Genomic DNA, 115,343 nt, shown 5'->3' with positions numbered 1-115,343 from the left:
TTAATAGATATTATTATGAAAAAGTTTATCATTTATTCTTTGATTTTAGCAGCATCGTTTTCATTGCCTGCTTGTAAAAAGTTTTTGGATATACAACCTTTAGATAAGTTATCAGGAAATAACTTCTTCCAATCTAAAGAAGATGTAGAAGCAAATATTTACGATTTGTCGCGTATTGTTTTCGGTAAGTTTAACGAAACACATTTTATAGGCGCAACGGGCGAGTACCGCTCTGGCGAAGTATTATACGAAAGCCAGTCTGATTTAGCCCCTGCCCGCGAGTTTGTCGAAATTTTAGGAAAAAATAACCTGTTAGGTTTATTGTCAGGCGGTCGTCCATGGGGTTTTTACAATTTCAACAGAATTACCGACTGGACCGATTATTACCGTGCCATACAAGGTGCCAACATTTTAATCGCAAAATTGGACGAGGGTGTACCCGGACTTACCGATGTGCAGAAAAACCAGTATAAAGCCGAAGCTGCATTTATCCGTTCGTTAAGTTATTTCATCATGGTAAGGTTATATGGCGATGTCGTGTATTACACCGATGCATTCCATTCAACAGCTTTGCCACGCGAAAACTTTGTTTCCGTATTAAACAAATGTATTACTGATCTTAAAACCCATAAAAATCAGATTCCATGGACTTATACCGATCCGTCTTTAAAAGGAGTTAGGGCAAGCCGCGGAAGCATTATTGCCTTAATGATGGAAATGAACATGTGGAATGCAGGTTTTGATGCGAACAATTCAAAGAAATACTACCAGGAAACTGCCGATTTAGGGCGCGAAATGATTGCCAGCGGTGCATACAGGTTATTGCCGATTACAGAATGGGCTACCGTAATTAAAGGAAGGTCAGATGAGAGCTTATTCGAATTTTACCGCAGTATAAACTATAGCGATCAAAATACCAATACTGCGCCAGTAGCCGATATGTTTTTGCATTACCCATACAAAAGACCCGAATATACCCACCGTGTAAGTTTTGCTTATTTCAGGGGTGAGTATATGCAGAAACTCTTTCAGGATGGTAGCGATAAGAGAATTACCAGCTGGTTTAACGAAGATATTTTTGCCGACAACGGAAAGTTTATGATGTTAAAATTTGCGCAGAACTCTTTCTCTACAGGTGAAGAAGATGCCAACCCAGATAACACATTTATGATTTTTAGGTATGGTGGCGAAATTTTACTGGCTGCAGAAGCACTTGCCGATTTAGGAGAAGATACAGAAGCCATTAAGCTGGTAAATATGGTAAGAGATAGGGCACAAGCATCAAGATATGCTGGTGGCGGAGGCTCTACCCTAAAGGATTTTATTTTTTACGAAAGATCTAGAGAATTAATAGGCGAAGGACACCATTATTTCGATTTGGTGCGCACCAAGAGAATTTTGAGCAGCCAATGGTCGTACAATGTACTTACTTCAGATAAATTTAGCCGTGGCGCATGGACCTGGCCAATAAGCGGGAATGCCTTAAATAACAATCCATTTATGCGGTTAAACGATTATTGGGTTAATGGTGGTAATTAATTTTAAATAGAAATTATACAAGATATGAAAAAGCTAATTATTGCATGTGCAGCACTATTACTTGTTTTAAATGCCTGTAAGCGTGATGAGTATTATATAGATGGAGGCAAGGCAAAGGCAGAATTTGATGGGAATATGATGCAGTACCTACAGGCCAAAAAAGTTCCTTTTGATACCGTTGCCCAAATTGTAAAACTGGCTGGCATGGAACAACAGTTCAGTTCAGAGAATTTCACCTTTTTTGCTTTTGATGACGATGTAGTGCGGAAAACCATCGGCAATATTCACACCAATGAAAGAGATAGAAATCCAAAGTTCGAATCCTTAAACCAATTACTTTATGAATCGGGAAGAGATACGGTAAAAACCCTCGATCAGATCAGTCTGGCCATTTGGCGGAAATACCTGCAACGTTATATGTTTAAGGGTGTAAACATGTTAAAAGATTATCCGCAGATCGATCTTAACCTGAGAAGTATTTATCCGGGCGCCCTTCACTACGATTATAACAACGACGTAGCCAATATTGGAGTAGTTTTTAACGATGCCAACGGAATTAAATATATCGGTTACAGGCAGCTTGTGCTCTCTTACATCCCCGATGTATCAAAACCGAACGATAACTGGTACCCAAGTTATGTCGCATCGTCTGATATTAAACCAACCAACGGAATGGTGCACTCGTTAAGATACCAGGGTGCATACCTGGGGTTCAATTTATACGAGTTTTTTAATGATGTATATAACACTGGTTTAACACCAAGTAATAAATAATTAGCCTGTTATAATTTTAAAAGAATAGAATCATGAAAAAAATAAAATACATGCTAATCGTGTTTTTTCTATGCTCCTTAGTTATACAGGGATGTAAGAAAGAAGAAGAATTAGGTGAAGATCCGTATGCAGATGGCAAAGCTCCACTTGGTATAACCATTAGCCAAACTTTATTGCCTGTTCCATCAGAAGGGATTGTAGGTACTACCGTAACCGTGCAGGCCAAAGGCTTAATGCCCTTTAAAGATAAGTTAACCTTTATGTTTAACGGCGAAAAAGCAGAAGTGCTTAGCGTTACCGAATCTACTATTGTGGTTAAGGTACCCGAAGCCGGAAGTACAGGAATCACCTCGATTGCTATTGGCGATCAGCTGATTTTAGGCCCGCAGTTTATTGTGTCGGGCCTGATCAAAAACGACATCACTTTTAAGGCAACAGCTGGAACAAACGGCTATGTAAGTCAGTTTTACGAAATGATTGATGGAAGGGCACTTGTATTGGGTGGTTTTAGCAACTACGATAATAAAGGATTAATCACACCGATTAATAGAATTGCCAGAACCTCTTTAGATGGCGACTACGACCGCACTTTTAGAACAGGAAGAGGAGCTAATGGCTCGCTATCGAGAGTAATTGAAATTGGCGGACGTTTTATCATCGCCGGTGGATTTAGCGGCTATAACCAACGTACAGAAAATATCAGTAACATAACCAGTTTATATCCAAACGGGGCTATTGATACCATTAAAATCCAAACCAAGCGTAAGCCAACTTTAACAGATACAGTTACCCAAAAATGGTTTCCTAAATTTAATGGCGGCACCAACGAATACATTAACCGTATTTATCCACATCAGGGCAAAATATTAGCAACGGGCAATTTTAGGTATTACGTAAAAAGAACTTACGATAAAGACAATTATGATTTTACCAGAGATACTGTAATTCTGGATAGTACCGAAATACGCCAGATTTTAAGGTTCAATTTAGATGGTTCGTTAGATAAAACCTATCGTTTTAATACCGCAACCAACAAAGGTAACGTGAGTGCGAATGGCCCTATTGATACCTATATGCATACCGATGCCGCCAACCTCGAAAAATTAATGGTATTTGGAAACTTCAACACCTTCGATGATCAGCCTGCTGTACGTATTTTAAGGTTAAATGCTAATGGTACTAAAGATGCAAGCTTTAATCCGGGCAGTGGTGTAGATAATGGAATAACATCACTTACCTATAATGCCGCTACCAGAAAATACCTAATTACAGGCGCATTTACAAAATACAACGGTAAACCTGTATACGGGATGGCACTAATTAATGAAGATGGCAGTCTGGATGAATCTTTCACCGCTAAATTCTTTGAAGGTGGTTACCCTTATTTTGCACGCCAGATTTCGAACGGGTTGATTGTAGTAAGCGGCGGTTTTAAAAAATACAACAACGTAACCAGAAACGGTTTTATGGTGCTTACACCCGCAGGGTTGCTTGCCCCTGGTTATAATGCTACCGGACCATTTTCGGGCGGCCTTTCTGATGTGATTGAAACAAAATCTGCAGATGGCAAAAAAGCACTGTTATTAATCGGTGGTTTCAGCCGCTTTGATAACCAGCCTTTCTATAACATCGTTAGGGTAACGATCGAATAATATCCAGAAGCCAATTAAATATAAATTAAGATGAGCATGACGAAAAAATATAAATTACTGTTGGGTTTAATGGCCACAGTAATTGCAACAGCCATATTTTCCTGCAATAAAGATTTCGATAGAAAACTTATAGATAAAGATGGTACCGATACCACACAAGTAAGATACGGAAGCCGTAAGATTTTATACTTAGTGGTTGATGGCGCAAGAGGGCAATCGGTAGCTGCGGCCAATATTCCAAATATTACGGCGCTTTTACCACATTCAGTTTACAGTTGGGTAAGCTTAAATGAACCCGAAGCTACACAGAATGCCAGTAACTGGACAAGCATGTTAACCGGTGTAAAAAAGGCAAAACACCTGGTAAATGATGATAATCTGACCAATAACAACCTGCAGAATTATCCTGTAATATTTAAAAGGATTAAAGAGAGCAGGCCACAGACCAAAATTGTGGCACATACCTCATCTGCAGTTTTTAAATCGCTAACAACAGGTGCAGATATCAGCACATTGGTAAGCAGCGATGATCTGGTTAAAGCTGCGGTAATTAACGATTTAAATACCGATACCGCCTCGGTAATTTTAGGTCACTTTACCGATGTAGATAAAGCAGGGGCACAATATGGTTATGATAATTCATTCCCGAACTATAAAACGGCAATAGAAAAATTCGATACTGGAGTGGGTGAGATTATGGCTGCATTAAAAAAACGGCCTAATTATGTTAACGAAGATTGGCTGGTGATTATCGCTTCGAGCGATGGTGGTGCATTTACCCTTCCGCCCAATACCGACGATCTAACCATTTTCAGTAAACCGGCAAACAATGCTTTTATCATTTATTATAGCGCTGCTTACAATAAGCGAATTCTGGTAAAGCCTTTCACGGGTAATAGGTATTTAGGCAAAACCGTAAAAATGACCGGTACCCAAATTAGGGCAGAAGTGGCTAGCGAAGATGCAACCGTTTACAATATAGACGATACCACCAAGATGACCATAGAGCTTAAAGTTAAAAAGAACAAAGAGCAGATCTCATACCCTAGTATTTTAGGTAAAAGGAATGAATGGTCTAGTGGTCACCCAAGTGTGGGTTGGGTTATTTATTTAGAAGACCGTTATTGGTATTTCGAATGGAGAGGCACAAAAGATGGCGATTACCGTCAATGCAGGGGTGGTGATATTGTTCAGGGCAGATGGGAAAACCTTTCGGTTAAATTAGAACAGCGCGGTAACCAAAGGTTTATCAGAACTTACACCAATGGAAATTTTAACAATGAGTTAGAAATCACCGGGTCTGGTTCTTTGGCCAATTCGAACGCATTGAAACTTGGTTATTTAAATGGCCAGGGGCATGGAGAGCCTGATTATTACGTAACCGATATCCGTTTCTTTAAACTAGCCGTTCCAGATGGTGTAATTCAGCAATATTCTTGCGAAACATCCATCGATCAGAGCCACCCTTCTTACAACTTCTTAGTAGGTTACTGGCCAGCTACCGATGGTAATGGCGATAAGATGATCGATCTTTCTTCACAGGCCCGTGATTTTAAATTACAGGGGCCATATGTTTGGGAAAATTTCAACGATTTAATCTGCCCGCCTTCAACCAGTTCCCTAGCGCTCCTGGTTCCGCAAACAACCGATATACCAGCGCAAATGGTTAACTGGTTAAAAATTGCTAATAACCAGCAATGGGCGCTTGATGGCAGGGTTTGGTTAGACCAATAAACAAGAGTATTGATAATTTAAGTATTGAAGATGAAAAAAATTATATACATCGTATTAATGGGCTTAACAATCATGATTGTTGCCTATTCTTGTAAAGAATCTCAAATAGACGATTTGGATCTGCCACCTGCGGCAAGTAGAAGTATTACTGGCGAAGGCATTGTTGTGGGCAATGTATCAATAGATAATCAGTTTGTTAAAGTCCCATTCAAAATTTCGCTTTCAGGAGCAGCTGAAGAAGCTTTTCAGGTAGGATTAACCCTAAATAACGACACGGTAACACAATTAATTAATAATGGCGGTTTAACCAATGCTGTACTTATGCCATCAGCTGCCGTAGAATATCCAAACGTAATTAATGTATCGTACGGAACAGACAATGCCGAAGGAATAGCAATTGTTCGGCGCTCGGTATTAGAGCGTTATTTTGGAAAGAAGGTGGTTTTTGCCTTAAAACTTTCAGCGCCGGGTAAAGGCAATAAAATTGCCAATGGCAAATCGAATATCCTGGTCATTATCAATACCGAAGAATTATTAAAATCTACCGACATCCACTTTTTAAATTTTCAGGGCGGAGGTACCTACAATGTTGCTTATCAGGGTAATTATATCGTTGGCCCTGCAGGCGTTACCATTCCGTTGATTATCAGTTTGGATAATTCGCCTTCAACAGCCTTTAACATAAAAATTAAAGATAATGTGGATACTGTTGCAACCTTGGTATCAAACGGTACGTTACCAGCAAATACCATTCACCTGGCCGCTAAAGATTTTACCATCGATACTTTGGTGAGGTTTAATACAGGCGCAACCAGTGCTACCGTAAGGTTATCGATCCCATGGCCGGTATTTGATGCTAATATTGTGGACAATAAGAAATTCGCCTTTGCCTTAAGCCTCAGCGATAATACCAATCATGTTATCCATCCTACAAAAGGAAAAGTAATTGTGGTGATAGATCCCAATGTAAACTTAGATAACAATTCGCCAATTATTGGAAATGGAACAGGTTTGATTGCCAAATATTACACCAATACACAATTGGCACCGGATGATGGGCGTGAGCCTTTTGCAACCCGCGTTGATGGTACGATCGAATTCTCGGGTGATGGTTGGCCAAATAATGTAAAAAATACTGCTGGCACTTCTTTGAGCAGAGATAATTTCGCTACCAAGTGGGTTGGGGAATTCCTGGCACCAGTAAGGGGCGACTATATTTTCTATCAAACCCGTTGGGATGATGGATCAAGACTATTTATTAATGGAAAAGCCATTATAGACGATTATACCACGCAGTGGGATAAACCAGAACGAAAAGCAACCATTCGTTTAGAACGTGGTATTAGATATAAAATTGAAGCACATCACCGCGAAAATGTTGGCGGACAACAGGCATATCTCGAATATGAAGTTCCATCGGCAGGTATAACAGGCAAACGTGCAGTACCAAGAACACAATTATTTCCAACTCCTTAAACTTGAATAGACATGAAAAGTAACATGAAAAGATTATTGGGTATAGGTTCACTTTTACTACTAATTGTGGTGTTAACAGTGAAATGTAAAAAAGGCGAAACCGTAGAGATTGTTCCTGAAGTGGAAGAACCAAAGCCTACAGCTGGGTTTACCTTTGTAAAACCCGATACATTGAAATTTTTAGAGTACCAGTTTACCGGAAACTCCACAAATTATAAAAGTTTATTGTGGCAGTTTGGCGATGACAGTACTTCGGTTGAGGTAAATCCAAAACATACTTACCGTTTTCCGGGGAAATACAAGGTAACCTTAACCACAAGAAATGGTCAGGGTTATACTGCAGCGAAAGAAGTAATGCTTAGCGTGGTCGATCCGACAATAAATTACTCCATTTGTGGCGAAAATTACATGAAAACCATTGGTGGTATATTTTCGGTTAACCTTGAAGCAGGTGCGGGGGCCGATTCTGCTGAAGGTTCCAAAAAACTGGTCGATCAGGATGTAAATACGAAATTTTTGCAGGCAGGTTTTGATGGTACCCAAAAGTGTACCTTCGAATTAAAGACCCCACAGGTGGTAGGTGCTTATACCTTAACATCGGGTAATGACGCGGCAGACCGCGATCCGAGATTCTGGATTTTGCAAGGCTCATTAGATGGTATCCAGTATACCGATCTGCATACGGTAACCGTTTGTCCATGGGCGAACGAGAACAGTGGTATAAGTAGAAAACAGACTAAACTTTTCCACTTCGATAACTACATTGCTTATAAATTTTACCGTCTTTACATTAAATCGAATAGAGGAAGCCGTGTGTTTCAATTGGCCGAGTGGACAATCAACAAAAAACAGCCCTAGTTTATATAGTTTATGCATAATTTGAAAAATACATGGAGCTTAAAAACTTCATGTATTTTTAGTTTAAAGAAATCAAGATTGAATGACTGATAGGTTATAAAATTTGATTGCTTTGAGACTTATTTTTCTTTTTTAATAAAAGAAGTCAAGTTTTCCTGGCATTATGGTTGTTAAAACTTGACTTCTTTAGATCCTGTTTTAAATGTCACTTAGACAATTAAAAATTAAGGCTCTCTTGCAAAAATTAAATTATATTTTATACATTAGTAAAACGTTTAACTAAGCGTTAAATCTAACCATAATATAAATCAGATTTCAATACACACACAAATTATGAACAAAACCAACACTTTAAAATTTTTAGGCATACTGTGCTGCATGTTTGTAGGCGGCTTGCTAAAAGCACAAGAGCGAAAGGCACCAGCTTATCCCTTAATTACCCACAATACCTATTTTAGTATTTGGTCTAACACGGATAAGCTAAACGAATCTGCTACCCAACATTGGACAGGAGCCGATCACTCTCTTTTAGGAATGATTAATGTTGATGGTGGCATTTATCGCTTTTTAGGTAAAGAAACCACTACCTACAAAACGGTTATACCTGCTTCAGATGAAAAAGGTTACGAAGTAAAATATACAGAAACCGAACCTCAGGGCGATTGGAAGGCTGCAAACTATACCGCCAGCAGCTGGCAAACAGGTAATGCACCAATAGGAGATGATGCCAAAAATGTGAAAACATTGTGGAAATCGCACGATATCTGGATAAGAAGAACCTTTAATGTAACTAACCCGGCATCAATAAACGAACTGTTTTTAAAGATAAACCACGATGATAATATTGAGGTTTACCTAAACGGGAAGAAAATCTATACCAAAGAAGGCTGGACTAATAATTTCCAATATATTGCTTTAAGCAATAGCGATAAAAGTGCCTTAAAAGCCGGATCGAATGTAATTGCCATTCACCTGATTAATACTGCTGGCGGCCGTTTCCTCGATTTTGGTTTAGTAGAAAAGCTAAAAGACAATGCCGAAAAAGTGCAGCTGGCTAAACAAAAAAGTGTTGATATTAATGCCACACAAACCATTTATAACTTTACCTGCGGTAAGATCGATTTAAAATTAACTTTTACCTCTCCTTTGTTAATGAACGATTTAGGGTTATTTGCCCGCCCGGTTTCTTATGTTTCCTATCAGGTAAAAGCAAATGATGGTAAAACGCACCAGGTAAAAGTATATCTCAGTGCATCATCAAACATTGCGGTTTACCGCCCTACGCAAGAAGTTACAGCAAGCAAATACAGCACCGCTAAATTATCATTATTAAAAACAGGTACGGTTGAGCAGCCAGTTCTTCAAAAAGCAAGTGACGATATGCGTATTGATTGGGGGTACTTTTATGTGGCTGCGCCAAAAACAAGCAATGCCATCCAGTTTGTAACAGCCGAAAAAGATGCTGCCGATGCTTTTAGAAAAAGCAATTCGGCTTCAACCGCTAAACAGGGCAAAATGCTCGCACTGAATACCGTTATCCCTTTTGGAACAGTAGGTAAAGCTGCGGTAGAAAAATATGTTGAACTGGGCTACGATGAAATTTATTCTGTTCAATACTTCAATAAAAATTTAAGGCCATGGTGGAACACCTCAGGTAAAGAAACCATCGAAGCACAACTAACCGCTGCGTCTGATGAGTACAAAACTGTGATTCAGAAGTGTGAAGCTTTTAACAAAACTTTGTATGCCGATGCCTTAAAATCAGGCGGTAAAGAATATGCCGATTTATGTGTTTTAGGTTACCGCCAGAGCATTGCGGCGCATACTTTGGTAAAGAGCCCGCAAGGTGAAATTTTATGGTTATCTAAAGAAAACAACAGTGGTGGTTTTATTAATACTGTTGATGTAACTTACCCGTCAGCACCATTGTACCTGATTTATAATCCTGAGCTGTTACAGGGCATGTTGAATGGTATTTTCTATTTCAGCGAAAGTGGAAAGTATCCTCACCCTTGGGCAGCCCACGATCTGGGAACTTATCCGTTAGCAAACGGGCAAACTTATGGCGAGCCAATGCCGGTAGAAGAATCGGGTAACATGATTATTTTAACTGCAGCAATTGCCAAAGCACAGGGAAATGCCAATTACGCCAAAACACATTGGAAAACCTTAACTACTTGGGTTGATTATTTAACCAAAGAGGGCTTAGATCCAAAAACGCAGTTATGTACTGATGATTTTGCTGGTCACCTGGCCCGTAATGCCAACTTATCGGTAAAAGCAATTGTAGGTATTGCTTGTTATGCCCAGATGGCACAAACTTTAGGTTATGATGATGTGGCCAAGAAATATAGGGCTATTGCCGAAAGTATGGTGCCAAAATGGATAGAAATGGCCGATGCTGGCGATCACTACGCCTTAACTTTTGATAATAAAAATACATGGAGCCAGAAGTATAATCTGGTTTGGGATAAAGTTTTAAAGTTAAACCTGTTTCCACAAAAGATATACGAAACCGAAACCAAATATTACCTGACTAAACAAAACAGATACGGTATTCCGTTGGATAGCAGAAAGGCCTACACTAAAAATGACTGGATCTTGTGGACCGCTACTTTTGCACCAACACAAAGAGAATTCGAGGCTTTGGTTCATCCAGTTTACAGGCATGCTATCGAAACCGAATCGAGAGTGCCTTTGAACGATTTTTACGATTCAAATACCGGTATCCGCGATAACTTTAAAGCCCGGAGTGTAGTGGGCGGTTTTTACATGAAAATGCTTGCCGATAAATTAGCTGGCAAATAAAACCTTACCCTTTAAAATTAACAATCGAAGGCTCTGCAGTGTTGCGGGGCCTTTTTTATTCCCCTTCTCCTTGGTCTGTGTCCACAGACCAAATAGACACAGTTCATGTACTCAAGCGGGTCAATCATTTATCCTATCTGTTGGTGTCTCACCGACAGAAATAGGATGCCAAATTGTGAAAGAGATCTATTAAAATTGGGAAATGATTGGCCCGTGGTTCTTGGAGGTTCTCCGTCCCGCCATTTGCTATAGCTCCGATAGAAGAATCGGATGCTGCCGCTGCTGTCGGGTTTAGGCACAAAGGTTTCTGCACCCTGCAACCCCGAAAATGAAATACTGCCTTAGCCACCTAGCCCCGGTTGAAGTGTTACCCTGCAGCAACGAGGTACGAGGAAGCGAAGCGTATAAGCGTAAAACGGGAAGAAACTGTCTGTTTAGTACAGGTATTGCGCTTCAAATGGAAATTAGTGTTTTATCCTTGCCATGCGCTTATGTTTTCATCAAAACTCAAACTCCAATTGATTACTTTCTGGCTTTTGTATCTCCACATCATCATAAAACCGCGATAAGGTAATGCCTAAAAGTCTCACCTGTGTTGCTCCGATGGCTGCCTCTTCTAGAAGTTTAATGGCTTCAGCATAAATCACTTCAGCTTTGTTAATCGGTGTAGCAAAGGATCGGCTGCGGGTGATCAGTTTAAAATCGGCGAACTTGATTTTTAAGGTTACCGTTTTTCCGCTTAGCTGATATTTTTCCAAACGTTTGGCCACCGTTTCACTGATCTGTTTTAGCAGATCGTGCATCACCGAATCTTCATTGGTATCTTCCGAAAAGGTATCTTCTGCACCAACTGATTTGGTTTCACGATTCGACTGAACGGGGCGATCATCAATACCACGAACAATTTTATAATAAAATCTTCCCGATTTTCCGAATTGGGCAATAAGCTGTGCTTCTGTCAATTTTTTTAAATCTGCACCTGTATTAATCTGCATGGCCTTCATTTTGGCTCCGGTAACTTTACCAACTCCAAAGAATTTTTCTACCGGGAGTTTTTCCATAAAAGCTTCAATCTTTGATGGTCCGATAAAAGTTAAACCATCCGGTTTGTTCATATCTGAAGCTACTTTAGCCACAAATTTATTGATTGATACGCCTGCCGAAGCCGTTAAGTTTAACTCATTTTTAATGGCATCTTTAATCGATTGTGCAATGTCAATAGCCGATCCAATTCCGAGCTTGTCTTCCGTTACATCAAGGTAAGCCTCATCTAACGAAAGGGGTTCTATAATATCAGTATACCGACTAAAAATTTCCCTAAGCGCTTTCGAAACCGCGGTATAGGCATCAAAACGGGGGTATACGAAAATGGCTGTCGGGCAAAGCTGGTAAGCTTTACTCGACGACATTGCAGAGCGGATTCCATATTGCCGTGCTTCGTAACTGGCTGTAGAAACCACACCACGACTGTCGGGCTTGCCACCAACCACTAAGGGCTTTCCCCGGTATTCAGGAAAATCGCGTTGCTCTACAGATGCATAAAAAGCATCCATATCGATATGAATTATTTTTCTTAAAACCGGTAGAGTTGAATCAGACATGCAATGATCTAAATTTCGTGATTTTTATCAGGATTATTGATCTAGATTTTTTTTCTTTACAAAATATGGAGAGAGCAATTCGTTTTTATAAAAATGCAAAGCACGAATGGTATGCCGATATACCCGAATGGGGCGGAGATATAGCTGATTTGCAAATGGTAGAAGGTGCCGATGAATTATTGAACTGGATAGCGATTGCCGGGGACGAATGCAAATTACTGATGGCTGATGCACCTATTAAAAATGCCGAAATTTTAGATCTTGTTTATGCTCGCGAAGAGAATTTGGGCGGTGGTGGCGACTACCTGTTAGAAAAATTTAGGGGAGAATTTAAGAACCATAAACTTTGGCTTTGCCATGTAACGGAGTTTGTTTTTAAGCAATTGCCTGAACGGATTTATTTTAGGGAGATTGGTTAAGTGTGATCATTACGAATATTATTCCTAAAGTTCGTCATTTCGAGCGGAGTGTAACGCAGTCGAGAACCCGAAGGCTCTGCGAAGCAAAATCTGTTATGGATCTCTTCATTTCGCTACGCGTCAGTCGGGATGAGGATCGCTTCGGAAAGCCATACATCCTAAACCTTATGCCTTACCTTTATCTAATCCAACAATACCTCTACTTTATTAAGTAATGAATCCATCTCGAATGGTTTTTCCATAAAATCATTGGCACCGGCATCCAGCGCAGATTGTCTGATGTCTCTACTGGCCGAGATCATTAAAATAGGGATTTCCTTAAATTGAGGGTCATTTTTAAGCTGTTTGCATATATCCCTGCCATCATGTCCGCTCATCCAGATATCGAGCAAAATCAGATCTGGTTTGTTTTTTACCGCATCTATCACTGCTCCGCCATCATACGTAAATTCAACATCATAACCCATCACTTCTAAAATCATCGTTACAGCATCAACAATTCCTTCGTCATCATCGGCGATGAGTATTTTCTTATTTCCCATTTTTTAATTTTATTTCATCTGGTTTTGTTTTGCAACCGGTAAATGAGATGATTAAAAGCGTATAGTTATTAATGCGGTAAAGATGCTTTTTGTTTTAAAAAAAACGAATATTTATTTAAAGAATTTTATAGTAAATATTGACTAATGTCAATTGATAAAGTGTGGCTGTTATTCCCATAATAGTGAATTAACTGATAAATTATTTTACATGGCAGATATTCGTGCATTAATATTTTATATTTACAGCGTTTATTCAAAATTAATTGGGTTTAATAGCCAAAAATGGATAGTATTAATATTAAGAAGTTAGCAGAAGCTTTAAATTTATCTACTTCTACAATTTCGAGGGCTTTTAGGGATAATAGTGACATTAATGGTGCCACCAAAGCACGTATACTAGCCAAAGCAAAAGAATTAAACTACCAGCCCAACCATTACGCCAGTAATTTAAGAGAACAGAAAAGTAAAACTATTGCCGTTATTGTTCCCGAACTGGCCAATAATTATTTCTCACAGGCCATTCACGGTATTGAACGCGTAGCGAGAGAAAATGGCTACCATATTCTGATTTACGTAACGGATGATGATTATAAAAAAGAAGTAACTTTTATCCGCCACTTGCACAATGGTAGGGCCGATGGCATTGTAATGTCGGTTTCGGGAGAAGCCAACGATCATAATTACCTCAATAAATTTGGCAGTAAAAGACTGCCTTTGGTGTTTTTCGATCGGATTTACGAAGACATTGATACCCCAAGGGTAATTACAAATGATTACAACAGCAGTTTTCTGGCAACAGAACATTTAATAGAGCAGGGATGCAGTAGAATTGCCTATCTGGTGGTTAATAAAAGTTTATCTATAGGTAAAACCCGTATGCAGGGCTATCTTGATGCATTGGCCAAACATCAGATTCCTTTCGAAGAAAATCTGATTGTGGATTGCAGCAACAGTTACGAAGAAAATAGCATTATCATTAAAGAGGCGTTAACGCAATTGAAACCTGATGGTGTTTTTACCTCTGTAGAACGTTTGGCCTTTGCTACTTACTATGCTTGTTACGATCTCAATATCAACATCCCCAAAGATTTAAAGGTGATCAGTTTCTCCAGTTTGGAAATTGCTCCTTTGTTAAATCCCTCACTCACTACCATTACACAACCCGCTACCGAAATAGGGGAGGAAGCGGCTAAATTATTGTTTACTATTTTAGATGGTCATGCCGATAAGAACCTGCCAAATGAGGTGGTTTTAGAGTCTAAAATTATCATGCGGAATTCGACCCTAAACGGGTAAAAAAAGCCCATAAAAATGGGGTGTTTTTTAGCTTAAAATTTTCAAAAAATTTCGTCACTTAGTGTAAAATACGCGGAATTTCGACCGATTTTCGGGAACGTTCCCGAAATATAGGTGAATTTTGAGTTGATTTTTTCGGGAACGTTCCCGAAAAAAGCTTAAAAAATGACTTAGTGTAATAATTACACTTTAAATTAAAATTTATAACTTTTAATTTATTGATTATCAACATATTAAAAATTTGAAAATTATTTATTGTAGATTTTTAATAGCAGCGAAAAGCTGATTTTTATGTTGATTTTCCCGCTACAATTTCTACCCGAAATATATTTTTTAAATAAATTTTGAAATATCATTAACAGCTGTAAATTAGGCCTATGTGTAAATCACTATAATATTTAACCAAATTTTTATACTTAAACGAGCTTCAAATATGAGAGTATTTTACCTGTTAAAACAGGGGCTTTTGGTGCTGTTGGTTTTTTCAGCATTAATGGTAAAAGCACAAACCGGATCAGTGTCTGGTAAAGTGCTTGATGAAACCGGCCTACCATTACCCGGTGCTTCTGTAGTTGTAAAAGGAACTACAAGAAGTACATCGACTGATGAGAATGGTAATTATAAACTAGCAGGTTTATCGAATGGTTCGATAACACTTTCTGCAAGTTTTGTCGGTTATCAAACCCTTGATAAAGCCGTAAGCATTTCAGCAAATGCTACTGTTAATTTTCAATTGGTACCCGATGCACAAAAACTGAACGAAGTTGTGGTAATCGGTTATGGTACTGCAGAAAAGAAAAACCTAACCGGATCTATTACCACAGTAAATTCGAAAGATTTTCAAAAAGGCGCGATCACAACACCTGAGCAATTAATTCAGGGTAAGGTAGCAGGGGTGAATATCATCTCTAACAGCGGTCAACCTGGAGTAGGTAGCCAGATCCGTATCCGTGGCGGAGCATCACTTAATGCCAGTAACGATCCATTAATCGTAATTGATGGTGTGCCATTTAGCGGTAATACCATTGATAATGCACCAAGTCCGTTAAGTTTAATCAATCCGAACGATATAGAAACCTTTACCGTACTGAAAGATGCAAATGCAACAGCTATTTATGGTTCAAGGGCATCAAACGGTGTAATTTTAATCACCACTAAAAAAGGTGGTTCTGGTGCACCTGTAATAAACTTCAGTACCAATAACTCCATTGCAATGGTTGCCAGAAAAGTAGATGTACTTTCTGCTGATCAGGTTCGTGCCTATGTTAATGCAAACGGAAACGCTACGCAAAAAGCTTTGTTGGGAACGGCAAATACCGATTGGCAGGATGCCATTTATCAGAATGCATTTACCTCTGACAATAACCTGAGTATAGCAGGTTCATTTAAAGGAGTGCCTTACCGTGTTTCTGCAGGTTACTTAGATCAGGATGGTTTATTGATTACCGATAAATTAAAACGTGGAACAGGTTCAATTACCTTGTCGCCAAGGTTGTTTAAAGATCATTTAAAGATCGATTTAAACTTAAAAGGATCGCTAACCGATTCGCATTTTGCAAATGCGGGTGCAATTAACTCAGCCATTCAGTTCGATCCAACGCAGCCAATTTATGCAGACAATAAATACGGTAACTATTTCGAATGGACACAAGGTACAGGAAGTGCAATGGTTCCAAACCCAAATGCACCACGTAACCCTGTTGCATTAATTAGATTACAGGATAATAACGGTAATGCTGCGCGAAGCGTGGGTAACGCTAAATTCGATTACTCATTTCACTTTTTACCAGAATTACATGCCAACTTAAATCTTGGTTACGATGTATCTAAAGGTTATGGTAGCATTGCAGTTCCAACTTATGCAGCACAATCTGCGGCAACAAATGGCTCATTTTCAAGGGCATTAAAAACATCAGCGGATAAATTTTCTGAGTTCTATCTAAACTATGCACATACGGTAGAAAGCATTAAAAGTAGATTTGATGTAACTGCTGGTTACGGTTATTACGATATTGCCACCACCGGTTATAACTTTACCAACTACACTGGTTTAGGTGCACCAATAGTTACTCCGGTTTTCCCATTTTCAGTAGAACGTAATAAAATGCTTTCTTACTACGGAAGATTTAACTATACGCTTGCTGAAAAATATATCCTATCGGCCACCATGCGTGCCGATGCTTCTTCAAAATTTGCAGAAAACAACCGTTGGGGATATTTCCCTTCAGTAGGTTTTACCTGGAGAATTATAGGGGAAAATTTCCTTAAAGACAGCAAAGTGCTTTCTGATCTGAAATTGAGATTAAGTTATGGCGAAACAGGTAATAAAGACGGTGCTGATATTGGTAACTACAATTACATCGCTAAATATTATGCCAGCAGCAATACCGGTCAATATCAGATTGGCAATACTTTTTACAATTATTATGCCCCAGCGGGATATGATCCCGATTTGAGATGGGAAACCACTACTACTTATAATGCAGGTTTAGATTATGGATTTTTAGGTGGAAGATTATATGGTAGTATTGATGTTTATTACAAAAAAACTGCCGATTTATTAAGCAAGATTACCATTCCGGTAGGAACTAACTTTAGCAATGAACTGGTTACGAACGTGGGTAATATGGATGTTAAAGGCGCTGAAGTAAGCTTAAATTTTACGGCCATTAAAACTGAAAATACCACTTGGGATTTTGGTGTAAATGCATCTTATAACAAAAGAAATGTGACCAATTTAACCTTGAACCCAAATTCTGGATTTAAAATCGATGCTGGTGATATCTCTGGAGGAACCGGAATCCACTTAAAATACAATGCAGTTAACCAGATTCCCCAATCGTATTTTGTGTACAAACAGGTATATGATGCAAGCGGGAAGCCATTGGAAGGTGTTTATCAGGATTTAAATGGTGATGGTACCATCACAACTGATGATCAGTATTTCTATAAATCGCCAGATCCTCAATTCACTTTTGGTTTCAATACCGCGTTTACTTACAAAAAATGGAGCATTAATACGGTTTTAAGAGCCAGTTTAGGGAATTACGTTTATGATAACGTGAGTTCGAACTTTGGTGTCAATTCTAACCTTTTGAGTACTGTGGGTATTCTTAATAATGCCAGCAGCGATATATTGAATACCGGTTTTACCAATACACAATACCTAAGCGATTACTATATCAAGAATGCATCCTTTCTGAAAATGGATAATTTAGGGTTAGCCTATAACATTGGCAAACTATCTAAAGATGGAACAACAACCATGAGAATTTCGGCAAACTGTCAGAATGTTTTCGTTGTAACCAAATACAAAGGTCTTGATCCAGAATTAGCTACAGGTATCGATTATAACCTGTATCCACGACCAAGAACATACACACTAGGTTTAAACGTTGGTTTTTAATAGAAGAAATAAAATGAAAAGCTCATTTAAAATATTATTGGCATCGGCGGTTTTAGTGCTATCATTAAACGCATGCAAAAAACACGCATTAAATCTAACACCAACCAACGATGTAACAGCAGATATTGCTTACGCTACACCTGCAGGTTACAAACAACAGTTGGTGAGGTTATATGCAAATTATGGATTAACAAGTCCATCGGGCTCAGATAACAGTGATGTTGGGGGCTTAAACGCTGGTTTCGCAGATTTTTTAAGGTTATTTTGGACCTCACAAGAATTGGTAACAGATGAGGCCGTATGTAATTGGGGCGATACAGGTATTCCCGAATTGGATAATGCTACCTGGTCTACCGATAACCAGTTTTTAAGAGGATTATACTCGCGTAGTATCTCGCAGATTACCTTGGTTAACGATTATTTACGCCAAAGCACTGCCGATAAACTGGCTTCACGTAATATTACCGGGGCTGATGCAACTAATGTTGCACGTTACCGTGCAGAAGCCCGTTTCTTACGTGCTTACCAATATTGGGTATTGTTAGATGCATTTGGAAATCCGCCATTTGTAACTGAAGCTGACGAAATTGGAAAGGTTAACCCTAAACAGATTCAGCGTGCAGCATTGTTTACCTATATTGAATCAGAATTAAAAGCTATAGAAAGCGACCTGGCCGAGCCTCGTGCTAATGAGTATGGCCGTGCGGATAAAGGTGCAGATTGGGCATTATTGGCCAGGTTATATTTAAATGCTCAGGTTTATGCCGGTACTGCAAAATATACAGAAGCGATTACCTATTCGAGCAAAGTTATTGCGTCCAGTTATACTTTAAATCCGAGTTACGCCAATCTATTTAAAGCCGATAATAATATTGGAAACACTGAAAATATATTGACTATCAATTATGATGGTGTGAGCGGAACGAATTATGGAGGTACCACTTTCCTGATCAATGCAGCAATTTACGCATCAGCTGATGCTGCAGGTATGATAGCGGGTGAGTATGGTGTACCGAATGGTGGTTGGGCCGGTAACCGTACCCGTCAGAATTTGCCTGCCTTATTTCCAAATACCACTGGATCTATTGATAAACGTGGGGTTTTTGTTGGCCCGAAAGCAACAATAGATGCCATTTCAGATCCTAATGATGGTTTAAAGGTTACGAAGTTTAAAAATGTAACATCAGGTGGTACTACTCCTGCATCTTTAAATGGAACATTCAGTTCTTTGGATTTTGCCCTTTTCCGTTTGGCAGAACAGTATCTTATATATGGAGAAGCGGTGGCCAGAGGCGGTTCGGGCGGTAATGTAACAGATGCTTTAACTTACGTAAATAGGTTACGTCAAAGAGCTTATGGCAATACTAGCGGTAACGTTACTACTGCAGCTTTAACAACTGATTTTTATTTAGATGAAAGAGGTCGTGAGCTATATTGGGAAGGTCACCGTCGTACCGATTTAATCCGTTATGGCAAATTTGCCGGAGCTACTTATTTATGGCCGTTTAAAGGTGGAGTAAAAGCTGGCACTAGTTTACCAGCTTACCGTAATCTATATCCGATTCCAAATGCTGATTTAATCGCAAATCCGAATCTGGTTCAAAACACTGGTTATTAATCTTCATCGCATATGAAATCATTATTATTTAAATCCTTAGCGGTGTGCTGTTTAGCCGTATCGCTTTGGTCTTGCAAAAAGGACGAAACGCAGACTGTTTCGAATATTAGTCCTGCAGGTACACTTACCGCATCGGCTACTAGCTTAAGCTTGGTACAGGCAAACGGAACTAAGCCAGCGTTAACCTTAACATTTCCTGCATCAACGGTTACTGGCTACGCTGTACCGGTAACATCAACCATTCAGTTTGATGTGAAGGGAAAAAACTTTTCTTCACCTAAAGAGTATGTAATCAGTACAACTTCATATTCGCCAACTGTTAACGATTTTAATACCATGATGCTAGCCCTTGGTGCAACCATCGGTACATCAGCCCAGGTAGAAGTAAGGTTGAAATCAGGTGCTGCGGCAAACGCGATGACTTATTCAAATGTAATTACTTTAACAGCTACGCCATATTTAGCATCAGCCTGGATTTATGTACCTGGTAACTATCAGGGCTGGAACCCGGCAACAGCTGATAGTTTGGTATCCTTAACCAGTAATGGCGTTTATACCGGAATCATCAAGTTTGATGGTAGCCCATTCAAAATTACTCCAGAAAAAAAATGGGATGTAGCTTATGGTGATGGAGGTGGAGGTACAATTAGCACCTCTGGTGGCGATATCAGTTCAGTATCTGCAGAGTTCAAACTATTAACAGTTGATTTAAATAAGAAAACTTACACCATTGCAAAAGCCGACTATTGGTCTGTTATTGGTAATGCAATTCCTGGCAGTAACTGGGCGGTAGATACCGATTTAAAATTTATTAACGATGGAAAAGGTACCTGGCAAGCTAAAATCGCTTTAACCGCCGGAGCTTTTAAATTCAGATTAAACCACGATTGGACAACCAGTATTGGCAACAATGGAGCTGATATCATGGTAACCGAAGCCGGAACCTACACCTTAACCTTAACGGTTAATGCTGATGGTAAAACCGGATCATATACTATGGTTAAAAATTAATCATTAACTAAACTATTCCTGTCGAGATCTTTTGATCTCTGCAGGAATTTTATAATCATTAAAAAGTTTTAGCATGATAAAATCGCCTACCTCTTCTCCCTTTCCTTCCGTTATTTATTCTTCCTTTAATGCTCAAACTAAAAGCCAAGCAAATTTGCAGGGATTTAAAAAAATATTGATTACCCTTATTGTACTGTTTAGCAGTATCAATCTCTTTGCCCAAAAGCTGGAGCGCGTAGAGCCCATGTTCTGGTACGCGGGAATGCAAAATCCTAAATTACAATTGCTGGTGCACGGCGATAATATTGCCAATACCACAGTGGCCTTAACTTATCCAGGGATTAAGCTCGTTAAGGTTAACAAAGTTGAAAACCCGAATTATTTATTCCTCGATTTAACAATTGTTCCGACAGCTAAACCCGGAAAATTCCCGATTAACTTTACCGTTAACGGAAAAAAAATATTTACTTACACCTACGAATTAAAAAACCGCGATCAAAGTGCGGGCAGAATTCAGGGCGTAACCGACAAAGATTTTATTTATCTGCTTATGCCCGATCGTTTTTCGAACGGCGATAAAAGCAACGATGTGGTTCAGGGTTTAACCGAAACAGCAATAAACCGCGATAGTATGTATTACCGTCATGGTGGTGATATTCAGGGCGTAATTAACCACCTCGATTACCTGAAGGATTTAGGTGTAACTACAGTTTGGATGACTCCAGAAGTAGAAAATGATATGCCACAGGCTTCTTACCATGGCTACGCAGTAACCGATCATTATAAAATAGACCCCCGTTATGGTACGAATGCACTTTACAAAAAGTATGTAGAGATTGCTCATGCCAAAGGATTAAAAGTGATTAAAGATATTGTACACAACCATATTGGTACGCAACATTGGTTTTATAAAGATTTACCAATGAAAAGCTGGCTAAACCAATGGCCTAAATACACACAAACGAGTTACCGCGATCAGACCGTGATGGATGTGCATGCATCTGCGGCAGATCGTAAACAGATGTTGGATGGTTGGTTTGTGCCTTCAATGCCCGATTTAAACCAAACCAATCCCTATGTGCAGAACTATCTGACCCAAAACCACATCTGGTGGATCGAATATGCTGGTATTGATGGTTTACGTTTAGATACTTACGGATATAACGACCCGGTTTATATGGCCGATTGGGCATTAAAAGTTCAGGCAGAATTCCCGCACTTATCTGTTTTTGGCGAAACACTGGTAACTGCTGTGGCGAACCAAGCCTTTTTTACAGGTGGCAATACCGTTAACCGCGGTTTTGATACACACTTACAGGGCATTACCGATGCCACTTTAAAAGATGCAATTTACGAAGGAATAAACGGCAAAAATGGTTGGGTAGACGGAATTAACCGTTTGTACGCAACATTGGCCCACGATTTCCTGTATAAAAACCCAAATACCAATTGCATCTTTTTAGACAACCACGATATGAGCCGATTCTATTCGATGGTTGGCGAAGATTTCGATAAATACAAAATGGGAATGAGCATTCTCTTAACCATGCGGGGCATTCCTGAAATGTATTACGGAACAGAAATTTTAATGAAAAACTTTTCCAACCCAGATGGTTTAATCCGTTCCGATTTTCCTGGCGGCTGGGAAGGTGATAAAAAAAACAAATTTATTGCCGATGGCCGTACAGGCAAAGAAAACGAAGCCTTCAACTTTGTTAAAACCTTGGCCAATTTCCGCAAAAACAGCGCAGCATTACAAACCGGTAAATTGATGCAGTTTGTTCCACAGGATGATATTTATGTTTATTTCCGCTACAATGCCGAACCAAAAGGCACAGTAATGGTTATTGTAAACAATACTGAAAAAGAAAAAACATTAAATACTGATCGCTTTGCCGAAAGAACAAAAGGTATTACAACTGCTAAAAATGTAATTACCAGCGAAAACATCGATTTTAAAAACATCAAAGTGCCAGCCAAGATCACTTTGGTGCTCGAATTAAGGTAGAAGGTTGAGGCTTTAAGGCGGAAGGTAATTGCCAATTTCCAAAAAAAGTTACGCCTTGAAACCTGATACGTACTTAAAATTATAATAAAGATGCAAAATAATAGTCATATAGAACCTTCTACCTTCAACCTTACGCCTTCAGCCTCAATAAAGGCCTGTCTTTTCGATTTAGATGGCGTACTTGTAGATACTGCAGTTTACCATTATAAAGCCTGGAAACGTTTGGCCAATACCATGGGTTTCGATTTTACAGAAGAGCAGAACGAGCAGTTGAAAGGCGTTAGCAGAGTAGAAAGTTTAAATAAGATTCTCGTTTGGGGTGCTGTAGAAAAAACCGATGCTGAAAAAGAAGAACTCGCCAGTTTAAAAAATAGCTGGTATGTAGATATGATTACTAAAATGACACCGGCCGAAGTTTTGCCTGGAACGGTTGATTTCTTAACAGCCATTCACAAAGCAGGTTACAAATTGGCATTGGGCTCGGCAAGTAAAAACTCAGGAATTATTTTAGAGAAAACAGATCTTGCTCATTTCTTCGATGAAATAGTTGACGGAAACATGGTAACCAAATCAAAACCCGACCCTGAAGTATTTTTAAAAGGGGCCGAACTTTTAGGTTTTAAACCTGATGAATGTGTAGTTTTTGAAGATGCTGTTGCTGGCGTAGAAGCTGCAAAAAGAGGCGGAATGAAAGCCATCGGTATCGGTGAAAAAAGTGTGCTTACCCAGGCAGATGTGGTAGTAAGCGGATTAGACAAATTAACAGTTAAAGATTTAGAGACGTTGTAAAGGAGTATCAAGTATAGAGTAGAATGTATCAAGTAGTGAATTTATCTTGATACACGATACTAATTACTTAATACTAGTTACTCGCTACTCAATACTCAATTATGAAAAATTACATTAAAGCAGATGAGTGGAATATTATCGAAGAAGGCTTTGATCCACATTTAAATAAAATTTCAGAAAGTATTTTCAGCTTGGGTAATGGCCGTATGGGCCAGCGCGCCAATTTCGAAGAAACTTACACGGGAGAAACCTTACTTGGGAATTATGTTGCAGGTGTTTATTATCCAGATAAAACCCGTGTGGGATGGTGGAAAAACGGGTATCCAGAATATTTTGCAAAAGTATTGAACGCGGCTAACTGGGTAGGTATCGAAGTAAAAATAGATGAGGAAATCCTTGATCTGGCAACAGCTGAAGTAGGCGATTTCAAGCGTGTGCTAAATATGCATGCCGGATACCTCGAGCGTACCTTCACGGCAAAGTTAAAAAGTGGTAAAATCCTAAAAGTTAAATCAACCCGTTTTTGCAGCATCGCTGATGATGAAATTAGCGCCATCCGTTATAGCATTACGTCGTTAAATTTTGACGGCAGATTAACACTAACGCCTTTTATTGATGGTGATGTTAAAAATCAGGACAGTAACTACGACGAAAAATTCTGGGATAAAATTGCAGATGAAATTTCGGGGACGGAAGCCTACATTAAATTAAGAACTAAGAAAACTGAATTTGAGGTTTGTACCGGAAGTAATATTGAACTGTATAAAAATGCGGAGAAATTAGACATCAACCCTGAGGCTGTCCGCAAAGAGAAATTTGTGGGACAAACTTTTTTCCTTGAGGTAAAAGCGAACGAAGAGATCACTTTGGTTAAAATCGCAGCGAATTTATCTTCAGAAAATTACCCGAAAGAATCACTTTTAAAAGAAACAAAATCGGTAATTGCCAAAGCTTCTGCTAAAGGATTCGATACCTTGTTAAAAGAACAAACTGAAGCCTGGGCGAGCAAGTGGGAAGAAAGCGACATCATTATCGAAGGTGATGTTTCGGCTCAACAGGCCATCCGCTTCAATATTTTTCAGCTTTTTCAAACTTATACAGGTAAAGATGACCGATTGAACATTGGTCCGAAGGGTTTTACGGGCGAAAAATACGGTGGCTCAACCTATTGGGATACAGAGGCTTATTGTGTGCCGTTTTATCTGGCAACTGCTCCGCAGGAAGTGAGCAAAAACCTGTTGGTATATCGCCATAAGCAATTGGATAAAGCGATTGAAAATGCAGCAAAATTAGGTTTTAAAGACGGTGCTGCATTGTATCCTATGGTAACGATGAATGGTGAGGAATGCCACAATGAATGGGAAATTACCTTCGAAGAGATACACCGTAATGGCGCCATTGCTTTTGCCATTTTCAATTACATCCGCTATACTGGTGATGAAAGCTACCTGTCTGATTTTGGTTTAGAAGTATTGATCGGTATTGCCCGTTTCTGGAAACAACGCGTTAACTGGAGCAACGATAAGCAGCAGTATGTAATGCTTGGGGTAACCGGACCAAATGAATATGAAAACAATGTAAACAACAACTGGTACACCAATATTTTGGCTGCCTGGTGTATGAAATATGCAACTGAAGCTGCCGGAATTGTGAAAATACAGCAGCCTGAAAAATACAACAGCCTGTTAAAAAGCTTAAATTTCGATCAAAAGGAATTTACCGATTGGGCCGATATCATCGCGAAAATGTATTATCCGCATGATGAAAAATTGGGTATTTTCTTACAACAGGATGGATATTTAGATAAGGAACAAACTTTGGTGAAAGATCTCCCCGCCAGCGAACGTCCAATTAATCAAAAATGGAGCTGGGACAGGATTTTGCGCTCATGTTTCATTAAACAGGCCGATGTATTACAGGGATTATATTTCTTTGAAGAAGATTACGATTTGGATACATTGAAACGCAACTTCGATTTTTATGAGCCACGTACTGTGCACGAAAGTTCATTATCGCCTTGCGTACACAGTATTTTAGCAGCAAAATTAAATGACGAAGCACGTGCATACGAATTCTATTTACGTACCGCGCGTTTAGATCTCGATGATTACAACAACGATACAGAAGATGGCTTGCATATCACTTCGATGGCAGGAACCTGGATGAGTGTGGTTGAAGGCTTTGCGGGCATGCGTGTGCGTGATGGTAAATTGCAGTTTAATCCTTTCTTGCCCGGCAAATGGAAATCTTTTTCGTTTACAATTGGCTTTAGGGGAACTACCTTAAAAATCAATATCACCGAGAACGGCATCAGCATTAAAAACAATGCAGCCATTGATTTGGAAATCGGTATCAGAAACCAGTTTTATAAATTGGCCGGAAATACCGAAATTGAAGTAAATAACGCAGCGTTGGTATGAGAAAGGTAGAGGGTTTAAAGGCTGAGGGTAGAGGGTTAAAATCTCAATCTTCCACAATTGAAAAAAGCTTTTCAGCTCTGTTTTTGTCCCCCTTGGGAGTGTCTACTCCGATTTTACATCGGAAGGGCAGGGGGAGGACCTGCATATTTTATGTTTTCTTTTTACTTATTTCATTATCATCCTTTGCACAAAAACAGCGTACAAAAATGAGCGATAAACAGATCGTTATTTATCAGGTATTGCCCAGATTATTTGGGAATAAAAACAGCACAAATATTCCTTATGGTACCATAGAACAGAACGGTTCCGGTAAGTTTAACGATATTACCGATAAAGCCTTAGATGGTATAAAAGAACTCAGCGTAAATTATGTTTGGTATACCGGTGTACTTGCCCATGCGAGTTTAACCGATTATTCTGCCTATGGGATTAAACCTGATGATGCCGATGTGGTAAAGGGTAGAGCGGGCTCGCCTTATGCCATCCGCGATTATTACGATGTAGATCCCGATCTGGCTGTTGATGTTAAAAACAGGATTAAGGAGTTTGAAGCGCTGGTGAAAAGAACACATGCCAAAAACTTAAAAGTGCTGATCGATTTTGTGCCCAATCACGTAGCCAGAAGTTACCACTCTTATGCAAAACCAAAAAATGTAATCGATTTTGGTGCTGAGGATGATGTAACCAAAGCTTTTAGTGCCAGCAACGATTTTTATTATAACCCAGGTCAGCCATTTGCCGTGCCAACAAGTGGAGCAAAGCAAACTCCAATTTCTATTTTACAGGATGGTAAGTTCAATGAAAACCCTGCAAAAGCCACTGGTAACAATGTGTTTTCTGCACAGCCTAAATACGACGACTGGTACGAAACCATTAAGCTGAATTACGGCGTAGATTATCAGAACGGTGAAAAGCAGTATTTCGATCCCATACCGCCGGTGTGGTTGAAAATGCGTGATATTTTAACCTATTGGACCAATAAAGGAGTGGATGGTTTTAGATGTGATATGGCCGAAATGGTACCTATTGCTTTCTGGAGCTGGGTAATTCCACAGGTTAAAAATGTCAATCCTGATTTGATTTTTATCGGAGAAGCCTACAATCCAAAAGTTTACAAACAATATTTAGACGAAGGTAAATTCGATTACCTGTATGATAAAGTGGGTTTGTACGATGGACTTAAAAAACTGATCAGGAATGAACCAACTGCAGATGTGGCTGCGATTAAACACGTATGGCAGGTAGAGAGTGCTGGTTTTGGCAAACACATGTTGCACTTTTTAGAAAACCATGATGAAGAGCGCATTGCATCAGCAGGATTTGCAGGGAAAGCCGAACTCGCTTTACCTGCAATGGTTGTTTCGGCAACATTGGGCTCGGGTCCGGTAATGCTTTATTTCGGTCAGGAAGTTGGTGAACCTGGAAAAGGTCAGGAAGGATTTGGCGGTGACGACAACAGAACCACTATTTTCGATTATTGGGGTGTTCCAAGCCACCAGAAATGGATGAATAATGGCGCTTTTGATGGTAAACAATTAAGTGAAAACGAGCAAAAATTACGCGCTTATTATCAACAGTTATTAAAAGTTACATCAACGAGCGATGCTATAATGAATGGTGAAATTTATGAGGTACCTGTTACAGGGAATATGAATAACCGCATGTATGCTTTTATCCGTTACTCTGGCAAACAGCGTTTATTGATAGTGGCCAATTTTGATCGGACACAAACCTTAACCGCCAATATCGAAATCCCCGATCAGATTTTAAAAGTTAAACATTCATCTCCGGTTACAGATCTGTTAACAGACAGAAAATTAAATATCCCCGCCGGAACAAGCATACCCATAACCCTTGCACCCGTTAGTGCACAGGTGATTGAATTTTAAGATAATTAACCACAGAGAACACAAAGTAAAAGCACAGAGAAACACCAAGTATATTAGAGCTCGGTATACTGTGTGTACAACTCGGTGCCCTCGGTGGTAAAACACTAAACCAAATACAATGAGCTTAAAAACAATATTCGAGAACCCGAAATTAACACTCGTACAGATCATAAACATGAGTGTTGGTTTTTTTGGGATTCAGTTCGGTTGGGATTTACAGCGTGCAAACATGGGCCGTATTTACGAAAACCTGGGTGCCAATCCCGATCAGGTTCCATTATTGTTTTTGGCCGCGCCCTTAACCGGCTTATTGGTACAGCCGATTATTGGTTACCTGAGCGACCGTACCTGGCATCCAAAATGGGGTAGAAGAAGACCTTATTTTTTGATCGGTGCTATTGTAAGCAGTATTGCGTTAATTTTTATGCCGCACAGCAGTGTATTATGGATGGCCGCTGGTTTACTTTGGATTCTGGATGTTTTTGGAAACATTGCAATGGAACCTTTTCGTGCTTTTGTTACCGATAAATTGCCCGATAGCCAGGTTAACCGCGGTTTTATTATGCAGAGTATGATGATCGGTTTAGGTGGAAGTGTAGCCTCAGCATTGCCATGGCTTATGAATAATATTTTCCATTTAACCAATACGGCAGAGCAGGGCAGTATTCCCGAAAACGTAAAGTTCTCTTTTTATATTGGCGCTTTTTTCTTCTTCGCTGCCGTATTATGGACGGTTTTTACCACTAAAGAATACCCTCCGCAGGATGTGGATTTTAAAGAAAAAGTAAAAGAAAGCAATAAAGGTTTTGGTGGCGGTGCCAGGGAAATTTTTCATGCCTTAAGCAATATGCCTAAAAGAATGCAGATTGTTTCGTTGGTTCAGTTTTTTACCTGGCCAGGTTTGTTTTTAATGTGGTTTTATTATACCACAGCGGTTGCCGTAAATGTTTTTGGTGGTAAAGATGCTGCAGATCCGGTTTATGCACATGGTGCAGATTTTGGAAGTTTAACCCTTGCTTACTATAGCGTTATTACTTTTCTTTTTGCATTGGTTCTGCCTAAAATTGCCGATGCATTGGGAAGAAAAACCACACATGCCTTGTGTTTAATGTGCGGGGCTATTGGCTTAATCAGCGTAGCATGGGTACATGATAAGAATATGCTTTATCTCTGTATGACAGGAGTTGGTATAGCTTGGGCCAGTATTCTTTCTATGCCTTATGCCATGTTAAGCGGTTCTTTACCCAAAGATAAAATCGGGATCTACATGGGCATTTTCAACTTTTTTATTGTATTGCCAGAGATTATCGCGTCGTTAGGTTTCGGCTGGTTAATGCGCAATGTATTAAATAACGATAGGCTTCTAGCTGTTCAGTTGGGTGGAGGTTTAATGATTCTGGCTGCTGTAATCTGTTATGTATTTATCCGCGAACCAAAGAAAACGGATGAAGTCTTGGCTTCTAAACTTGGGTTAGAAGAAAATAGATCGATATAATAAACCCATGGTTATTCCGTGGTCTGTGGGACACAGACCACTAACAACATTTCGGTCTGTGTCCCACAGACCGAGGAGGTAGAAAATAACCACCGAGTACATAGAGTAAATGCGCAGAGGGCACAGCGTTGGTATAAGATATCATCTTCTCGGTGGAAAACTCGGTGTTCTCTGTGGTAAAACCAATAATAATCTAACCAAATGAAAAAAATAATTTATCTATTACTATTGGTAGTATCGTTTAATATCGCCTGTAAAAAAGCATCAACAGATGGTGGCATAGAACCAACGCCAACAAATCAAACAGCAGCTTTACCTGCCGGGGCCAAAGATGGTGTGGTATTTATCAACAACGGAACTTCGGCTATTGTAACATTATATGCTCCGGGCAAAAAATCAATTTCGCTAATTGGCGAGTTTAACGATTGGTCTACCACAACGTTAGCCATGAAAAATACACCAGATGGAAATTATTGGTGGTTTCAAGTAGATAATTTAAACCCCAATACAGAATATGCCTATCAGTTTTATGTAGATGGAAACTTAAAAGTTGCCGATCCTTACTGCGAGAAAATACTCGATCCTGACAACGATAAATATATTACTGCTGCAACGTATCCAAATTTAAAAGCCTATCCAACCGGTAAAACAACAGGCATTGTGAGTGTAATGCAGGCCAATCAGCCAACTTATAGCTGGAAAAACACCAGTTTTTCCCGTCCGGCTAAAGATAACCTGGTCATTTACGAATTGCTCGTTCGCGATTTTACCACCGATCATAACTACGCCTCAACACTGGCCAAACTCGATTATCTGATCGGTTTAGGTATTAATGCAATTGAGCTGATGCCGGTAAACGAATTCGAAGGTAATTTAAGCTGGGGCTACAATCCGTCGTTTTATTTTGCACCCGATAAATATTATGGAACTAAAACCGCGCTACAAAATTTTATTGATGAATGCCATGGCCGTGGCATTGCCGTGATTATGGATATGGTGTTGAACCATTCTTTCGGTCAATCGCCAATGGTGCAATTGTATTTCGATGGATCAAAACCAATCAGTGCTAGTCCATGGTTTAATGTTGATGCAAAACATCCATTTAATGTGGGGTATGATTTTAACCATGAAAGTTTGGCTACTAAAAAGTTCTCGAGAGATGTAATGAAGTTTTGGATGCAGCAGTATAAAATTGATGGTTTCCGTTTCGATCTGTCGAAAGGATTTACACAGAAATCGTCAACTAATGACGACCAGTTTAGATTGTACGATGCCGGGCGGATTGCAATTTGGAAAGACTATAATGGTTTTATCAAAAGTTTAGATCCTAATTTTTATGTGATTTTGGAGCACTTTGCCGAAGAATCAGAAGAAAAGGTTTTGGCTGATGAAGGAATAATGCTCTGGAACAACATGAATTACAACATGAACGAAGCGACCATGGGTTGGTTAGATAATTCTAATTTTCAGTGGGGTTTTTATGCCAATCATGGGTTTGCCAAGTCAGAGAACTTGGTTGGATATGGCGAAAGTCATGACGAAGAGCGATTAAACTTTAAGAATATTACCTATGGAAATGCTTCAGGTAGTTATGTAATTAAAGGAAATTTAGCCACTTCATTAAAAAGAGAAGAGTTATCAGCTGCATTTTTGTTTAGTATCCCCGGACCAAAAATGATCTGGCAGTTTGGAGAACTGGGTTATGATATAAGTATCGATTTTAATGGAAGAACTGGTGAAAAACCGATTAAATGGGATTATTACACCGATCCGAGCCGTAAAGTTTTGTATGATGCTTACGCTAAATTTATCAGATTGAAAAAGAACAACAGCATTTTTAATTCAGCCAACTCAACTTATAACCTTGCTGGTGGAATTAAGTACATTAAGTTAACCGAAGGCACTAATACGGTTGTAGTGGTTGGTAATTTCGATGTGGTGAGCCAGACCGCCAATATTGATTTTGGTGCATCAGGTAACTGGGTCGATGCCCTTGGAGGCAGCATTAACCTTTCATCAAATAGCTATAACAGCACTTTAGCGCCTGGAGAATATCACATTTTCAGTAAAACAGCTTTAAAGTAAAAATCAGCGCGTAATAATCTTGTTGTTTTTAGTTAATATTGCGATAACAACTAACAGGTTAATGAACAGTAAACTAGCGCATCACTTATTATGGGAACGGTTACGGCTTGGCGATAAAGATGCGTTTTTTGACCTCTATTCAGCACTTTATTACCCGCTCGTAAATTTCGGGATCAGGGTTTGTGCCGATGCAGATACTTCTAGTGAAGCTACCGACCTTGTTTTTACCACCATTTGGGAGAAACACGAAAGCCTAACCCGGGTTGATAATGTTGAAGCCTATCTGCGTACCTTCCTTAAGCGGAAATTGCTCCGGATATTAGAAAGAAAGCGTAAAATTAACGATGCACTTTTTAATGCGGGGGCCAATGGCGATTGGATGGAAATGAGTTACGAAGAATTTATTGTTAAAGTACAAAGTGACGAACTGGTGCAACATCAGCTCAAAAATGCGTTAGAAAAATTAACCTTTCGCCAAAAACAGCTCATCCATTTAAAGTTTTTTGATGGGTTAAGTTATGAGCAGATTGCCGAACAAAGTAATCAGACCATTAAAACGGCCTATAATACCATTTACGACGCACTAAAAATCCTGAGAAAAGAATTAATGCGTAAATCTTGATAAATAACCTGTCTTAAAACTTTCGAAGTTTCCCTAACGCTCAATCCTTTTATAAATTTCTGATTTGGGCAGAAAATCTGCGTTAACGATAGGAGCGGCATCCTTTTGGTGTCATCCTGAGCCTGTCGAAGGAAAGCCAAAAGATACAGCGGATAGCGTGTTAAAACGCCCAAAAAATTAATACTTAAAACTTCTGAAGTCTTCTATCCTCACAGTCTGCCAGTTTGAGCTAATGGATTTTATATTTTGAAAACGAACATTATTGTCTCTGTGGGTGCTGTAGTCCCGTTATGCACTCCAATCTTTTTATTGCAGATAAACGTTATAGTTAAATATTGTTTTAAGCAATAAAAAGGATTTTCGTTACTACCGGGTTTAGGAAATTAGGTGTGTGGTTCTTGGCGGTTTAACTGTCCTGCGCCCTGCAACCACAAACAGTAATACCGCCAGCGCCACCTAAACCTGATAGCAGCGATATGAAATAAAGCGGATAGCAGGACTATCAAACCCAAATGCTTCTGCAATTGCTTTCCAAAAAAAACCATAAAAACTACTTGAATCTTGAGAGGATCAACCCCTTTGTATTTCTTAATCTGCATTCCTGCAAATTAAATTTCTTCATTATATCCTCATTCAGGGCACATATTCTGTCATGTTAAAAAAAAGTTAAAATTTCCTTAGGAAAAAGTAAAGCTTTTGGGCACTGATATGTAAAAGGCAAATTAGAATGGTTGATAGAAGTAAATTCAATGCAGAAGATTTTCTTGTCGATAGTACTTTTCAGCAGTATTGTGCTGGAACCGATAAGCTTTGCATTGGATATTGGGAGAAGTACATTAATGCCCACCCCGAGCAGGCTGCAGTAATTGCAGAAGCAAAAAAACTTTATGTGATATTGAGCGGGAATAAACGCCCATTAAATAAACAGACAGAAAGTTTGAAGGAAAGTATGTTTCCGGAAGAAAAAGTAGTTAAACTGAACCCTTATTTGTGGCTTAAAATAGCAGCAGCATTAGTTTTAGTGCTTGGCTCAGTATTGGTTTATAACATATACTTTAAGGACAACAATACACAAAATGCTGCACGGGAGATTTATACTTTTACCACAAAAAGTGGTGAACGTAAAAAAATTAAACTTCAGGATGGAACATCAGTACTATTAAACGCAAAAAGTTCTTTATCTGTAACCAAAGGTTTTAACGATCAATTTAGGGAGGTTACCTTAAAGGGTGAGGCTTTTTTTGATGTGGCTCACGATAAAAATAAACCTTTTAAAGTGCACACAGCCGATTTTAACATCAATGTACTGGGTACTGCTTTTAATGTCAAAGCATATCCCGATGAAACAACTTCAGAAGCAACTTTAATCCGTGGCTTAATTACCATGGAAGCCGTAAATGGAAACGGTGGGACCATTACTTTAAAACCAAGTCAGAAAGTTACTTTTTATAAGAGCATTGCGCCGCAACAAAAAAGCAAATTGCTTAAACCTACTGCTTTACAGCCCGAAATTACCATTAACCATTACACAAAGATTAAAGACAGCACCATTGTAGAAACTGCCTGGACACAGAACAGGATCGAAATATACGATCAGGATTTTGATGAGATTAGGAATGTTTTAGAAAAATGGTACAACGTAGAAATCAGATTTACAGATCCTTCAATAGAAAAATACCGCTTTACAGCAACCATAACAAACGAAAGTATCGAACAGGTTTTACAAGCTTTAAAAGACACTGAAAATAATTTTAAATATGAGATAAAAGGAAAACAGGTAACCATCTCGAAATAGAAAGAAAAAAGGACGGTGTTGGAGCACCGCCCTTAACAATTTCTCTTTTGATTAATTAATGGCAGTTTATGCGCAAACAGATTGCTGCCAAGAACTTTATGCAACCAAAAAAACAAAAATATGATTTATTATTACTTACTGCAAGGGCGCCCAAAATATAAAGCGCTTCTAAAATTCATTATGCTAATGAAACTAGCCTGTATTATGGTTTTCATTACCTGTCTTAATGTTTCGGCATCGGTTTTTTCTCAGGAAAAAATTTCTTTAGATGTTAAGAAAACAAAGCTGGCCAGGGTATTACAGATTATTGAGCAGCAAAGCAGTTACCATTTTGTTTACAGCTCTTCTTACGTTCCGGTAAATAGGGATGTAAGCATTACTGTCACCAATACCTTGGTTACTGATGTATTGGCAGCCATTTTAAACAGAACCAACCTGAAATATTCTGTTTCGGATGGTGGCTTAATTGTAATTAGCAAAAATAAAGAAGTCCCCATTTCGGGAACCGTTAAGGATGCCCTTGGAGGGGTTTTGCCTGGCGCAAGTGTGAGGGTTAAAGGAACAGGCATTGGTACTTCTACCGATGTGAATGGTAAATTCGTTTTAAATGCGCCTGAAAATGCAATTCTGGTAATTTCTTATGCTGGTTTTCAAACCAAGGAGATTGCTATCGGTTCGCAGACCAATATCGATATCGTATTATCAGAAGACACCAAACAGCTTACCGATGTGGTGGTTACTGCTTTGGGTATCAAAAAAGAAAGGAGAGCTTTAGGTTATTCGGTTACGCAAATTGGCGGCGAAACGCTAACACAGGCTCGTGAAAATAATATTACCAACTCTTTAGTGGGTAAAGTAGCAGGTTTAGATATTGCCGGTACTTCTGGAGGTGCCGGAGCAGCCACCAACGTTACTATTCGCGGTGTTTCCAGTTTAGGTCCATCAAGTCAGCCGCTGTATGTTGTAAATGGCATTCCAATGGAAAGTGCACCGGTTGGTTTTGGAAGTACAATTGGCATTGGCAATAATGGAGGTCAATACGATAATGCACCAGATTTGGGAGATGCGATCAGCAACTTAAACCCTGATGATATTGAAAGTATTTCGGTACTTAAAGGTGCTGCAGCTTCAGCACTGTATGGTAATAGAGCTAAAGCAGGCGTAATTTTGATCACCACTAAAAGCGGAAAAGGGAACAATATTGAGTTTAGCAGTAATTATGTTGCCGAGCAGGTGATGGATAGAACCAACTGGCAATATATATATGGACAAGGTGTGAACGGCCAGAAACCAGCTACACAACTAGCTGCTGCTTCTACCGGAAGTTCGAGCTGGGGCGCCAGATTGGATGGTTCTAATGTGGTTCAGTTTGACGGGGTAAGCAGACCTTATTCTGCCCAAGAGGATAACATTGAAGATTTTTATAGAACGGGAGGAACGTTTACCAATACCCTGGCATTAAACAAATCGTTTACTGGTGGCGTAATGCGTTTATCGGCAAGCGATTTAACCAACAGATCGGTTGTGCCTAACTCTGGTTTAAACAGACAGAATTTTACGCTGTCGGGCACTTTCGATCCAATTAAGAACCTGGTTATCGATGCTCGTTTCAATTATATTTTAGAGCAGGCCAAAAATAGACCAATGGTTTCGGATGGTGCAGGTAATGCGAATTATAATGCGGCATTTTTACCAACCAGTGTAAATATTGAAACATTAAAACCTGGGAAAAAACCCGATGAAACTGAGCTATCGTACAATACAGGTAATACCTATGCTACCAACCCTTGGTTTGCTGCTTATGATTTTATTCACAATACCAAAAGAGAACGTTTATTAAGCTCTATTAGTGCAAAATATACTTTTGATAACGGATTGTTTTTACAGGCGCGTGCAGGTAGAGATTCCTATAACGACAATTACGTTGCGGTTACCCCATCCGGTACCGCTTATGATGCCGACGGAGGTTACACCGAACAGATCAGTAAGTTCTCCGATATCAATGTAGATGCATTAATTGGTAAATCTTTTAAAATTGATGATTTTTCAATTACCCCTAATTTTGGTGCAAGTTACCGCCGCACCAAAGGTGCTGGAACCACCAATACCGGTGGGTCTTTCCAGATTTTTGGTGTTTATAATTTAGCTAATACCGGAGGGAAAGCGGTTGCCGTTTACCAGACTGATCAGGAAACCCAATCTGTTTATGGAACGTTAGAAGTAACCTATAAAGATATTTTATATTTAACAGGAAGTGCACGTAACGATTGGTTTTCTACCTTGGCTACACCCGGCAGAGATAATAAATTAAATACAATTTATCCATCCATCAGCGGTTCATTTGTTTTTACAGAGTTATGGAAACCATCTTTTTTGAGTTTTGGTAAATTAAGGGCAGGTTTTGCGAACGTTGGTCAGGCAACTAGTCCTTTTCAAACACAGCTTTACTACAATTTGCGCAGTGAAACCATTAATGGTAGCTCACTTGGAAATATTGTGAATGCTGCAATCCCGAACGCCACACTAAAAGCTTCAAGTGCGAGTGAGCTGGAAATTGGTACAGAGATGAGGTTTTTTGGCGATCGACTTAGTGTTGATTTTACCTGGTACAACAAAAAATCGAAAGATGAAATCCTTGCTGTTCCTACATCAACCACAACAGGTTATAACGGGGCATTTTTAAATATTGGCAAGCTGCAAAACCGTGGTGTTGAAGCCTTAGTATCGGGTGTTGTTTTAAAGAATAAAGATTTCAGCTGGACATCAACCTTAAATGGCTCCTATAACGATAACAAGGTAATTACATTGGCCCCTGGTACGGCTTCACAGCCTTTGGCAACTTCAAGAAGTAATGTGGGCTTTTTACAAAATCTGGAGGGATTGGCTATTGCACAGGTAATGGCTTACGATTATAAATATGATGCTAATGGTAATATTATAAAAGATACCAATGGTATTCCGGAAAGAGGAGAGTTGAAACCTTATGGTTCGGCCTACAATAAGTGGACTGCCGGTTGGAACAACGAATTTAACTATAAAGGCATTAACTTTTCATTCCTGATTGATGGGAAATGGGGCGGTAAAATTTTCTCTGCCACTGATTATTATGGTTATGTATTTGGTTTGCATCAGGCTACTTTAGAAAATCGTGATGCTTTAGGCATAAACGCAGCAAATTATTACAGCACTTTTGCTAATAATGTATCAAAACAGTTTGTGCAGGATGCAAGTTTTATCAAATTCAGACAGGTTATTCTGGGCTATAATTTCCCTGGAAAAATGTTCAATAATAAGATTAAAGGTTTAAATGTGAGTTTTGTTGGCCGTAATTTATTCATCCTGATGAAGAAAACAGACAACATCGATCCCGAATCGAGCTATAATGCAACCATTCCGGGTATGGAGCTGGGTGGAGTGCCACCAGTGCGCACCTACGGTTTAAATTTAAGTGTTAAGTTATAATCCTTTAAACGAATTGAAAATGAAAACGATCATAAAATTATACGTGCCACTTTTATTATCTGGATTAACTCTGATAGCTGGTTGTACAAAAGACTTTGAAAAAATTAATACAGATCCAACATCAGTTGGACAAGAACAATACAATCCAAACTTTCTTTTATCTACGGCTCAGTTAAATTATACCGGGAGCATCGATTTTGCCTATGAAACATGGCGGGGGAATTTAATCTACGCTTCTACCATGATGCAGGGCATGTCATCCGTAATTGGTTATTGGGCAGGTGATAAATACATGCTTAACGAAGGTTATACAGCAGCTTATTGGGAAAAAGCTTATCCTGATCAAGTTAAGTACGCAGCCGATTTAGTTGAGTTTACTAAAGGAAAAACCCAATATAATAACGTTCATCAGATGGGTAGAATCTGGAAAGCCCTTATTTTTGAGCGATTAACAGATTTGTATGGCGATATACCTTATTTTGATGCAGGAAGAGGATACTATACTGCAAACTTATATCCTAAATATGATGCACAACAAGCTATTTATACCGATCTGCTAAAAGAGGTTGATGAGGCTAGTACTGCCTTAAATGCCAGTGGTGATAAAGTAACAGGTGATCTTGTTTTTGCCGGCGACATTGCAAAATGGAAACGTTTTGGAAATAGTTTAATGCTGCGGATGGCCATGAGGTTAACTAAGGCCGATGCCACTTTAGCGCAGACCTACATCAATAAAGCAGTTGGTAAAACCATGACTGGCGATGCAGATAATGCTTTGTTTAAACACGATACCAATGGTGCCCGTGTAACACAGAACAGAAATGCACAGGTTTTGTTAGGTGATGGTGGCCAGGAGAACTATTACACCAGATGGAGCAGTACCTTCATCAATTATCTAAAAACAAATAACGACCCTCGTTTAGGTAAGGTGGCGGTAACCAAGTTATATTTAACCGATGGAACCAAGGATCAGAACCCTGCTTTCGTTACAAATCCTGCGGTACAAAAAGGGATGCCAAATGGTAAAGATTTAAGTGGTATTGCAGGAAGAGATGTCCGTCAAGATCCATCTTACACTGATTTTACCGATTATTCCTCTCCAAATCCAGGCATGTTAAAAAGAGATGGTAATACATTTATCCTTACTTATGCCGAAACTGAATTACTATGGGCCGAGGCGGCACAACGTTATGGCATTGGAGGTTCAGCGGCTACACATTACAATGCTGGGGTAACTTCTGCAATGACTTATCTTTCTCAATATGATCCATCAATGACTATAAGCGGAACAGATGCCGCGGCTTATTTAACCGCACATCCTTATGTAGCAGCCAATGGTTTAGAGATGATCGGCACACAATATTGGGCGCATACCATTACCATGCTTGATTTTTATGAGGCCTGGTCCAACTGGAGAAGAACGGGCATTCCTGCGCTAGTGCCTATTGTATATCCAAATACCAACACGGGTGGATCGATTCCACGTCGGTTCCCTTATCCGCTTTTCGAAGGCGTTACTAATGCGGTAAATTATAAAGCTGCGTCGGCCGCTGTTCCAGGAGGCGATAAGCTGGTAGGAAAAGTTTGGTGGGATAAATAACTGATGTCATCCCGGTTTTTTACCAGCCGACATTGCTTATGCAGTGTCGGCTTTTTTATTCCATTGTTTGCTCTTGCATTTTCATCAAACGTTTGCGCAAAACTTACTTGAGCGTATAAAGAAGTTTAGTTTATCTTTAACTCATAAGTGCATCATTTTCAGTATTAAAACTGTAATGTGCTTAACGGAATACGCTAAACGCTAATTATAATAATTCATCATTTATACATGAAAAGCATTCTATTTACTCTTGGTTTCGTTATTGTCACTCAAGGCCTTTTATTCGGTCAAACCGACAGCACAGTTATTCAATCAGTGCCTAACATTAAAGAAATAAAGGCTGGCGATAAGAAAATTATTTTTCCCGAAAGTCCAAAAGGTTATTCCTTGGTATTCAAGGGAAGTAATCACGAACCAATTGTAAATCCATCTGGCGATATTACCACGCCGCTGGTTGCAACAAATGTCAACTTGTATTTCGAACTGATTAGTCAGATAAGCGATTCCATAAAGTACGATGTATCTAAACAGGTTGTTGTGCCTGGGAAATTTTCAGACGGAGGTGTTAACCCACAGCCTTTTGTAATTCCTGCTTTACGCGAATGGCATGGTGGTAAGGGTGAATTTTCTCTAACTGCAGTTAGCAGAATTGTTTTAAATACAGCGAATGAGAAACAGTTGCAGCGCGCTGCTGGTATTTTAAAACAAGAGCTGAAAGATCAGTTGGGTTTTAACCTGTTAATTGTGAAAGGTAAGGCTAAAAAAGGCGATATTTTTTTATCACTAAGTGCAACAGATAAAAGCATTGGCGAAGAAGGATACTACTTTAATGCAGCGGATTACGTTACCATTAGTGCGATAAAATATCAGGGTTTATTCTGGGGAACCAGAACTTTATTGCAACTACTGGAACAGAAAAATTCCATTCCAAAAGGGCTGGCAAGAGATTATCCTGAATTTAAAGTTCGCGGATTTGTGCTCGATGTTGGCCGTAAGTTCTTTAGTCTACAGTTTTTAAGAGATTATGTGAAATTCATGTCTTACTACAAATTGAACGATTTTCAGATTCACCTGAATGATAATGGCTTTAAGAAATACTTCAATGATAATTGGGCCGATACCTATTCGGCTTTCCGTTTGGAAAATGCAAGCTATCCAGGGCTGACGGCAAAAGATGGTTCTTATACAAAAAAGGAATTTATTGCGCTACAACAGTTAGCCGATAATTATGCTGTTCGTATTATTCCAGAAATTGATGCACCGGCGCATGCGCTGGCCTTTACCAAGGTGGTTCCCGAAATTGGCAGTAAAGCATATGGTATGGATCACCTCGATCTCCATAATCCACTTAGTTATACGGTTATGGAAAATGTATTTAAAGAATATATTTCTGGTAACACACCAGTGTTTACGGGTAAAGCGGTTCACATTGGTACAGATGAATATGCTAAAAAAGATGCAGAAGTTTTCAGGGCTTTTACCGATCGCATGATTAAATATGTAGAAAGTTTTGGAAAAGATGTCAGGCTGTGGGGAGCATTAACACACGCAAAAGGTACCACTCCTGTAAAAGTAGAAAATGTGGTGATGAATACCTGGTATAACGGTTATGCTAACCCTGTTGAAATGAAGAAACTGGGCTATAAGCAAATCAGTACGCCTGACGGATGGCTATATATTGTACCTGCAGCAGGCTACTATTATGATTACCTGAACATTAAAAATCTTTATAACAAATGGACCCCTTCTATGATCGGAAATGTTCAGTTTACGCCTGGTGATCCTACTATATTAGGTGGCTCTTTTGCCGTGTGGAATGATATTGTAGGCAACGGAATTACTGAAAAAGATGTACATGACAGGGTATTTCCTGCTATGCAGGTATTAGCACAAAAGATGTGGGGAGGAAACAATACAACTTTAACCTTCGACGATTTTAACGTTTTGAGCAAGAAGATAGGTGAAGGCCCTTCATTAAACATAAGCGGAAAGCTATCTAAAAACGATGCGCCATTTACAGTCCGGTTTAACTTTGATGAAAAAGACAATCAGATCAAAACTACTGGCGCAACTTATATAGAAGGATATTCAAAGAATGCTTTATCATTTTCGGGAAAAGATAGTTATGCCAGGTTACCATATACTGAAATAGGTTATAATTATACTGTTTCCTTTTGGGTAAACCCTGCCAATAACAATTTGGATGGTGCGCTGTTATTCAAATCGCCTAACGCTACCGTGAAATTAAAACAAACAGGTACAGGCAAACTTGGGTTTTCGAGAGAAGGTTATGATATCGATTTTGGATATGCTTTGCCCGAAAATAGCTGGACACACGTTGTCATAACCGGAACCAATAAAGGTACTAGCCTTTATGTAAATGGTAAACTCGAAAAACGATTGTACGATAACTGGATCGTGTTTACAGATAAAGACAAAACGAAAATGCGTAAATCGGAAACTTTGTTTTTTCCACTTCAAACAGTTGGTGGATTTAAAGGAAAGTTAGACGAATTACAAGTTTGGAACAAGGTATTGTCAGGTGAAGAAATTCGGGCATTAAAATGATAAAAAAGAATTAAACAATAACCCGTCTCGATTAAATCAGTTTTTACCAGCCGACATCGCAATATGCAATGTCGGCTTTTTTAGTTCTCTGTATTTTGAATAATATTTTAAGCAAACGTTTGTGCTATGTTTTGCGCCGATTTTAAACTCATCAGAAATTCTGTTGTAACATGAATAATTAAAGTCTTGGCAAAGCGTCAAGACTTTTCTTTTATGGTAACATTTCTAATGCGCTTTTTGATTAACGCTACAATAGTTTGATATTTAGAAACCAAACCAAAACAATGAAATTCAGATTTATACTCGCTACATTTTTAAGCATGGGCATCTTTGCATATGCACAACAAGAACCAAGAAAAAGCCAATCTAAAGAAACCGTAAACACTACCCAGGTTACCGTTAAAGACGAACCTAAATCTTCAGCAAACGAAAGGACCATTAAGGTAGAAAGTTCTGTTGTTACCAATCACACTGTAAATATTGATGGTAAATCCGTTCCCTATAAGGCTACAACAGGTACACTGCCTGTTTGGGATGAAGATGGAAAACCAATTGCAGGTTTGTTTTATACTTATTACGAACGCAGTGATGTACAAAATCGCGATAAACGCCCTTTAGTAATCTCTTTTAACGGCGGTCCGGGTTCTGCCTCAGTTTGGATGCACATTGCCTATACTGGCCCCGTAGTTTTGAATATTGATGACGAAGGTTATCCTGTTCAACCCTATGGTTATAAAGAAAACCCATATTCTATTTTAGATGTTGCCGATATTATTTACATCGATCCCGTTAATACTGGCTATTCGAGGGCGGTGAGTAAAGATATTCCGACCAATAAGTTCTTTGGTGTACGTGCCGATATTAAATACCTGGCCGAGTGGATCAATACTTTTGTAACCCGCAATAACCGATGGGCCTCGCCAAAATTTTTAATTGGCGAGAGTTATGGTACCACACGCGTTTCGGGTTTGGCTTTAGAGCTGCAGAACAGTCAATGGATGTACTTAAACGGTGTGGTTTTGGTTTCGCCAACAGAACTTGGTATTGAACGTAGTGGCCCTGTTGATGCGGCTCTGCGTTTACCCTATTTTGCAGCTACTGCCTGGTACCATAAGGCACTTGCTGCCGATTTACAGGACAAAGATTTAACAGCCATGCTTCCTGAGGTTGAAAGTTTTACCATTAATGAATTAATCCCTGCTATTTCGCAAGGTGGGATGTTAAGTGCCGATAAAAAGAAAGCCATTGCCACAAAAATGGCCCGTTACGCTGGTCTTTCAGAAAAAGTGATATTAGATTACAACCTCAATGTACCTACTGATTTCTTTTGGAAAGAACTGCTGAGAGATAAAGGCTTTACCGTAGGTAGATTAGATTCGCGTTATCGCGGTATTGATAAAATGAGTGCTGGCGAAGGGCCTGATTATAATGCAGAGTTAACCTCTTGGTTGCATTCATTTACGCCAGCCATTAATATGTACATCCGTAACGAACTGAACTATAAAACTGATTTAAAGTACAATATGTTCGGATCTGTTTACCCATGGGATAAAACTGGCGATCAGACTGGCGATAACCTCCGTCAGGCCATGGCACAAAACCCGTATCTGCACTTATTAGTGCAATCAGGTTATTACGATGGTGCCTGCGATTATTACAATGCGAAATACAGCATGTGGCAGTTAGATGCTGCAGGTAAACTGCAAGACCGCATGAGCTGGGAAGGTTACCGGAGTGGGCACATGATGTATTTGCGTAAAGATGATCTGAAAATGGCCAATAACCACATTCGTGAGTTTATTAAAAAAGCCTTGCCAAAAGCAGGCGTGGCCGCAAAGTTCTAAGATTTTAGAGTTGACAACTTTCCTGTACACATTGCTGTTAAAGCTGTCAACTCTTTAGGTTTATTGGAGCGCAGTTGCAGTGCAATAATTATCGTTCGTCCTGCTTTACGCTATATCTTTTTTATTGTCATGCTGAGGCACGAAGCATCTGTTTCATCGTGGTGAGATGCTTCGTGCCTCAGCATGACAGCAATTTGAAGGTAGTGCTGTAAAAAAGTATGTCGCTCCAATCAGGGCTAGGTAGGTTAGGGCAGTGGCACGGAATCCCCATCATAGTTCCAAGAACAGGTGTATCTAAACCCGACCTTAGTGGATGCTCCCGATTTTTCATCGGAGCAGAAACGGGGGCGGGGCTGAATTAATCGACGAGCTACAGGAATTGCTTTCCAAATCGTATCATCTTTTCATGGCTGAAAGGATGATACGCGCATTCGCTATTTTTTTGTAAACGCTTTTCAACTTTTGTAGCGCAGGGGCAGCATAAGTATTATTGTTCGTCCTGCTTTGCATTGCAAGTCCGCACTCGTGCCTCGCTTGTGTGCTTTCCATTACAATCAGGGCTAGGTAGGTAAGGGCGGGAGCATGGAAACCCGGCATAGCTGCATAAGCCAAAATAATATAAACCTGATCGTAAGGATGCCACGCTTAGTGGCAGGAGGGAGAGCAGGACGGAACCAAACCAAAGCACTACTGCAATTGCTTTCCAAATCATGAAGAATAAAAAAACTATTTACAATGCTAATTTTTCTTTACGCTGGTTCGATTTATTCCCTCAAAAACGCAAACAAAAAACTGTTCACTGCAAACTAAAAATAATTACTTATTTTTGTGGCTCAATTATGCAGCAAATAAAAACATCATTCGATTTTGAAAAACCTATTGCCGATTTAGTTCAGCAGATAGAAAAGGTTAAGCAAGTTGCCGAAAAAACTAAGGTAGATATGTCTGCCACTTTAGACGAGCTTGATGGTAAATTAGATGAAACTACCAATAACTTATATAAAAATTTAACTGGTTGGAACAAGGTTCAGATGAGCCGTCATCCCGATCGCCCGCAAACCCTCGATTACATCAATATGATCTGCGATGATTTTATTGAAATGCACGGCGATAGAACCGTTAAAGATGATAAAGCGATTATTGGCGGTTTTGCTACCATAAATGGCCAAACGGTAATGGTTATTGGTCACCAGAAAGGTAAAAACACCAAAGAGCGCCAGTTCCGCAATTTCGGTATGGCAAACCCTGAAGGTTACCGTAAAGCCTTACGTTTAATGCGTTTGGCTGAAAAATTTAATAAACCGGTTGTTTCTTTTATTGATACTATGGGTGCTTACCCTGGTTTAGAGGCAGAAGAACGCGGACAAGGTGAGGCTATTGCCAGAAACTTATTGGAAATGTCTATTCTTCGTGTGCCGATTATCTGCATTGTTGTAGGTGAAGGTGCATCAGGTGGTGCTTTAGGTATTGGTATTGGCGATAAAGTTTATATGTTAGAGCATACCTGGTACTCGGTAATCTCTCCTGAATCTTGTTCCTCTATTTTATGGAGAAGCTGGGATTTTAAAGAGAAGGCTGCTGAATGTTTAAAGTTGACTTCTGATGATATGTTTGGCAACAAATTAATCGATGGTATTATTCCAGAACCACTTGGAGGTGCACATCAAGATCCAGAGTTAATGGGCAGAACTTTAAAAGATTACATCGTTAAAGATTTAGCTGCTTTAGGTAAACTAAAAACTGATAAACTGATCGAACAACGGATTGATAAATTCTGTGCGATGGGGGTTGTAAACGAATAATCATTAACTAAAATAAATTTGAATCCTGTTTGGCAATGCTGAACGGGATTTTTTTTATTGTGAAGAAAATGCATCTATATGCAACATACATTGGGGACTCGTCATGCTGAATTTATTTCAGTAACTATCATGTATAAAGGAGGCTGTATCATAAAGTTGTATTTCCTGTCGGATTTGTCACGTTGAGCCTGTTGAAACGCCCTTAAGACATTTAAGAAAAGTCCTTCAACAAGCTCAGGATGACAATTTACACTTATGATACAGCCCTCGACGTATCTCGCGATATCTTATTCAAACCTATTAGGCTTTAAATGGCGAAGCCTTCAACAAGGCCGTTTCAAACGAGCGCAGCGCAAACAAAAAAAGCAGCTACAAATTAATGCAGCTGCTCGTATAATCTATTTTTCAAATCCGTTTACTGTTGTGGACCCTGTTGTGGGAAAAACATTGACAGACGGCTTTCTAAACTGTTAAATGTTTTCTGCAGCTTATCGCTCAATTTATCCTGACCTGCAGCTTTACTCGTTTTAATCATTCTGTCCAGGTAGTATAATCCCGTTTGAATGTTCTGCGATCCGGTTAAACCTTTTGATTGAGATATGTCTGCCAAGTAGTTTAATTCTTTATTTATATAATCGCCTGATTTATCTAAAATATCATTAGCTCTTGCAGTTTCGCCCAGTTTATATAAGTTTTCAGCCATGTAAAATTTCACAACAACCGTACGGATGCCGAAGAATTTATCAGGCATTACTGCAAAATATTTATCTACTACTTTTTTGGCCTCAGCCGTTTTACCTTCTTTAATTAAGCTGCTGGTTAAGCTACTGAAAAGATTGGTGAAAATGAAAGTATCATCTGATGACTGTGGATCTAAATATTTAGCGGTTTTCATATTACCCCACTTAAATTTATTCATCACATTATTGTACAATACAGGCGTATTTAATTGCTCTGGTCTATCCTCAGATGCTGTCGTATCAGCTTTAAGCGGTAATAAACGCATGGCTAAACCTTCGCTGTATAAATACTTGTCTAAGCCGTTATATTGCTCAGAAGGCACTGTAGAAGCGAAATAAATCGGACGTTTCCAATTGTTATGTGCAAGGATATCGAACATGGCCAAAGTTCCTTTAGTAACATAACCTTTGTTAAACTTCCAATCCATTGTGGTGGTGATTTTTGCAGCATCAGCAGCAGGCACTGTTCCTGTACTGATTACTTGCTGCGGATTTACCGTAATTTTAAGGTTTTTAGTTGGCAGGAAGTTAGATTTTGATCCATCCTGCATCGGTACTTTATCGCTCTCATCGTTTGATAACAATAGGTCAACTATGTTTTTAAGTTCAACACTACCTGCAATTTTGTAATCATCGTATGGCATTACATCTCTTTCTCCCTGTACATATTGCTCAGGTTTCATGGTGATTGGTAACGGAGCCGATTCATTTTGTTTTTGTCTTAATCCATTAATATACCAATCTGTATCAAACAAGCTTAAGTTTACAATACGTACATCAGGGCGAACATTTTCTACCTCCTGGATATACCAAAGCGGGTAAGTATCGTTATCGCCATAAGTAAATAAGATGGCATTTGGTGCGCAGGATTGTAGGTAATCCAAAGCAATATCATGTGGAACCATTTTCGTAGAACGGTCATGGTCATCCCATCCCTGCTCGGCCATAATTACCGGTGCAGCGAGTAATCCAATCACCGTTGCGCCAATGGCACCGGTAGTTGGGGTTAGTTTTTTAAACAACCATTCTTTAATGGCGAGCGCGCCAAGCCCAATCCATATTGCAAAGGCATAGAACGATCCTACATAAGCGTAATCCCTTTCGCGGGGCTCCAATGGTTTTTGATTTAAGTATAATACAATGGCAATACCGGTAAAGAAGAATAATAATGCTACAACTCCGGCATCTTTTTGATTGCGTTTAAAATGCCAAACCGCACCGATAATTCCTAAAATTAATGGTAAAAAGAAGAAACGGTTATATGCTTTATTATCAACAGTTGATGGCGGCAAGTGGCTTTGATCTCCGCGTAGCCACGAATCTATCGGTTTGATACCGCTAATCCATTCGCCTTCAAATCCGCTACCCTGACCTTGCTCATCGTTTTGGCGACCAACAAAATTCCAGAAAAAGTAGCGCATATACATATAACCAATCTGGTAGCTGGCTAAAAAGCCAACGTTGTCAACCAAATTCGGGTGCTTAGTATCATCTAAGCGCATCCATTCTTTATAAAAAGCCGCATGTTTAGGGTCATCGCTATACATACGTGGCAACAAAGTGTTGTTGTTATACTCGTAATCGGTTTTTTTACCCGCTACCTCATATTTGTCTTTTCCTTTTCTCCAGATTGTTTTTCCTTCAGTTACACCTACTCTTTCAGAGTTATAGTTAGGGCCGTAACCCAATGGCCTGTCGCCATATTGCTCACGGTTTAAGTAGCTTAAGAAAGAGAAGGCATCTTTCGGCGCACTGTTATTTAAGTTCGGATCTGCCTTTGCCCTGATGATGATCATCGAGAATGATGCATAACCAAAAATGATTAAAACAGTAGAGATTAGACCTAAGTTTAATAGTCTCTTTTGGTGTTGGATAGAATAACGGATTCCCCAAACCAGGGCGCCGATTAATAAAATAGCGAAGAATAAAACGCCTGTTCCAAAACCTAGACCTAATGTGTTAACAAAGAATAAATCGAAATAAGCACCAAACGAAACCAGGTATTGGATAATACCATATTGGATTACCGCTAAGATTAAAATACCAACAATAAGGGTTTTGATAATTCCCGATGTTGTTGCTTTATCTGTTCTTTTGAAATAATAAATAAAAGCAAGCGCTGGGATGGTTAGCAGGTTTAACAAGTGGATACCAATTGATAAACCCATAATATAAGCAATAAACAATAACCAACGATCGGCACGTGGCTCATCGGCATGTGCTTCCCACTTAAGGATAGCCCAGAATACAATCGCAGTAAATAACGATGATTGTGCATAAACCTCCGATTCTACTGCCGAAAACCAAAAACTATCAGAGAAAGTATAAGCCAAAGCACCAACGGCACCTGCACCCATAATGCTGATCAATTTACCGGTTGTTAGTTCTTCACCAGCTTTTAGCACTGTTTTTTTAGCCAATGCAGTGATGGTCCAAAATAAGAATAAGATAGTTGCCCCGCTCGATACAGCCGAACCAACATTCATCCAGTAAGCGATTTTGGTTAAATCTCCAGCTGCAAAAATAGAGAAGAAACGTTGGAGCATTAAGAACAAAGGCGCACCAGGCTGGTGAACAACCTGCATTCTAAATGCCGATGCGATAAATTCACCGCAATCCCAAAAACTGGCAGAAGGCTCTAAGGTTAAAACGTAAGTTAGTGTAGCAATTAAAAAGCAGATCCAGCCTACTATATTATTAACTTTTGAATAATTCATTGGTTTGTTTAATGATATTAAAAATTGTTTTCACATAAAAATGCTGCCGAAATTAACTATTCTAGTCGATAAAACAGGTAAATTTTTGGATTGATTTAACAATTTTTAACGGCTTAAGGCCTTTAACATAAAGGATTTTAATTTATTGGAGAAGCAAAAACCCATAAGCAGAAAGGTGAAATCAGCCTATGGGTTAAAATTTAGAATGTTTTTAGCTTAACCCGCTGCAAATGGGGTAAACCTTACAATCAGATCATTGTATTTTTTTTCAAGGCTTTTGCTTAGCTCAGCTTGTTTAAAAACCTCGGTTAGTTTTACCATTTGTCCTAAATAGCCAAGGTAGAAACGTACATCCTGCTCAGATGATAGCTGGTTTTTGCTTTCTGAAACATCAGCAAGATGGGTTAATTCCCTGCCCACGTAATCGGCTGTTTTTTTAATCATTGCATTTGCACGGTTTAAATCATTTAAACGATAAAGGTTTTCGGTGAAATAATAAGTGCTCATTACCTGGCGCATACTGTAAAATTTAGCAGGAATTACCTCAAAATATTTATTAGCCACTTTTTTGCTTTCGGTAATTTTACCTTCATTTATCAGGCCGGTTAATAAACCGTTAAACATATTCGAGAACATGGTTACATCATCAGCAGATTGCCTGTCTAAATGGTTGGCGTATTTAATATTGCCAAAACCATAAACATTCATCATATTGTTGTACATCGGTTTCAGGTTTACACGGTCATAATCTTGTGTAATTGCCGTATCTGGTTTTAAGGGTAATAACCTTTTATTCAATCCTTCCACATAAAGGTATTTATTTAGCCCAACGTATTGCTCATCTGGCATTGCCCCAGTAAAATAAATTGGCCGCTCCCAATTATTGTGTACCAAAATATCAAACAAGGCCAATGTCCCTTTCGTAACATAATTTTGGTTAAAAGTCCACTCCATACTGCTTGCGATTTTGCCTGCATCTTCTTTAGGTACGGTTCCGGTATCCAAAACCTGCTGTGGACTTACCGCCAGTTTAAGGGTTTTGGTTGGTAACACATTGTATTTAGAGCCATCTGTCATGGTTACTTTATCTTCGTCATGATCGGATAGAAGCACGTCCAAAATTTCCTGCAACTCAATATGCCGGGCGATTTTATAATCCTGATAATACATAATATCGCGTGTACCAGCAACATATTGATTGCGCTTAATCGTTAAAGGAAGCGGCGCTGATTGATTTTGCTTTCTTTTCATTCCGTCTATGTACCAATCGGCAGTGAATAAACTTAGGTTTACCACACGCACATCCGGGCGGATGTTTTCTACTTCCTGCGCGTACCAAACCGGGTAGGTATCATTGTCGCCATAAGTGAACAAAATTGCATTGGGCGCGCACGATTTTAGGTAATTGACAGACATATCTCTGGCTACATGGCTATCAGAACGGTCGTGATCGTCCCATCCCTGATTGGCCATAATAATCGGCGCACAGAACATAGCAATAATCGAAGCAAAAATACTGGCCCGCACAGGTGTTAGTTTTTTGAAGATAAAGTCTTTTAATCCAAATACACCTAAACCTATCCAGATGGCAAAGGCATAAAACGAACCCACATAGGCATAATCCCTCTCACGCGGCTCAATCGGAACTGAGTTCAGATAAACTACAATAGCAGTTCCAGTAAAAACGAATAATAAACCGATAACGCCCGCATCCTTCTGGTTACGTTTAAAATGCCAAACCGCACCAATTAAACCGATAATTAACGGCAAAAAGAAGAATCTGTTGTATGCTTTGTTTTCTACAATGGATGGCGGAAGGTTTTTCTGATCACCAAGCCTGATCGCATCCAAAGGTTCAATGCCACTGAGCCAATTGCCATCTTTTCCGCCAAATTGCCCATCTTCATTGTCTTGCCTGCCCACAAAATTCCACATAAAATAACGCATGTACATCTGTCCCGTTTGAAAAGAGAACATATATTTTAAGTTGTCCATCAAGGTAGGTCTGTGCTCATCATCAAAACCCATGTAACTTTTGTAAAACCTAATGTGTTCGGGTTTATCACTGTACATGCGTGGAGCTAAAGTTTTATCTCCAAAAACATAATCAGATTTTGTTCCTGCTGATTCATACTTTGTTTCTCCTTTTCTGTAAAGTTTTCCGCTTTCTTTAATGTCGATCTTTTCCGAATTATAATTTTCGCCATATAACAAAGGCCTGTCTCCGTATTGTGAACGGTTTACATAACTCAGGAAATTAAAAGCATTCTCCGGATCGGTATTGTTTAAATTTGGTTTGGCCTGTGCCCTGATAATGAGTAAGGCGAAAGAACTGTATCCAAATAGAAGCAAAACGGTGAACAGCATGGCCAGGTTTAATACCCTTTTATTTTTGAGGATAGAATAGCGGATGCCGTAAACCAGGCCTCCAATCACTAAAACGGCAAAAAATAATACACCCGTTCCGAAACCCAGACCCATTGTATTCACAAAAAAGTAATCGAAATTTGCAGCAAAAGATACCATGTACTGAATAATGCCGAACTGTACCACTGCCAATACAGCGATTGAAACAAGAAATACTTTTAATACGCTTTGCCAATTGGGCGAGGGGTTCTTTTTAAAATAATAAACAAATATCAATGCAGGGATGGTTAGCAGATTTAGAATGTGTACACCTATAGAAATCCCCATGATGTATGCCACAAAAAGCAACCACCGGTCTGATTTAGGTTCATCAGCCTGCGATTCCCATTTTAATATGCCCCAAAATACAATGGCGCTACAAAGCGACGACATGGCGTAAACTTCTGCTTCCACTGCCGAAAACCAAAAACTATCAGAAAAGGCATAAGCCAAAGCCCCAACAAAACCTGCACCCATAATGCCGATGATTTTCTGGCTGGTGATTTCCTCGCCTTTTTTAATGACCGTTTTCTTGGCCAGTGCGGTAATGGTCCAGAACAAAAAGATGATGGTACCCGCGCTGGCAAGTGCCGAAGATATATTAACAAAATAGGCTACTTTGGTTTTATCGCCAAAAGCGAGTGCCGAAAACAACCTTTGGATCATGGAGACTATTGGAGCACCGGGCTGGTGAACTACCTCCATTCGGAAAGCCGAAGAAATAAATTCGCCGCAATCCCAGAAACTTACAGATTGATCTAAAGTTAAGATGTAGGTGAGCGCGGCAACGATAAAACAGAGCCAGCCTCCAATGGTGTTGATCCTTGAGTAATTCATAGTTTAATTTTAGTCTTTGATAATAAATGATTTAAGTGGTTCGTAGTAAAAAAAAGTCGCATAAAAAAAGAAAATGTTGCACGCTATATGATGATTTTTTTATCTTTGCATCGCAAACAGGAACAGCAGGAAAGAAATTAAAAATATTTTAAAATCACTCTTGCATATTTAAAATAAGGTTCCTACATTTGCATTCCCTTTCGAGGAGAATATCCTTGATAAGTTTTTGTCCGATAGTATAAGGGTAGTACAACGGTTTTTGGTACCGTTTGTCTTGGTTCGAATCCAGGTCGGACAACTAAAATTTAATGTCGGATCATGTTTTAAATAGACATGATCCGATTTTTTTTAACCGTAAACTACACGAACCCATGCCATTGCAGTTTAACCCGGTAAAGCTTTTTTCCGGAACAGGTTCTAAGGGATTATCACTTAAGATTGCCGAACATTACGGCAAGCCACTTGGTAGCGTAACCATCCACAAATTCAGTGATGGAGAGTTTCAACCTTCTTTTGATGAGTCAATCCGTGGTAGTGATGTTTTTCTAATCCAATCTACTTATCAGCCCAGCGATAATTTAATGGAGCTTTTACTAATGGTTGATGCGGCTAAAAGAGCATCGGCACATTATATTACCGCAGTAGTTCCTTATTATGGTTTGGCCCGTCAGGATAGAAAAGATAAACCACGTGTAGCAATCGGTGCCAAATTGGTGGCTAACTTATTAAAATCAGCAGGTATCCACCGCATCATGACGATGGATTTGCATGCTGCACAGATACAGGGTTTCTTCGATATTCCGGTTGATCACTTAGATGGATCGGTAATCTTTGTACCTTATATCAAAAGCTTAGGCTTAAAAAATTTAACTATCGCATCGCCAGATATGGGCGGTTCGTACAGGGCACGTACTTTTGCCAAGTTTTTTAATGCTGAGGTAATTATTTGCGATAAACGCCGTAAACGTGCTAATGAAATCGAATCGATGTCGATTATTGGTGATGTGACAGGGCAGGATGTAGTATTGATCGATGATATTTGTGATACTGCCGGAACCTTATCAAAAGCTGCGGCTTTGATTATGGAAAACGGTGCAGCAAGTGTTAGAGCAGTTTGTACACACGCTGTATTATCAGGCAAAGCAATAGAAACGGTAGAAAATTCGGTATTAACCGAGTTAATCGTTACGGACACTATCCCGTTGAAACAGGAAAGTCCGAAAATTAGGGTGCTAAGCACAGCCAGTTTATTTGCAAGGGCAATAGCCAATGTAAACGAGCACGGCTCAATTAGTGATCTGTTTAGAGTATAAATTAAGGTGGAAGGTAGCGGGTTGAAGGCTTAACGTCTTGATACTCGATACTTAATACTGACTACTAATAAATATAAAATAAAAATAAAATGAAAACAATCGCAATTAGCGGTTCTCCAAGAGAGAACGTAGGGAAACGCGATGCCAAGGAACTTCGTTACGAAGGTAAAGTTCCGGCGGTATTGTATGGTGGAAAAGAGCAACAACACTTCGCTGTAGTTATTGCTGACTTAAGAGATGTTATTTATACCCCGGATGTAAACTTTGTGGAGATTGATGTTAACGGTACTAAAACTAAAGCTATCGTAAAAGACACTCAATTTCACCCACTTACCGACGTATTAATGCACATCGATTTTCTTCAGTTGTTTGACGAGAAAGAAATCGTTATGGAGATCCCGGTTAAATTAACAGGAACTTCTCCAGGTGTTAAAATGGGGGGTAAATTAATCCAGAAATTGCGTAAACTACGTGTTAAAGCATTACCAGCTGATATGCCACAAAACGTAGAAGTAAGCTTAGAGAAATTAGAAGTAGGTAGTTTATTCCGTGTTCGCGACCTTAAAGGCGAGAAATACGTAATCACTAACACTCCTGAAGATACTATCGTTTCTGTTGCAATGTCTAGAGCATTAAAACAAGCAGAAACTGAAGCTGCCAAAGGTAAAAAATAGTACACTGATATCACAGATTAATGTGATTACACAGATTTTAAAAGCGGTGCAAAAGCAATTTGCACCGCTTTTTTGTTTTTAATGCATAGGCGCTACTTTAAGCTTTAGTTTTTAGTCTTTTTGCTTTTACCTTAAACCTTCAGCCTTCCCGCCCTCAACCTTTTTATTATCTTTGCTCCATGAAATATCTTATAGTTGGCTTAGGGAATATCGGACCAGATTATGCGCATACCAGACATAACATTGGTTTTGATATCGCCGATGAGCTGGTTAAAAATTTAGATGGAAGTTTCGAGAATATCCGCTTGGCTTATTATTCAGAAGTAAGTTTTAAAGGGCGCAAACTTCATGTAATTAAACCAACTACTTTTATGAACTTAAGTGGTAAAGCCGTAAACTATTGGATGAAGGAGTTGAAAATAGCACCAGAAAATGTTTTGGTGATTGTTGACGACCTTGCATTGCCTCTCGGTAAATTGAGGTTAAAGCTACAGGGCTCTAGCGCTGGTCATAATGGCTTAAAAAGCATCGAAGAGGTTTGCGGCGGACAAAACTACGCGCGCTTGCGCTTCGGTATCGGTAACGATTACCCGAAAGGTAGACAGGTTGATTTTGTTTTGGGTTTGTTTGATAAGAATGAGCAATTAGAACTCCCTGCGTTGATTGATAAAAGCGTAGAGCTGATTAAAAGTTATGTAACCATTGGGCCTGCCCACACCATGACGGCTTTTAATAAATAGGCGGTTAATTGGTTAGCTGCCCATGCTGTCATCCTGAGCGCAGCGAAGGACCTTTTATATTTTAAATTCAAGGTAATGTAGTCCAAAAAGATCATTTGAAGCGCAATTGCAGTAGATCTTTTTAATGTTTGTCCTGCTTTTCATTACAAGTCCGCGCTCGTACCTCGCTTGCAGGCTTTCCATTTCAATCAGGTCTAAGTGGCAGTGTCTATACTGCTATTGAGGGTAGAATAATAGTTTTATATAGATTTCTTTTCCTAGTCCATAGTCTGTGCCCTCACAGACCATCTGATATGAAACAGGTCGATAAAGGCAGCAATTTCCTTTTTCTGTACCATGCAACCCCAAATAGTATAGCTGGCTGCGCCACCTAAACCCGATCGCAGTGGTTCTGATTTAAGCAAATTCTTTTGTTCTTTTATTGTGTGCTTGCTTGTTTCACAGGTTTCATCGGAAGAAACGGAGAGCGGGGCTACACTAACCGAAAAGCCTCTGCACTTGATTTCCAAAAAAAAAATAATGATTAGCGGATGAAGATGTCTATTGTTTGGTGAGGCACCAGGTACGGAATAGGTGAGTGTCATCCTGATGCTTAATTTATTCTACAAAAATCAATATAAATAACAGAAGAATTTAAGGGAGATAAATCTCCGAAGATTATCGTCATTGCGAGAAGGCTTTTTCAGCCGACGAAGCAATGACGATCTTTCTATAAGCATCTGTTATTGATAGCTTAGTCGAAGGGCCAGCTATCGCAATTACGAAAAACCCTTAAACAAAAAAAGACCATCTTTCGATGATCTTTTCATAAATATGTTTAGTTAATGATTATTTAACTTTTTCTTGAGCTCTTGCAATGTAAGCATCAATTAACTGCGCTTCTGCACTCTCAGGATATTGTGTTTTTACTTTAGTATAAGCTTCAACAGCGCCTTTAAAATCATTTTGGCTTTCATTAACCAATCCTAATTTCTTTAAAAACATTGGTGAAGTAAATTTACTTGCCTTATCTGCCGCTTTTTTATAGTAAGTAGCCGCTTGTTTAAAGTCTTTCAATTCGCTGTAAGCATCACCTAATAAACCTAAAGCCAATGGATCTGCAACTGGGCTGCCAGTAGCGCTATATTTGCTTAATGCCTCTATTGCTTGTTTGTATTCGCCTTTACGCAAGTAAATACCACCCAAGTAAAGGTTAGCTAAGTTTGCCGATTTTGTGTTATCGTATTCTTTAGCAATCTGCTCTAAGCCTGGGTAACCACCTTCGCCTTTAACAGCCCTGTTCGATAATGAATCTACGCCAACAAATTGTTCTGCTTTGTACATTTTGCTAGCGGCTTCTTCAGCACGACCTTTTAAATACACGCCTTGATACCAAAGATATATTAAAACTAATAAAACTACAGCGCCTGCAATAAACAGTAAGCTCTTATTATTCTCTTGTAAAAATGAACCTTTTTTAGTTGGTTGAATTGTCTGGTTATCTGTTGTAGACATGTTTGTTTAAAAAATTTAAGATTGCAAAAATACATTTTTCAATCAAAGTATCAATCTTTATTTTGAAGTATTTGATTAAACATTAGTTATTTAGAGCAAGCAGATTATAAAATCGTTATGATAATTAGCGCAACAAGCTAATTAGTGTGTTAAACCAGGTTTGGTTGTCGCTAAAAATACCAGTATGGTTAATCACCAGGTACACCGTTTGACTTTCGGAGCGGCTCACCGTAGATCTGATTCTGATGGGCTGCCAGAATGCGCCGAAGTTTTTTACCGATGAAGCTGGAAATAAATCGTCGAAGCCCATGTAAACTTCTTCTATATGAGATAATGGAAGTTCCAATTGTTTATCTCCGGTAATAAAAAGACCATTCGAGGCCAACAGGATATTGCCTTCGTGATTGTGAATTGGCTTTAAAAACGAAAATAAACCTGCGATTTTTTTAACCCAGCTCGAGCTTTCTTCATTGGTTAGTTCATGATCGTAAGACCATAAAACATTCCCTTCTAACATTTTTTGTGCAACCATCTAATTTTCCTTGCTATGAAAGTACAATTTTTTTAAGTGTTATTAACGTTTATTTTTAACAATGGGTGTTAAGAGGCTAAAAAACGGTAAATTTGTGACATATTTATGTGGTTAAAAAATATTACCCTTCTAAATTTCAAGAACTATACCGATGCAGATCTCCATTTCTCGGAAACGGTAAACGTTTTTACGGGTAATAATGGCTCTGGCAAAACGAACATGCTCGATGCCATTCACTATCTCTGTCTATGTAAAAGTTACTTTAATCCCATCGATAGCCAGCAGATCAAAACCAATGAAGAGGTTTTTATGATCCAGGGCGATTTTGATCGTAACGAAAAAAACGAAAAAATTTCCTGCGGAGTAAAACGCAACCAAAAAAAACAGTTCAAGCGCAATAAAAAAGAATACGATAAGCTGGCTGATCATGTTGGCCTTTTTCCGGTAGTGATGGTCTCCCCTTATGATGTAAACCTGATTATGGAAGGCAGCGAGGAGCGTAGAAAATTTATTGATAATGTTATTTCGCAAACAGACGCACATTATCTGGATCAACTGATTACCTATAACCGCATTCTGTTAAACCGGAATGCTTTGCTAAAGCAGATCGCCATTACCAGAAAGTACGACCCTACACTGCTCGAAATTTTGGATGAGCAGTTGATTGTAGCCGGCAATAAGATATTCACTATCCGTAAGGCCTTTATGGATGAGTTTATTCCGCTGTTTAACCAATATTATACCTATCTTACCGAAAACAGGGAAATTGTAGCGTTGAATTATCAATCGCAATTGAATGAGGCCACCTTCGAAGAGCTGTTAAAGAAATCGGTAGAGAAAGACCGTGTGCTGGAGCGTACCACAACCGGTATCCATAAAGATGAACTGGCTTTTGTGATCAGTGGCATGCCGCTAAAGAAGTTTGGCTCCCAAGGTCAGCAAAAATCTTTCTTAATTGCTTTGAAGATTGCTCAATACGCTTATCTTGCCAAAAACAAAGGATTTAAACCTTTGCTTTTGTTGGATGATATTTTTGATAAGTTGGATGATAACCGCGTTCAAAAACTAATGCAAATGGTTTCCCACCATGATTTTGGGCAGATATTTATTACAGATACAGGGAGAGAAAGGGTAAAATCAATTTTTGAAAAAATAGAAGTTGATGTAACTTTGTTCGAAGTAGATAACGGAACTATACAAAATGCGTAAACCCAATGATGTTACAGTAAAAGATGCCATCAGCAAAATGCTGGATGTATACCGTTTGCGCAGAAAATTCGATGAAACTTCGATCTTGTCTATCTGGCCGGAGATTATGGGCACTGCCATAGCCAACAGAACCAAGCAGATCTACATTCACGATAAGAAATTGTTTCTACGCATCGAATCTTCGGTAATCAAAAATGAATTGGTTATGGTACGTCAGGGCATTATCCAGAAGCTTAATGAACACGCCGGTAGTGTGGTAATTACCGATATGATCTTTTTATAGGCATAACGAGGCAGTAGAATTAATATAGAATCGTCATTTTGAAGGATAATTATTTTATAAAAATCAATATAAACTGACTTTTTTTGTAGATGATAGGCTTTCAGAGGGCGTCATTCCCAACTCGATTGGGAATCGTAATGCAAGTGCCTTAAGATTCCCGCCTGCGCGGGAAAGACGATCACGCTATTGAAAACCTGTCAATGGAAGCCTGTCGAAAAGACCTGTTTAAATTTAGTTTCAAGCGTTTTGACGACCTCTCCCGATTCATCGGGAGGGTCTCCGTAGGGATCCTTTGGACAACGTGACAGACTGAAAAACTAGCCCCTTCCTCCAAATATCTTCGATAAAATCCAGATCAGCAGTGCAACCACTACTACAACTACAATTATGCCCACCCAAACGCCGGCTTTAAATATACCTTCTACTAGTTCACAACTGCTTAAGGTAGTGCATAAAAATGCGATCAGTACTAAAGGGAATGCTCTTTTCATATTCATGTTAATTTGTAATAGCTAACATTGAATACGGGAGAAAGTTTTGGTAAATGACTTATTTGCCTGGAATCGTCCTGATCGTGGTGCAAGATGTTACCATCTGAAACGGTATTCAACATGCTTTTTGAAAGAACCGTTTCAATCCCAGTTTAAAAAAACAGCCAGATGGTAAGATCTGGCTGCACAAATCTTATTTCCCGTTCACTTTCAACAATTCAACTTCGAAGATTAAAGTGCTGTAAGGAGGAATATCCTGTCCGGCACCACGCGCTCCGTAAGCTAAATCATATGGAATGAAAAACTTGTATTTCGAACCGGCAGGCATTAATTGTACACCTTCTGTCCAGCCTTTAATTACCTGATTTAAAGGGAATGAGATAGGCTCGCCTCTATCGTAAGAGCTGTCAAATTGTTTTCCGTTCAATAATGTTCCTTTGTAATGAACCAATACCGAATCGGTTGCCAGTGGTTTAACGCCAGTACCAGCAGTTAAAACTTCGTATTGTAAACCGCTTGCAGTTGTTTGTACACCTGCACGTTTTTTGTTCTGTTCTAAGAAATCTTGTCCTTCTTTCATAATTGGTGCATATTTAATTTTATTTGCTGCTTCTTCAGCTTTGTTTTTTACCGATGATGCCTTGGCTAATGCCTCATTAATACATTGTTGTGCCTGCTGCTGAGTTAAAATAGCCTTGCCGCCTGTAAATGCATCTTTCAAGCCTTTTAACAATACTTCGTAATTTAAGGTAGAAAGGCCAGTTGTTTTTAGGCCCGCGCCGATAGAAGTACCGAAAGCATAACTGGTAGAATCTAAAGTAGATTTTAAACCCGCTGTAAGGGTTGATGTTTTACTTGCGGCTGTAGTTGGTTTTTTTGCAACAGGTTTCTTTGCTGCTGTTTTGGTTTGCGCATAAGATGCAGCAGTGATTCCGGATAGACATACCGCTAAAAAAATTCTTTTCATTGATTATTTATGTGTAATTAATTCCAACAGGTTTAAAATGGTGGATTATTTTAAGGCCGAAAGATACAAAATAGATAAAATAATAAAACCCCGAATGTTCGGGGTTTTATTGTAAATTTCTTGTGTTGGAAACTAGAAACGTTCGTCTTCCTTGAAGAAGAAGTTACCTTCAATTTCTGCATTCTCATCAGAATCTGAACCATGAACCGCATTAGCATCGATTGATTTTGCATATTTCTGACGGATTGTACCTTCTGCAGCCTCAGCTGGGTTAGTAGCGCCGATCAATTTTCTGAAATCTTCAATGGCATTGTCTTTTTCTAAAATAGCAGCAACAATAGGTCCTGAAGACATAAAGCTTACTAAATCTTTGTAAAAAGGACGCTCAGCGTGAACAGCATAAAACTGACCAGCAGTTTCTTCTGTAAGTTTAGTATATTTTAATGCGATGATTTTGAAACCAGCATTGGTAATGTCGTTAATGATCGATCCGATATGGCCGTTTGCTACTGCATCAGGCTTGATCATGGTAAAAGTTCTGTTAGTGCTCATTGTGCTTTTGATATCAATTTTTTTGCAAAAATACGTTTTAATTGATGAATAATCAATAAACATTGCTTAAGATTAAGATCGGCACATAAATAGTGGTATTGGTGCTTTAAATATTAAATAAAGCCTGTTTTTAATATAAGAACTGGCTAATCTTAAAATCCTTTAATCCTATATTAAAATTACTTAGCTTTGCAGCGCAAAAAATATATGCTTACACTAACTGAATTAAAAACATTATTGGCTACGCCACAACGAATTGTGATCACTACGCATCACAAACCCGATGGCGATGCGATGGGTTCATCTCTGGGGTTATATGGATATTTAATTCAAAAAGGCCATCATGTTAAGGTAATCACACCAACAGATTATCCTACCTTTTTGCATTGGATGCCAAATAATGGCGATGTAATTATTTTTACAGAAGAGCAAGAAAAGGCTGCCAAGTTGGTGGATGAAGCTTCGCTCATATTTTGCCTTGATTTTAATACCCTAAGCCGGATTAATGAATTAGGCGAATTGGTTAGAGCAGCAGGAGCAAAAAAAATCATGATCGATCATCACCTCGAACCTGAGGATTTTGATGATTACCGCCACTGGGATATTAACGCCTGTGCTGCTGCGCAATTGGTTTACGATTTTATTGTTAATCAATTGGAAGATAAAGCTGGCATCAATAAAGATGTTGCAGCCTGTTTGTACACTGGTATCATGACCGATTCTGGATCTTTCCGTTTTCCATCAGCTACAGCCGACGTATATCGTATCGCTGCTGATCTGATAGATCTTGGTGCAGAGCATTGGAAAATCCATCAATTGGTATATGATAACGCAAGCGAAAACCGTTTGCGCTTTTTGGGTTATTGCCTGTCTAACAAGTTAGAAGTTATAAGAGAATACAATACCGCCATTATTTCGGTTACAAAAGAAGAACTGGCACAATACCATAGCGCAACCGGCGATACAGAGGGGGTGGTAAACTACGCATTGTCGATTAACGGCATCCGTTTAGCCGCATTAATTATTGAGCGTCCGGATAAAGTTAAATTATCTGTTAGGTCTACAGGCGATTTTCCGGCCAACGAAATCTGTAAAAAGTATTTTAATGGTGGTGGCCATAGAAATGCAGCAGGTGGTGCAGCAGAAAAACCCTTAGCTGATGTAGTAAACGAATTTAAAACGATATTAGCAGAATATAAAGAACAATTGATAGCTTAAACACAAGACATAAAACAATAAAAACTTAAAAAAGTCAAATTAAATAAATGAAAAAGGGAATTATTATTCTAGCAGCAGCCACTTTAGGTTTAGCGGCATGTAAACAAGAGAAAAAGGGAGCTGGTGGCTTACTATATACCATTCACCACTCGGCAGGTAACGAGAAAATCAAAGAAGGCGATATCGTGAAAATGAATTTTATCCAGAAAAATGATAAAGATTCAGTTTTATCAAGCACTTTCGATAGCGAAACTCCTGCAGTATTTCCTGCACAGAAAAAAATGTATGCTGGTGATATGAACGATGTTTTAACATTGTTTGGAGAAGGCGATAGCGCTACTTTTAAAGTAAACTTAGATACTATGGCACTTCATAGTAAACAACCTAAACCAGAGCAGTTCAAAAACGATAAGTACATCACTTTTACGGTGAAAATCGAAAAAGTATTCAAGAAAAAAACTGGTGAAGCTGATTCTACTTTTAATAAAAGAGCACAGGAGTTTTTCCAGGCTGACTATAAAGCCGCTTCAGAAAAAAGAAAAGCTGCTGAACCTGCTAAATTAAAAAGCTATTTAGAAGATACTAAATTAGAAACCAAAACTACTGCAAGTGGATTACACTACATTATAGAAAAACCAGGCAGTGCAGAAAAACCAGCTTTAGGCGATACTGTATTAATTGATTATACTGGTAGAGTAACTAAAAAAGGTAAAGATGGTAAATACAAAATCTTCGATACAAGTGATGAGAAATTGGCTAAAGCAGAAAACGAATTTAAACCAGGTAAACCTTATGGTCCTCAAAAAATGCCAGTTGGCGGTACAATCCCAGGATTTACTGAAGCTTTACAGTTAATTGGTAAAGGTGGCAAAATTAAAGTGATTATTCCTTCTAACTTAGGTTACGGCGAGCAAGGCGCACCACAAGTTGGTATTATGCCTTTCAGCCCAATTGCTTTCGATTTAGAAATCAAAGATATTATTAAAGGAAAACCAGCTGCAGCAGCTCCAGTTCAAATGCCTGCACCGGTAGTTAAAAAATAATTTCTTAAAATATTATAAAGTCCTGTTTAATTATTTAAGCAGGATTTTTTTTGCCTACATTTTTTTTGACGCAGAACCAAGAAATAAAACATTTCAAAGATCCGTAAAAACTTATTATAGCCTATCTTTGTATGATCTAATAAAATAGCCAAACATTCCGAAATGGATTAAAGGCTGATTTTTTAATTAATATATTAAATGAAAAAAGGAATTATTATTCTCTTGGCAGCAGCATTAGGCCTGTCTGCCTGTAACAAATTCGAAAAGGGTGAGGGAGATATGACTTACAAGATCTATAAAAGTGATGGTAAGCCGAAAATTCAGGATGGCGATTATGTAAAGTTAAACGGTGTTCAAACGGTTGAAACCAACACCAATCCCGATTCGGTAATGGTAAATACGTATGATAATGAACGTCCTGCTTTCTTTGCCATTAGTAAATCGATGTTTAAAGGCGATTTAGCCTCTGGATTGAAACTGCTTGGTGAAGGAGATAGTGCCGTTTTTAAATTGAATCTGGATTCGATGGAGAAATATTCAGGCCAGCCTAAGCCAAAAGGACTAAAATCGAACATTGCGTCTTTTACGATTAAAATCGAGAAAGTATTGCATAAAGGGAAAGATCCCGATTCTATTTTTGAAGCGAAAAAACGACTTTTCTTTGAATCGGAGTACAAAGCGCTAAATGAAAAAAATAAAGTAGTAGAACCTGCTAAAATTGCAAAATACGTTGCCGAGAATGATTTAAAGGTAACTACTGCACCATCTGGACTGCAATATGTAATTTTTGCTCCAGGCAATTCAGAAAGAGCAACTTTAACCGATACGGTATTAATGGACTATACAGGTCAGTTTACCAATAAAAAATCGAATGGGACATTAAATGTTTTTGATACCTCGAATGCTAAAGTCGCAAAAGAAGCTGGCATTTTCTCTGAAAGTGTACAATATGTGCCACGTAGCTTACCATTAGGCCAATTGCCACAGGGAGTTATCCAGGGAATCCAACTTATCGGTGTTGGCGGTAAGATCAAAATGATTTTGCCATCCAGATTGGGTTTTGGCGAAAATGGCGGCGGACCAATTAATCCGTTTACGCCTTTGGTATTTGATGTAGAACTGAAAGGCATTATAAAGCCAAATGTGGCTGCACCGCTAAGCAACTAAAATACTTACCATAATATAAAAGCGCAAGGATCAGTAAATTATAATACTGGGCTTGCGCTTTTTTGTGTTAAGAAATTGATAATTATAGTGGCAAAATAAAATTTTTGTTTAAATTAGATTAACAAAACAATTAATCATCCTTATTATTACTATGCGCTCAAGCAGTACTATTGTGTTTCTGGGTCTGAAATTGATGTTGTTTAGCATATTTTTCAATCTGTTTTTAAAAGATGGATATTACAGGCATGTAAGGGCTTCTTATCGTAACCCAACATGCAATAGAAATAACCACAGTATTTTCAAATGGCTTCACTCAGCCGTTCTGCAAAAGCAGGTTGCTAATTCATTTGTAGATGTCATAAACAAATTGCAACCTATCTTAGTTAAAAACATAAAATTTAAAGCTTTTGATAGAATATTGGGTAGATTTTGAAAGGAGTTAAACTTTTAGTTTAAAATTTCTTCAAGCTTTTCCTGAATTCTGGTGAAATGATTAACGTTTTAAACTAAACTTTATGGAAAAGATCAAGGTCTTTTTAATTCACGATTATGATGCATTAATGGATAATGTTGAATCCATTCTAAGTGATTCAGAAAGTATTGTTGTTGTTGGCGAGGCCAATTCTGCTGCACTTGCCGTACAATTGATCAGGACTAAAACGCCAGATATTGTGCTTGCCGATGTTAGTGTTAGCGAGAAGGTCGGAGCTGATTTAACTAAATTGATTAAAAGAGAATTCCCCAAAATTAAAGTTATTGTACTTTCTATACAGGATGATTTTATCAATATTTCGAAAATGATCAAGTCTGGAGCAAATGGCTATCTTTTAAAAAATGTAAAGTTTCACGAACTGCATAAAGCAATTAATAAGGTTATACTCGGCGAAACTTATATACAAAATTCCATTACTGCTAAATTTATTAATGGTTACCAGCGTGAAAACCATGCAGAAGAAGTGAATATTTTATCACGCCGGGAAGTAGAAATTATTAGGCTAATTGCCAAAGAATACACTTCTGCAGATATTGGCAAGATGCTATTTATTTCAGAACATACAGTAGAAACCCATCGTAAAAATATATGGCGTAAAACTGGCGTTAAATCAATTGTTGGTCTGCTGAATTTTGCGCACGAGCACCAGCTGATTTAAATAAAGGCCTTATGATTTTTAAAGTTATGGGGTCTTTTTTTGAATTTTAATAACTATGGATCTGCAAGCTATTAGAAGAATTGAAACGATAGAATCATTCTGAAAATTAAATCCAATCTTTAAAGGGGGTAACTGTTAGGTTAGAATTGTAATATTTTTCTTCTTCAGTAACCTCTCTGCTTACCCAATCTGGGATGTCGAATATTTCGTCTTCACTGTCAAGTTCAATTTCGGCGACAGTTAGACCTTTATTATCGCCTAAAAATACGTCTACTTCCCAAAGTTTACCGCTAAACGGAATTTCGTAGCGGGTTTTCGAAAGCTCAGATAAAGAAAAATTATCCAATAATTCTGTGGCCTCAGCAACTGGGATTTCATATTCGTATTCCATCCGCGTGGCCCCTATTGTTTGACCTTTTATGGTTAAAAATCCTTTGGTTTCTGTTGCCCTTACACGTATGGTTTTATCTTTATCCGTAAGCAGATAGCCTTGCCTAAAAAGCTTTCCCTCTGGTTTGCTCAGGTCATCCCACTTCTGCTGATCAATCAAAAATTTACGCTCTATTTCTTTACCCATTGTAGATATTTTCGTCTTTCCCGCGAAGGCGGGAATCTTAATGTTAATTGGTTAACGCGCCCTTTTCTGTAAATCAGCAACAGGCATACTGATCAATCTTCCAATAGGTTGTTTACCACGATAGGTAATTACACGTAACATGCTGGCATCTTTTGGTACCTGTAGTGCGGCGGTGTATTTCGGGTAAAAGCGATCGGGAGTAGAGTTATCAAAGCTATAGTAAATATCCAAACCATCTATTTCTGTGGTTAATTCGATCATTAACTGTTTATCGGCACTGCGTTTTACCGTGAAAATCGGATCGTAAATAGCAGGGGAGTATTTAATCTCTGCGAAATCTAATCGTTTGAAATGCTGTTGTGTACGGTCAACGAAATTGGTCCAGTTTTTCTTTTCAATCGGACTCCAGATCGATTCGGCAATGGCAAAAGCCCGAGGCCAAAGCATATATTGTACCTGGCGGAAAGTAAAAACCTGTTCTGTCCACAGGTTGGCTTGTGCACCGATAATATATTGCGCATTTACGCCTGCAGGTATCGGGTTAAACTGATAGGTTTTATTTAACCGCAGCGAAGCATATACTTTAGGTTCGGTAATGGCATCGGCCTGCATATAATCTAAATAGGCAAAGTCAGTAGGGCTCATTACCACATTGTGTTTGTCGTTAGCTGCCTGGATACCATATTTCATTCCTCTCCAACTCATTACGGCTGCTGTTGGCGATACACCACCTTCAAGAATTTCGTCCCAGCCCATAAATTTTTTGCCTTTCGAAATTACGATCTGTTCTACACGTTTTTCAAAATATGCCTGCACCTGCGGAATGGTTTTTAAACCTTCACGAAGCATTAAGGCTTTAACCTGATCGTTCTTCTCCCAGAAATTATGAGGGGCTTCATCACCACCCATGTGGATATATTCGAAAGGAAAAAGTTTAGCTACCTGGGTAAGTACCGAATCTAAAAACACATAAACTTTTTCGTTTGCCGGGCAAAGCGTATTATCAAGCAAAGCTGTTGGCGGGGCACCACGGCTCCAGTCCATTATTTTCTCGCCCGAGCGTACTTTATAATTAACCGCATCGGGTGTGCAGGATAATTCAGGGTAAGAAGCGATAATAGCTAAACTATGCCCCGGAACATCAATTTCGGGTAATATGTTTACAAAACGTTCTTGTGCATACTGAACAAGTTCTTTAATATCTTCTTGTGTATAAAAACCACCGTAAGTACGGGGCTCATCTGCCGTTGGTGGTGTAAAATCGCCAAAAGTCCCGGTTTTTTTAACACTCCATGCACCTACTTCGGTTAATTTAGGTAAGCCTTTAATTTCGATTCTCCAGCCTTCATCATCTGCGAGGTGCAAATGCAACAGATTAAATTTATAACGGGCCATATCATCAATAAACTGCTTTACCTCCTGTTTGGTGAAAAAGTGGCGGGCTACATCAAACATTAAACCTCTCCACCCTAATTTCGGATAATCTACCACATCAACACAAGGCGCCTTCCATTTGATATCATTTACTAGTTCCTTGCTTTCTATTTCGGCTGGGAAAAGCTGAAGTAAGGATTGAACCCCATAAAAAATACCAGCAGGCTGATTTGCTGTGATGACAACCTGGGTGGGATTAACATTTAGTTTGTAACCTTCTTTACCGAGTTGGGTATCTTCTTGAGTATTTAAAATCAGTTTAATAGTTGGGTGACTTGAATTACTCACTGTGCTTACAAATTTCCCTGTAGCATTACTAATCCGGTCTGATAAGTAAGTAATTGATTGCTTTAACTCTCCACTCTTAACGGTCTGGATGGTTACATTTTCTGGCAAGGTAAAAGTACCTGCCTTTTTCATCAACGATACGGGTTCTGGGATGATGGCAATTGGTGTTTGCACAACCGCGCTTTCGGAATCGCCGATTTCCGTTTCTGTAACAATAGACTGAGCGAAGGTATTGGCTGCAAAAAAACAGCAGGAGATAATCAGGAATAATTTTTTCATTAAAATAATTAAAGCGGGTTAACCGTATAAGTATAATCCGCAATTTATTAAAAAAGATTTTAATCGAAGGTATTTGTGCGGAGGGAAATGTGCAAGAAGCAAAGCGCGGGGCACATAGCGTTTGGTTTGGATAAAAATCGTGATTGAATTTATGACATTATTAGAGATTTGTCAGCCTGAGCGGAGTCGAAGACTTAACCACAAAATTCACAGAGAAAGTCATCATCTTCGAAAATCTTCTTGATCTGCGGGAATAGCAGTTTTGTCCCGCAGATTTGGCTGATCGGCGCAGAGCAAAAACCGGGGAAAACATATTCATTAATTCTTTGAAAGGATTATTTACCCTCTATCTCTTTTAATATCGTTTCAATAACACTGTATAAAACTCCCGTATTCCAATCATCTAAATACTATATCCTTTATTGATATTTGATGGATTTTGTTTTGAAAAGATGGCAAAATAGGTGTGGTAATTTTTGGTGCCTACATCAGGCCAAAGCAACGATTTTTCTTCTTCCTTAATAAAGGTTGCGGATTTAATTTTGATTCCAAATTCATCAAACTTTACATTTGCTAAAGTGAAAGGTGTTTTTTGACTAAACAGTGCTAAATAATGATCCACTAACCCATCGAAATAGCTTTCCCATAATTGATTTAATATTTCGGCATATTGATTATACAAATGGACTTTATTGATTCCATAATAAGAACCGAAACTTATTTTGATCATTTCCCCATCGCTGTTCTTAATCAATAATTGATACTTTCTCCCTATGATAAATTCAAATCCTCTAATCCCAAAACGATATTCTAACGGCTCTTCTTTAGATAAATCAGTTATTGTGGGAGCTGATAATTTTTGATTGCCAAATAGTATTGATTGTGGCGTAAATGATAATTCTTTTGGATGCCTGTCAAAAAAACGATCTTTAATTAACCATCTATTTTTTTTGTGTTCTGGAGCGGACATTTGCAAATTTATAAGTTTCAGTTTGTATCTCAGCGAACCGGGTTAATTACTGTATCAAAATTTAATTTATAAAAACTTTTTCAACCATTCCATAGCTTTCTTATCATCCGTAAATGATTTAATTGGGATAGGAGGGGTTTGAAACTTAAAGAGGATCTTCATAATCAATTGGGCTAAACCGGGTTTCGAAACCATCGCCATAGCCGTATAAATTTGAGGCAATTGCTCCGTAGAAAACTTTCGTGTTTCTTTGTCTGGAACAGGAGAATTTTTTAAGTAAATTAACAGTGGAACTTTCTATTCCCCGTAATTTTCTTCACCAGTTCAACATTGGCAGCAATATTTTCTACTGTACGTAAAATGTTTTTACTGTAAGAAATCAGTATCCCATTATCAGTTAATAAATAATCGGCAATTTCGCCTTCAATAAGTTGATTGTCGCTGTCGTTTTCCATTTATTATCCCCTTAAGTGATAACCTTTAGGTTTAGTAAAGGCCCTTAATCCCTGATGTGATAGGGTAGCACCAATACCCGAATATTTTCTTCCGTTCCAGGGCAGTGCTGCACTCACTCTGTCGCAGCAGTTCCAATAACCCGAACCTGCGTCAAGCTGAGACAGTATTTTTTCAGCCCTTGCCTGATCGGCTGTATAAACCGATGCCGTTAAGCCATAATCCGTATCTTTCATCATATTTAAGGCCTCAGCATCGTCTTTCACCTTCATAATTCCGATAATTGGTCCGAAACTTTCTTCCTGCATCACTAGCATATCATTGGTAACATCTGTTAGCACCGTTGGTTCAAAATAATAGCCCTTTCCCGCAACAGCCTTTCCGCCAGTTAATAATGTTGCACCTTTACTTAAGGCATCCTTAATTTGGTTCTCCAACACCAAAATCTGCTCTCTCCGTGTTAAGGCACCAATATATACACCATTGGTTGTTGGTTGGCCCGTTTTCCAGCTCTTAACTTCGGTAACAAAGGCATTTAAGTAATTTTCGTAATTTTTCTCATGCACATAAATGCGCTCAACTGAACAACAGCTTTGTCCGTTATTGTAAAAAGCACCATCGGCCGTACCAACTGCAGCAGAAGCAACATCGGTTACATCTTCGGCAATGTACAACGGATCTTTTCCTCCTAACTCCAATTGGCAGGGAACCATTTTTGCCGCTACTTTCTCGTAAATAAATTTTCCCGTTTTATAGGAGCCTGTGAAGAAATAACCATCAAAACTCATCTCTAATAAGGCCGCTCCCGTTTCTTTTGCGCCAATAGCGATTTGGAAGACATTATCAGGTACACCTGCTTTTTTTAATATTTTTTCAATCTCGATTCCAGTTAAGGTGGCATATTCTGAGGGTTTGTACATTACAGCATTGCCACTCAATAAAGCCGGGATAAATACATTCACGCCAACCAGATAAGGGTAATTCCAGGCAGAGATATTACAAACTACACCCAGCGGTTCGTATTTAATGATTTCTTTGAGGCCCGGTTCATCCGTCATTATTTCATCGGCCAGGTATTTTTCTGCATTGGCCAACATCCATTTGATGCGGGATCTTGCGCCATTAATCTCGTTGCGAGATTGTTGGAGCGGTTTGCCTACTTCGGAGGTTAGCACTGCGGCCAGTTCTTCTGTCTCCGCTTCCAATAAATCACTAAACTGAGCGATAACCGAAATCCTTTCGCTAAGGGTTTTGTTGGCCCATTGAGGTTGAGCCTTTTTTAAAGTATCAAATTTGTTTTGAAGCGTAGATGGGTTATCTTCCGCTAAGCTGGTAATAATTTCTTCTGTTGCGGGGTTGATGATCTGCATCTTTCCTATTGATTATTGCCACGGAAACACAGAAATCACGGAATATTGTTACTCCGCGCTAACCATTGTCTCCGAGCGATTATTTATTGTGGTTAACGATTGAATTTATAAATGCACTATGTATATTTTTGCTAAAGGGACCCTGCTGGTCTTTTAACCGTTCAGGGTGCCATTGTACGAATAACAAAAAGGATTTCCCTTCTGGTTCCATCCGCTCCATAGCCTCTGTAACACCATCGGGAGAGATTGCACTTACAACCAGACCTTTCCCTGTTTTATCGGTGCTTTGGTGATGGTTACTGTTCACTAAACCTTTATCGGTATTCACAATCTGGTTCAGCCATGAGGAAGGATTGATGATGATCTCGTGATAGCGATCTGATTTGTCATGCATTTTTGAATGATCGAATTTTCCCCAGGTTGGGATATCAGGGATCAAAGTTCCGCCAAAAAATACGTTACCTACCTGCATGCCCCTACAAATGCCTAAAACAGGAACAGAATTGGCTTCAGTATAGGCTAACACTTTAAATTCAAACTCATCGCGTTTTTCGTCAATATCATCCTCATAACAATAAGGATAATATTCAGGCTGATAGTAAAAACGGGGGTGAACATCTTCACCTCCTGTCAAAACAATCCCATTGCACTTTCTGATCTCATCGAAATTGTTGAGCTTGTACCCAAGCTGGATTACCTCCACATTTTTGTTGTAGGATAAAACCCAATCCCGGTAGATGTCGAATTTGCTACAGTCGGTAACACCAATTATTATTTTATCAGACATATTAATTAATTCCACTGATTTATCTTTTTTCCTTCGGGTTGATTACACCGATTTTTAGATTACACTGATTTTTAATGGTTTAGTAATCCTAAAATCCCGTAATCTTTTAATTCTATTTTAAAGTGCATTTAAGTACAGTTTTTTAAAATCTTCTCTGCTTACCGGTTTAGGATTGTTTGGATGTGCAAAATCTGCATAGGCTAAGTCGGCAAGTGTTTCTATATGTTCATTTTTAACGCCAATATCACTCAATTTATGCGGAATATTCACTTTCGTATTTAAATCGAACAGATATTTTACAACAGCTTCACCATTTTCATCCTTGAGATCCAACGTACGGGCAATTTTTTTAAAACGATCTTCAAAACCAGCAATATTAAACTGCATACCATAAGGAATATTCACTGCATTAGCCAATCCGTGATGGGTATCTAACAAAGAAGAAAGCGGATGCGCAAGTGAATGCACTACACCCAAACCTTTTTGAAAAGCAATTGCGCCCATCATCGAAGCCATTAACATTTTACTACGGCTTTCTAAATCGGGATTGTTGGTTGCCCGTTCCAGCGCATCTTTGATCAATGAAATTCCCTCTAATGCAATTCCATCACACATGGGGTGGAAGTTCTTGGCCAGATAAGCTTCCATATTGTGTGTCAATGCGTCCATACCTGTTGCGGCAGTGATAAAGGGGGGCAAATCCATGGTTAACTCCGGGTCTGCAAAGACGATCTGCGCCATTAATTTTGGCGAGAACAGAATTTTTTTCTGGTGGGTTTCATCGTCGGCAATAATTGCACTGCGGCCAACCTCACTTCCGGTACCAGATGTGGTTGGGATGGTGATAAAATGTGGAACATCTTTCGTTACGTAGATATCTCCGCCGATTAAATCATCATATTTGAATAAATCTTCGCGGTGATTAACACGAAGTACAATTGCCCGGGCAACATCTAAAGCTGCACCACCACCAATACCAACTATACTGTCGCGATTGGTGCCATCCCAAACATCAGTACCTTTGTAAACGTCACTTTTTACCGGGTTTTTGTGGATGTCGCTAAAAACCTCGACAGCAATACCCTTTGCCTTTAAATCGTCAACAATGGTTTTAAAAAAGGGAAGTTGGGCGATGGTGGGGTCGGTTACAATTAATGGTGCCTTTAAATTGTTCTTACTTAAGTAGGCTGGCAACTCTTTTACTGCGCCAGCACCAAAACGGATGGTTGTTGGGAAATTAAACTGATGGATTTTATCAAATATCATGATATTCTTGTTTTACTTTTTTAGGCCTTTAAGACCTATTCTTCATAATTTATTTTCAACACATTAGGCAAAAGCCGTGGTGTTATTTCATCCTGTTTAAACTTAACAGTCTTAATAGTTGCTAAGTGGCTTAGGTGGTCAACATTTTAGCGTGTTTTTTTTACCATCTTAGGTACCTGAGGTCACCTAAGGTTGGGCGTTAATATCAAGATTCTGAACTATTAACGTTAAATAATTTCTAAATATCTTTTTAGCTCCCAATCGGTTACTACTTTAGCATATTGCTTGCATTCCCATTCGCGGGTCATGGCAAAGTGATCAACGAAATCTTCGCCTAATAATGTTTTGGCCAGATCAGAATTTTTCATCTTTTGCGTTGCTTCAAATAAATTACGCGATAATGTACCGTTCGATAAATCGGTATACCCGTTTCCTCTTGTAGCAGGTTGTTCGAGTTTTAATTTATTTTTAACACCATGCATTCCAGCAGCCAAACAGGCCGAAAGTGCTAAATAAGGATTGGTATCTGAACCCACTATCCGAGTTTCTAAACGCGAAGCCTTTTTGCTCCCGGGTAATGCGCGTAATGCTGTTGTACGGTTATCAATTCCCCAGGTTACCGTAGTTGGTGCCCATGCGCCTTCAACTAAACGTTTGTAACTGTTTATGGTAGGGGCAATCATGGGTAAAAGGTATGGAAGGCAGTGCAACTGACCAGCGATATAACTTTTCATTATTTCACTCATTTTATCTGCATCTTTTTCATCATAGAACAAATTGATCTTCTTACCTGCATCCCAGAGGCTTTGATGCACATGGCCACTGCATCCTGGTAAATTTTCGCTTATTTTGGCCATAAATGTGGCTAGTATACCATGTTTATAGGCGATTTCTTTTACGGCTGTTTTAAATAATATCGCTTGATCGGCAGCTTGTAAAGCAGGAGCATATTTTATGGCTGCTTCGTAAACCCCAGGCCCGGTTTCGGTATGTAAACCTTCAATCGGGATATCGAATTTGTTCAGCAGTTCGAACAGATCGCTCATAAACTCGTTTCGGTAGGTGCTCCTCAAAATGGAATAACCAAACATGCCCGGACTTAAAGGTTTTAAATTAACAAAACCTTTTTCCTGGATCGTCTCTGGTGTTTCCGAAAAATTGAACCATTCAAATTCCTGTGCAAAAAGCGGTGAAAATCCTTCACTTTCGCATTCTGCGATCAGTTTCTTTAGCAACTGCCTCGGACAAACATAATTTGCCTGATCCTGATCGTTAATAAAATCGCCCAAAAAGAAAGGTACCTCATTTTCCCATGGGATTTTTCGGAATGTACTCAAGTCAATTTTAACCTGTGCATCGGGATAGCCGGTATGCCAACCTGTATATTTCCCATTTTCATAAGCCACATCACCTGCATCCCAACCAAAGGTAACATCACAGAAACCCAATCGGCCCTCAACCAGAGATGCGAATTTTTCGGCGGCTACATATTTCCCCCTTAAAATACCGTCGATATCGGCAACAGCTAATTTTACTTTTCCAGAGGGATGATTTTTAACGTAATCCAGAATTTCTTTGCTCGTACTCATTAATCTGCCTTTTTAAATATTTTATATAGAAGAAATATGGCCAAAACAATACCCGAATAAATTAAACCCAATTTAAGATTATAAATCAGCATTGCGATGAAAGAAACGCAGGATATAATTAAGGCAATTATTGGAAATAACGGATAAATTGGCGTTTTGAAAGGTCTTGCCATCTCAGGTTTGTTCTTCCTAAGTACCATTACGGAAATCATAGAAATGATGTATAAAGTTAATGCGCCAAATACAGAAATGATAATAATTTCAGCCGTTTTCCCTGATAAAAGTGCGATAATGCCAATCACCATATTACCAATTAATGCATTAGCAGGTGTTTGAAATTTAGGAGAAATTTTTCCAAGGATAGCTGGGATACTTTTCACTCGTCCCATCTCATAAGTAGAACGACCAGCTGCTAAAACCAATCCATGAAATGATGCGACTAGACCAAATAACCCAACTGTGATGAGTAAATGATACATCAGGTGGTTATCACCTGTGATCATTGAAAGGGCAAGTGGTAAAGGCGAATCAGAGGTTTCGCCCGATTTTCCATTTTTATACACAATGGCTTCCCAACCTCCAATGCCAATGGTGGAGATAAAAACAAGCACACATAAAACAACCAGTGTAAATATGCCCCAGCCAAAGCCCTTGCTAATATCGCGCTGTGGGTTCTTGGTTTCTTCGGCTACATTTGCAACGCCTTCAATACCCAGGAAAAACCAGATGGCAAAAGGGATGGCAGCAAAAACACCGCTCCAGCCATTCGGGAAATTGTTATGGGCCAGGTTTTCTGCATGAAATTTAGGTAATGTAATTCCAGAGAATAATAGCAGTTCGCCAACAGCCAAAATGGTAATAATTACTTCGAACGAAGCTGCAGCTTTTATGCCATATACATTTAGGGCAGTAAAGATAAAGTAAACTGCAATTGCACTGGTAAGAATGGGTACCTGCGGAAAGAAGGCATTAAAATAAGCACCAATGGCAAAGGCAATGGCAGGTGGTGCAAATATAAATTCGACCATTTGGGCAATGCCAGCAATAAAACCGATGTTTTTGCCTAGTGCGGTATTGGCATAATCGAAAACACCACCGGCCTTTGGTATGGCACAGGCCAGTTCGGCATAGCTAAAACTAAAGGTAACATACATCACCATAATGGCAACGGTAGCAATGGCCATACCCAAGGTACCACCTTTTTCGAGGCCTAAATTCCAACCAAAATACATCCCCGAAATCACATATCCTACACCAAGCCCCCATAACATAAAAGGGGTAAGTGTTTTTTTTAAGCTATCTTTTTGTTCCATTGGCAGGATTTACAAGATTGAATAGGTTTATATTATTTGCTCGAAAATGATAAACTATTAGCTTCGGTATCTGATGTTTAAAGTAGTAATTATTTTTTAGTTAAGGAGATAATATATTCCGTTTTTGGTTAAAAATAAAAAACCAACGCCTAAGCATTGGTTTCAATAAAATTCATTAAGATAAGCTGTTTTGGCTATTCCGAATCGCGGTTTTTATTCACAATCTGGCTGTCTCTCGTATTTTTCTGTACCGTAATGGCACCAAACAACGAGAGTAAAAAGGCAAAAGCATAAAATCCTTTTTCGCTGGGCAGCAAAGTAGCGTTCCACAAACCAATTACCAATAATGTGATGGTTAATAGTGTAGAGAACCAACTGATACCGTAATAAATTTCAGTAACCGGAATTCCTTCCAATTTATCGCGAACAGCTTTTTGTAAAGAGATTACGGCGAAAAGGCCAAACATCAATACCGTAAAATAATATCCTTTTTCATTAAGAAGCATATCAGAACGCCACAGGCCTACAATAAAGCCGATCATTCCGATACCTAATGCAAGCCAGGCAGCTGCCACGAATGCATTCGATGGTTTTTGATTCATTGTTTTGAGATTTAATTTAATTCAATAGACAACGCTAAAGATTGGCAAAAGGTATAAAAATTAAAAGATACTATTTTAAATTATTTTGGAAAACTAGCGCCTTTGAGTACAATGAACCAAACAAAATCCTACTCTTTTGCATTATAGCTGTATAACCTTATCTTAGTTATATGCTAACATTGCTTACTTCTGCCCAAATGCGTAATGCCGATCAGTTTACGATTGCGAATAAACCAATAGCATCAATCGATCTGATGGAAAAAGCTGCGAGGGCTTTTGTTCAAACTTTTTTAAGAGATGAGTTCGATACCAATAAAAGCGTGGCTATATGCTGTGGTAAGGGAAATAACGGGGGAGATGGATTAGCCATTGCCCATTTGCTTATTGCTAATGGATATGAGAATATAAAAGTTTACATCATCAACTTTAGTAAAAAACAAAGCGACGATTTTGCCATCAACCTACAGCGGATTGAAGAAACGAGATGCAAAAAAACAATCATCAACCAGGTTTCTGACTTAAAGAATCTGAAAGCCGATTTAATTATCGATGCCATTTTAGGCTCTGGTTTGAATAAACCTTTAAGCGGAGAATATGAACAGCTGGTTCTGGCCATTAACAAGCTGAATAAAAAGGTTTATGCAGTTGATGTACCCTCCGGTTTTTTTGCTGAAGGCAAGTTACCTAAAGATTACAACGGTATAAAAGCCTATAAAACAATTTGTTTTCAACGGCCGAAGATTAACTTTTTCTTTCCCGAGGCGGCCATGGCGACTGAAAAATATGAGGTGGTTGATATTGATCTGGATGAGGCTTTTATCCAAAAACAAGACACTGATTTTTATTTGGTAGAAGAAAGTGATATTGGAAATATCCTACAGCCCCGAAAATTGTTCAGCCATAAAGGTACTTACGGCCACGCACTGGTTATCGCTGGAAATACCAATACCATGGGCGCGGCTTTATTGTCTTCAATGGCCTGTTTACACACAGGGGCGGGATTAACTACAGCCTGTATCCCACAGAGCGGATTAATCGCCTTAAACACCACCTTACCTGAAGTAATGGCGCTGCCAAGGGATGAATATACCCGAATAGAGAACCCAAAGAAATATCAGGCAATTGCTATTGGTCCGGGTTTAGGTGCAGAACCAGAAAATGAAAAACTGCTCGAAAGCTTGATTATGGCCAACCAAGCAATGATCATCGATGCAGATGCTTTAAATATTCTGGGCGAAAGACCTGATCTAATCGATAAACTTGTTGCAAATACCATTCTTACCCCGCACATGAAGGAGTTTGATCGGTTATTTGGCAAACATGATAACTGGTGGGACAGGGTGCAAACCGCTAAAGAGCAGGCCAAACAACAGAAGATCGTTATCGTGCTTAAAAACCAGTATACTTTTATCTGCCTGCCAACTGGTAAGGTGCTCATCAACCCTAATGGTAATCCGGCAATGGCGCAAGGGGGAATGGGCGATATTCTCACCGGGATTATTGCAGGCTTTGTAGCACAGCAATATACCGCAACAGATGCCACTATTCTAGCTTGTTATATTCATGGAAAAGCAGGCGATGCTTTAGCGCACCAACACTTTGTGGTTAACGCCTCTCAGGTTGCAACCAGGGTGTCTAAAGAAATTAAAGTGCTCATATCCAATTAGTTTTTTGGTTGTGTGCAGTTAGCCACAATTGTGGAGAAAAACCGGCATTATTCTACTATGCTTTTAGTTTATAATTTATAGTTTAAGGGAATATTTAAAATAACAGATATCTTAAAAACAGAAAAAATTATTATGGCACAAAAAGAGTACACGCTGAATGAATTAATTCAGGAATCGGCAGAAAATCCAAATGAAAACGATTTTTTCGAATTAGAGAAACCTGCCATGCTGGAGGTAAATCTAAAAAATCAAAAAATATTGGCAAAAGTAGGTTCGATGGTTGCTTACATCGGAAATATCGATTTTAAAAGAGAAGGCTTATTGAGCAAAGGTTTGGGCGGTCTGTTAAAGAAAGCCATATCTGGTGAAGGCACCTCACTAATGCATGCCACAGGAACAGGTAAACTATATCTGGCTGATGAGGGCAAGAAAGTAAAGATCATCAAGCTCCAAAACGAAGCGGTTTTTGTAAACGGTAATGATGTATTGGCTTTAGAAGAAAATATTAAAAACGAAATAAAAATGCTAAAAAGCATTGCAGGGATGATGAGTGGTGGTTTATTTCAGGTTAAATTATCGGGCAGCGGCTATATTGCCATTACCACACATGGCGAACCGATTTTATTAAGGGTTACTGGCAACCAGGCGGTTTATACCGATCCTAATGCTACAGTAGCCTGGTCTGAAAACTTAACGCCAAACATTAAAACCAATTTAACTTTCGGGTCTTTTATCGGAAGAGGAAGTGGCGAATCTTTCCAATTAGAATTTTTTGGCGAAGGATGGGTTTTGGTGCAGCCTTACGAAGAGGTGAAGTACGCAGCGAAATCTTAATATAGTAATCCGTCATTGCGAGGCACGAAGCAATCTTAATGCTGTGGTTCTTTAGAAGATTGCTTGGTCGGCTGAAAAGCCTTCTCGCAATGCCGGAACTTCTACATTTCGTTCACTCCAGCGAAGGAAATTTATGCGTTAGTTATACAAACCTTGTTTTTTGGAAAGCATATGGAGAAGCATTTAGGCAACGATAGTCCTGCCATTCGCTTTACCTCTCTGCGTTCGGTGCTCGCTATTGTCAGCTTTAAGTTGCACGGGCATTCATTCTATTTAAGGTTGCAAAGAGCAAAACATAGCTTAAAAGGTTTGTCGTCTAATTAGGAGAGGCAATGGGTTGGTGTAGTCTTGCAAAGAGGTGAGATGCACAGCCAAATCTTAGTATTTTATATTTGAGCTCGTGAGGACGCGAACCAAGGCATTCGCAACGTCGTCATCTCCGCAGCGAAGAGCTCTACATCCGTAAGACCTCTCCCTGCATGTTTTTTTAAGTATTGCTTTTCTCTTTAACTGACAAAATCTGTACGTTAATAATTATATTTTTTTGGAAAGCAGTTGCAGAACATTTGGGTCTAGATGGCCCTGCCATCCGCTTAATCCCGATGAAAAATCGGGATGCCCGCTTCTGTCCCTTAGGTTTAAGTAGCGCAGGCCGTCTGGCTATTGGGGGTTGCAGAACGGTTAAATCACTAAGAACCACAGCCCCATTATTCCTAAACCCGGTCGTAGCGGAAATCCTTTTTATTGCTTAAAAAACATTTGACTAAAACTGTTGCCTGGTCGCGTTTTGTTTGCAATAAAAAGATTGAAGCAAATAAAGGGACTACAGTACCCACGGAGGTGGACATGTTGGTTTTCTTATATGAATATGCCAAATTAAACTGCCTTTTTAGGAAAAATTCGAATGTTTTAGCCTGCCATTAGATTTCTCCATAATGGAAATAACGGCCATGAGCTTATAAAACAAAAATCCCGGCATTTTATCGATGTCGGGATTTTAATATAATTGATTAAATGATTTCTATTTAAACACCACCCATTACGGTTAATTTATCCATTGTTGGATTAACACTTCCACCCATAGGCTCTATAGTTACTGCAAAAGCCTGTGCTTCTTGAATGGCCTGCATTTTTACCAATGCCTCGTTATTGGTCGAATCCGTTTTGCCGAATACGCCTAAACTTACCGGTTTTCCGTTTACCAAAGCCCACAACTGATATTGATGTGCTGCATCAGTTTTTGGTAAATCCATGGCCACATAGTTAATCAGCACACTTTTATCTTTCTTGTTCCAGTAAACTTTCATTTTCGAGCTCGGGCTAAAAGCCTGGCCAGCCATTCTGATGGTTGCCCATTCTTTGCTGTCGGCCATTGCGGCCATATTATCCAAACCCTGGTTTTCAAATTCTAACTTGCTTACTAGGCCAGCAAATTTTTGCTTATCCAGGTTTAAACTTGCAATTTGGTCGTGCGCGGCATTTAACTTATTATACGTAATAAACAATGCCGCCGTACTTACTACCAATAAAGCTATACAAGCAACTAAGGCATAACGCAAAGTTCTTACTTTGGCATCACTTCCATCTAAACGTATAATTCTTGGTTCTTCTGTATAAATTGGTTCGGGTTGAACATTCACATTCTCTTCAACCTCACTTAACCCCAACTTTTCGAATAATCTTGTTTCTACATCTGCAGATGGTTCTACAGCATTTTGCATAGCATATTGCTCCATAGCTAACTCAATGGCAGCTATTTCATCTCTTACCTCTGGGTATTGAGATGCCATTTCCTCAACCTGCAACGCTTCTTCAGGTGATAAATCACCTAAAACGTACAGCTCAAGTACTCCAGATTCGATATATGCTTTTAAATTTTCCACGCTCAATTAAAATTCCTTCTCAATTCAATAATAGCCAACCGGATCCGGGTTTTCACCGTACCTAATGGCAGATCTAACTTTTCTGCGGCTTCCACATGGGTGAAACCCTTGTAATAAACTAAATCAAGAACTGCTTGCAGATCCGGTTTAAGGTTCTCTACAAGTTGCTTAACTCCAAGAATATCAGGATTAAACGTTACCTTGTTTTGTTCATCAACGAAACTTACGTTATTTTCTATATCTTGGTTTTTGAGTGAATTCTTAAAGTCTTTAGAACGTAGTTTGTCGATTGATAAATTGCGGGCAATGTTCATCATCCACGTAAACAAACGTCCTTTGGTATTGTCATAGTGTGCAGCAGATTGCCAGATTTTTACAAAAGTTTCTTGTAGTACATCTTCAGCAAGTTCTGTATGGGTGATAATGCGCGAAATAACGCCATAAAGCGCTGACGAATACATGCTGTACAGTGTTTTTAGAACCGCGGGATCTTTCGATTGCAGTGCTTGCACAAGTTCAGGCTCAGTTAGGGTTAATTTTTTTAATGCAGTCACTATTGGTTACTAAGATACAATACAGAACAGTAAAAGCAAAAAAATGTTTTGTAAATGCATTCCGCCAAGGAGTACGGTTAAAAATATTTTAATCTATTCTTATTATAACTGAATTAAGCAATTCCTTCAATTGGGAAAAGGTGTTTTTCGGCATGATAAGATGAACGCACCAGCGGACCGCTTTCTACATACTTCAAACCTTTTGCTAAACCAGCTTCTTTATACATCGCGAAAGTATCCGGATGGATCCAGTCTACAACAGGGTGGTGGTTACGTGTTGGTTGTAAGTATTGCCCTAAGGTTAAGATATGTACACCATTGGCAACTAAATCGTCCATGGCTTCGAAAATATCTTCTTCAGTTTCACCTAAGCCAAGCATAATGCCTGTTTTTGTTCTTAAACCAAATTCAGAAATTCTTTTTAAAGCCTCTAAACTTCTGTCGTATTTAGCCTGGATCCGCACTTGTTTGGTTAAACGCTTAACCGTTTCCATATTGTGCGAAACCACTTCTGGTCTTTCTTCCAATACGCGGTATAAATTATCCCACTGACCTTTAAAATCGGGGATTAAGGTTTCTAAAGTAGTAATCGGACTTTCTCTGCGGATAGCCTGTAAGGTTTCTGCCCAGATGATTGAGCCTCCATCTTTTAAATCATCGCGATCTACAGAAGTAATTACACAATGTTTAACGCCCATTAATCTTACCGAATCGGCAATGCGGTTAGGCTCGTCAACATCAACTGCTAAAGGGCGGCCTGTGGCTACAGCACAGAAAGAACAACTGCGGGTACAGATATTACCCAAAATCATGAATGTTGCCGTGCCTGCACCCCAACATTCGCCCATATTAGGACAATTTCCGCTTTCGCAGATGGTATGGAGCTTGTGCGTGTCTACTAAACTGCGAACTTGTGCATATTCTTTACCAACGGGTAATTTTACACGTAACCAATCTGGTTTACGTTTTACTTCAGTTACAGCAGGTACTACCGGTAAATCAATCATGGTACAAAGTTAATGAATAGGATTGAAATGTTACAATGCAGAAATGTTTGAAGGTTGTAATAATTGGGGTGATTGTTAATTGCGGGTTGGCTAACTTGCCTGTGGTGTCAGATATTTCTATCTGACACTATTGAAATAATTAAACTACATTCATTTCGAGCGCGATCTGTCGTTTATTTTCTTTAAAGCCAAGCCGCTCGTAAAATTTGTGGCTTTCGGTGCGTTTGATGTTACACCTTACTTTTAGTTTTTTTACTTGATGCTTTTTAGCCCAAATGTTTACATTTTCGATCAACTGCTTCCCGATTTTTAGGTTTAGGTAATTTTCATCGACAATTAAGCCTCCAATTTCGATAAATGGATCAGATTCTAACCGAAGGGTATAAAAACCGTGAATCCAGCCTACTACTTCGCCATCAACTAAAGCAACAAATGCGCAGTTTTCGTTACTGTTATTAATGCGTTTAATTCTTGCTGATGTTTGCTTGATGTCACTTTCGTAACCCAGTTGTGTAGAAAGTGTGGCTACGCTTTCGGCATCTTTTTCCGAAATTTCTCTGATCTGAACCATTTTTTACTGATGTTTTGATAGATGAAGCTAAAATTAAAGATTAAATTTTGTTTTTACCGTCAGATGGTAACATCTGACAGCACACCGCCTGCCAGGCCAACTTGAGAAGTCTCACAAGGGCAGAGGCTGGCGGACTTCGCAAGTTAGCGTCTGTTTTTAAAGCCAATAGCACAGAAATAGCCAAGCTAAACCCTATTGAAGCGGCAGCCTGAGCCCCTTCGGCGAAGCTACAGCGGAAAGAGGGGCTGCCCTAACCGATGAGCAGCAATTACCTTTTCTAATGTTTGAGAAAAATCAATACTATAAATAAATTTTGTTTTACTGTAAGATGGTAACATCTCACAGCAAGGATACCATTTATAAATGTTAGTTAAAAATCATAAGCGAAACATTGCAACTTTTAACGTTTTAACTTTCTAACTTAATATTACATTTGCAATATGAATACTGGCTTACAGCTTTATAATACGCTTTCGCGCAAAAAAGAACTTTTCCAACCCTTGAATGCACCCAATGTTGGGATGTATGTTTGCGGTCCTACTGTTTATAGTGATGTGCACTTGGGTAATTGTCGCACGTTTATATCTTTCGATTTAATTTTCAGGTACCTTAAATATGCTGGTTATAAGGTGCGTTATGTACGTAATATTACAGATGCAGGCCACTTGGAAGGCGATAGGGACGAGGGCGATGATAAGTTTGCAAAACGTGCAAAATTAGAGCAGCTTGAGCCAATGGAAATTGTACAGAAGTACACTTTGGGTTTTCATGATGTATTGCGCATGTTCAACACGCTGCCACCAAGTATCGAACCTACTGCTACAGGCCACATTATTGAGCAGATCGAAATGATCAAGGTAATTATTGCCAATGGTTACGGTTATGAAGTTGATGGCAACGTATACTTTGACGTAGAAAAATATAGCAAGGAATATAATTATACCATTTTAACCAACCGCAATCTCGAAGATATGCTGAACAATACCCGCGAACTGGGTGGACAGGATGAGAAACGTGGAAGGTTAGACTTTGCGCTTTGGATAAAAGCGAAACCAGAAACTTTAATGCAATGGCAATCGCCGTGGGGCATGGGTTTTCCGGGCTGGCATATCGAATGTTCGGCCATGAGCGCGAAATATTTGGGCGCCGAGTTTGATATTCATGGTGGTGGAATGGATTTAGCGGCAACGCACCATACCAACGAAATTGCACAATCTGAAGCTTGCAGTCATAAACAGCCTGCCCGCTATTGGATGCATACCAATATGCTTACCGTAAATGGTACGCGGATGTCTAAATCGGCCGGCAATGGTTTTCTTCCTTTAGAATTATTTACTGGTGATCACCCCTTATTGAAAAAAGGCTTTAGCCCGATGACGGTTAAGTTTTTCATGTTGCAGGCACACTACCGCAGTACATTAGATTTCTCGAATGAAGCTTTAGATGCCTCTGAAAAAGGATTTCGACGCTTAATGGCTGCCATTGGTTTGTTAGATAAGTTAACGGTTTCTGAACAGAACGATTTTGATATCGACGCATTGAAAGAGAAATGCATCCACGCAATGAATGACGATTTTAACAGTCCGATTTTGATTGCCGAACTGTTCGAAGCGGTAAGAATTATCAATACCGTTTACGATGGTAAGGGCAAAATCTCCGCAGAAGCATTAGAAAAGTTGAAGCAACTGGTTAACGATTTCGTATTCGATATATTAGGACTGAAAAATGAAGATGCTGGAGGAAATGATTTAAATGGCGTTCTGGATATGGTGATTAACTTAAGGACTGAAGCAAAAGCGAATAAAGATTATGCCACTTCTGACTGTATCCGTATTGGCTTACAAGAGTTGGGGATCCAGCTTAAAGACGGAAAAGAGGGAACGACCTGGAGTAAAGCGTAGTTAGTCCTAAGTGTACAGTCCAAAGTCATAATCGATTTTAACAATGAGAAAAATTGGTTTAGTAGGCGGCATTAGCTGGGTATCTACTATAGATTACTACCGTTTTATAAATGAGGGTGTAAATGAGCGTTTGGGTGGGTTAAATTTCGCTGAATGTTTAATTTACTCCCTTAATTTTGGCGATGTACAAGATAAAACCTGGGAAGGATCGTTTGATCTTTTGCTCAATGCTTGCGAAAGTTTAAAACGAAGTGGGGCAGAAGCAATTGTACTCTGCGCCAATACCGCACATCTTTTTGCCGATCAGTTACAAGAAAAAATAGCTTTGCCTATTATCCATATCGGTACCGAAACTGCTAAAGCCATAAATGCTGCTGGAATTAAAAATATAGGACTCCTGGGGACCATATTTACCATGGAAAAGGACTTTTATATAAAAAAGCTCGAAGACCATGGATTACGTGTTTTAGTGCCTTCAAAGAAAGAAACCCGCGATTATATACAGTTTACCCTTAAAGAAGAATTAGGTAGAGGTGTGATATTGGAAGAAACCAGAACACAATATATCCAGATAATTAATGATCTGATCAAGGAAGGAGCTGAGGGGGTAATTCTGGGATGTACCGAAATTCCCATGCTGATCAATCAGGATGACTTTGATATTTCCGTTTTTGATACTGCTAAAATCCATTGCAAGGCGGTTGTGGATTATATGCTTTCTTAGACAATACCTTATTATGCCATCCCCTTACTCCTTCAAACTGGCGAAGAGTTAAGCGTTGGAAACAAATCCTATACATTTTAGGTCTACTATGAAATTCATCCCCCTTTGAAGGGAAGGGGGCAGGGGGATGAAGAAGATCATATTTAATTTTAAAGATGAATAAAACAGCAAAATGTTTGCTATATTCATTTTTAGACTTTTTACTGCTAAGAAAGATTTAAGATATCATGGATAACAACCATTACAATTCTAAATTAAAAACTTTTGCTAGAGGCCATCGAAATGATAGTACCAAAGCAGAGATAAGGATGTGGTGTGAATTGTTGAGGAATAAAAAAACGCTGGGATATTCTTTCTTAAGACAGCGACCGATCGCGAATTATATTGCAGATTTTTTCTCAAAGGATTTAAAGTTGGTTATCGAGGTTGATGGCCTTAGTCATGAGTGGGAGGGGCAATTTGAAAAATACAAAGCACGCGAACATGTTTTAAAAGCATTGGGTTTTAATGCGCTGAGATTTAGCGATGATGAGGTTATGAACGATATCGAGAATGTGGATAGGACGATTCAGCATTTCATAACAGAATGGGAGAAAGATCATACCCGGATCCGCTGAAAGGAAAGATTTTTCACAGGGTCATCCCCCTGCCCCTTTCAAAGGGGGAATGGACTATTCTCTAGCAATTAATTCGTCCCCCTTTGAAGGGGGGCAAGGGGGATGAGAGATAATTACACTACTTTAAATAATTTTCCGTTAGATTAAACAATGAATAAAAAACTTTTAATACTGCCTTTATTCGCGTTAATCGGATTTCAGGCCTGCCAAAATAAAACAAACCAAAATGCTGATGAAAATGGAGAAAAGACTGTAGCTACTTTATCTTCTCCTGATTTTAATGCCGATAGTGCTTATGCTTATACCAAAGCTCAGGTAGATTTTGGCCCGAGGATTCCGGGTACCACGGCGCACCAAAAATGTGCAGATTATTTAGCTGCAAAATTAAAGTCGTTCGGAGCTGAAGTAAGTATTCAGGGTGAGAAAACGCAAACTTATGATAGGAAAAGCTTTCAGCTGAAAAATATCGTTGCCGCTTTTAATCCAGGTCAAAAAAAGAGGGTTTTAATTACGGCACACTGGGATGCCAGGCCTTTTTCTGATCAGGATACCGACCCTGCAAACCATGCGAAAGCTTTTGATGCGGCAAATGATGGTGCGAGTGGAGTGGCAGTAATTTTGGAAATGGCACGTCAGATTCAGCAGAAACAACCAGATGTTGGAGTCGATTTTATACTGTGGGATTTAGAAGATTATGGCAAGGCCAATGATGAAACACCGGATGAAACTACATGGTGTTTAGGCTCTCAATACTGGGCTAAAAAAGCAATGGCAACAGGATATAAAGCTTTGTATGGCATTAATCTTGATATGGTTGGTGGCGGTAGCGCGCAGTTTACGCAGGATGAAATCTCTCGTCAGGCTGCTCCTGACGTAGTAAACAAGGTTTGGGACATTGGTAATGAAATTGGTTATGCTTCTTACTTTACGAAAATTCCGAGCGGAAAATTGGTTGATGATCATTTTTGGATGAACAAAGCAGGCATTCCTTCTATCGATATTATCCATTACAATGATAACAGTGGTTTTTATATCAATTGGCACACGCAATTGGATAACTTAGCCAATATTGATAAAAATACCTTGAAAGCCACTGGGCAAACTGTTTTAGAAACCATTTATAGAGAGAAATAAGTGGCCTTAATGTGTAATTGTTAATTACTTTTAAAGCCGTACATTAAAGAAAATTTTATATTCGCCAAACAATATTATCTTAATTAATAATGAAACAATTATTTTCAACTGCAATAGCTTCGCTTTTAGCCCTAGGTGCTTTTGCCCAAAAAAGCGATGGAACAACCAAATCTCTAGTAAATGCTGAGAAGGATTTTGCTAAGTCAATTGCCAAAAATGGAGATAAAGAAGCTTTTATGGACTATTCAACAACAAGCACTTTGGTGTTCAGGCCAAACCCGGTTAATGCCAAAACTTTTTACGCGGGTAAAGCAAATGCTGAAAACGATGTAACATGGATACCAAACCTGGCGAAAGTATCGCGCAGCGGCGATTTAGGTTTTACTACAGGGCCATATGAAGTTGGTAGTTCAGAGAAAAAATACGGTCAATACTTATCGATCTGGAAACCAGAAAATGGTAGATGGAAATTAGCCATTGATTTAGGAACGGAAAGCAATAAACCTTTGGCTAAAGTTACGCCACAGTTTATTGAACCAAAGGATCATGTTGCACCAAAGTTCTTAAATGAAAAGGAGATTAAGGCTGGGAAAGAAATTATCTTAACCACAGAGAAAACATTAAATACGTTATTAAAAACGCATGGAATTGCGGCATTTGGAGGTTTTTTAACCAACGATGCACGTTTACTTTTTCCAGGTAACGAAGCCATTGATGGAAAAGGAAAAATTATTGCTTTTTATAACGGAATGATCAGCAAAATTAATTTGAAAACAACAGGCGTAGATAAGGCAATCGGTAGTGATTTGGCTTATACCTATGGTGTTGCTACTATCGACTATAAGGCCGATTTACGTGAAAGTTTTAACTACGTTTTCGTTTATGAAAAGGGAGCTGATGCAAGCTGGAATTTAATTGTACAAGCCTTTGTACCAGCAGAAAGATAAATAACAAATGTGAATTAAGAGGGCTCTCCATAAAAAGAAGCCCTTTTTTTTATTTCTATATTTTGCTTGCTTTACGTTCTGATCTAGCCCTGATCCGATAACTATCGGATGAAGTGGGCTTCTTGGGGCGTAGCGAAAAGATATAACGGAAAGCAGGAACAAACATTAAATAAAAGCACGGTTTTTGCGCTCCAGAAATTATTACCAATAAAATTATTCATTTTACGTTTAAAATTCATGCATAAAAAATTACTTCTGTTCTCAACTTTAATTTTATTGTTTTTTCATGCTTCTGCCCAAAAAAAGAAATTCGACGTACAGGGCAAAGCTGGTGCTCGCGGCATTATGCCCGAAAATACCATTGAAGGAATGTTAAAAGCTATCGATTTAGGCGTTACCACTTTAGAAATGGATGCTGTGATTTCGAAAGATAAACAAGTGGTGCTTTCGCAAGAGCCTTACTTTAACAACGAGATTTCTTTGCAGCCCAACGGTAAGCCGATTACTTTAAAAGACCAAAAGAATTATAACATCTACAAGATGGATTATGAGGAGATTAAAAAGTTCGACGTAGGGAGTAAAGTTCACAACCGCTTTCCTGGACAGATGAAGTTTAAAGCTTACAAACCACTGCTTTCTGAGACCATAGACGCAGTTGAGGCTTATGTTAAGGCACACAAATTTGCCAAGCCCGTATACAGCATCGAAACGAAAACAATCAAAAAGGGCGATAACGAATTTCATCCGGAACCTGCAGAATTTGTAGAACTGATTATGGAGGTAATTAATGCTAAGAAACTTGCCAAAAGAGTCATTATCGAATCGTTTGATATGCGTACGTTGCAATATCTGCACGAAAAATACCCCAAAATACAAACCTCGTTATTGATTGACGAAAAAGAACCCTTTGAAGATTATATTGAGAAGTTAGGTTTTAAACCAACTATTTATAGTCCTTACTCGGTACTGGTAGGTAAAGGTCTGGTAGACCGCTGTCACGATATGGGCATTAAAATTATCCCTTGGACGGTGAATACGGTAAAGGAAGTGAATTATTTTATGAGCCTCGGAGTAGACGGCATCATTACCGATTTTCCAAACATCATGGGGCAACTTAAATAGTAAGAAATAAAGGAGTACAAAAAAAGCGTTCAAATTTAAAATCTGAACGCTTTTTTATGCTTTTATAACTGGAAAATCCTAGTGGTGTGCTTCTGGTTTTTCGTGCGCTGCCTCAGTTTTTTCATGGTGAGCAGGTGCTTCTTCGTGGTTAAAGATTGGTCTGGTGAAATAAACAACCAATAATAAAACCAGAATCCATGCCGTTAATGGTAAAGCCCAAATGCCTTTTGTTTGCTGAACCGGTGCGTGTGAATCGTGAGCTGACATATCGAATATTTTTGATTTAAAGATTTATGCTTTGTAATTATGCGGTAAAGATAGTAACAAAATTAAAATAACAAGGGCAATTGGCGAATAGTATTTTAAGATTAATCCGCTAGTTAAAAAGGATAAAAGGCATTGCCTTTTATCCCTGTAAATCGTAAATCATTGTTTTTGTGCTATTCATTTTGCTTTTTATACGGTTTTGGTGTTCTTGTAAAGTGCTTTGCTCTTCCTGAGCTGCATTAAACAGTTCTGCCTTCTTGAAATAGTTTGCCGCCTCTGCAAAATTTTGCTGTTGCTCGGCATGCAGCCCTAAACATTCGTAAATGTGTGCTTCGCAAACACCAGGTACAAGTAAAGCCTTTTCTGCAACCTGTTTCACCAATTTTTGCATTTTAAGCGTAATCACAAGTTCCAGATAGGGTTTATAAACCTCTGGGAAATCCGAATCCAGCTCAATGCAGCGTTTGTAATAATAACCTGCAGTTTTATAATCTTTAAAATGATGCTGATAAATATCGCCCAATTGAAAATAAGCCCTTGCATAATCAGGGTCGAAAACAATAATTTCGTTAAAATACTGAAGTGCCTTAGGTAATTCGCCCCAGTGCAGTTCTTCAATGGCCTGTAGATACTTTTCTTCTACAGTGGTATAAATGTCCATAACGGATATAATTAATTTTGATAAGCGATTAAATGCTTGTCAAATGCGTAATAAAATGATTTTTAAATTTGGGTTTTGTTTGTTGAAACTTAAAACCGCGTTAAGGGTTGGGAAGGAAATCTAAGTCAATACCCAAGCCCTTTATGCCACAAGACGGGCTAAAGATTAATTGTTGGATATGTAGTTGACGTAGCATTTCTGTAAATTTGGATGCAAAGATATTTATTTTCAGTGAATTGCAAATTATTTTTTTTATTGATCAGCTATTCATATTCACAAGTGCATTTTTAATCTGCCTCCTATGCCTTAAAATATGAACAATGGCATGCTCTAAAATTTGTTCTACATCGTATTGCTGTCCCCACGCTGTGTTTATCTTTTTCGATTGATCGAACTCTTCCATGGTGATGTCGGGATTTCTGATGAAAAAGTCCTCGTTATATTTAAGTGCTTCCAGGAGTCTTGAAATATAAGGTGTGATGTGACCAAACTGCAATTTTTCCGGTCTGACTGTTTTCAATCCAATAGAATTTTCGATATACACCGCATAACTGAACATCGAAGCAGTTACATGCGTTAAGATAGTTTGAATGGAAATGCAATCTGGATTTGAACTTTCTGGCTCAATGGTTCTAGTCAGTTGATGTGGGCTAATTGATTCGATTACCGCAATAAGTTCGTCAATCGCCTTTTTATATTCATCCATTAGTGCGGCTATAGCACCTGTAAGTTTATTGGCACCCATCATAAATCAAATATAATTGTTTGTTGTGGATTGTTGGTCGGAATTTTAAATCCCTACTAACCAAGTTGTTCTAACTCGAGCTGTAAATTTGATTTTGCCTGGCTTTCAAATTTGAGATAAAAATAATCAGTTTTAAAAATCCGGTCCATTTTTATGAAATGTTCCAGAACCTTTTTTCGTCCTGGATTATAAATGAGATCTGGATAAACTGAATATTCTTTTCTTACGTTTTGCGAATAAGCAGTATAGCTTTCTAAGCTCTGGCCTAATATCGAAAGATCTGCATCAGTAAAATAATTTGTATCTGATTCCGGATAAGTAAGGTGTTTTTTAGTGGCTATTATTTGGGTTTTGCAGTTATTGATAATGTAATCGGGAACTGAAATCTGAGACATTCTCTTCTGGGCAAGTTCGGCACTTTTCTCTTCATTGTCCGTTTTTAACGCATTATAAATAATGTCATGATAGAACATAGTAAATAGAACACTTTCCCAACTTTCAATGTTAGCTTTTACTTCGGTAAGTTGTGTCAACAAGTTGTCTAGATGTGAAAGTGTGTGATAATGTCTTTTTTTATGAGTGTACTTTTTCTCAATCTCAGCCCAAAATTCGGCTATTGTACGGTCGCTATCCGTATAATTTGTTAAGAGATTAATGAATGTATCTTTTAGCACTAGGTTTTGCAAAATAGTATCGATACACAAGATACAAATTAGAGTTGAATTTCCCGTTGATAGGAATTTGTAGTCTCGACCTTGCTATGGATTCTGTTGGTCGAGATTTGTAATCTCGACCTGCTGTATTGTAAATTTGTAATCCACTAATAGAAGTTAAAAATTCTGGCTCACAGGTGGAATAGCAATTCAGATTAGCTTAATGCTACTATAATAAATCTTTAATGATTTTCTCGATTGATAAGCCTTCAGCTTCTGCACGGTAATTACGCACAATGCGGTGACGTAAAATAGGTTCGGCTACAGCTTTAACATCTTCAATATCTGGTGAGTATTTTCCCGTTATGGCGGCATGGCATTTTGCGCCTAACACTAAAAACTGCGAGGCACGCGGACCAGCACCCCAGCTGATGTATTTATTAACTGCATCAGTAGCAAACTCGCTGTTGGGACGGGTTTTAGCAGCCAGTTTTACGGCATATTCCAAAACATTATCGGTAATTGGAATATCGCGGATCAGTTTCTGGAAATATTGGATGTCATCTGCATGGATAATTTTCTGCAGTTGAACGGTTTTGTTGCTTGTGGTGTTTCTAACGATGTTCAATTCATCTGCAAAGGCAGGGTAGTTTAATTGAATATTAAACATGAAACGATCTAACTGAGCTTCGGGTAGGGGGTAAGTGCCTTCTTGCTCAATGGGATTTTGTGTGGCCAAAACGAAAAACGGTTTTGGCAAAATATGGGTTTGTCCAGCTGCGGTAACCGATTTCTCTTGCATAGCTTCTAATAAGGCAGCCTGGGTTTTTGGCGGTGTACGGTTAATCTCATCAGCGAGGATAATATTAGAAAAAACAGGCCCTTTTATAAATTTAAAGTGCCTGTCTTCTCCTAAAATCTCTGCGCCAATAATATCGCTTGGCATTAAATCGGGAGTAAACTGGATGCGGTTAAAATCGAGATCTAAAACAGAAGCTACCGTTTGTACAAGTAAAGTTTTGGCTAATCCAGGTACGCCAACCAACAGACAGTGTCCGTTACTAAAAATGGCGATTAAAACAGATTTTATGATGTCATCTTGTCCAACTACTACTTTGCTTATTTCGGCTTTAATGTTGTTGAAAGATTGATGAAGTGCATCAACAGCTTCTACTTCGTTCTTATACTGCATTGGTGTTATTTTGCGGCTGTGGTTTTAGTCCAAATTTTTAATTCATCACAGGTATTAAATTCGTCATCGATTTTAATGTAAGTGCTTTCGCGACGTTTTTCAAACCATTCGCTTAAAGTACGATTAATTTTATCACTTTGTGCCGCATCTCTGATTTTTGGAAAATCTTGAGCTAAGTTTGCTTTGTGTGGTGGTATTTTAGATTTTAAATATAAAATACGGTAACCTTGTTTTCCATCAGGAGCGGTAAATAAATCAGGTTTAGAAATACCGCCAATTTTCATGCTATCGATTACCAAAAACACAGATGGATCTAATTTATCAACCGGAATAAAGGTACTTCTTGCCTGAACATTTTCGGCATTAAGCATCATACCACCATTGTATTTACTTTCTTTATTATCTGAATAAAGATTTGCAGCAGCAGCGAAACTTAATTTTTTACCCATAATATTGTTATAAATACTATCTGCATGCAATTTTAAACGTGTTAAACTTTCTGGCGTAGTTTTAGGCATAATTAAAATATGTCTAACGTGTACCTGCTCGCCTCTACGTTCTAAAACCTGTAAAAAGTGGAAACCATAATCTGTTTCGAATACTGGTGAAATTTCTCCAGCTTTCAGTTTAAATGCCCAGGCAGTAAATTCTTTAACCATGGTATTTCTGTCGATAAAACCATAATCACCACCATCGGCAGCAGAACCTGGGTCTTCAGAATAGGTTTTAGCTAACACGCCCATATCCTCGCCACTTTTAACCCTTAAACGAAGGGCTTCAATTTTATCGCGGAATTTCTGTTTTTCTGCTCTGGTTAACTGAGGGTTTAAAATCACCTCACCAACTTCAACCTCGGTATTAAATTCAGGAACGCTATCACCTAAAGATTTGAAATATTTTTCAACCTCCATTGGCGTAACATTAATGTTTTCGGTGATTTTTTGTTGCATTTTCTGTGCAATCAATTCATCTTTTACTGATGGTCTGATTTCATCTTTGTACTGTAATACCGATTTATTTAAAAACTGCTCTAAACGCTCCTGGCCGCCTGCACGTTGCATACTATAACGCATACGCTTGTTTACTTCATCATCAACTGAAGCATCTTCAACCATTACCGAATCAATCTCAGCCTGTTGTTTAAGTAATTTTTGGGTTAAGGTTTGTTGTAATATTTTACATTTAATATCATTATTGGGTTGGTTTCCCTGATAAAGATATTGAGTGTATTGTTGGTTTAAATCTGATAGCAGGATAATATTATTTCCTACAACAGCAGCAACTTTATCTACAGTATGCTTTTGAGCGAAACTGTTTAAAAACAGGCAAATTAAAGCGGTTGCTACTAAAAAAACTTTCTTCATTCTATTTGTTATATTTTGCAAATTTAATACTTATGGTCAAAAAAATCAGGTTGGCTATAATTTGGCGAGCTTTTTAAGCTCATTTTCGTTAATCTTAATCTGATATTTTTGCTTTAGGCTTTTTAGCCATTTTTCTTCTAAACTTAGTTGATAATCGGCAATTACCTCTCCTCTAACCTCGCTTAAGGGTTTATTATACTTTTGTTGGCTTTTTGTGTAAAATTCATTTATCGCCTGCTCGTCTTCCTGTGCCTTGTTCCATATTTTTTGTTCCGAAACATTGAACATTAAAACACCTTCGCGGTATTCATTCAATAAAAAATCGCGGTCTTTATTGCTGACCCCAACTTTTTTATGGGTGGTTAATGCGTCTTCATAAGTTTTGATTTCTTCCTGGTAACTGGCATTTTTGTCCAATCCCATTTCCCGGGCATCTAAAACTTTAAGCTTAAAATTTATATACAAGTTTAAATATGCTTGTAAAGTATCGTAAGCCGCACTAACGTTTCCGTTATGGCTTTTTTTGTATGCCCACATAAATTCTTTGGTACTTATTGATTTACCGTTTACCACAGCCACGTTTTGTGCAAACGAAATGCTATAAATAAAGCTGAAAACAAATAAGCAATAAGCTTTCCTCACGCAGAGAACTCTATAAATTTTAAGGGATAAAAGTAACAATTAGCGACGCTATTATAAGATATTTAACTAATTTTAACAGAAATTATTATCCAACAAAAATACGAATGGAAAACCAGGTTACCAACAATGCGAATGCTTTACGTTTATTTTTTACTGAAGAGGTTTTTTTGGTAAAGGATGAAAGCGTAGAAATTCTGCCTTTACGTAATCCAGAGCCAGTTTTTGCTGCCGAAAATGTTTCTGTTACTGAAGCAAAAGAACCTGTTTTAAAACCAGAAACAGCACAAATTCCTGGTATTAATCCTACAAATGTACCTAAAATTTATACGCAAGGTCCTGAAATTCCGCATATTGTGGCCGAACCAGCACCAGAAAAAACATTTAAATTTTTGGGAGGGAATAAAAAATCAGTGCTGATTTTGGTTAACGATAATGAGCATGACGTAAGTACCGAGCAGGGCAGGGAACTGTTGCGGAAAATTGTTAAAGCCGTAGATTTAGGGACACCTGATTTTGCCATTTTAAATTATGCAAATTATAGTGGAACTGACTATGTAGAGCTGCACCGGTTTTTTAAACCTGCCATTATGTTATCTTTTGGGGTAGAGATTGCCGACTTGAAGCTAAACCTTACCTGGCAGAACGAAATCATCATTCACGAAACCACCAGGATTATATTTGCCCCTAACCTCCATTATCTGGATAGCGATTTAACCGCTAAAAAAACACTTTGGGGGCATCTTCAAAAAATTAAATAAGTCGGTAACAAAGAAACAGTTAATCTTTCAAACCCTACACCCTACACCCTACACCCTTCACCCTTTTTACAATGAAAAAACTTGTATTTGCTACTAATAATCAACATAAAACAGAAGAAATACGTTCAGCGCTTGAAGGTAAATATGAGGTGCTGAATCTGGAAGATATTGGTTGTTTAGTTGATATTCCTGAAACTGCAGATACCTTTGAAGGAAATGCTACTTTAAAAAGCAGTTATGTAGTTGAACATTTTAATTTAGAATGTTTTGCCGACGATAGCGGTTTAGAGGTAGATGCTTTGAATAACGAACCAGGAGTTTATTCTGCCCGATATTCAGGAAGCAGGGATAGTTTAGAAAATATTCAATTGGTTTTAGCTAAACTTGAGGGGAACCCAAACAGAAAAGCAAGGTTTAAGACGGTAATCTCCTTAATGCAAGATGGTAAAAACCACATATTTGAAGGTTTAATTGAGGGAACCATCAGGACAGAAATATCAGGTTCGAAGGGCTTTGGTTATGATCCTATTTTTCAGCCGGATGGTTATGATATTACTTTTGCTGAAATGGATATGGCAGAGAAGAATAAAATCAGCCATAGGGCTATCGCACTTAAAAAGATGTTGGAATTTTTGAAAAGGGGGTGAGTTATAAAAATCTTTTTTTCTTTTTGCCACTTTGTCGATTGTCTATAAAGGTTACAATCTCTAAAGTGTTGTTTTTAGTTTAATTCGGTACACAACTGATATGTGCGGTATGATCACGCCTATGTGCGTATTCTTTGTTTTATAAGTTTTTCTTGAGATTAATGGTTCTTCAGATAGTGTTTCGAGATAACTAAAAACCCTTGTTATAAATTTTTTTACTTCTACTTCTGTCCAATTTTCTTTTAGATAATCAATGTTTTTTTGGAAAGTCTCACCAGCCTTTTTAGACCAAATAATATCTATTACACGCTAAATCTTTTTTTGCCTCTTCATGGCTAAAACTTTCGCCGCGATCGAGTTGATTTATGCCTTCCATAATGTCATTTTATTGGTTGCTATTCAATCCATCAAACCAATCAAAGTCTCTTGTAGTAATTAGTGATTTAATATCTCTAATTAGGCTTTCATCATTCGAATTAATGATCTGTTGAAGTACAATTAGTTTTTCTGATTGTAAATCCATAAATAAATTTAACCATTAATTTAGTGAATAGCAAAAACTACATTTTACCAACTACTTTTTTCACCTGAGCCGAATCTTTTTTCACTTGTATAGAATCCTTTTTGGGTAAAATGGGTTTAATGCCAAAATTGGTGGTATCTGCTGGTTTAGTTTGTGGCAATTTCTTATCCACATTTAAGCTATCTTTTCCCAATGTGATTTTTGGTTTAACCGCAGGTGCCGTTGTTGATGGTTTATTTGTGGGGGCTGTGGTTTTAGCACCAGCTACAGTTTTACCCGCAACTGCTTTTGCCTTTGCTTTGGGTTTCGGTTTCCCAGATGAGCCAATGGCATCTTTTTTTGATTTTGGGCGTTCGGTAGGTTTCCATGAAAATCCTTTTAGAACATGATCTTTTGCAATTGTATTTTCGGGATTTAAGGCCCCTTCTATTCCTTTAATATAAACAATTTCCTCAATCGCATTTTCCTTATCCTTAAAAATGAATTTTATCCTGCTACTCAGGGTTTGGTTCATTTCTTTGTACACCTTTGTACTATCATCCTGGGTATAATAAATACTTTCGGCGTTGCCATCTACATAGAGGTTCTTAAATTTTCCATCCTTAAAGAACCCAGTCATTAACCTTCCTTTTATCTGGTTAAACCTTAACGAATCTTTAGGTGTATTTACTAAAAATGCATTTCTAAATGCCTGTAAATTATTTAGTTTTTTATTCTTGAACTGAACAAATATGGTGTCGCCAACCTGTTGTGAGCCTTCCGACCAGATGATCGGATTACTGTAGCAACGTAGTGTAGAATCGGCACTGGTGTAAAACAGGCTGTCGGTTTTGGCCTGTATATTCGTTTTAAAAATCTTAACGCCGTGGTAAGCCTTAATGATACGGGTTTGAACTGTGTCAGCAGGGTTAAATTTAGCGGTATCAGGCTTTAATGCACCTGGTTTTAAGTTTCCCAGAACTTTTGTTAAACTATCTTTTGAGCCAGACTTTGTTATCTTTTTTTGCAGGCTATCGATTTTGGTTTTTGGAATGTCCTTCACAATCGAACCAGCTTTATCGACGATCTTTTTTTGTAAACTATCCGTTTTAAGTTTAGGCAGGTTTTTGATAATGGAATCGGCCTTGTACTTTAAAAGATTATTTTTCTGCAAACTATCGAGATTAAGCTTGGGCAGTCCTTTACCAAGTGAGTCTACTTTCGATTTTAAACTATCGATACTTTTATCCTTCAGGTTAAGCGGATCTTCTGCTCCCGCATCGCCTTTATTCTTTTTCTTCCTGTCAGCCCTGCTTATTTTTGCCGTATTTCGCTTATTTCTATCTTCTTTTGGTATACTTTGGCTTTCTGGTTTCTCCTTCGCTTCGGTCTTTTCTTTTTTCTCACCAGTATCTTCATCATCTTCGCCAACCTGATTATCGGCTTTAATTGAAATTTTAGGGATTAGCTTTAAGGTTTTTTGTAGCACCATCTGTGTTTCTAAAGTATCGGCACCCATCCATAAACTATCTGGCTTTTTTTTATTCTTCACCATTATGGAATCTTCCGTGCCTATGCCAAGATATGCGTTTCGGGTAACCAATGTCCTTTGATCCAGTTTATAGTAATAACCTAAATCGCCGAACATTTTCATTTTATCTTTTGTATCAGAGAAAACAATATTTTTTACGGCCTTGCCAATGCCTTTCTTCCCATAATAATACAAGCTATCACCTTTCAATGATCTTGTACCTTGTGTATAAAGATTTTTCTTTCCAAAAAAGGCGTCTTCTGTCATGGTATTATACTGACCATTTTCAGTGTATAGGTTGTCGTCTTTGCCTTTAATATTGGTAGGGCCATAAAAATAGGTCCATTTATCCTGAGTATTGTAACTCATCGTATCCGACTTTATGACCGATTGAGGCGTAACCACTACCACATCATATTTAAAGTAGGCTACGTTTCTTTCGCTAAAATAATAGCCGTTTTTACTTGTTAGCGTTACATCTTTGTTTACTATTTTACCACCACTGGTGTAAGTTCCTATTTTGGTAAGTGTGTTATAATCTAAAATATTTGTAGTTAATACAGAGGTTGGATCGATCATTTTCACATTTCCGGTTAAATGTGCATGTTTTTTATTCCCATCATACTCCAGTTGATCTGAATAAATATCTGTTGTAAGCTGGTTGATATGAACGTTTTTAAAAGCTTCGAAATAGTTCCGTTCGCTATAAAATACGGCGCTATCGCAGCTTAAAGTTGCATTGTCCTGTTGAAAAACAACAAAATTCAGATAGGTCGCTTTCTTTTTCATATCACCTGCGATGTGCTGATAAGAAATAATTTTAATCTTCGATGCAGGTTGCTGGCCGAATAAAAATACTGGACTGATTAGAAAGAATAAAAAGACAAATAGTTTTTGCACACTACAAAGTTAGTTTTTTGTTCCGAACGTTCGGAATACCAATTAAAATTAAATATTTTTGATGGATGTTACCCGTAAAACAATTTCAGGATTTTATTGAACAGCAACAGCTGTTTGTTCGGGCTAACAAGATCCTTTTGGCCGTAAGTGGGGGAAAAGATTCGGTATTAATGTTGCATTTGTTTAAAGCAATAGGCGTTGATATTGGTGTGGCACATTGTAATTTTAATTTACGGGCTGATGAGGCACAACGTGATGAAAGTTTTGTTGCGCTATTGGCTAAAAATTTAGGATTACCTTTTTATGTAACGCATTTTAACACCAAAAAATATGCGACCGAAAATAAAATTTCTACCCAGATGGCTGCGCGCGATCTGCGCTATAACTGGTTTGAAGAAATTAGGCGTAAAGAAGGTTACGATTATATAGCCCTGGCCCAACACCAGAACGATGCGGTAGAAACGGTAATCATTAACCTTACCCGCGGCACAGGCATAAGTGGATTGCATGGTATTTTACCTAAACGTGATTTACTGATCAGACCCTTATTATTTTTAAACCGACAGCAGATTGATGAAATCGTAAGGACTAATAACATCGATTTTGTAGAAGATAGCTCGAACGCAAGTACAAATTATATACGGAATAAAATCAGACTGCAGGTAGTGCCGCATCTGCAGGAAATTAACCCTAACCTCGAAAAAACATTTGCCGAAAATGTCTCACGCTTTGCTGAATTGGAGGCTTTTTTGAATATCCAGGTTCAGAAACTTGTAAATAAAATCTTAAATAAAAGGAATGATGGCATTTATATCCCTTTGGCGGAGGTTTCGAAATTAAATCCGCAAAAGCTCTTGCTTTACGAGTTACTTAAGCCTTTTAATTTTGGCGAAAGTGTAGTGCAGGAAATTTTAGACGGTTTAAGGGCTTTAAGTGGTACACACTTTTTTAGCTCCACGCATCAGGCCATTATTAATAGAAATGATCTGGTTATTGTTGAAAAAAATACATCGGTTACCGCTAATCAGTTTATCCACCCAACAACAGAAAAAATTGCTTTTGCTAATGATGAAATTTCGTTGAGGTTTACAGATGAAGTGAAATTCGAAATTAATTCGAATAAAGCGTTTGTAAACGCTGATAAATTAATTTTCCCTTTGGTGTTGAGGAATTGGCAAAATGGAGATAAATTTATTCCATTGGGTATGCGCAATCCCAAAAAAGTTAGCGATTATTTTATTGATGAGAAAGTTCCCCTACATTTGAAAAGCGTTACACCGATTTTGGTTAACGGAAATGGTGAAATTGTTTGGATTGCAGGTATGCGGCAGGATAACCGATATAAATTAACTACAGCAACAAAAAAAGTTGCTATATTCGAACTCAAAATTAAATAAGTGGAAAGCAAATACGCCTATATCGAAAAACAGTACATCGGCCGTGATTATGTCCGTATTTTCATTAGGCTTATTATGGCTGCGTTCTGTTTTGCAGCCTACGTTTATGAGCGCGATCGTGACAATACACAAGACTTGTTCCTCGTTGTAGGCTTCGGGATTATCGGTGTTTCTATGCTTTTGCTTTTCCTTATCCAGTACAAAATTGTGGTAGATAATGGCAGCATGATTTTGGATGGTCTTTGGACAACCAAACGTGTTAAGATTGATCTGAACAGTATTGTTGATGTTCGTAAAGCAACTTATAGCCGTTATTTTTTCAATAATCCGGTTTACAATCTGCATACAAAAGGTACGATCCGTTTTTATTCATCGGGTAAAGATGCGGTTGTTTTAACCGATCGTGATGGCTTGGAATATTTTATTGGTACCCAAAGGCCTAACGAACTTTTCCTTGTAATAAAAGAAGAAATGCGAAATCTCAAATAATAATTTGAGTGCAATAATTTTTTTCCAATCTCGTATAAAATCTCTACTCAATATCTCGTCTTTTTTATTGCAATAAGGCGACACGCATTATAGATTAAAATCGGGTACATTTGCGATAACAACAATACATGTACAATGAAGATAGGAATTGTTTGCTACCCCACTTTTGGCGGTAGTGGAGTAGTTGCAACAGAACTTGGTAAAGCACTTGCTAACGAGGGACATCAGGTTCACTTTATTACTTATAGTCAGCCCGCAAGGCTCGATTTCTTTTCTGCCAACCTGTTTTATCACGAGGTTTCGGTAAGAGATTATCCACTTTTTGATTATGCTCCTTACGAATCGGCTCTGGCCAGCAAACTGGTAGATGTTGTCCGTTTTGAACAATTGGATGTATTACACGTTCATTATGCCATTCCACATGCTTCTGCTGCTTTTATGGCCAAGCAGATTTTGGCAAGTTATGGTATCCACATCCCTGTGGTAACTACTTTGCACGGTACCGATATAACTTTGGTGGGTAAAGATCCAACCTACAAACCCGTGGTTACCTTTTCTATTAATCAAAGCGATGGTGTAACTACAGTGTCGGAGGATTTAAAAGAAGATACCTATAACCACTTCGAGATTACGAAAGAAATTAAGGTAATCCCAAATTTTATAGATTTTTCGCGTTTTAGTTTGCAGGCAAAAGGTCACTTCAAAAAAGCAATCGCGCCAAATAACGAAAGGATTTTAATCCACACCAGTAATTTCAGGAAAGTAAAACGTACTGCTGATGTAATTAGGATTTTCGAAAAAGTACAAGCGGTTATTCCGTCAAAACTCTTAATGGTAGGCGATGGGCCTGAGCGTGCTTACGATGAGCAGCTTTGCAGATCGTTGAATATTTGCGAAAATGTAAGGTTTTTAGGTAAGCAAGATGCAGTAGAAGAAATTTTGTCGGTTTCAGATCTTTTCTTAATGCCATCAGAATCTGAAAGCTTCGGTTTGGCTGCGTTAGAGGCAATGGCTTGTAAAGTGCCGGCAATTACTACAAATGCGGGTGGTTTGCCCGAACTGAACGTTGACGGATTTTGTGGCTACATGAGCAATGTTGGAGATGTAGATGCGATGGCAGCCCATGCTATTGAAATATTAAAAGATGATGAAACCCTGAACCGTTTCAAAGAAAATGCTTTTGCAAGGGCACAGGATTTTGACCTGAAAAAGATCCTGCCTGTTTATGTTAATTATTATAAGGAAGTAATCGAAAACTCATTACAGCCTAAATATTAACAAATTAAGTCTCACGTTATATTTAACCACAGATATAAGGATGCACACAGACTTATCATCTGTGTGCATCTGTTGTTAAAAACTTAAGTAAGATACAGAAGAACTCGTTAGTTGATGATTCATATTAGCAATATTTAATAAAAGTAAACTTTCTCAAAATCAAATGATTATAAATCGTATCTTTGCGGCTTGAAACGGTTTTGCAGATAAAGATTCCTAAAATCATTTCGACAAAATTAAAAAAGAGGTTATCCCAAATGAAGAAAATAGTTGATTACAGAAAGCTTTTGAGCGTAGATAAAAATGCTGAGTTAAAAGAGCTTAAATCTGTGTACCGTACATTGATGAAAGATTGTCACCCTGATAAATTTCAGCAGGAAGAAGAGAAATTAGATGCAGAAGCTAGAAGTAAAGAAATTATCGAAGCTTACCATTTCTTGGTAAGTATTGCGCCAGAAACACGCGAACAGAATATCGAAACGTACACGCAAACTACAACATTATCGAATATTCAGGATTTCGAATACAAGCAACAGGTTTTAAATATCCAGTTTTTTGATGGAAGTGCTTACGAATATTTCGATGTGCCAAAAGCCATCTATGTGAAATTGGTTAACGCCGATTCTCCAGGTCGTTTTGCCCGCAGACATATCTTTAATGAATTCCCTTATCGCAATATAGCCAGAGTTGCAGAACCGGCATAATAAGCGATAGTATAATATTTGAATGGCCCCAATGAAAATCGGGGCCATTTTGTTTTTACGGGTCGTCATACTGAACTTGTTTCAGTATCTATCATGCTAATTTTTATTAATAGACCCTGAAATGAATTCAGGGTGACGGATCGCGTTTAAGATTTCCGCCTGCTGAACTTGCTCAATATATTATATCGTGTTGTTAATAAACTGCAATATTCAATTACTTCGCTATTCAAAACTCAAATATTCAGACCACTTTAATTCCTTTGGCAATATTTTGTTGCTAAACTCTAAATGAATTACCCTTCTTTTTTTATTGTTGCTTGTTCTGCTCGAACTATGGAGCAGCAGTGGTTTCATAATCATCACACCACCTCTTTTTATGTTGCAACTTATTTCTTTTTCTATGTTCCAGTTTATGGTTTCGGGGCGGTAAATGCCTTTGCTGTGTGAATTGGCAATTACTTTTAATGCCCCGTTCTCCTCGGTGGTATCGTCGAGATGAATGCGGATGGTAAAATTATTTTTCGAGGATATTAAGTGGTGGTGGAACAGCAAACTGATTATGTTTATTCGTGTAAGGCCCAAAACCAGCTATTTCCACTTTCTGGTTAACTGAAATCGTTAAATCCTGATGATAGGAAACAAACCAATTTGAAGTCTCGGGTTTGTCGAAATAGATCGATTTGACAAGAAAATAATCTTCGCCAAAAACCTCTTTTACGATATGTTTGAGTTTGTGATTGAAAATAAGATGGATTGTTTCTGGAACTTCTTTTAAAAACTGACGTATGGCAAAAAGATCTTCCGATTTTCTAAAAGTTTCTTTTGTAGAATCTGTCCTGTTAATCGCTGCGAGAATATCTTCAACTTCCTGGTCTGTAAATACATTATCTAGCACCGAAAATCCTAATTCCTGAATTTCTCTTTCCTTAACCACTAAATCCATCACCTCAATTATTCAACATGGGCTTAAAGCGGTTGTCCTTATTCCTTAAGTCCAAGCCACCTTCGTAAACAGATTTTAGATTAACCAAATAAAAACTCCAACCGTTATGACAACCTAAGCGAATATTTCTTTTGGCATTGTCATCCAAGGGAATGTTTTTTTGGGTCAGCTCCACAATTACATATTCAAACTCTTCTCTGAGCTTAATATCGACCAAACATTCGCCTGCAAAAGTAAACTGAAGCTCATCTTTGCCATTGGCTTCGGTTATGCTTCCATTTTCAATATCATCATACAGATACCAGATCCATTTGTATCTGTCTCCTTTCAGTACGTTTTGCGTTTTGTTGAGTAATATGTTATTCTCGTCAGAAAATTCTGCCTCACTTAAAAACCATTTTTCGATTTCACTGGCTTTTGTCCAGGCATTGTACATGTCCTCAAGTTTTGCTTTAACAGCAATCTTGATGGTGAATTTGGTCCAATCGAAGTTTTCCATTGGCTTAATTTTAGGTGATTAATTAAAAACTAAACAAACTGGTGCGCCAACATCAATGCGTTTACCGCTATCGGTTAATTTGCCAGTAGTTTTATTCCGGTTAAAAATAACGATGTTGTTGGTGTATTGATGGCCGATCAATAGAAATTTTCCAGTCGGATCAATCGTGAAGTTTCTTGGTCCTTTGCCGAGTGTGCTTACTGTTTCGATAAATTTCAATTTTCCGGTCGGCAGAATGGAAAAGGCAGAAATGCTATTAGCATCACCACGGTTGGTTTCGTAAAGGAATTTTCCATCGGCTGAAACATGGATATCGGCACCATCAATTTTTCCAGTAAAATCTATCGGCGTAGTACCAATTTCCTGAATTTTGGTTAAACTTCCATTCGAATAGGCGAAAACCGTTATACTGCCATTAAATTCGTGCGCTAAATAGGCGGATTTTCCATTTGGACTAAAAGTGATGTGCCTGGGGCCAGTGCCTGCAGTGGTCTTAATTACGGACTTAACGGTTAATATTTTTTCTTTTGAGGTAGGGTTGTAGTTGTAAATATAAGTTTGATCTTCACCCAGATCATTAACAATTAAATATTTGTAATCTGGGGTAAATTTAACCATGTGTACATGTGCGCTTTCTTGCCTGCCCTTAGGATCGATGCTTTTTCCGGTATGTTTGATTGTTTGTAAAGCTTCTGTTAAGGCGCCATCAGCCTTGCGTGCGAATACCGCTAAACTGCCTCCGCTATAATTCGCAACAATAACATTTTTGGCATCAACGGTAATAAAACAAGGATCGGCACCGTGGCTGTCTACCTTATTTAAAAAAGTTAATGCACCAGTTGTTGCGTTGTATTTAAAAGCGCTGACTGTGCTGGTTGCTCCGGTTTCATTAACCACATAAATAAATTTCTGATCAGGAGAAACGGCCAGATAACTCGGGTTGGCCGTGTTTTTTGTGATGCTTTTTACCATTGTAGCTGCGGTTGAAGTATTAAAGTTGTAAGTATAGATTCCTTCGCTTTTTCCGGGTGCGGTATAGGTGCCAACAATGAGGTTGTAATTGGTTTTTTGCGCAAATGTTAGCGTTGATAATATAGAAAGTATAAATACTGAACTAATTTTTTTCATGAAAAACGAATATTGATTTTAACAAATATGGGAAAATTTTAATGTAAAAGATATAACTGTCATTCTGAATGCAGTGAAGAATCTGTTTTTGATTTGTGCAGACGGTTGATGAATGCATTGATGTTTTTTGTCGACAGAAGTTGGACATTAGGCTTCCATTGACTAAGGATTCTTCATTGCGTTCAGAATGTCAACCTCTGTTATATTCAACAAAAAAGGCAACCATTGGTTGCCTTTTTATATATTATTTTATCAGATGTTTAATCTGGATCAATTCATGATCTTCAAGATAGCGCCATCTACCACGAGGCAGATCTTTCTTAGTCAGATTACCATATACTACACGGTCTAATTTTTCTACATTGTAACCCAGGTGTTCGAAAATACGGCGAACAATTCTGTTTTTACCGCTATGGATCTGGATGCCGATTTCTTTTTTGGTTCCACCTGCAACGTAAGAAATGTTATCCGGTTTAATCAATCCGTCTTCCAGCTCTAAACCAAAAGCAATTTTGTTTAAATCGCCCTGTGATAAAGCTTTATCCAGCTCAATATTGTAAATTTTGGTGATACCGTTTTTAGGATGCGATAATTTATCTGCTAAATCACCATCGTTTGTCATCAGCAATAAGCCTGTTGTATTACGGTCTAAACGACCAACTGGGTAAATACGCTCACGGCTCGCTTTGTCAACCAATTGCATTACCGTACGGCGTTCTTGTGGATCGTCGGTAGTGGTGATGTAATCTTTTGGTTTGTTTAATAAAACGTAAACTTTTTTCTCGCGTTTCAATAGTTCGCCGTTATAACGTACCAAATCTTTCGCTGGATCAACTTTATGCCCTAATTCGGTAATTGCTTCTCCGTTTACGGTAATAATGCCGGCAGCAATCAGCTCATCAGCCTTACGGCGGGAGCAGATACCTGCATTTGAAATATACCTGTTAAGGCGAATTAAGCCTTTCTCTTCATTTGTTTTGCGGCCTTGGGCAATTACAGTTCGCTCTGGGCGGTTAAATTCTGTATCTCTTGGCTGTGCATCCTCGCGTTTTCTAAACGGACGGGTATCGCCTTCCTTCGGTTCTCTAGGCTTTACATCTCTTGAACTTCCAGCACTTGGCTTGAAATCATCAGATTTGCCTCTTGATTTGTAATCTTTATAGCCACCTTCTCTCGGTTTGAAATCTCTTGTTCCGCCATCTTTCGACTTGAAATCACGGTCGCCTGTTCTTGGTTTGTAGTCTCTTGATCCGCCTTCTCTAGGTTTAAAGTCACGGTCGCCTGTTCTTGGTTTGTAGTCTCTTGATCCGCCTTCTCTAGGTTTAAAGTCACGTTCGCCAGTTCTCGGTTTAAAATCTCTCGAATCTCCATCCTTAGATTTGAAATCGCGGTCTCCTGTTCTTGGCTTATAATCTCTCGATCCACCTTCTCTTGGTTTAAAATCTCTGTCTCCAGTTCTAGGTTTGTAATCTCTCGATCCACCTTCTCTAGGTTTGAAGCTGCGGTCTTCTGATTTTGAGTTGTTATCTTTTGATTTAAACTCGCGGTCTCCAAATTTAAAACCTGTTGATTCTCCGTCTTTCGATTTAAAATTACGGTCTCCTGTTCTTGGTCTGAAGTCTTTTTTGTCTCCGAAAGATTTTGATTTGAAATCTTTACCCTCTGAGCTTCTAGATTTGAAGCCATCTTTTGAATCGGATGATTTTTTGAATTTGCTGTCTTTGTCGTCTGATCTTCTTCTGTCAGACCCGGCCGAACTACTTCTGCCTTCTGTTTTCCGACTGCCTGGTTTGGACTTGTCATCCCGACTGTTCCTGTTGTTTTTATTTATCATGATACGCTTTTAACCACATTAAAAATGTGGGTTGCAAATTTATGAAAAATTGATGAACATAACAATTTTAAGAGCGGAAAAATTAGATAAAAAAATAGCCTCTAAAATAGGAAAACTTGGCTGAAAATCAAAATTTAAAATCCACGTTTAAAGCGCTTTAGGGGCCGATTTTAAGAGGTTTTTTCGTAACTATTTGATAATGTGATCATTATTTTTTACCTTTGCCAACGTTTTTATATAAGTTCACCAAAAAAAGGAGGAAAATGTTAAAGAAACACATCGTACCATTTGCGGTAGTGGCGACACTATTTATCTTGGCAAAAGTGTTCGCTTACCAAATGCCCTTAGCACAAAAAAGTCTTTTAAAAGAAGAAAAATTAAACACTACAATACCCAAATCTGATAGCCTGGAAGTTGAAAGTGCGGAAAAGCCGCTATCTTTAATGGCACAGTTAAATTTTGCGGAAGAAACCCTGCCGTTAGGCGATAAAAAGGTAGAGCGCAAAATGAAAAAAATCCTTGCAGCACACAGTTACGGAAACACACAAACCAATAAATTGCATGCAAAAGCAGCAAAATGGTTTCCTGTAATTGAACCAATTCTCGCTGCGTACGGAATTCCAAACGATTTTAAGTATTTGGCTTTGGTCGAATCTGGAATGGCGGAAGGAGTTTCTCCAAAAGGTGCAGCTGGAATCTGGCAGTTTATGCCCGGCACAGCCCGTAGCTATGGATTAAGAGTAAACGGAAATGTTGATGAACGCTACAATCTGCGTAAATCTACCATCGCTGCCTGTAAATACATTAAAGAAATGTATAAAGGCTTAGAAAGCTGGACATTGGTAGCTGCGGCTTACAATGTTGGCGACGGACGCCTGCGCAAGCAGATCAATAATCAAAATCAAGATAATTACTACAAAATGAAGCTGAACCGCGAAACCGGAGGCTATGTTTATAAAGTGATTTCTATGAAACAGATTATGGAGCACCCGAAACGTTACGGTTACGAAAAACCGAGAGTATTATTGGCCTACAACGCCGAATAATATAATTAAGATAAAGACAAGCATTTGGTAAGGCGTCCCGGTTTTAAATCGGGACGTTTTTTTTTGAAAGTGATTACACAGATTTGTTTTTCCTAATCACTTTTCCCTTCGCCACGGAGGCGCAGATTAACACCGAATTATTTTCTGCGTTATGCGAACTAATGAACTAATGGCGAATGAACCAATAAACATTCAGCCGGGGAAGCACGGATTAACACGGAATATTTTACATATAAGAAATAGAAGGTCATTTAAGCGCACATGTGTCTAAATACATTGGTTATTATCATATGGTTTTCATTATTATCAAACACAAACTTGTCTGACCAGTGTTTTTCCTAAACCCTAAACCCTAAACCCTAAACCCTAAACCCTAAACCTACATCATGCCAACTAATGACCAATGAACGATTGAACTAATAAATCAATTTCCTTTCTTTGTGTTATGTTCAAACTGCGCATCAATAAAATTATAAATCAACCTGGCGATAACATTACTTTTCAATTTGAGGAAGTAGATCAATCATACCCAAAGTATTTAGCCGGTCAGTTTATTTCGTTGGTTTTTCAGGGGAAACATAAGGAGATAAGAAGGTCGTATTCTTTTAATAGCTCGCCAGACGTGGATGAGCCTTTGTCCATTACAGTGAAAAGGGTAGAAAATGGAGAGATTTCGAGATTTTTACACCATAAAACCTCAGTAAATGATATTCTTTTGGCTCAAGAGCCTCAAGGGATGTTCAGTTATTTGCCAGAAGAAAACCTGGAACGTGATCTTTTTCTGTTTGCTGCAGGGGTGGGGATTACGCCATTATTCTCGATTTTGAAAACGGCATTGGTGCGCGAGAAAAAATCTTTGGTTACCCTGGTGTACAGCAACCGATCAATGGAGGATGCATTATTTTATGATGAGCTGAATGAATGGCAAAAGAAATATCCGGATAGATTAAAGATTGTTTGGGTTTTTAGCAATAGCAAAAACCTAATGACGGCCCGCTTAAACAAATTTTATATCGAAAAACTACTCAAAGAACATTTGCATTTTGATCGCAATGATGCGCTGTTTTACAGCTGTGGTCCGATAATTTATATGGACTTATGCCGGATCACCCTGCTGGGTATGGGTTTCGATATCAAACAGATTAAAAGAGAAACTTTTGTGTTGCCAGAAGATGAGGTGGATGAGGATGATGGTTCGGCAGAAAAGGTGGTCGATAAAAACACTTACTCGGTAATTTTAAATTTTAGAGGGGAAACTTATAACCTCGAAGTACCTTGGCCAAAAAGAATTTTAGATGTTGCGTTGGAAAATAAGATCAAACTTCCGTATAGCTGTCGTGGAGGAGTGTGCAGTACTTGCGTAGCCAATTGCACCAAAGGTGGCGTAAGAATGGATTATAATGAAGTGCTTACCGATGATGAATTGGATAGAGGCAGGGTTTTGGTTTGTACCGGACATCCGACAGAGAATGGAACAACGATAGAGTGGTAGGTTAGTTCATTAGCCATTGGTTCATTGGCTAGCATGGTGCTCACAGTTGCATCGTCATCTCGAGCGGAGAGCAGCGAAGTCGAGAGATCTTTTAAAGATGTTTATTAGCTTGCCTGGGGTGAGGGGCTTAAAAACTTTAAAGTTCTCTAAAAATACAAACAGTTACTTCATTCTCAGCGTTTATCTGATATGATGAATTTTTTTTGCGCTTTTAATCTGTCTCCTCCGTTTACCTTTGATTTTCTTAGAAATATAAGTCGACATTATGACAATTAATCCTTAATCAAGATTGCATTAGACTTTCATTTTGATAAAATTTTTAGCATTTTTGCGGATTGAAATTTTGTCTTTTTAAAGGCTCAATTTTGCCTCCAACTTTTAATAAAATATGAGCAATAAATCTATCGACCTCGGCGAGCAAAAAGATGTAGAAGTATATGGTGCGAGGGTACATAATTTAAAGAATATAGATGTCAGTTTTCCACGCAACCAACTTGTTGTAATAACAGGGTTAAGCGGAAGCGGTAAATCTTCGTTGGCTTTTGATACCATTTATGCGGAAGGACAGCGCCGTTATATGGAGACATTCAGTGCCTATAGCCGCCAGTTTATGGGAGGGATGGAGCGCCCTGATGTAGATAAGGTTTCGGGATTGAGCCCGGTTATCGCCATTGAGCAAAAAACGACCAGCAAAAACCCACGCTCTACTGTAGGTACCATTACCGAGATCTACGATTTTATGCGTTTGCTTTATGCACGTGTTGCTGATGCCTATTCTTACAATACTGGCGAGAAGATGGAGCGCATGAGTGAAGACCAGATCCTGCAGAATATCTTTAATAAATTTGATGGGGTAGCCGTAAATATTCTTGCGCCTGTTGTGAAAGGTAGAAAAGGGCATTACCGCGAACTTTTCGAGCAGATCCGTAAACAAGGGTATGTAAAGGTCCGCGTGGATGGAGAAATAAAGGATATTTCTGCTAAAATGCAGGTAGATCGTTATAAAATACACGATATCGAAGTGGTGATAGACCGTTTGATTATTGATGTGAAAGATAAAAAACGCCTGCTCGATTCGTTGCAGATTGCGATGAAGATGGGTAAGGGCGTTATAAAAATTAGCGATAAGGATAACAACGTTGCGCATTTTAGTAAGTTTTTAATGTGCCCAACCACAGGTATTTCTTACGATGAGCCCCAACCGAACAGTTTTTCGTTCAACTCACCTTATGGCGCCTGCGAACGTTGTGACGGTTTGGGTTATATCTTCGTGGTGGATAAAGAATCGGTGATTCCAAACCCGAAGCTGAGTGTTTTAAACGGTGGTTTGGCTCCATTAGGCGAATATCGTGATATCTGGATGTTCCAGGTATTAAAAGCATTAGCCAAAAAATATAGTTTCTCACTTTCAACCCCGATCGAAAAGTTAAGCGATGAAGTAATAAACATCATCTTAAACGGTACGCCCGATCTGATCAAGGTTGAGGTAGAATATAATAAATGGAACGTTCAAAATTATAATATCACTTTTGATGGTATTATTAAAATGCTCGAAGAACAGAACGAAAAGCGCGGTGAGGCTGCCGTTGATGATATGGAAACTTTCCGTAAACTGAAAACCTGTCCGGAGTGCCATGGTGCCCGTTTAAAAAAAGAAAGTTTACACTTTAAAGTTGATGGCAAAAATATTTTCGAACTGTCATCAATGGATATTTTCAACCTGAACATCTGGTTCGAAAAAGTAGATGAACGTCTTAGCGACCGTCAGAATATTATTGCAAAGGAAATTTTAAAAGAGATTAAAGCCAGGATCGGTTTCTTAACTGATGTTGGTTTAACCTATTTAACTTTAGATCGTACAGCCCGTACACTTTCTGGTGGCGAGGCACAACGGATCCGTTTGGCTACGCAGATCGGTTCGCAATTGATGAATGTAATGTACATCCTCGATGAGCCAAGTATTGGGCTGCACCAACGTGATAACGAGCGTTTGATTAATGCGCTTAAAAATCTCCGTGATTTAGGAAACACCGTTTTGGTGGTAGAGCATGATAAGGATATGATTTTGGAAGCCGATTGGGTAATTGATGTTGGCCCGGGAGCAGGGATTCATGGTGGAACAGTAGTTGCTGAAGGAACTGCCGCACAGATCCTAAAGTCGAATACCTTAACTGCTGATTATCTGAACGGCAAAAAGAAAATTGAAACGCCAAAAGTCCGCAGAAAAGGTAATGGACATAAGCTATCTATTGTTAAAGCTACCGGCCATAACTTAAAAGAAGTTTCGGTAGATTTTCCTTTGGGTAAATTTATTGCCGTAACCGGAGTTTCGGGCAGTGGTAAATCGAGTTTGATTACCGAAACTTTATACCCTATTTTAAATCACCATTTCTTCAGAGCAAAAAAACAGCCTTTGCCTTACGAGAAAATTAACGGGTTAAAAGAAATTGATAAGGTGATTGAAATCGATCAGGCGCCTATCGGAAGAACGCCCCGTTCTAATCCATCTACTTATACTGGAGTGTTTTCTGATATCAGAAATCTGTTTGTACAGTTGCCTGAGGCAAAAATCCGTGGCTACAAGCCCGGTCGTTTCTCTTTTAACGTAAAAGGCGGCCGTTGCGAAACCTGTCAGGGCGCTGGTTTAAAGGTGATTGAAATGAATTTCTTGCCTGATGTACAAGTGCCTTGTGAAGAATGTGGTGGAAAAAGATATAACAGAGAAACCTTGGAAGTTCGTTTCCGGGGAAAATCGATCAGTGATGTGCTGGATATGAGTATCGAAGATGCTTGTAATTTCTTCGAAAATATCCCGATCATCTATAGGAAGATCAAGACATTGAAAGATGTTGGTTTAGGTTATATCACTTTAGGTCAATCGTCGGTTACTTTATCAGGTGGCGAGGCGCAGCGTGTTAAGCTGGCTACCGAACTTTCTAAAAAAGATACTGGGAAAACCTTCTATATTTTAGATGAGCCTACTACTGGATTGCACTTTGAAGATATTAACGTGCTTTTAGGCGTATTGCAAGAGTTGGTTGATAAAGGAAATACGATTTTAGTAATTGAACACAATTTAGATGTGGTTAAAGTGGCCGATTGGGTGATCGATTTAGGTGAAGAAGGCGGCGCTGGTGGTGGAAGGATTTTATTCGAAGGTACGCCAGAAGGTTTGATCCAGAATCCGATCAGTTTAACCGGAAAGTTTTTGAAAAAGGAAATGGCTTTGGAGGCTGAGGTCAATAGTTTGAAACCTGAGGTCAAAGTGTCTAAGAAGAAGAAATAGCCTGAGGATTGAGGTTCAACCATCGTTCGTCACCCTGAACTTGTTTCAGGGTCTTTATGTACAAATAAATTTGTCATCCTGAGCCTGTCGAAGGACTTACTTAAATTTATATTAAGGCGTTTCGACAAGCTCTCCGTAGGAGTCCTTTGGACAACGTGACAAAATCGAGGCGTGATTTATAACGAACACTTTAAATATCCCATATTACATTTTATAAACATGCTTTTTACCGATACCCATACCCATTTATATTACGAGCAGGATGCTGAAAAACAAGCGCAGTTAATGGATCGCTGTTTTGAGAACAACGTTAACCGTTTGTTTCTGCCTAATGTTGATGTAAAATCAATTGCCATGATTGATGATCTTGTGGAGAAATATCCGACAAACTGTTTTGCGATGGCAGGTCTGCATCCCTGTGATGTTAAAGAAGATTATCTAGCTCAATTGAACGAAATCTACAATAGCATTTCCGGGCGGAAAATTTATGCCATTGGTGAGATCGGGATCGATCTTTATTGGGACAAAACTACCTTGGCCATTCAGCAAGATGCTTTTCGCAAACAGATTGGTTGGGCAAAAGATTTGGGTTTGCCGATCGTGATCCATTGTCGCGAGGCTTTTGACGAAGTTTTCGAACTTCTGGAAAGTGAAAGGGACGAAAAACTGCGTGGTATTTTTCATTGCTTCACTGGTAATGTAGCACAAGCTGAACAAGCCATCGACTTAAATTTCTATTTAGGTATTGGTGGTGTGGTTACTTATAAAAAAGCTGGATTAGATCTTGTATTGTCAGAGATTCCTTTAGCTAACTTAGTTTTAGAGACAGATTCGCCTTATTTGGCACCAGTTCCTTTCCGCGGAAAACCCAATGAAAGTAGTTATTTGATTTATGTTGCCCAAAAACTGGCCGATATTTATGGCGTTTCTGTTGAAGAAATTGCAGATGTTACCACAGAGAATTCGAAGAAAATTTTCGGGATTTAGGATTGAGCTCGGAGTCCTCAGTCTGAAGTCATTAGTGGGGTTTAAGTCGGTCGTCATTTCGACTGAAGTGCAACGTAATGGAGAAATCTGTTTCACAGGATTCAGTAATTTTTGATACTACTTTATATTAGCTTAATTATTAATTTGATAATTATTTACTGATTTGGTTATTTGATCGGTAATTTAAGTACTGTTATAGCTCTTTTTGTTGCTAATTTAAAAATATCGTCCAATCATTTGTAATTTTTTAGTTTCTTTGCGGTGAGCAACCTTCACCCAACCAAATGACTAAAATACTTATAATTTATACCGGTGGTACCATCGGTATGGTTAACGATCCTACAAATGGAATGTTAATCCCATTTGATTTTCAGCAGATAAAAGAAAACGTTCCTGAATTAAGCCGTTTAGATTACGATTTAGATGTGCATTCCTTTAATCCGGTATTGGATTCATCCAATATGGATCCTGAAATATGGAAAACATTAGCTGAGCTTGTTTATCATAAATACGATCAGTACGATGGTTTTGTTATTCTCCACGGATCTGATACAATGGCTTTTACCGCATCGGCATTGAGCTTTATGCTCGAAAATCTATCTAAGCCTGTTGTTTTAACAGGTTCGCAATTGCCTATTGGCGAAATCAGGACTGATGCCAAAGAGAATTTAATTACTGCTCTAGAGATTGCAGCGACTAAAGAAGATGGAAAAGCACTTTTTCCAGAGGTTTGTATATATTTTGATGCACAATTGTTTAGGGGCAACCGCTCTATAAAATATAACAGCGAAAAGTTCGAGGCTTTCCGTTCGCCAAATTACCCGATACTTGCTGAAGCTGGCGTTCACTTGCAATTTTACAGAAACTATATCCTAAAAGCTACTGAAGGAGAATTAAAATTACACACCAATTTTAATTCTAACATCGGGGTGCTGAAATTATACCCTGGAATAACTCCGCAGGCGGTTCAGGCAATAACAGATTCTAAGGTAGATGCCATTATTTTAGAGACTTTTGGCTCAGGCAATACCACAACTGCACAATGGTTTTTAGATAGTTTGCGTCAGGCCATTTTGAATGGAAAGATAATTATCGATATCTCTCAATGTAAAAAAGGGTCGGTTCAACTTGGTCGCTATGAAACGAGTAGAGAGTTGCTGAAAATGGGCATTTTAAGTGGTTACGATTTAACTTTCGAAGCCACAGTAACCAAATTAATGTTCGTTATGGGCTTAGGTTTGTCAATAGAAGAAAGCCGGAAGTTAATGGAAGAGTCGCTAAGAGGCGAGCTAACTAAAGATTAGTGTTAGTCGGGATTTGCAATTCCATCTACAGAACTAAGGACTTGTAATCCTTTAAGGCTAATAAGGTCAAGATTGCAGATCTCGACCAACGAAGTTTCAAAAACCTGCTTGCTTTATTTAAAACCGTGGGTTTTGCGTTAGGGATTGGAAGGGTTTAGTACCGATCCTTCATCGGTACCAGAGCGAAGCGCAGCCCTGAAAAGCCCGACCCTTTCCCGATTCATCGCATTAGCGTCAAGTTAAGCTGAAAATAGTTGGCTTAAATTAATTCTGTGGTTTCTTTTTTCATATTTACAGTACTTATCTATAATATCTCTGAACTGTTTTCTACCTGTAGCGATTACCTCTTTCATGTTCAATACAAAGAACTTTACACATTTGATCAAGCTAACGGAGCCTTTGGCATATCTGACAACTGGCAAGAATATTTTTTGCATAAACAGGCATATAAACATCAACAGGAGGTATATATTCGTGCTAATCCGTTTTTCATTGGTACAACCATTATGTAGCAACTGCTGTAGGTGGAAGCCACTTTTCCAGGACTTGAATACAATC

General features: G+C 38.6%; 95 protein-coding genes (1 of these 95 running past the window's edge). 54 read left to right on the top strand and 41 right to left on the bottom strand.

Annotated features, from left to right (window positions below):
• The 8 genes from EYS08_RS00460 to EYS08_RS00425 all read left to right on the top strand — a co-directional run.
• Positions 1-4 carry the 3' portion of a SusC/RagA family TonB-linked outer membrane protein gene (locus tag EYS08_RS00460; RefSeq protein WP_244215815.1) on the top strand. The gene continues 3,146 nt to the left of window position 1, outside the view, so only the last 4 of its 3,150 coding nucleotides appear in the window; the start codon falls outside the window, past its left edge; its stop codon occupies positions 2-4.
• An 11-nt stretch (positions 5-15) separates the two neighbouring features.
• Positions 16-1,539 (top strand): RagB/SusD family nutrient uptake outer membrane protein, encoded by a 1,524-nt coding sequence (locus tag EYS08_RS00455; RefSeq protein WP_131027911.1) that lies wholly within the window; start codon positions 16-18, stop codon positions 1,537-1,539.
• Between the two features lie 24 nt (positions 1,540-1,563).
• Entirely contained in the window at positions 1,564-2,313 is a 750-nt protein-coding gene (locus EYS08_RS00450; RefSeq protein WP_131027910.1) for a hypothetical protein, read from the top strand.
• A gap of 32 nt (positions 2,314-2,345) precedes the next feature.
• Positions 2,346-3,965: a DUF5008 domain-containing protein gene (locus EYS08_RS00445; protein ID WP_131027909.1), complete on the top strand. Its 1,620-nt coding sequence runs from the start codon at positions 2,346-2,348 to the stop codon at positions 3,963-3,965.
• Between the two features lie 30 nt (positions 3,966-3,995).
• Positions 3,996-5,699: an alkaline phosphatase family protein gene (locus EYS08_RS00440; protein WP_131027908.1), complete on the top strand. Its 1,704-nt coding sequence runs from the start codon at positions 3,996-3,998 to the stop codon at positions 5,697-5,699.
• A gap of 30 nt (positions 5,700-5,729) precedes the next feature.
• A complete protein-coding gene (locus tag EYS08_RS00435) occupies positions 5,730-7,175 on the top strand; it encodes a PA14 domain-containing protein (protein WP_131027907.1) in 1,446 nt (481 codons plus the stop codon).
• Positions 7,176-7,187: 12 nt separating this feature from the next.
• Positions 7,188-8,033 carry a PKD domain-containing protein gene (locus EYS08_RS00430; RefSeq protein WP_131027906.1) on the top strand — a complete coding sequence of 282 codons (846 nt, stop codon included), beginning with the start codon at positions 7,188-7,190 and terminating at the stop codon, positions 8,031-8,033.
• A 333-nt stretch (positions 8,034-8,366) separates the two neighbouring features.
• Positions 8,367-10,841, top strand: a complete 2,475-nt coding sequence (locus EYS08_RS00425; RefSeq protein ID WP_131027905.1) for a glutaminase family protein — start codon at positions 8,367-8,369, stop codon at positions 10,839-10,841.
• Between the two features lie 500 nt (positions 10,842-11,341).
• Here EYS08_RS00425 and dinB read toward each other — a convergent pair whose 3' ends face one another.
• Complete coding sequence (gene dinB, locus EYS08_RS00420; RefSeq protein ID WP_131027904.1) at positions 11,342-12,442, bottom strand: DNA polymerase IV; 1,101 nt, start codon at positions 12,440-12,442, stop codon at positions 11,342-11,344.
• Positions 12,443-12,507: 65 nt separating this feature from the next.
• On the opposite strand from dinB, the gene EYS08_RS00415 reads away from it, so the two are divergent.
• Entirely contained in the window at positions 12,508-12,861 is a 354-nt protein-coding gene (locus EYS08_RS00415; RefSeq protein WP_131027903.1) for a DUF6717 family protein, read from the top strand.
• Positions 12,862-13,043: 182 nt separating this feature from the next.
• On the opposite strand, the gene EYS08_RS00410 is transcribed toward EYS08_RS00415, so the two are convergent.
• Positions 13,044-13,403, bottom strand: coding sequence for a response regulator (locus EYS08_RS00410; RefSeq protein WP_131027902.1), 360 nt, complete (start codon positions 13,401-13,403; stop codon positions 13,044-13,046).
• 282 nt (positions 13,404-13,685) lie between these two features.
• Between EYS08_RS00410 and EYS08_RS00405 the strand changes: the two genes are divergently transcribed.
• From EYS08_RS00405 to EYS08_RS00325, 17 genes are all read left to right on the top strand, one after another.
• Positions 13,686-14,699 carry a LacI family DNA-binding transcriptional regulator gene (locus tag EYS08_RS00405; RefSeq protein WP_131027901.1) on the top strand — a complete coding sequence of 338 codons (1,014 nt, stop codon included), beginning with the start codon at positions 13,686-13,688 and terminating at the stop codon, positions 14,697-14,699.
• Positions 14,700-15,132: 433 nt separating this feature from the next.
• Positions 15,133-18,105, top strand: coding sequence for a SusC/RagA family TonB-linked outer membrane protein (locus EYS08_RS00400; RefSeq protein WP_131027900.1), 2,973 nt, complete (start codon positions 15,133-15,135; stop codon positions 18,103-18,105).
• Between the two features lie 13 nt (positions 18,106-18,118).
• On the top strand, positions 18,119-19,723 hold the full coding sequence (locus tag EYS08_RS00395) for a RagB/SusD family nutrient uptake outer membrane protein (RefSeq protein ID WP_131027899.1): 1,605 nt from the start codon (positions 18,119-18,121) through the stop codon (positions 19,721-19,723).
• Between the two features lie 12 nt (positions 19,724-19,735).
• Complete coding sequence (locus EYS08_RS00390) at positions 19,736-20,734, top strand: SusE domain-containing protein (RefSeq protein ID WP_131027898.1); 999 nt, start codon at positions 19,736-19,738, stop codon at positions 20,732-20,734.
• Between the two features lie 73 nt (positions 20,735-20,807).
• Positions 20,808-22,742, top strand: a complete 1,935-nt coding sequence (locus EYS08_RS00385) for a glycoside hydrolase family 13 protein (RefSeq protein ID WP_131027897.1) — start codon at positions 20,808-20,810, stop codon at positions 22,740-22,742.
• A 90-nt stretch (positions 22,743-22,832) separates the two neighbouring features.
• The gene (gene pgmB, locus EYS08_RS00380) at positions 22,833-23,531 is read left to right on the top strand and encodes a beta-phosphoglucomutase (protein ID WP_131027896.1); all 699 of its coding nucleotides are present in this window, start codon (positions 22,833-22,835) and stop codon (positions 23,529-23,531) included.
• A 101-nt stretch (positions 23,532-23,632) separates the two neighbouring features.
• Complete coding sequence (locus EYS08_RS00375) at positions 23,633-25,951, top strand: glycoside hydrolase family 65 protein (protein WP_131027895.1); 2,319 nt, start codon at positions 23,633-23,635, stop codon at positions 25,949-25,951.
• A 206-nt stretch (positions 25,952-26,157) separates the two neighbouring features.
• Complete coding sequence (locus EYS08_RS00370) at positions 26,158-27,840, top strand: alpha-amylase family protein (RefSeq protein WP_131027894.1); 1,683 nt, start codon at positions 26,158-26,160, stop codon at positions 27,838-27,840.
• 118 nt (positions 27,841-27,958) lie between these two features.
• Positions 27,959-29,335: an MFS transporter gene (locus EYS08_RS00365; protein WP_131027893.1), complete on the top strand. Its 1,377-nt coding sequence runs from the start codon at positions 27,959-27,961 to the stop codon at positions 29,333-29,335.
• 201 nt (positions 29,336-29,536) lie between these two features.
• Positions 29,537-31,420: an alpha-amylase family glycosyl hydrolase gene (locus tag EYS08_RS00360; protein WP_131027892.1), complete on the top strand. Its 1,884-nt coding sequence runs from the start codon at positions 29,537-29,539 to the stop codon at positions 31,418-31,420.
• A gap of 61 nt (positions 31,421-31,481) precedes the next feature.
• Complete coding sequence (locus tag EYS08_RS00355; protein WP_131027891.1) at positions 31,482-32,042, top strand: RNA polymerase sigma factor; 561 nt, start codon at positions 31,482-31,484, stop codon at positions 32,040-32,042.
• Between the two features lie 727 nt (positions 32,043-32,769).
• Positions 32,770-33,837 carry a FecR family protein gene (locus EYS08_RS00350; RefSeq protein WP_131027890.1) on the top strand — a complete coding sequence of 356 codons (1,068 nt, stop codon included), beginning with the start codon at positions 32,770-32,772 and terminating at the stop codon, positions 33,835-33,837.
• A 186-nt stretch (positions 33,838-34,023) separates the two neighbouring features.
• Positions 34,024-37,299, top strand: coding sequence for a SusC/RagA family TonB-linked outer membrane protein (locus EYS08_RS00345; RefSeq protein WP_244215814.1), 3,276 nt, complete (start codon positions 34,024-34,026; stop codon positions 37,297-37,299).
• 19 nt (positions 37,300-37,318) lie between these two features.
• On the top strand, positions 37,319-38,899 hold the full coding sequence (locus tag EYS08_RS00340; protein ID WP_131027888.1) for a SusD/RagB family nutrient-binding outer membrane lipoprotein: 1,581 nt from the start codon (positions 37,319-37,321) through the stop codon (positions 38,897-38,899).
• Positions 38,900-39,127: 228 nt separating this feature from the next.
• Positions 39,128-41,467, top strand: coding sequence for a family 20 glycosylhydrolase (locus EYS08_RS00335; protein ID WP_131027887.1), 2,340 nt, complete (start codon positions 39,128-39,130; stop codon positions 41,465-41,467).
• 284 nt (positions 41,468-41,751) lie between these two features.
• A complete protein-coding gene (locus tag EYS08_RS00330; protein WP_131027886.1) occupies positions 41,752-43,311 on the top strand; it encodes a S10 family peptidase in 1,560 nt (519 codons plus the stop codon).
• A gap of 839 nt (positions 43,312-44,150) precedes the next feature.
• Positions 44,151-45,113 carry an acetyl-CoA carboxylase carboxyltransferase subunit alpha gene (locus EYS08_RS00325; protein WP_131028302.1) on the top strand — a complete coding sequence of 321 codons (963 nt, stop codon included), beginning with the start codon at positions 44,151-44,153 and terminating at the stop codon, positions 45,111-45,113.
• Positions 45,114-45,528: 415 nt separating this feature from the next.
• Here the strand turns inward: EYS08_RS00325 and EYS08_RS00320 are convergent, their stop codons facing one another.
• Entirely contained in the window at positions 45,529-48,570 is a 3,042-nt protein-coding gene (locus tag EYS08_RS00320) for a glycosyltransferase family 117 protein (protein WP_131027885.1), read from the bottom strand.
• 216 nt (positions 48,571-48,786) lie between these two features.
• Positions 48,787-51,813 (bottom strand): glycosyltransferase family 117 protein, encoded by a 3,027-nt coding sequence (locus EYS08_RS00315; protein ID WP_131027884.1) that lies wholly within the window; start codon positions 51,811-51,813, stop codon positions 48,787-48,789.
• Between the two features lie 371 nt (positions 51,814-52,184).
• On the opposite strand from EYS08_RS00315, the gene EYS08_RS00305 reads away from it, so the two are divergent.
• From EYS08_RS00305 to pth, 3 genes are all read left to right on the top strand, one after another.
• A complete protein-coding gene (locus tag EYS08_RS00305) occupies positions 52,185-53,126 on the top strand; it encodes a ribose-phosphate pyrophosphokinase (RefSeq protein WP_029278327.1) in 942 nt (313 codons plus the stop codon).
• An 89-nt stretch (positions 53,127-53,215) separates the two neighbouring features.
• The gene (locus EYS08_RS00300) at positions 53,216-53,800 is read left to right on the top strand and encodes a 50S ribosomal protein L25/general stress protein Ctc (RefSeq protein ID WP_131027883.1); all 585 of its coding nucleotides are present in this window, start codon (positions 53,216-53,218) and stop codon (positions 53,798-53,800) included.
• Between the two features lie 179 nt (positions 53,801-53,979).
• The gene (pth, locus tag EYS08_RS00295) at positions 53,980-54,540 is read left to right on the top strand and encodes an aminoacyl-tRNA hydrolase (protein WP_131027882.1); all 561 of its coding nucleotides are present in this window, start codon (positions 53,980-53,982) and stop codon (positions 54,538-54,540) included.
• 257 nt (positions 54,541-54,797) lie between these two features.
• On the opposite strand, the gene EYS08_RS00290 is transcribed toward pth, so the two are convergent.
• From EYS08_RS00290 to EYS08_RS00280, 3 genes are all read right to left on the bottom strand, one after another.
• Complete coding sequence (locus tag EYS08_RS00290) at positions 54,798-55,049, bottom strand: hypothetical protein (protein WP_165456333.1); 252 nt, start codon at positions 55,047-55,049, stop codon at positions 54,798-54,800.
• Positions 55,050-55,368: 319 nt separating this feature from the next.
• Positions 55,369-56,034, bottom strand: coding sequence for a tetratricopeptide repeat protein (locus tag EYS08_RS00285; RefSeq protein WP_108197625.1), 666 nt, complete (start codon positions 56,032-56,034; stop codon positions 55,369-55,371).
• A gap of 124 nt (positions 56,035-56,158) precedes the next feature.
• Positions 56,159-56,566 (bottom strand): hypothetical protein, encoded by a 408-nt coding sequence (locus EYS08_RS00280; protein ID WP_131027880.1) that lies wholly within the window; start codon positions 56,564-56,566, stop codon positions 56,159-56,161.
• A 105-nt stretch (positions 56,567-56,671) separates the two neighbouring features.
• Between EYS08_RS00280 and recF the strand changes: the two genes are divergently transcribed.
• Positions 56,672-57,775 (top strand): DNA replication/repair protein RecF, encoded by a 1,104-nt coding sequence (gene recF, locus EYS08_RS00275; RefSeq protein ID WP_131027879.1) that lies wholly within the window; start codon positions 56,672-56,674, stop codon positions 57,773-57,775.
• Positions 57,768-58,058 (top strand): DUF721 domain-containing protein, encoded by a 291-nt coding sequence (locus EYS08_RS00270; protein WP_029278338.1) that lies wholly within the window; start codon positions 57,768-57,770, stop codon positions 58,056-58,058. The genes recF and EYS08_RS00270 overlap by 8 nt, the downstream gene beginning before the upstream one ends.
• Before the next feature lie 317 nt (positions 58,059-58,375).
• Here EYS08_RS00270 and EYS08_RS00265 read toward each other — a convergent pair whose 3' ends face one another.
• The 3 genes from EYS08_RS00265 to EYS08_RS00255 form a co-directional block, all read right to left on the bottom strand.
• Positions 58,376-58,549, bottom strand: coding sequence for a hypothetical protein (locus EYS08_RS00265; protein WP_244215813.1), 174 nt, complete (start codon positions 58,547-58,549; stop codon positions 58,376-58,378).
• A gap of 193 nt (positions 58,550-58,742) precedes the next feature.
• Positions 58,743-59,516, bottom strand: coding sequence for an FKBP-type peptidyl-prolyl cis-trans isomerase (locus EYS08_RS00260; protein ID WP_131027877.1), 774 nt, complete (start codon positions 59,514-59,516; stop codon positions 58,743-58,745).
• Positions 59,517-59,648: 132 nt separating this feature from the next.
• Positions 59,649-60,068, bottom strand: a complete 420-nt coding sequence (locus tag EYS08_RS00255) for a nucleoside-diphosphate kinase (RefSeq protein WP_131027876.1) — start codon at positions 60,066-60,068, stop codon at positions 59,649-59,651.
• A gap of 207 nt (positions 60,069-60,275) precedes the next feature.
• Here EYS08_RS00255 and EYS08_RS00250 point away from each other — a divergent pair, with 207 nt between their 5' ends.
• The 4 genes from EYS08_RS00250 (at position 60,276) to EYS08_RS00235 (ending at position 64,647) form a co-directional block, all read left to right on the top strand.
• A complete protein-coding gene (locus tag EYS08_RS00250) occupies positions 60,276-61,286 on the top strand; it encodes a DHH family phosphoesterase (RefSeq protein WP_131027875.1) in 1,011 nt (336 codons plus the stop codon).
• Positions 61,287-61,333: 47 nt separating this feature from the next.
• Positions 61,334-62,329, top strand: coding sequence for an FKBP-type peptidyl-prolyl cis-trans isomerase (locus tag EYS08_RS00245; protein WP_131027874.1), 996 nt, complete (start codon positions 61,334-61,336; stop codon positions 62,327-62,329).
• Positions 62,330-62,527: 198 nt separating this feature from the next.
• A complete protein-coding gene (locus tag EYS08_RS00240) occupies positions 62,528-63,496 on the top strand; it encodes an FKBP-type peptidyl-prolyl cis-trans isomerase (protein ID WP_131027873.1) in 969 nt (322 codons plus the stop codon).
• 515 nt (positions 63,497-64,011) lie between these two features.
• Positions 64,012-64,647, top strand: coding sequence for a response regulator (locus EYS08_RS00235; RefSeq protein WP_131027872.1), 636 nt, complete (start codon positions 64,012-64,014; stop codon positions 64,645-64,647).
• A gap of 106 nt (positions 64,648-64,753) precedes the next feature.
• Here EYS08_RS00235 and EYS08_RS00230 read toward each other — a convergent pair whose 3' ends face one another.
• The 11 genes from EYS08_RS00230 to yiaA all read right to left on the bottom strand — a co-directional run bounded on the left by EYS08_RS00230 (position 64,754) and on the right by yiaA (position 75,575).
• Positions 64,754-65,224: a CYTH domain-containing protein gene (locus EYS08_RS00230; protein WP_131027871.1), complete on the bottom strand. Its 471-nt coding sequence runs from the start codon at positions 65,222-65,224 to the stop codon at positions 64,754-64,756.
• Between the two features lie 51 nt (positions 65,225-65,275).
• Entirely contained in the window at positions 65,276-67,225 is a 1,950-nt protein-coding gene (locus EYS08_RS00225) for a beta-N-acetylhexosaminidase (protein WP_131027870.1), read from the bottom strand.
• A 403-nt stretch (positions 67,226-67,628) separates the two neighbouring features.
• Entirely contained in the window at positions 67,629-68,195 is a 567-nt protein-coding gene (locus EYS08_RS00220; RefSeq protein WP_131027869.1) for a hypothetical protein, read from the bottom strand.
• Between the two features lie 66 nt (positions 68,196-68,261).
• Entirely contained in the window at positions 68,262-68,477 is a 216-nt protein-coding gene (locus tag EYS08_RS26730) for a DUF7793 family protein (protein ID WP_449415932.1), read from the bottom strand.
• On the bottom strand, positions 68,477-68,650 hold the full coding sequence (locus EYS08_RS25975) for a hypothetical protein (protein ID WP_208745758.1): 174 nt from the start codon (positions 68,648-68,650) through the stop codon (positions 68,477-68,479). Before EYS08_RS25975 ends, EYS08_RS26730 begins: the two co-directional genes overlap by 1 nt.
• Before the next feature lie 3 nt (positions 68,651-68,653).
• The gene (locus EYS08_RS00210) at positions 68,654-70,018 is read right to left on the bottom strand and encodes an aldehyde dehydrogenase family protein (protein WP_131027868.1); all 1,365 of its coding nucleotides are present in this window, start codon (positions 70,016-70,018) and stop codon (positions 68,654-68,656) included.
• Between the two features lie 79 nt (positions 70,019-70,097).
• Positions 70,098-70,805 carry a gamma-glutamyl-gamma-aminobutyrate hydrolase family protein gene (locus tag EYS08_RS00205; protein ID WP_131027867.1) on the bottom strand — a complete coding sequence of 236 codons (708 nt, stop codon included), beginning with the start codon at positions 70,803-70,805 and terminating at the stop codon, positions 70,098-70,100.
• A gap of 117 nt (positions 70,806-70,922) precedes the next feature.
• Entirely contained in the window at positions 70,923-72,071 is a 1,149-nt protein-coding gene (locus EYS08_RS00200; protein WP_131027866.1) for an iron-containing alcohol dehydrogenase, read from the bottom strand.
• A gap of 227 nt (positions 72,072-72,298) precedes the next feature.
• Positions 72,299-73,660 (bottom strand): glutamine synthetase family protein, encoded by a 1,362-nt coding sequence (locus EYS08_RS00195; protein WP_131027865.1) that lies wholly within the window; start codon positions 73,658-73,660, stop codon positions 72,299-72,301.
• Positions 73,660-74,973 carry an ethanolamine permease gene (gene eat / locus EYS08_RS00190; protein WP_131027864.1) on the bottom strand — a complete coding sequence of 438 codons (1,314 nt, stop codon included), beginning with the start codon at positions 74,971-74,973 and terminating at the stop codon, positions 73,660-73,662. The genes EYS08_RS00195 and eat overlap by 1 nt, the downstream gene beginning before the upstream one ends.
• 194 nt (positions 74,974-75,167) lie before the next feature.
• Positions 75,168-75,575, bottom strand: a complete 408-nt coding sequence (yiaA, locus tag EYS08_RS00185; RefSeq protein ID WP_131027863.1) for an inner membrane protein YiaA — start codon at positions 75,573-75,575, stop codon at positions 75,168-75,170.
• 170 nt (positions 75,576-75,745) lie between these two features.
• Here yiaA and EYS08_RS00180 point away from each other — a divergent pair, with 170 nt between their 5' ends.
• Both EYS08_RS00180 and EYS08_RS00175 read left to right on the top strand, forming a co-directional pair.
• Entirely contained in the window at positions 75,746-77,242 is a 1,497-nt protein-coding gene (locus EYS08_RS00180) for an NAD(P)H-hydrate dehydratase (protein WP_244215812.1), read from the top strand.
• Positions 77,243-77,374: 132 nt separating this feature from the next.
• Positions 77,375-78,076: an AIM24 family protein gene (locus tag EYS08_RS00175; RefSeq protein WP_131027862.1), complete on the top strand. Its 702-nt coding sequence runs from the start codon at positions 77,375-77,377 to the stop codon at positions 78,074-78,076.
• A 1,025-nt stretch (positions 78,077-79,101) separates the two neighbouring features.
• Here EYS08_RS00175 and EYS08_RS00170 read toward each other — a convergent pair.
• The 4 genes from EYS08_RS00170 to EYS08_RS00155 all read right to left on the bottom strand — a co-directional run bounded on the left by EYS08_RS00170 (position 79,102) and on the right by EYS08_RS00155 (position 82,091).
• Positions 79,102-79,959, bottom strand: a complete 858-nt coding sequence (locus tag EYS08_RS00170; RefSeq protein WP_131027861.1) for an anti-sigma factor — start codon at positions 79,957-79,959, stop codon at positions 79,102-79,104.
• A 2-nt stretch (positions 79,960-79,961) separates the two neighbouring features.
• Positions 79,962-80,513 carry an RNA polymerase sigma factor gene (locus EYS08_RS00165; protein WP_131027860.1) on the bottom strand — a complete coding sequence of 184 codons (552 nt, stop codon included), beginning with the start codon at positions 80,511-80,513 and terminating at the stop codon, positions 79,962-79,964.
• A 113-nt stretch (positions 80,514-80,626) separates the two neighbouring features.
• Entirely contained in the window at positions 80,627-81,520 is an 894-nt protein-coding gene (gene lipA, locus EYS08_RS00160; protein ID WP_029278501.1) for a lipoyl synthase, read from the bottom strand.
• Positions 81,521-81,659: 139 nt separating this feature from the next.
• Entirely contained in the window at positions 81,660-82,091 is a 432-nt protein-coding gene (locus EYS08_RS00155) for a GNAT family N-acetyltransferase (protein WP_131027859.1), read from the bottom strand.
• Between the two features lie 440 nt (positions 82,092-82,531).
• Here EYS08_RS00155 and cysS point away from each other — a divergent pair, with 440 nt between their 5' ends.
• The 6 genes from cysS (at position 82,532) to EYS08_RS00125 (ending at position 88,536) form a co-directional block, all read left to right on the top strand.
• Positions 82,532-83,992 (top strand): cysteine--tRNA ligase, encoded by a 1,461-nt coding sequence (gene cysS, locus EYS08_RS00150; protein ID WP_131027858.1) that lies wholly within the window; start codon positions 82,532-82,534, stop codon positions 83,990-83,992.
• 43 nt (positions 83,993-84,035) lie between these two features.
• Positions 84,036-84,716, top strand: a complete 681-nt coding sequence (locus EYS08_RS00145; RefSeq protein ID WP_131027857.1) for an aspartate/glutamate racemase family protein — start codon at positions 84,036-84,038, stop codon at positions 84,714-84,716.
• A gap of 227 nt (positions 84,717-84,943) precedes the next feature.
• Positions 84,944-85,333, top strand: a complete 390-nt coding sequence (locus EYS08_RS00140; protein ID WP_131027856.1) for an endonuclease domain-containing protein — start codon at positions 84,944-84,946, stop codon at positions 85,331-85,333.
• A gap of 150 nt (positions 85,334-85,483) precedes the next feature.
• Complete coding sequence (locus EYS08_RS00135; protein WP_131027855.1) at positions 85,484-86,467, top strand: M28 family peptidase; 984 nt, start codon at positions 85,484-85,486, stop codon at positions 86,465-86,467.
• 89 nt (positions 86,468-86,556) lie between these two features.
• The gene (locus tag EYS08_RS00130) at positions 86,557-87,414 is read left to right on the top strand and encodes a nuclear transport factor 2 family protein (protein WP_131027854.1); all 858 of its coding nucleotides are present in this window, start codon (positions 86,557-86,559) and stop codon (positions 87,412-87,414) included.
• A 237-nt stretch (positions 87,415-87,651) separates the two neighbouring features.
• Positions 87,652-88,536, top strand: coding sequence for a glycerophosphodiester phosphodiesterase family protein (locus tag EYS08_RS00125; RefSeq protein WP_131027853.1), 885 nt, complete (start codon positions 87,652-87,654; stop codon positions 88,534-88,536).
• Positions 88,537-88,614: 78 nt separating this feature from the next.
• Here the strand turns inward: EYS08_RS00125 and EYS08_RS00120 are convergent, their stop codons facing one another.
• The 7 genes from EYS08_RS00120 to EYS08_RS00090 all read right to left on the bottom strand — a co-directional run bounded on the left by EYS08_RS00120 (position 88,615) and on the right by EYS08_RS00090 (position 94,060).
• A complete protein-coding gene (locus EYS08_RS00120) occupies positions 88,615-88,803 on the bottom strand; it encodes a hypothetical protein (RefSeq protein WP_029280597.1) in 189 nt (62 codons plus the stop codon).
• Between the two features lie 139 nt (positions 88,804-88,942).
• Positions 88,943-89,464, bottom strand: coding sequence for a hypothetical protein (locus EYS08_RS00115; protein WP_131027852.1), 522 nt, complete (start codon positions 89,462-89,464; stop codon positions 88,943-88,945).
• 259 nt (positions 89,465-89,723) lie between these two features.
• A complete protein-coding gene (locus EYS08_RS25605; protein ID WP_165456332.1) occupies positions 89,724-90,212 on the bottom strand; it encodes a DinB family protein in 489 nt (162 codons plus the stop codon).
• 53 nt (positions 90,213-90,265) lie between these two features.
• Positions 90,266-90,883, bottom strand: coding sequence for an HD domain-containing protein (locus tag EYS08_RS00105; protein WP_131027851.1), 618 nt, complete (start codon positions 90,881-90,883; stop codon positions 90,266-90,268).
• Between the two features lie 208 nt (positions 90,884-91,091).
• Positions 91,092-92,054, bottom strand: a complete 963-nt coding sequence (locus EYS08_RS00100; protein WP_131027850.1) for an AAA family ATPase — start codon at positions 92,052-92,054, stop codon at positions 91,092-91,094.
• A 5-nt stretch (positions 92,055-92,059) separates the two neighbouring features.
• The gene (locus tag EYS08_RS00095) at positions 92,060-93,418 is read right to left on the bottom strand and encodes a peptidylprolyl isomerase (protein ID WP_131027849.1); all 1,359 of its coding nucleotides are present in this window, start codon (positions 93,416-93,418) and stop codon (positions 92,060-92,062) included.
• Between the two features lie 54 nt (positions 93,419-93,472).
• Entirely contained in the window at positions 93,473-94,060 is a 588-nt protein-coding gene (locus EYS08_RS00090; protein ID WP_165456331.1) for a hypothetical protein, read from the bottom strand.
• A gap of 104 nt (positions 94,061-94,164) precedes the next feature.
• Here EYS08_RS00090 and EYS08_RS00085 point away from each other — a divergent pair, with 104 nt between their 5' ends.
• On the top strand, positions 94,165-94,818 hold the full coding sequence (locus tag EYS08_RS00085; RefSeq protein WP_131027848.1) for a hypothetical protein: 654 nt from the start codon (positions 94,165-94,167) through the stop codon (positions 94,816-94,818).
• Between the two features lie 71 nt (positions 94,819-94,889).
• The gene (locus EYS08_RS00080) at positions 94,890-95,465 is read left to right on the top strand and encodes a non-canonical purine NTP diphosphatase (protein WP_131027847.1); all 576 of its coding nucleotides are present in this window, start codon (positions 94,890-94,892) and stop codon (positions 95,463-95,465) included.
• 60 nt (positions 95,466-95,525) lie between these two features.
• Here the strand turns inward: EYS08_RS00080 and EYS08_RS26555 are convergent, their stop codons facing one another.
• From EYS08_RS26555 to EYS08_RS00070, 3 genes are all read right to left on the bottom strand, one after another.
• Positions 95,526-95,759: a type II toxin-antitoxin system RelE/ParE family toxin gene (locus EYS08_RS26555; protein ID WP_394343099.1), complete on the bottom strand. Its 234-nt coding sequence runs from the start codon at positions 95,757-95,759 to the stop codon at positions 95,526-95,528.
• Positions 95,760-95,850: 91 nt separating this feature from the next.
• Entirely contained in the window at positions 95,851-95,988 is a 138-nt protein-coding gene (locus EYS08_RS25600) for a hypothetical protein (protein ID WP_165456330.1), read from the bottom strand.
• Between the two features lie 37 nt (positions 95,989-96,025).
• Complete coding sequence (locus EYS08_RS00070) at positions 96,026-98,398, bottom strand: OstA-like protein (RefSeq protein WP_131027846.1); 2,373 nt, start codon at positions 98,396-98,398, stop codon at positions 96,026-96,028.
• A gap of 65 nt (positions 98,399-98,463) precedes the next feature.
• Between EYS08_RS00070 and tilS the strand changes: the two genes are divergently transcribed.
• The 4 genes from tilS to EYS08_RS00050 all read left to right on the top strand — a co-directional run bounded on the left by tilS (position 98,464) and on the right by EYS08_RS00050 (position 102,266).
• A complete protein-coding gene (tilS, locus tag EYS08_RS00065) occupies positions 98,464-99,795 on the top strand; it encodes a tRNA lysidine(34) synthetase TilS (protein ID WP_131027845.1) in 1,332 nt (443 codons plus the stop codon).
• Positions 99,796-100,284: a hypothetical protein gene (locus EYS08_RS00060; protein ID WP_029282618.1), complete on the top strand. Its 489-nt coding sequence runs from the start codon at positions 99,796-99,798 to the stop codon at positions 100,282-100,284.
• Between the two features lie 135 nt (positions 100,285-100,419).
• Positions 100,420-101,562: an N-acetyl-alpha-D-glucosaminyl L-malate synthase BshA gene (bshA, locus tag EYS08_RS00055; RefSeq protein WP_131027844.1), complete on the top strand. Its 1,143-nt coding sequence runs from the start codon at positions 100,420-100,422 to the stop codon at positions 101,560-101,562.
• A gap of 257 nt (positions 101,563-101,819) precedes the next feature.
• Positions 101,820-102,266 (top strand): KTSC domain-containing protein, encoded by a 447-nt coding sequence (locus EYS08_RS00050; protein ID WP_131027843.1) that lies wholly within the window; start codon positions 101,820-101,822, stop codon positions 102,264-102,266.
• A gap of 222 nt (positions 102,267-102,488) precedes the next feature.
• Here EYS08_RS00050 and EYS08_RS26430 read toward each other — a convergent pair whose 3' ends face one another.
• The 5 genes from EYS08_RS26430 to EYS08_RS00030 all read right to left on the bottom strand — a co-directional run bounded on the left by EYS08_RS26430 (position 102,489) and on the right by EYS08_RS00030 (position 106,670).
• Positions 102,489-102,818, bottom strand: a complete 330-nt coding sequence (locus EYS08_RS26430) for a phytanoyl-CoA dioxygenase family protein (RefSeq protein WP_262711698.1) — start codon at positions 102,816-102,818, stop codon at positions 102,489-102,491.
• Positions 102,781-103,209 carry a phytanoyl-CoA dioxygenase family protein gene (locus EYS08_RS26425; RefSeq protein ID WP_262711697.1) on the bottom strand — a complete coding sequence of 143 codons (429 nt, stop codon included), beginning with the start codon at positions 103,207-103,209 and terminating at the stop codon, positions 102,781-102,783. Before EYS08_RS26425 ends, EYS08_RS26430 begins: the two co-directional genes overlap by 38 nt.
• Before the next feature lie 4 nt (positions 103,210-103,213).
• Positions 103,214-103,708 carry an SRPBCC family protein gene (locus tag EYS08_RS00040; protein ID WP_131027842.1) on the bottom strand — a complete coding sequence of 165 codons (495 nt, stop codon included), beginning with the start codon at positions 103,706-103,708 and terminating at the stop codon, positions 103,214-103,216.
• A gap of 18 nt (positions 103,709-103,726) precedes the next feature.
• Positions 103,727-104,836 (bottom strand): lactonase family protein, encoded by a 1,110-nt coding sequence (locus EYS08_RS00035; protein WP_131027841.1) that lies wholly within the window; start codon positions 104,834-104,836, stop codon positions 103,727-103,729.
• 244 nt (positions 104,837-105,080) lie between these two features.
• A complete protein-coding gene (locus EYS08_RS00030; protein WP_131027840.1) occupies positions 105,081-106,670 on the bottom strand; it encodes a pseudouridine synthase in 1,590 nt (529 codons plus the stop codon).
• Between the two features lie 263 nt (positions 106,671-106,933).
• Here EYS08_RS00030 and EYS08_RS00025 point away from each other — a divergent pair, with 263 nt between their 5' ends.
• From EYS08_RS00025 to EYS08_RS00005, 5 genes are all read left to right on the top strand, one after another.
• Complete coding sequence (locus EYS08_RS00025; RefSeq protein WP_131027839.1) at positions 106,934-107,716, top strand: lytic transglycosylase domain-containing protein; 783 nt, start codon at positions 106,934-106,936, stop codon at positions 107,714-107,716.
• 445 nt (positions 107,717-108,161) lie between these two features.
• On the top strand, positions 108,162-109,208 hold the full coding sequence (locus EYS08_RS00020) for a ferredoxin--NADP reductase (protein WP_131027838.1): 1,047 nt from the start codon (positions 108,162-108,164) through the stop codon (positions 109,206-109,208).
• A 388-nt stretch (positions 109,209-109,596) separates the two neighbouring features.
• Complete coding sequence (gene uvrA, locus EYS08_RS00015) at positions 109,597-112,494, top strand: excinuclease ABC subunit UvrA (protein WP_131027837.1); 2,898 nt, start codon at positions 109,597-109,599, stop codon at positions 112,492-112,494.
• Between the two features lie 219 nt (positions 112,495-112,713).
• Positions 112,714-113,481 carry a TatD family hydrolase gene (locus tag EYS08_RS00010; protein WP_131027836.1) on the top strand — a complete coding sequence of 256 codons (768 nt, stop codon included), beginning with the start codon at positions 112,714-112,716 and terminating at the stop codon, positions 113,479-113,481.
• A 284-nt stretch (positions 113,482-113,765) separates the two neighbouring features.
• A complete protein-coding gene (locus EYS08_RS00005; RefSeq protein WP_131027835.1) occupies positions 113,766-114,785 on the top strand; it encodes an asparaginase in 1,020 nt (339 codons plus the stop codon).
• A gap of 239 nt (positions 114,786-115,024) precedes the next feature.
• Here the strand turns inward: EYS08_RS00005 and EYS08_RS25970 are convergent.
• Positions 115,025-115,343, bottom strand: a 319-nt coding sequence (locus EYS08_RS25970; protein WP_208745757.1) for a hypothetical protein, incomplete at its 5' end; no start/stop codon positions are given.

It is taken from the genome of Pedobacter kyonggii (assembly GCF_004310665.1).
GTDB classification, from domain to species: domain Bacteria; phylum Bacteroidota; class Bacteroidia; order Sphingobacteriales; family Sphingobacteriaceae; genus Pedobacter; species Pedobacter kyonggii.
This window is presented reverse-complemented; position numbering and strand designations above follow the sequence as displayed.

Excerpts from the sequence above, each read along its gene's own strand:
- EYS08_RS00455 (WP_131027911.1), top strand. The coding sequence starts at position 16 with ATGAAAAAGTTTATCATTTATTCTTTGATTTTAGCAGCATCGTTTTCA.
- EYS08_RS00450 (WP_131027910.1), top strand. The coding sequence starts at position 1,564 with ATGAAAAAGCTAATTATTGCATGTGCAGCACTATTACTTGTTTTAAAT.
- EYS08_RS00445 (WP_131027909.1), top strand. The coding sequence starts at position 2,346 with ATGAAAAAAATAAAATACATGCTAATCGTGTTTTTTCTATGCTCCTTA.
- EYS08_RS00440 (WP_131027908.1), top strand. The coding sequence starts at position 3,996 with ATGAGCATGACGAAAAAATATAAATTACTGTTGGGTTTAATGGCCACA.
- EYS08_RS00435 (WP_131027907.1), top strand. The coding sequence starts at position 5,730 with ATGAAAAAAATTATATACATCGTATTAATGGGCTTAACAATCATGATT.
- EYS08_RS00430 (WP_131027906.1), top strand. The coding sequence starts at position 7,188 with ATGAAAAGTAACATGAAAAGATTATTGGGTATAGGTTCACTTTTACTA.
- EYS08_RS00425 (WP_131027905.1), top strand. The coding sequence starts at position 8,367 with ATGAACAAAACCAACACTTTAAAATTTTTAGGCATACTGTGCTGCATG.
- dinB (WP_131027904.1), bottom strand. The coding sequence starts at position 12,442 with ATGTCTGATTCAACTCTACCGGTTTTAAGAAAAATAATTCATATCGAT.
- EYS08_RS00415 (WP_131027903.1), top strand. The coding sequence starts at position 12,508 with ATGGAGAGAGCAATTCGTTTTTATAAAAATGCAAAGCACGAATGGTAT.
- EYS08_RS00410 (WP_131027902.1), bottom strand. The coding sequence starts at position 13,403 with ATGGGAAATAAGAAAATACTCATCGCCGATGATGACGAAGGAATTGTT.
- EYS08_RS00405 (WP_131027901.1), top strand. The coding sequence starts at position 13,686 with ATGGATAGTATTAATATTAAGAAGTTAGCAGAAGCTTTAAATTTATCT.
- EYS08_RS00400 (WP_131027900.1), top strand. The coding sequence starts at position 15,133 with ATGAGAGTATTTTACCTGTTAAAACAGGGGCTTTTGGTGCTGTTGGTT.
- EYS08_RS00395 (WP_131027899.1), top strand. The coding sequence starts at position 18,119 with ATGAAAAGCTCATTTAAAATATTATTGGCATCGGCGGTTTTAGTGCTA.
- EYS08_RS00390 (WP_131027898.1), top strand. The coding sequence starts at position 19,736 with ATGAAATCATTATTATTTAAATCCTTAGCGGTGTGCTGTTTAGCCGTA.
- EYS08_RS00385 (WP_131027897.1), top strand. The coding sequence starts at position 20,808 with ATGATAAAATCGCCTACCTCTTCTCCCTTTCCTTCCGTTATTTATTCT.
- pgmB (WP_131027896.1), top strand. The coding sequence starts at position 22,833 with ATGCAAAATAATAGTCATATAGAACCTTCTACCTTCAACCTTACGCCT.
- EYS08_RS00375 (WP_131027895.1), top strand. The coding sequence starts at position 23,633 with ATGAAAAATTACATTAAAGCAGATGAGTGGAATATTATCGAAGAAGGC.
- EYS08_RS00370 (WP_131027894.1), top strand. The coding sequence starts at position 26,158 with ATGAGCGATAAACAGATCGTTATTTATCAGGTATTGCCCAGATTATTT.
- EYS08_RS00365 (WP_131027893.1), top strand. The coding sequence starts at position 27,959 with ATGAGCTTAAAAACAATATTCGAGAACCCGAAATTAACACTCGTACAG.
- EYS08_RS00360 (WP_131027892.1), top strand. The coding sequence starts at position 29,537 with ATGAAAAAAATAATTTATCTATTACTATTGGTAGTATCGTTTAATATC.
- EYS08_RS00355 (WP_131027891.1), top strand. The coding sequence starts at position 31,482 with ATGAACAGTAAACTAGCGCATCACTTATTATGGGAACGGTTACGGCTT.
- EYS08_RS00350 (WP_131027890.1), top strand. The coding sequence starts at position 32,770 with ATGGTTGATAGAAGTAAATTCAATGCAGAAGATTTTCTTGTCGATAGT.
- EYS08_RS00345 (WP_244215814.1), top strand. The coding sequence starts at position 34,024 with ATGAAACTAGCCTGTATTATGGTTTTCATTACCTGTCTTAATGTTTCG.
- EYS08_RS00340 (WP_131027888.1), top strand. The coding sequence starts at position 37,319 with ATGAAAACGATCATAAAATTATACGTGCCACTTTTATTATCTGGATTA.
- EYS08_RS00335 (WP_131027887.1), top strand. The coding sequence starts at position 39,128 with ATGAAAAGCATTCTATTTACTCTTGGTTTCGTTATTGTCACTCAAGGC.
- EYS08_RS00330 (WP_131027886.1), top strand. The coding sequence starts at position 41,752 with ATGAAATTCAGATTTATACTCGCTACATTTTTAAGCATGGGCATCTTT.
- EYS08_RS00325 (WP_131028302.1), top strand. The coding sequence starts at position 44,151 with ATGCAGCAAATAAAAACATCATTCGATTTTGAAAAACCTATTGCCGAT.
- EYS08_RS00320 (WP_131027885.1), bottom strand. The coding sequence starts at position 48,570 with ATGAATTATTCAAAAGTTAATAATATAGTAGGCTGGATCTGCTTTTTA.
- EYS08_RS00315 (WP_131027884.1), bottom strand. The coding sequence starts at position 51,813 with ATGAATTACTCAAGGATCAACACCATTGGAGGCTGGCTCTGTTTTATC.
- EYS08_RS00305 (WP_029278327.1), top strand. The coding sequence starts at position 52,185 with ATGCCATTGCAGTTTAACCCGGTAAAGCTTTTTTCCGGAACAGGTTCT.
- EYS08_RS00300 (WP_131027883.1), top strand. The coding sequence starts at position 53,216 with ATGAAAACAATCGCAATTAGCGGTTCTCCAAGAGAGAACGTAGGGAAA.
- pth (WP_131027882.1), top strand. The coding sequence starts at position 53,980 with ATGAAATATCTTATAGTTGGCTTAGGGAATATCGGACCAGATTATGCG.
- EYS08_RS00285 (WP_108197625.1), bottom strand. The coding sequence starts at position 56,034 with ATGTCTACAACAGATAACCAGACAATTCAACCAACTAAAAAAGGTTCA.
- EYS08_RS00280 (WP_131027880.1), bottom strand. The coding sequence starts at position 56,566 with ATGGTTGCACAAAAAATGTTAGAAGGGAATGTTTTATGGTCTTACGAT.
- recF (WP_131027879.1), top strand. The coding sequence starts at position 56,672 with ATGTGGTTAAAAAATATTACCCTTCTAAATTTCAAGAACTATACCGAT.
- EYS08_RS00270 (WP_029278338.1), top strand. The coding sequence starts at position 57,768 with ATGCGTAAACCCAATGATGTTACAGTAAAAGATGCCATCAGCAAAATG.
- EYS08_RS00265 (WP_244215813.1), bottom strand. The coding sequence starts at position 58,549 with ATGAAAAGAGCATTCCCTTTAGTACTGATCGCATTTTTATGCACTACC.
- EYS08_RS00260 (WP_131027877.1), bottom strand. The coding sequence starts at position 59,516 with ATGAAAAGAATTTTTTTAGCGGTATGTCTATCCGGAATCACTGCTGCA.
- EYS08_RS00255 (WP_131027876.1), bottom strand. The coding sequence starts at position 60,068 with ATGAGCACTAACAGAACTTTTACCATGATCAAGCCTGATGCAGTAGCA.
- EYS08_RS00250 (WP_131027875.1), top strand. The coding sequence starts at position 60,276 with ATGCTTACACTAACTGAATTAAAAACATTATTGGCTACGCCACAACGA.
- EYS08_RS00245 (WP_131027874.1), top strand. The coding sequence starts at position 61,334 with ATGAAAAAGGGAATTATTATTCTAGCAGCAGCCACTTTAGGTTTAGCG.
- EYS08_RS00240 (WP_131027873.1), top strand. The coding sequence starts at position 62,528 with ATGAAAAAAGGAATTATTATTCTCTTGGCAGCAGCATTAGGCCTGTCT.
- EYS08_RS00235 (WP_131027872.1), top strand. The coding sequence starts at position 64,012 with ATGGAAAAGATCAAGGTCTTTTTAATTCACGATTATGATGCATTAATG.
- EYS08_RS00230 (WP_131027871.1), bottom strand. The coding sequence starts at position 65,224 with ATGGGTAAAGAAATAGAGCGTAAATTTTTGATTGATCAGCAGAAGTGG.
- EYS08_RS00225 (WP_131027870.1), bottom strand. The coding sequence starts at position 67,225 with ATGAAAAAATTATTCCTGATTATCTCCTGCTGTTTTTTTGCAGCCAAT.
- EYS08_RS00220 (WP_131027869.1), bottom strand. The coding sequence starts at position 68,195 with ATGTCCGCTCCAGAACACAAAAAAAATAGATGGTTAATTAAAGATCGT.
- EYS08_RS25975 (WP_208745758.1), bottom strand. The coding sequence starts at position 68,650 with ATGGAAAACGACAGCGACAATCAACTTATTGAAGGCGAAATTGCCGAT.
- EYS08_RS00210 (WP_131027868.1), bottom strand. The coding sequence starts at position 70,018 with ATGCAGATCATCAACCCCGCAACAGAAGAAATTATTACCAGCTTAGCG.
- EYS08_RS00205 (WP_131027867.1), bottom strand. The coding sequence starts at position 70,805 with ATGTCTGATAAAATAATAATTGGTGTTACCGACTGTAGCAAATTCGAC.
- EYS08_RS00200 (WP_131027866.1), bottom strand. The coding sequence starts at position 72,071 with ATGATATTTGATAAAATCCATCAGTTTAATTTCCCAACAACCATCCGT.
- EYS08_RS00195 (WP_131027865.1), bottom strand. The coding sequence starts at position 73,660 with ATGAGTACGAGCAAAGAAATTCTGGATTACGTTAAAAATCATCCCTCT.
- eat (WP_131027864.1), bottom strand. The coding sequence starts at position 74,973 with ATGGAACAAAAAGATAGCTTAAAAAAAACACTTACCCCTTTTATGTTA.
- yiaA (WP_131027863.1), bottom strand. The coding sequence starts at position 75,575 with ATGAATCAAAAACCATCGAATGCATTCGTGGCAGCTGCCTGGCTTGCA.
- EYS08_RS00180 (WP_244215812.1), top strand. The coding sequence starts at position 75,746 with ATGCTAACATTGCTTACTTCTGCCCAAATGCGTAATGCCGATCAGTTT.
- EYS08_RS00175 (WP_131027862.1), top strand. The coding sequence starts at position 77,375 with ATGGCACAAAAAGAGTACACGCTGAATGAATTAATTCAGGAATCGGCA.
- lipA (WP_029278501.1), bottom strand. The coding sequence starts at position 81,520 with ATGATTGATTTACCGGTAGTACCTGCTGTAACTGAAGTAAAACGTAAA.
- EYS08_RS00155 (WP_131027859.1), bottom strand. The coding sequence starts at position 82,091 with ATGGTTCAGATCAGAGAAATTTCGGAAAAAGATGCCGAAAGCGTAGCC.
- cysS (WP_131027858.1), top strand. The coding sequence starts at position 82,532 with ATGAATACTGGCTTACAGCTTTATAATACGCTTTCGCGCAAAAAAGAA.
- EYS08_RS00145 (WP_131027857.1), top strand. The coding sequence starts at position 84,036 with ATGAGAAAAATTGGTTTAGTAGGCGGCATTAGCTGGGTATCTACTATA.
- EYS08_RS00140 (WP_131027856.1), top strand. The coding sequence starts at position 84,944 with ATGGATAACAACCATTACAATTCTAAATTAAAAACTTTTGCTAGAGGC.
- EYS08_RS00135 (WP_131027855.1), top strand. The coding sequence starts at position 85,484 with ATGAATAAAAAACTTTTAATACTGCCTTTATTCGCGTTAATCGGATTT.
- EYS08_RS00130 (WP_131027854.1), top strand. The coding sequence starts at position 86,557 with ATGAAACAATTATTTTCAACTGCAATAGCTTCGCTTTTAGCCCTAGGT.
- EYS08_RS00125 (WP_131027853.1), top strand. The coding sequence starts at position 87,652 with ATGCATAAAAAATTACTTCTGTTCTCAACTTTAATTTTATTGTTTTTT.
- EYS08_RS00120 (WP_029280597.1), bottom strand. The coding sequence starts at position 88,803 with ATGTCAGCTCACGATTCACACGCACCGGTTCAGCAAACAAAAGGCATT.
- EYS08_RS00115 (WP_131027852.1), bottom strand. The coding sequence starts at position 89,464 with ATGGACATTTATACCACTGTAGAAGAAAAGTATCTACAGGCCATTGAA.
- EYS08_RS25605 (WP_165456332.1), bottom strand. The coding sequence starts at position 90,212 with ATGATGGGTGCCAATAAACTTACAGGTGCTATAGCCGCACTAATGGAT.
- EYS08_RS00100 (WP_131027850.1), bottom strand. The coding sequence starts at position 92,054 with ATGCAGTATAAGAACGAAGTAGAAGCTGTTGATGCACTTCATCAATCT.
- EYS08_RS00095 (WP_131027849.1), bottom strand. The coding sequence starts at position 93,418 with ATGAAGAAAGTTTTTTTAGTAGCAACCGCTTTAATTTGCCTGTTTTTA.
- EYS08_RS00085 (WP_131027848.1), top strand. The coding sequence starts at position 94,165 with ATGGAAAACCAGGTTACCAACAATGCGAATGCTTTACGTTTATTTTTT.
- EYS08_RS00080 (WP_131027847.1), top strand. The coding sequence starts at position 94,890 with ATGAAAAAACTTGTATTTGCTACTAATAATCAACATAAAACAGAAGAA.
- EYS08_RS25600 (WP_165456330.1), bottom strand. The coding sequence starts at position 95,988 with ATGGATTTACAATCAGAAAAACTAATTGTACTTCAACAGATCATTAAT.
- tilS (WP_131027845.1), top strand. The coding sequence starts at position 98,464 with ATGTTACCCGTAAAACAATTTCAGGATTTTATTGAACAGCAACAGCTG.
- bshA (WP_131027844.1), top strand. The coding sequence starts at position 100,420 with ATGAAGATAGGAATTGTTTGCTACCCCACTTTTGGCGGTAGTGGAGTA.
- EYS08_RS00050 (WP_131027843.1), top strand. The coding sequence starts at position 101,820 with ATGAAGAAAATAGTTGATTACAGAAAGCTTTTGAGCGTAGATAAAAAT.
- EYS08_RS26425 (WP_262711697.1), bottom strand. The coding sequence starts at position 103,209 with ATGGATTTAGTGGTTAAGGAAAGAGAAATTCAGGAATTAGGATTTTCG.
- EYS08_RS00040 (WP_131027842.1), bottom strand. The coding sequence starts at position 103,708 with ATGGAAAACTTCGATTGGACCAAATTCACCATCAAGATTGCTGTTAAA.
- EYS08_RS00035 (WP_131027841.1), bottom strand. The coding sequence starts at position 104,836 with ATGAAAAAAATTAGTTCAGTATTTATACTTTCTATATTATCAACGCTA.
- EYS08_RS00030 (WP_131027840.1), bottom strand. The coding sequence starts at position 106,670 with ATGATAAATAAAAACAACAGGAACAGTCGGGATGACAAGTCCAAACCA.
- EYS08_RS00025 (WP_131027839.1), top strand. The coding sequence starts at position 106,934 with ATGTTAAAGAAACACATCGTACCATTTGCGGTAGTGGCGACACTATTT.
- EYS08_RS00020 (WP_131027838.1), top strand. The coding sequence starts at position 108,162 with ATGTTCAAACTGCGCATCAATAAAATTATAAATCAACCTGGCGATAAC.
- uvrA (WP_131027837.1), top strand. The coding sequence starts at position 109,597 with ATGAGCAATAAATCTATCGACCTCGGCGAGCAAAAAGATGTAGAAGTA.
- EYS08_RS00010 (WP_131027836.1), top strand. The coding sequence starts at position 112,714 with ATGCTTTTTACCGATACCCATACCCATTTATATTACGAGCAGGATGCT.
- EYS08_RS00005 (WP_131027835.1), top strand. The coding sequence starts at position 113,766 with ATGACTAAAATACTTATAATTTATACCGGTGGTACCATCGGTATGGTT.